89 protein-coding genes, 4 tRNA genes and 4 pseudogenes (2 of these 97 running past the window's edge) are annotated in these 115343 nt (G+C 67.0%); 55 read left to right on the forward strand and 42 right to left on the reverse strand.

The window, feature by feature from the left end; all coding sequences use genetic code 11:
• Positions 1–22, reverse strand: partial view of an exodeoxyribonuclease V subunit gamma gene (gene recC, locus ASF61_RS12480; RefSeq protein WP_056156231.1) — the 5' portion only. Its footprint begins 3521 nt before the window's first position; only the first 22 of its 3543 coding nucleotides appear in the window; it begins with the start codon at positions 20–22; its stop codon lies beyond the left edge, outside the window.
• Between the two features lie 38 nt (positions 23–60).
• Positions 61–3021: an ATP-binding protein gene (locus ASF61_RS12485; RefSeq protein ID WP_082491572.1), complete on the reverse strand. Its 2961-nt coding sequence runs from the start codon at positions 3019–3021 to the stop codon at positions 61–63.
• 345 nt (positions 3022–3366) lie between these two features.
• On the opposite strand from ASF61_RS12485, the pseudogene ASF61_RS24065 reads away from it, so the two are divergent.
• The 3 genes and pseudogenes from ASF61_RS24065 to ASF61_RS12500 form a co-directional block, all read left to right on the forward strand.
• A pseudogene (locus tag ASF61_RS24065) lies at positions 3367–5742 on the forward strand (response regulator); the annotation flags it as partial.
• 46 nt (positions 5743–5788) lie between these two features.
• Positions 5789–8446, forward strand: a complete 2658-nt coding sequence (locus ASF61_RS12495; RefSeq protein WP_056156237.1) for a M1 family metallopeptidase — start codon at positions 5789–5791, stop codon at positions 8444–8446.
• Between the two features lie 260 nt (positions 8447–8706).
• On the forward strand, positions 8707–9420 hold the full coding sequence (locus tag ASF61_RS12500; protein ID WP_056156240.1) for a YceI family protein: 714 nt from the start codon (positions 8707–8709) through the stop codon (positions 9418–9420).
• A 122-nt stretch (positions 9421–9542) separates the two neighbouring features.
• On the opposite strand, the gene ASF61_RS12505 is transcribed toward ASF61_RS12500, so the two are convergent.
• On the reverse strand, positions 9543–10172 hold the full coding sequence (locus tag ASF61_RS12505; RefSeq protein WP_056156243.1) for a LysE family translocator: 630 nt from the start codon (positions 10170–10172) through the stop codon (positions 9543–9545).
• A 168-nt stretch (positions 10173–10340) separates the two neighbouring features.
• Between ASF61_RS12505 and ASF61_RS12510 the strand changes: the two genes are divergently transcribed.
• The 4 genes from ASF61_RS12510 to ASF61_RS12525 all read left to right on the forward strand — a co-directional run bounded on the left by ASF61_RS12510 (position 10341) and on the right by ASF61_RS12525 (position 15548).
• The gene (locus ASF61_RS12510; protein WP_056156246.1) at positions 10341–13262 is read left to right on the forward strand and encodes a hybrid sensor histidine kinase/response regulator; all 2922 of its coding nucleotides are present in this window, start codon (positions 10341–10343) and stop codon (positions 13260–13262) included.
• A 93-nt stretch (positions 13263–13355) separates the two neighbouring features.
• Entirely contained in the window at positions 13356–14732 is a 1377-nt protein-coding gene (locus ASF61_RS12515; protein ID WP_056156248.1) for an MFS transporter, read from the forward strand.
• Positions 14733–14748: 16 nt separating this feature from the next.
• Positions 14749–15081, forward strand: coding sequence for a multidrug efflux SMR transporter (locus tag ASF61_RS12520; protein ID WP_056156252.1), 333 nt, complete (start codon positions 14749–14751; stop codon positions 15079–15081).
• Entirely contained in the window at positions 15078–15548 is a 471-nt protein-coding gene (locus tag ASF61_RS12525) for a hypothetical protein (protein ID WP_056156254.1), read from the forward strand. Before ASF61_RS12520 ends, ASF61_RS12525 begins: the two co-directional genes overlap by 4 nt.
• Before the next feature lie 18 nt (positions 15549–15566).
• Here the strand turns inward: ASF61_RS12525 and sugE are convergent, their stop codons facing one another.
• On the reverse strand, positions 15567–15884 hold the full coding sequence (gene sugE, locus ASF61_RS12530; RefSeq protein WP_056156256.1) for a quaternary ammonium compound efflux SMR transporter SugE: 318 nt from the start codon (positions 15882–15884) through the stop codon (positions 15567–15569).
• Positions 15885–15998: 114 nt separating this feature from the next.
• On the opposite strand from sugE, the gene ASF61_RS12535 reads away from it, so the two are divergent.
• Positions 15999–16361 (forward strand): DUF1304 domain-containing protein, encoded by a 363-nt coding sequence (locus tag ASF61_RS12535; RefSeq protein WP_056156260.1) that lies wholly within the window; start codon positions 15999–16001, stop codon positions 16359–16361.
• 126 nt (positions 16362–16487) lie between these two features.
• Here ASF61_RS12535 and ASF61_RS12540 read toward each other — a convergent pair whose 3' ends face one another.
• A complete protein-coding gene (locus ASF61_RS12540) occupies positions 16488–17543 on the reverse strand; it encodes a hypothetical protein (RefSeq protein ID WP_056156264.1) in 1056 nt (351 codons plus the stop codon).
• A gap of 192 nt (positions 17544–17735) precedes the next feature.
• On the opposite strand from ASF61_RS12540, the gene ASF61_RS12545 reads away from it, so the two are divergent.
• The 9 genes from ASF61_RS12545 to ASF61_RS12585 all read left to right on the forward strand — a co-directional run bounded on the left by ASF61_RS12545 (position 17736) and on the right by ASF61_RS12585 (position 24619).
• A complete protein-coding gene (locus ASF61_RS12545; protein WP_056156267.1) occupies positions 17736–18149 on the forward strand; it encodes a CsgE family curli-type amyloid fiber assembly protein in 414 nt (137 codons plus the stop codon).
• Positions 18150–18170: 21 nt separating this feature from the next.
• A complete protein-coding gene (locus ASF61_RS12550) occupies positions 18171–18605 on the forward strand; it encodes a curli assembly protein CsgF (protein ID WP_056156270.1) in 435 nt (144 codons plus the stop codon).
• Complete coding sequence (locus tag ASF61_RS12555) at positions 18602–19534, forward strand: CsgG/HfaB family protein (protein ID WP_056156273.1); 933 nt, start codon at positions 18602–18604, stop codon at positions 19532–19534. The genes ASF61_RS12550 and ASF61_RS12555 overlap by 4 nt, the downstream gene beginning before the upstream one ends.
• 25 nt (positions 19535–19559) lie before the next feature.
• A complete protein-coding gene (locus ASF61_RS12560) occupies positions 19560–20528 on the forward strand; it encodes a hypothetical protein (RefSeq protein ID WP_162241994.1) in 969 nt (322 codons plus the stop codon).
• 117 nt (positions 20529–20645) lie between these two features.
• Positions 20646–21377 carry a hypothetical protein gene (locus ASF61_RS12565; protein ID WP_056156279.1) on the forward strand — a complete coding sequence of 244 codons (732 nt, stop codon included), beginning with the start codon at positions 20646–20648 and terminating at the stop codon, positions 21375–21377.
• Between the two features lie 28 nt (positions 21378–21405).
• Entirely contained in the window at positions 21406–22386 is a 981-nt protein-coding gene (locus ASF61_RS12570) for a hypothetical protein (protein WP_056156282.1), read from the forward strand.
• A 148-nt stretch (positions 22387–22534) separates the two neighbouring features.
• Entirely contained in the window at positions 22535–22825 is a 291-nt protein-coding gene (locus tag ASF61_RS12575; RefSeq protein ID WP_056156286.1) for a helix-turn-helix transcriptional regulator, read from the forward strand.
• Positions 22826–22834: 9 nt separating this feature from the next.
• The gene (locus ASF61_RS12580) at positions 22835–23899 is read left to right on the forward strand and encodes an alkene reductase (protein ID WP_056156288.1); all 1065 of its coding nucleotides are present in this window, start codon (positions 22835–22837) and stop codon (positions 23897–23899) included.
• Between the two features lie 102 nt (positions 23900–24001).
• Positions 24002–24619, forward strand: a complete 618-nt coding sequence (locus ASF61_RS12585) for a 1-acyl-sn-glycerol-3-phosphate acyltransferase (protein ID WP_056156290.1) — start codon at positions 24002–24004, stop codon at positions 24617–24619.
• A 45-nt stretch (positions 24620–24664) separates the two neighbouring features.
• On the opposite strand, the gene ureG is transcribed toward ASF61_RS12585, so the two are convergent.
• The 7 genes from ureG to ASF61_RS12620 all read right to left on the reverse strand — a co-directional run bounded on the left by ureG (position 24665) and on the right by ASF61_RS12620 (position 29960).
• Positions 24665–25321: an urease accessory protein UreG gene (gene ureG, locus ASF61_RS12590; RefSeq protein ID WP_056156292.1), complete on the reverse strand. Its 657-nt coding sequence runs from the start codon at positions 25319–25321 to the stop codon at positions 24665–24667.
• Between the two features lie 34 nt (positions 25322–25355).
• The gene (locus ASF61_RS12595; RefSeq protein WP_056156294.1) at positions 25356–26036 is read right to left on the reverse strand and encodes an urease accessory protein UreF; all 681 of its coding nucleotides are present in this window, start codon (positions 26034–26036) and stop codon (positions 25356–25358) included.
• 69 nt (positions 26037–26105) lie between these two features.
• A complete protein-coding gene (gene ureE / locus ASF61_RS12600; protein WP_056156296.1) occupies positions 26106–26615 on the reverse strand; it encodes an urease accessory protein UreE in 510 nt (169 codons plus the stop codon).
• 10 nt (positions 26616–26625) lie between these two features.
• Complete coding sequence (gene ureC, locus ASF61_RS12605; protein ID WP_056156298.1) at positions 26626–28332, reverse strand: urease subunit alpha; 1707 nt, start codon at positions 28330–28332, stop codon at positions 26626–26628.
• A gap of 26 nt (positions 28333–28358) precedes the next feature.
• Positions 28359–28685: an urease subunit beta gene (locus ASF61_RS12610; protein WP_056156300.1), complete on the reverse strand. Its 327-nt coding sequence runs from the start codon at positions 28683–28685 to the stop codon at positions 28359–28361.
• A gap of 13 nt (positions 28686–28698) precedes the next feature.
• Positions 28699–29001, reverse strand: coding sequence for an urease subunit gamma (locus ASF61_RS12615; protein WP_056156301.1), 303 nt, complete (start codon positions 28999–29001; stop codon positions 28699–28701).
• A 41-nt stretch (positions 29002–29042) separates the two neighbouring features.
• Positions 29043–29960, reverse strand: coding sequence for an urease accessory protein UreD (locus tag ASF61_RS12620; RefSeq protein ID WP_056156303.1), 918 nt, complete (start codon positions 29958–29960; stop codon positions 29043–29045).
• Positions 29961–30155: 195 nt separating this feature from the next.
• Here ASF61_RS12620 and ASF61_RS12625 point away from each other — a divergent pair, with 195 nt between their 5' ends.
• Both ASF61_RS12625 and ASF61_RS12630 read left to right on the forward strand, forming a co-directional pair.
• Positions 30156–31133: a sugar kinase gene (locus tag ASF61_RS12625; RefSeq protein ID WP_056156305.1), complete on the forward strand. Its 978-nt coding sequence runs from the start codon at positions 30156–30158 to the stop codon at positions 31131–31133.
• A gap of 112 nt (positions 31134–31245) precedes the next feature.
• Complete coding sequence (locus ASF61_RS12630) at positions 31246–32148, forward strand: NAD-dependent epimerase/dehydratase family protein (RefSeq protein ID WP_056156307.1); 903 nt, start codon at positions 31246–31248, stop codon at positions 32146–32148.
• 10 nt (positions 32149–32158) lie between these two features.
• Here the strand turns inward: ASF61_RS12630 and ASF61_RS12635 are convergent, their stop codons facing one another.
• The 6 genes from ASF61_RS12635 to ASF61_RS12660 form a co-directional block, all read right to left on the reverse strand.
• The gene (locus ASF61_RS12635) at positions 32159–32713 is read right to left on the reverse strand and encodes a GNAT family N-acetyltransferase (RefSeq protein ID WP_229205827.1); all 555 of its coding nucleotides are present in this window, start codon (positions 32711–32713) and stop codon (positions 32159–32161) included.
• 12 nt (positions 32714–32725) lie between these two features.
• Positions 32726–34078, reverse strand: a complete 1353-nt coding sequence (locus ASF61_RS12640) for a DUF945 family protein (RefSeq protein ID WP_056156309.1) — start codon at positions 34076–34078, stop codon at positions 32726–32728.
• A gap of 117 nt (positions 34079–34195) precedes the next feature.
• A complete protein-coding gene (locus tag ASF61_RS12645) occupies positions 34196–36013 on the reverse strand; it encodes a DUF885 family protein (RefSeq protein WP_056156312.1) in 1818 nt (605 codons plus the stop codon).
• A gap of 7 nt (positions 36014–36020) precedes the next feature.
• A complete protein-coding gene (locus ASF61_RS12650) occupies positions 36021–38204 on the reverse strand; it encodes an EAL domain-containing protein (RefSeq protein ID WP_056156314.1) in 2184 nt (727 codons plus the stop codon).
• Positions 38205–38247: 43 nt separating this feature from the next.
• Complete coding sequence (locus ASF61_RS12655) at positions 38248–40476, reverse strand: ATP-binding protein (RefSeq protein ID WP_056156317.1); 2229 nt, start codon at positions 40474–40476, stop codon at positions 38248–38250.
• Between the two features lie 140 nt (positions 40477–40616).
• The gene (locus ASF61_RS12660) at positions 40617–42296 is read right to left on the reverse strand and encodes a SulP family inorganic anion transporter (RefSeq protein ID WP_056156319.1); all 1680 of its coding nucleotides are present in this window, start codon (positions 42294–42296) and stop codon (positions 40617–40619) included.
• 201 nt (positions 42297–42497) lie between these two features.
• On the opposite strand from ASF61_RS12660, the gene ASF61_RS12665 reads away from it, so the two are divergent.
• Positions 42498–43526, forward strand: a complete 1029-nt coding sequence (locus ASF61_RS12665) for an SDR family oxidoreductase (protein ID WP_156369581.1) — start codon at positions 42498–42500, stop codon at positions 43524–43526.
• Between the two features lie 2 nt (positions 43527–43528).
• A complete protein-coding gene (locus ASF61_RS12670; protein WP_056156322.1) occupies positions 43529–44533 on the forward strand; it encodes a Ku protein in 1005 nt (334 codons plus the stop codon).
• Between the two features lie 327 nt (positions 44534–44860).
• Here the strand turns inward: ASF61_RS12670 and ligD are convergent, their stop codons facing one another.
• Positions 44861–47404 carry a DNA ligase D gene (ligD, locus tag ASF61_RS12675; protein ID WP_056156324.1) on the reverse strand — a complete coding sequence of 848 codons (2544 nt, stop codon included), beginning with the start codon at positions 47402–47404 and terminating at the stop codon, positions 44861–44863.
• A 157-nt stretch (positions 47405–47561) separates the two neighbouring features.
• Here ligD and ASF61_RS12680 point away from each other — a divergent pair, with 157 nt between their 5' ends.
• Positions 47562–47918 (forward strand): hypothetical protein, encoded by a 357-nt coding sequence (locus tag ASF61_RS12680; RefSeq protein WP_056156326.1) that lies wholly within the window; start codon positions 47562–47564, stop codon positions 47916–47918.
• A gap of 68 nt (positions 47919–47986) precedes the next feature.
• Here the strand turns inward: ASF61_RS12680 and ASF61_RS12685 are convergent, their stop codons facing one another.
• From ASF61_RS12685 to ASF61_RS12710, 6 genes are all read right to left on the reverse strand, one after another.
• Complete coding sequence (locus tag ASF61_RS12685; protein WP_156369582.1) at positions 47987–49498, reverse strand: DUF6765 family protein; 1512 nt, start codon at positions 49496–49498, stop codon at positions 47987–47989.
• Between the two features lie 202 nt (positions 49499–49700).
• Entirely contained in the window at positions 49701–51212 is a 1512-nt protein-coding gene (locus tag ASF61_RS12690) for an efflux transporter outer membrane subunit (RefSeq protein WP_056156331.1), read from the reverse strand.
• 1 nt (position 51213) lies between these two features.
• The gene (locus ASF61_RS12695) at positions 51214–54408 is read right to left on the reverse strand and encodes an efflux RND transporter permease subunit (protein WP_056156333.1); all 3195 of its coding nucleotides are present in this window, start codon (positions 54406–54408) and stop codon (positions 51214–51216) included.
• A 5-nt stretch (positions 54409–54413) separates the two neighbouring features.
• On the reverse strand, positions 54414–55664 hold the full coding sequence (locus ASF61_RS12700; protein WP_056156335.1) for an efflux RND transporter periplasmic adaptor subunit: 1251 nt from the start codon (positions 55662–55664) through the stop codon (positions 54414–54416).
• 136 nt (positions 55665–55800) lie between these two features.
• Positions 55801–56673 (reverse strand): alpha/beta hydrolase, encoded by an 873-nt coding sequence (locus ASF61_RS12705; protein ID WP_056156338.1) that lies wholly within the window; start codon positions 56671–56673, stop codon positions 55801–55803.
• A complete protein-coding gene (locus ASF61_RS12710) occupies positions 56670–56885 on the reverse strand; it encodes a hypothetical protein (RefSeq protein WP_056156339.1) in 216 nt (71 codons plus the stop codon). The genes ASF61_RS12705 and ASF61_RS12710 overlap by 4 nt, the downstream gene beginning before the upstream one ends.
• A gap of 145 nt (positions 56886–57030) precedes the next feature.
• Here ASF61_RS12710 and ASF61_RS12715 point away from each other — a divergent pair, with 145 nt between their 5' ends.
• Genes ASF61_RS12715 through trbK form a run of 3 tightly spaced genes read left to right on the forward strand, consistent with a single transcriptional unit; the run spans position 57031 to position 59207 of the window.
• A complete protein-coding gene (locus tag ASF61_RS12715) occupies positions 57031–57996 on the forward strand; it encodes a LysR family transcriptional regulator (RefSeq protein ID WP_056156342.1) in 966 nt (321 codons plus the stop codon).
• Positions 57993–58958 carry a D-2-hydroxyacid dehydrogenase gene (locus ASF61_RS12720; RefSeq protein WP_056156345.1) on the forward strand — a complete coding sequence of 322 codons (966 nt, stop codon included), beginning with the start codon at positions 57993–57995 and terminating at the stop codon, positions 58956–58958. The genes ASF61_RS12715 and ASF61_RS12720 overlap by 4 nt, the downstream gene beginning before the upstream one ends.
• 36 nt (positions 58959–58994) lie before the next feature.
• Positions 58995–59207, forward strand: a complete 213-nt coding sequence (trbK, locus tag ASF61_RS12725; protein ID WP_156369583.1) for an entry exclusion lipoprotein TrbK — start codon at positions 58995–58997, stop codon at positions 59205–59207.
• 80 nt (positions 59208–59287) lie between these two features.
• Here the strand turns inward: trbK and ASF61_RS12730 are convergent.
• The 5 genes from ASF61_RS12730 to ASF61_RS12750 form a co-directional block, all read right to left on the reverse strand.
• Positions 59288–59364, reverse strand: a tRNA-Arg gene (locus ASF61_RS12730).
• Positions 59365–59403: 39 nt separating this feature from the next.
• Positions 59404–59480 (reverse strand) — tRNA-Arg (locus tag ASF61_RS12735).
• Positions 59481–59519: 39 nt separating this feature from the next.
• Positions 59520–59596, reverse strand: a tRNA-Arg gene (locus tag ASF61_RS12740).
• Positions 59597–59644: 48 nt separating this feature from the next.
• A tRNA-Arg gene (locus tag ASF61_RS12745) sits at positions 59645–59721 on the reverse strand.
• 227 nt (positions 59722–59948) lie between these two features.
• A complete protein-coding gene (locus tag ASF61_RS12750; protein ID WP_056156349.1) occupies positions 59949–60176 on the reverse strand; it encodes a hypothetical protein in 228 nt (75 codons plus the stop codon).
• Between the two features lie 232 nt (positions 60177–60408).
• Between ASF61_RS12750 and ASF61_RS12755 the strand changes: the two genes are divergently transcribed.
• The 3 genes from ASF61_RS12755 (at position 60409) to ASF61_RS12765 (ending at position 64871) form a co-directional block, all read left to right on the forward strand.
• Entirely contained in the window at positions 60409–61242 is an 834-nt protein-coding gene (locus ASF61_RS12755) for a response regulator (protein WP_056156351.1), read from the forward strand.
• A gap of 156 nt (positions 61243–61398) precedes the next feature.
• Entirely contained in the window at positions 61399–63621 is a 2223-nt protein-coding gene (locus ASF61_RS12760; protein WP_229205828.1) for an ATP-binding protein, read from the forward strand.
• 272 nt (positions 63622–63893) lie between these two features.
• On the forward strand, positions 63894–64871 hold the full coding sequence (locus ASF61_RS12765) for a diguanylate cyclase domain-containing protein (RefSeq protein ID WP_056156355.1): 978 nt from the start codon (positions 63894–63896) through the stop codon (positions 64869–64871).
• 65 nt (positions 64872–64936) lie between these two features.
• On the opposite strand, the gene ASF61_RS23760 is transcribed toward ASF61_RS12765, so the two are convergent.
• Positions 64937–65374: a hypothetical protein gene (locus tag ASF61_RS23760; RefSeq protein WP_229205829.1), complete on the reverse strand. Its 438-nt coding sequence runs from the start codon at positions 65372–65374 to the stop codon at positions 64937–64939.
• A 176-nt stretch (positions 65375–65550) separates the two neighbouring features.
• On the opposite strand from ASF61_RS23760, the gene ASF61_RS12775 reads away from it, so the two are divergent.
• On the forward strand, positions 65551–67167 hold the full coding sequence (locus ASF61_RS12775) for a response regulator (protein WP_056156358.1): 1617 nt from the start codon (positions 65551–65553) through the stop codon (positions 67165–67167).
• 117 nt (positions 67168–67284) lie between these two features.
• Positions 67285–68013 (forward strand): sensor histidine kinase, encoded by a 729-nt coding sequence (locus tag ASF61_RS12780; RefSeq protein ID WP_373994544.1) that lies wholly within the window; start codon positions 67285–67287, stop codon positions 68011–68013.
• Between the two features lie 26 nt (positions 68014–68039).
• Here the strand turns inward: ASF61_RS12780 and ASF61_RS12785 are convergent, their stop codons facing one another.
• Positions 68040–69338, reverse strand: coding sequence for an NAD(P)/FAD-dependent oxidoreductase (locus ASF61_RS12785; protein WP_056156362.1), 1299 nt, complete (start codon positions 69336–69338; stop codon positions 68040–68042).
• Between the two features lie 167 nt (positions 69339–69505).
• Here ASF61_RS12785 and ASF61_RS12790 point away from each other — a divergent pair, with 167 nt between their 5' ends.
• The 4 genes from ASF61_RS12790 (at position 69506) to ASF61_RS12805 (ending at position 74193) form a co-directional block, all read left to right on the forward strand.
• Positions 69506–69940, forward strand: a complete 435-nt coding sequence (locus ASF61_RS12790) for a MarR family winged helix-turn-helix transcriptional regulator (protein WP_056156365.1) — start codon at positions 69506–69508, stop codon at positions 69938–69940.
• Positions 69937–71460 (forward strand): DHA2 family efflux MFS transporter permease subunit, encoded by a 1524-nt coding sequence (locus ASF61_RS12795; protein ID WP_056156367.1) that lies wholly within the window; start codon positions 69937–69939, stop codon positions 71458–71460. The genes ASF61_RS12790 and ASF61_RS12795 overlap by 4 nt, the downstream gene beginning before the upstream one ends.
• A 10-nt stretch (positions 71461–71470) precedes the next feature.
• On the forward strand, positions 71471–72931 hold the full coding sequence (locus ASF61_RS12800) for an efflux transporter outer membrane subunit (protein WP_056156605.1): 1461 nt from the start codon (positions 71471–71473) through the stop codon (positions 72929–72931).
• Between the two features lie 71 nt (positions 72932–73002).
• Complete coding sequence (locus tag ASF61_RS12805) at positions 73003–74193, forward strand: efflux RND transporter periplasmic adaptor subunit (RefSeq protein ID WP_056156369.1); 1191 nt, start codon at positions 73003–73005, stop codon at positions 74191–74193.
• 138 nt (positions 74194–74331) lie between these two features.
• Here ASF61_RS12805 and ASF61_RS12810 read toward each other — a convergent pair whose 3' ends face one another.
• Together ASF61_RS12810 and ASF61_RS12815 are read right to left on the reverse strand one after the other, a co-directional pair.
• Positions 74332–75918 (reverse strand): hypothetical protein, encoded by a 1587-nt coding sequence (locus ASF61_RS12810; protein WP_229205830.1) that lies wholly within the window; start codon positions 75916–75918, stop codon positions 74332–74334.
• A gap of 73 nt (positions 75919–75991) precedes the next feature.
• Positions 75992–76480 carry an Lrp/AsnC ligand binding domain-containing protein gene (locus ASF61_RS12815; RefSeq protein WP_019919933.1) on the reverse strand — a complete coding sequence of 163 codons (489 nt, stop codon included), beginning with the start codon at positions 76478–76480 and terminating at the stop codon, positions 75992–75994.
• A 110-nt stretch (positions 76481–76590) separates the two neighbouring features.
• Here ASF61_RS12815 and ASF61_RS12820 point away from each other — a divergent pair, with 110 nt between their 5' ends.
• The 3 genes from ASF61_RS12820 to ASF61_RS12830 all read left to right on the forward strand — a co-directional run bounded on the left by ASF61_RS12820 (position 76591) and on the right by ASF61_RS12830 (position 80019).
• Positions 76591–77874, forward strand: a complete 1284-nt coding sequence (locus ASF61_RS12820) for a D-amino acid dehydrogenase (RefSeq protein WP_056156371.1) — start codon at positions 76591–76593, stop codon at positions 77872–77874.
• A gap of 277 nt (positions 77875–78151) precedes the next feature.
• On the forward strand, positions 78152–78991 hold the full coding sequence (locus ASF61_RS12825) for an HDOD domain-containing protein (RefSeq protein ID WP_056156373.1): 840 nt from the start codon (positions 78152–78154) through the stop codon (positions 78989–78991).
• A gap of 2 nt (positions 78992–78993) precedes the next feature.
• Positions 78994–80019: a transporter gene (locus tag ASF61_RS12830; protein ID WP_056156375.1), complete on the forward strand. Its 1026-nt coding sequence runs from the start codon at positions 78994–78996 to the stop codon at positions 80017–80019.
• On the opposite strand, the gene ASF61_RS12835 is transcribed toward ASF61_RS12830, so the two are convergent.
• Positions 79967–80515 carry a hypothetical protein gene (locus ASF61_RS12835; RefSeq protein WP_056156376.1) on the reverse strand — a complete coding sequence of 183 codons (549 nt, stop codon included), beginning with the start codon at positions 80513–80515 and terminating at the stop codon, positions 79967–79969. The genes ASF61_RS12830 and ASF61_RS12835 overlap by 53 nt on opposite strands.
• Positions 80516–80619: 104 nt before the next feature.
• Between ASF61_RS12835 and ASF61_RS12840 the strand changes: the two genes are divergently transcribed.
• From ASF61_RS12840 to ASF61_RS22810, 15 genes are all read left to right on the forward strand, one after another.
• On the forward strand, positions 80620–81840 hold the full coding sequence (locus ASF61_RS12840) for an MFS transporter (protein WP_056156378.1): 1221 nt from the start codon (positions 80620–80622) through the stop codon (positions 81838–81840).
• The gene (locus ASF61_RS12845) at positions 81837–82457 is read left to right on the forward strand and encodes a metalloregulator ArsR/SmtB family transcription factor (protein ID WP_056156380.1); all 621 of its coding nucleotides are present in this window, start codon (positions 81837–81839) and stop codon (positions 82455–82457) included. The genes ASF61_RS12840 and ASF61_RS12845 overlap by 4 nt, the downstream gene beginning before the upstream one ends.
• Before the next feature lie 185 nt (positions 82458–82642).
• Complete coding sequence (locus ASF61_RS12850) at positions 82643–84319, forward strand: UDP-N-acetylglucosamine 4,6-dehydratase family protein (RefSeq protein ID WP_056156381.1); 1677 nt, start codon at positions 82643–82645, stop codon at positions 84317–84319.
• A 30-nt stretch (positions 84320–84349) separates the two neighbouring features.
• Entirely contained in the window at positions 84350–85411 is a 1062-nt protein-coding gene (locus ASF61_RS12855) for a Gfo/Idh/MocA family protein (protein WP_056156383.1), read from the forward strand.
• A gap of 32 nt (positions 85412–85443) precedes the next feature.
• On the forward strand, positions 85444–86028 hold the full coding sequence (locus tag ASF61_RS12860; RefSeq protein WP_056156610.1) for an acyltransferase: 585 nt from the start codon (positions 85444–85446) through the stop codon (positions 86026–86028).
• Between the two features lie 27 nt (positions 86029–86055).
• Complete coding sequence (locus ASF61_RS12865; protein WP_056156386.1) at positions 86056–87138, forward strand: DegT/DnrJ/EryC1/StrS aminotransferase family protein; 1083 nt, start codon at positions 86056–86058, stop codon at positions 87136–87138.
• Positions 87139–87151: 13 nt separating this feature from the next.
• Positions 87152–88657 (forward strand): oligosaccharide flippase family protein, encoded by a 1506-nt coding sequence (locus tag ASF61_RS12870; protein ID WP_229205831.1) that lies wholly within the window; start codon positions 87152–87154, stop codon positions 88655–88657.
• Complete coding sequence (locus ASF61_RS12875) at positions 88644–89876, forward strand: hypothetical protein (RefSeq protein WP_056156389.1); 1233 nt, start codon at positions 88644–88646, stop codon at positions 89874–89876. The genes ASF61_RS12870 and ASF61_RS12875 overlap by 14 nt, the downstream gene beginning before the upstream one ends.
• A gap of 1 nt (position 89877) precedes the next feature.
• A complete protein-coding gene (locus ASF61_RS12880; protein WP_056156391.1) occupies positions 89878–90993 on the forward strand; it encodes a glycosyltransferase family 4 protein in 1116 nt (371 codons plus the stop codon).
• Positions 90980–91696 carry a hypothetical protein gene (locus ASF61_RS12885; protein WP_056156392.1) on the forward strand — a complete coding sequence of 239 codons (717 nt, stop codon included), beginning with the start codon at positions 90980–90982 and terminating at the stop codon, positions 91694–91696. The genes ASF61_RS12880 and ASF61_RS12885 overlap by 14 nt, the downstream gene beginning before the upstream one ends.
• An 8-nt stretch (positions 91697–91704) precedes the next feature.
• Positions 91705–92424 carry a hypothetical protein gene (locus ASF61_RS12890; RefSeq protein ID WP_056156395.1) on the forward strand — a complete coding sequence of 240 codons (720 nt, stop codon included), beginning with the start codon at positions 91705–91707 and terminating at the stop codon, positions 92422–92424.
• Positions 92425–92431: 7 nt separating this feature from the next.
• Positions 92432–93238, forward strand: coding sequence for a hypothetical protein (locus ASF61_RS12895; protein WP_229205833.1), 807 nt, complete (start codon positions 92432–92434; stop codon positions 93236–93238).
• A 9-nt stretch (positions 93239–93247) separates the two neighbouring features.
• Positions 93248–94855: a glycosyltransferase family 4 protein gene (locus ASF61_RS24070; protein ID WP_229205834.1), complete on the forward strand. Its 1608-nt coding sequence runs from the start codon at positions 93248–93250 to the stop codon at positions 94853–94855.
• Between the two features lie 472 nt (positions 94856–95327).
• A complete protein-coding gene (locus ASF61_RS12910; RefSeq protein WP_056156398.1) occupies positions 95328–96491 on the forward strand; it encodes a DegT/DnrJ/EryC1/StrS aminotransferase family protein in 1164 nt (387 codons plus the stop codon).
• The gene (locus tag ASF61_RS22810; RefSeq protein ID WP_082491578.1) at positions 96485–98959 is read left to right on the forward strand and encodes a sugar transferase; all 2475 of its coding nucleotides are present in this window, start codon (positions 96485–96487) and stop codon (positions 98957–98959) included. The genes ASF61_RS12910 and ASF61_RS22810 overlap by 7 nt, the downstream gene beginning before the upstream one ends.
• A 230-nt stretch (positions 98960–99189) precedes the next feature.
• On the opposite strand, the gene ASF61_RS12920 is transcribed toward ASF61_RS22810, so the two are convergent.
• The 4 genes and pseudogenes from ASF61_RS12920 to ASF61_RS24090 form a co-directional block, all read right to left on the reverse strand.
• Entirely contained in the window at positions 99190–101484 is a 2295-nt protein-coding gene (locus ASF61_RS12920; RefSeq protein WP_056156400.1) for a DUF1565 domain-containing protein, read from the reverse strand.
• Between the two features lie 204 nt (positions 101485–101688).
• Positions 101689–104397, reverse strand: a complete 2709-nt coding sequence (locus tag ASF61_RS24080; RefSeq protein ID WP_082491580.1) for a GNVR domain-containing protein — start codon at positions 104395–104397, stop codon at positions 101689–101691.
• Positions 104398–104406: 9 nt separating this feature from the next.
• Positions 104407–104901, reverse strand: a pseudogene (locus ASF61_RS24085) (SLBB domain-containing protein); the annotation flags it as partial.
• Positions 104902–105177: 276 nt separating this feature from the next.
• Positions 105178–106095 (reverse strand): annotated as a pseudogene (locus tag ASF61_RS24090) (polysaccharide biosynthesis/export family protein); the annotation flags it as partial.
• Between the two features lie 215 nt (positions 106096–106310).
• Here ASF61_RS24090 and ASF61_RS12935 point away from each other — a divergent pair.
• Positions 106311–108476 carry a TonB-dependent siderophore receptor gene (locus ASF61_RS12935; RefSeq protein WP_056156402.1) on the forward strand — a complete coding sequence of 722 codons (2166 nt, stop codon included), beginning with the start codon at positions 106311–106313 and terminating at the stop codon, positions 108474–108476.
• Between the two features lie 123 nt (positions 108477–108599).
• On the forward strand, positions 108600–109115 hold the full coding sequence (locus ASF61_RS12940) for a DUF4142 domain-containing protein (RefSeq protein WP_056156404.1): 516 nt from the start codon (positions 108600–108602) through the stop codon (positions 109113–109115).
• A 103-nt stretch (positions 109116–109218) separates the two neighbouring features.
• On the opposite strand, the gene ASF61_RS12945 is transcribed toward ASF61_RS12940, so the two are convergent.
• Entirely contained in the window at positions 109219–113355 is a 4137-nt protein-coding gene (locus ASF61_RS12945; RefSeq protein ID WP_056156407.1) for a CheR family methyltransferase, read from the reverse strand.
• 151 nt (positions 113356–113506) lie between these two features.
• Here ASF61_RS12945 and ASF61_RS12950 point away from each other — a divergent pair, with 151 nt between their 5' ends.
• Positions 113507–114481, forward strand: coding sequence for a chemotaxis protein CheB (locus ASF61_RS12950; RefSeq protein ID WP_056156409.1), 975 nt, complete (start codon positions 113507–113509; stop codon positions 114479–114481).
• A 21-nt stretch (positions 114482–114502) separates the two neighbouring features.
• Here the strand turns inward: ASF61_RS12950 and ASF61_RS12955 are convergent, their stop codons facing one another.
• On the reverse strand, positions 114503–115156 hold the full coding sequence (locus ASF61_RS12955) for a LysR family substrate-binding domain-containing protein (protein ID WP_255354566.1): 654 nt from the start codon (positions 115154–115156) through the stop codon (positions 114503–114505).
• Positions 115157–115293: 137 nt separating this feature from the next.
• A pseudogene (locus ASF61_RS24600) lies at positions 115294–115343 on the reverse strand (LysR family transcriptional regulator); its annotated part runs 232 nt beyond the window's last position; the annotation flags it as partial.

Here is a 115343-nt window from a genome sequence, read left to right on the forward strand (position 1 = left end):
GGGAGGTGACGCTCGATTGCATGGAACTGTGACGCAATGCCTAAAACGCCTATTATCGCCCTAGCCGGGGTCGTATGCCAGCAGTTCCTGTTCCATGTGCGGCCCCAGCACCGGCAGCAGCGCGTGCATCTGCGCCACGATCGCCGCCGCAGCGGCCGTATCTGGATGCCGGCGGCCCTGCTCCAGCGCCAGGCACAGGTTGCCGAAGCGGGTGGCGCCGACCGCCCGCGCCGACGATTTGAGCCGGTGACCGAGCTCCGATAGCAGCACCACGTCGCCGGCCGCCAGCGCGGCGTCGATCTCCACCATGCCCTCGGACGCCGACTCGAGGAACAGGCGCGTGTACTTGCGCATCTTGTCGCACTTGCCGGCAAAGGTCTGCGCCAGCGCGTCGAGGTCGAACAGTTCGCCGTCGGCCGATGTTGCCGCGGCTGCTGCCGGCGCAGGCGCGGCTGCCGGGACAGTGATGTTCGCCGCATCCGGCGTGGCAGGTACCGACGGTGCCGCAAGTGGCGGCAGCGCCGGTTGCGCCGGCGGCGCCCGCTGGACCAGCCACCTGGCCAACACCGCGAACAGCAGCCGCGGCGCGACCGGCTTGGTCACGAATTCGTCCATGCCTGCGTCCAGGCAGCGCTGCTGGTCTTCGCGGCCGGCATTGGCGGTCATGGCGATCACCAGGGTGCCGGACAGCGCCGGATGGGCGCGGATCAGGCGGGTGGCCTCGAAACCGTCCATCACCGGCATCTGCACGTCCATCAGGACGCAATCGAAGCGTTCCTTGAGCAGCAGGTCGATCGCCTCCTTGCCGTTGTTGGCCACGCAGACGGTGGCGCCGCCGTCTTCCAGCAGTTCCTTGCCCACCTGCTGGCTGAAGATATTGTCCTCCACCAGCAGGATCGAGGCGCCGCGTATGCTCTCGAACAGGCCCGCCTGCAGCGGATCGATCGCACTGGCTTCGGCGTCCTGGTGGCGCCCGTCGGCGCCCTCTGGCCTCAGCGGCAAATTGTGCGCCATCTGCGCCAGCTGTCCTTCGGACTGCGGAAGTGCGAGGCGCGCCGTGAACCAGAACGTGCTGCCTGCGCCGAGCCGGCTCTCGACGCCGACCTGGCCGCCCATCAGCTCCGCCAGCTGCTGGCTGATCACCAGGCCCAGGCCGGTGCCGCCGTAGCGCCGGGTGGTGGACGTATCGGCCTGGTGGAACGACTGGAACAGCTGCGCCACGCCCGCCTCGCTCATGCCGATGCCGTTGTCCTGCACGTCGAAGCGCACCAGCAGCTGGTGGTCGCGTTGCTCGACCAGGCGCGCGCGCACCTGCACGCGGCCCTGCTCGGAAAACTTGATGGCATTGCTGGTGAAGTTGATCAGCACCTGCTCGAGGCGCAGCGGATCGCCGCGCAGCTGGCGCGGCAGGTCGGGCGCGATGTCGATCACCAGCGCCAGTCCGCGCGCGGCAGCAGCGTCTCCCAGCTGGGCGGTCAGGTTGTTCAGCAGGCGGTCGATGGAAAAATCGAGTACCTCGAGGTCCATCTTGCCCGCCTCGATCTTGGAAAAATCGAGGATGTCGTTGATGATGCCCAGCAGGTGCTGGCCCGAGTGATGGATCTTTTGCAGGTAATCGCGCTGCTTGGGATGGGTGACGGTTTTCAGCGCCAGGTGGGCCATGCCGATGATGCTGTTCATCGGCGTGCGGATCTCGTGGCTCATGTTCGATAAAAAATCGCTCTTGGCGCGGTTGGCGCTGTCGGCGCGCTCTTTCAGCTGGTGCAGTTCGGTGACATCGGTGGATACCCCGATCACCGCCGTCACGGCGCGTCCCAGCGTCACCGGTACCAGCACATTCCAATGGTATTGCGGCACGCCTGCCGCGCAGGCAAAGCAGGTCTGGCCGGCGCGCTTGACGCCGTCGTCGAATACCGGCCGCTCCAGCGCCCACGCGGCATCGGCCTTTTGCTCCGACATCAGCTCGCGGTCGGTGCGGCCCACGACCTGCGCTGCCGGCAGGCCCAGGTACTCGGCCATTTTCGGGTTGACGTAGAGGTAGCGGCGCTGCTGGTCCTTCATGTAAACGTGGGCATCGAGGTTGCTGAGCACCGTGTCGAGCAGCACCCGCTGCTTGACTGCCCGCCGGCGCGACGAATACAGCACCGCCAGGTAGCTGTACAGCAGCAGTGTGCCGGCGCCGCCGGCCAGCCCTGCCGCCAGCGGAAAAACCACATCGAAACCGTTGCGCAGCGCATCCTTGCGCACCTGGAACCGCGCTTTCCACAAGGCGCCGTTGAAGTCGACCGGCAGTACCGCCACGAACTGGCCGCCGTCCGGCGCAGACGGAGCGTGTGCGCCGTGATCGCTGTACTGCAGGCGGTCGTGCGGCTCGATCACCAGCCGGCGGCGGTCGGCGGCGGTGCTGGCGTCGGCATACAGGTCGAGCTCCAGGCCGCGCACCATGATCTCGTCGAGCACCACCTGCACCAGCTTTGCCACCGAAAAATTCAGCGCCGCCGTACCGAGCAGGGCCGCCTGGCGCCGGTCCGCGTCGCCGGTCGGCAGGCCGGGCCGGTAGGCCGGCAAACGCATGCCGACTACGCCGGCGCCAACGCTGCCGGAACCGGCGGCATTTGCAGACTGTGCGGCGAGGTCGATGACGACGGGGTCGCCGGCCACCGGTTCCCAGCGGATCGCCACCACGGCCGGCAAGTGCCGCGGCAGATCGAGGCCGTCGACATACTGCCGCAGCCGGCGGTCATCGAGACCGTCGCTGGCACCCGCCAGTGCGGCCAGGCTGCGCGTCAGGTCGGCATGGGCCTTGGCGCGCGCCGCAAGCGCATACTGGGTGCTGCGGGCCATGTGATCGAAGCGCTGGCGGGCGTCGGCATCGACGATGCGCGCGCCCAGCGCATAGGCGCCCACGCCGACTGACGCAGCCAGCGCCCACCCGGCGCCCCACTGCAGCAGACGCGCGCCTGCCGTCGCCCCGCCCAGGAGGCTGCTGAATAAGGTTCTGCCGGCGCCGGATGTGGACATAAAATCGCTTCGCGTATGCAAAATGTGCACCGAAAGCATACTATTAATGCCAAAATGAAACCAGCAGAACAATTGGTGAGAATTGCCCGCAATCTGCCGTTGCTACAATACCGATATCCGCCACCGCGCTTGCCCATTTCGACAACACGACATACTTCAGCGATGCCCACCCCGACCGATACCGGCGACCAGATCGACGCCCGGCTGCTGCTGCAGGTTTTGACGGCGCTGCAGGCCGGCGATGATACCGTGCGCATGCCGCAGGGCCTGGCCGGCGTGGCGGGCCAGGCGGCGGACACGCTCAACGCCATCATCGCCACCCGCGCTGCGGCCGGCCGTGCCGCCGTCGCCGCCAGCCGCCGCACCGAGTCGCTGCTGGCGCAGTCGCAATCGCTGGCGCGGGAACTGCGCCAGACCAACGAGGAACTGGCGCAAAAGGCGCGCCTGCTGTCGCAGCAGAATATCGAAGTGGAGCGCGCCAAGCTGGCGCTGGAAGAGAAAGCCACCCAGCTGGCGCTGTCGTCGCGCTACAAGTCCGAGTTCCTCGCCAATATGTCGCACGAGCTGCGCACGCCGCTCAATTCGCTGCTGATCCTGGCGCAGCAGCTGGCGGACAACCCGGACGGCAACCTGTCGGCCAGGCAGGTAGAATTTGCCCGCACCATGCACGGTTCCGGCTCCGACCTGCTCACCCTCATCAACGACATCCTCGACCTGTCGAAGATCGAATCGGGCACCGTCACGCTCGACGTGGCGCCCTACCGCTTCCAGCAGCTCCATCATTTTGTCGAGCGCACGTTCCGCCACATGGCCGAGGCCAGGCATCTCGACTTTACCATCGCCCTGCGCGACGGGCTTCCCGCCGCCCTGGCGACCGACAGCACGCGCCTGCAGCAGGTGCTGAAAAACCTGCTGTCGAATGCCTTCAAGTTCACGCCCCACGGCCGTGTGTCGCTGGAGATCGGGCTGGCCGACGGCGGCTATGCCAGCGACCACCCCACCCTGTGCCGCGCCGACGCGGTCCTGGCCTTCGCAGTGTCCGACACCGGCGTCGGCATCGCTGCCGACAAGCTGCAACTGATCTTCGAGGCGTTCCAGCAGGCCGACGGCTCCACGGCCCGCAAATACGGCGGCACCGGCCTGGGGTTGTCGATCTCGCGCGAACTGGCGCGCCTGCTGGGCGGCGAAATCCGGGTGCGCTCGACGGTGGGCAGCGGCTCCACCTTCACCCTGTTTTTGCCCTGGTTCCGCGCCGGCTGCGCCGCGCCGGGACAGGCAGCTCAGACGGAGCCGGCGGCACCGGACCTGGCGATGGGCACGATGCCGACGGGCGCACCGCTGCCGGTCCACCCACCGGCGCCGCGCGCGCACGATCCGGGCTGGCGGCAGGAAGGGCACGGTCAGCCGGACCGGGACGGCCACGGCGGCCATGGCCGCCACAATGGTCATCTCGGCCATGACGGCCCGGCCGGTCATCCCGGCCAGGATGCCCAGCCAGACCGGCACCGTCAGGACGGGCGGAACGGCCGCCGACAGCATGATGGCCCGGCAGGCCCGCACGGCGCGGGTGCGCATGACCAGCCGCATCACCAGAGCGGCCAGGATGGTCAGCACGGTCAGGACCAGCACACAGGCCACGGCCACGACCACGACGACCGCGACCGGCTCGCCCCCGGCGACGCCTCCATACTGATCGTCGCCGCCGATGCGGACTTTGCCGCTGCCGCGCGCGACTGCGCGCGCGCCTGCGGATACAAGACCGTGCTGACCACCGCCGGCCTGCCGGCCCTGAGCCTGGCGCGCGACTACCAGCCGGCCGTGATCCTGCTCGCGTGCGACCTGCCCGACGGCGCCGGACTGGCGGTGCTCGACCGCCTGAAACGCGATCCCGCCACCCGGCATCTGCCGGTGCACATGCTGGCGCAACGGCGCCACCGGCATGCGCCCGGCGCCGCGCCCGGGCCTGAGCACGACGCCATTGATGCGGGCGAAGAAGACGACGTGCGCGCGGTCGATCGGAGCGCTGCGCGCGGCGACATGCGTGGGGCTGCACACCAGATAGGGCATGCCCCGGTACACGGGGCCGTACATGCTGCTGCAGCCAGCGGCGGGCAAGACGCCGCCCAGGGAGCCGAGCCTGACGCGGCACCCGACTTGCCTCCTGCCGACGAAGACCCGCGCCGGCAGGCGGCGCTGGCGCCCACTGCCGCCGGCTGGATCGACCTGCCGGTCGATGGCGCCGTGCTGGGGCGGCTGATTGCGCGCCTGCGCGACCAGCAACAGGCCGACGCTGCCGGCAGCGCCAGCGCAGGCGCCCGGTCGCAGTCGCCGGGCGACGTCACCGGCAGCCTGGCGCGTCGCAAGGTGCTGATCGTCGATGACGATGTGCGCAACATCTTTGCCTTGTCGTCGCTGCTCGAACGCCAGCACATGCAAGTGTCATTCGCCGAGAACGGCCGCGACGGCATCGCCGTGCTGCACGACGATCCGTCCATCGAGATCGTGCTGATGGATATCATGATGCCGGAAATGGATGGTTACGACACCATGCGTGCGATCCGCCGCATCGACCGGTTCCGGGCCCTGCCCATCATTGCACTGACGGCCAAGGCGATGAAGGGCGACCGCGACAAGTGCATCGCCGCCGGGGCGTCCGACTACATCACCAAGCCGGTCGATGTCGCGCTGCTGCTGTCGCTGATGCACGTCTGGCTGCACTGACCACATGCCACCCCACCCCATTACATCCACCAAACCAAGGAAACACATGCAACGCAGTCTGATGTCGATCGCCGTGATGGCGGCACTGGCCCTGGGCCCCGTCCCGATTCATGCCGCAGCATCGTCCCCAACCCGGTCCCAACCTGCGGCCCTGCAGACCACCCAGTTGCCGCGCAACGCCGTGCCGACCCACTACGCGGTGTCGCTGACGCCCGATGCCGCCACGCGCACCTTCAGCGCCACCGTCGTCATCTCGCTCGACATCACCGAGGCCACCGACAGGCTGGTGCTGAACGCTGCCGACCTGGCATTTTCCAGCGCCGCCCTGAGCGCCGCCGGCCAGCCGGCGCAGGCAGCCACCGCCATCGACCTCGACGCCGCGCAGCAGACCGCCACCTTCCGCTTCGGTCGCCGGCTGCCCGTGGGCAGCTACCAGCTGAAGCTCGCTTACACGGGCCTGATCGGCACCCAGGCGGCAGGCCTGTTCGCACTCGATTACCAGAACGGCGGCGCCAGCAAGCGTGCGCTGTACACCCAGTTCGAAAACTCCGAAGCGCGGCGTGTGATCCCGTCGTGGGACGAGCCGTTCTACAAGGCCACCTTCGCGCTGGAAGCCACCATCCCGGCCGGCCAGATGGCAGTGTCGAACATGCCGGTCGCAGCGACCACCCGGCTGGCCGATGGCCGCGAACTGGTGCGCTTTGCCACCACGCCCAGGATGTCCACCTACCTGCTGTTCTTCGGCCTCGGCGAGTTCGAGCGCGCCACCGCCACCGAGGGCGGGACCGAGATCGGCGTGATCACGCAAAAAGGCACGCTGGGCCAGGCCCAGTTTGCACTGGACTCGTCGCGCGCCGTGCTACGCGAATACAACGATTATTTCGGCGTCAACTATCCGCTGCCCAAGCTCGATAATATCGGCGCACCTGGCCAGAGCCAGTTCTTCAGCGCCATGGAAAACTGGGGCGCCATCTTCACCTTCGAGTATGCCATCCTGCTCGACCCGCGCACGGCCACCCAGAGCAACCGCGAAGGCGCGTTCGTCACGGCTGCCCACGAAATCGCCCACCAGTGGTTCGGCAACCTGGTGACCATGGCCTGGTGGGACGACCTGTGGCTCAACGAAGGTTTCGCTTCGTGGATGGAATCGCGCACCACCGCGCGCCTGCACCCGGAATGGGACTGGCACCTGCACGCGGTGCACACGCGCGAGGGCGCCATGTCGAGCGACGCGCTTGCATCGACGCACCCGGTGGTGCAGCGCATCGCCACCGTCGAACAGGCCAGCCAGGCGTTCGACAACATCACCTACCAGAAGGGCGAGGCGGTGATCCGCATGCTCGAGGATTACGTGGGCGCCGACGCCTGGCGCGACGGCGTCCGTGCCTACATCACTGCCCATGCCTACGGCAACACGGTGTCGGACGACCTGTGGCGCGCAGTGGAAAAAGCTGCCCACAAGCCGGTGACCGCGATTGCCCACGACTTCACGCTGCAACCGGGCGTGCCCCTGATCCGCGTGGCGGACGCCGTGTGCCGCAACGGCCAGACCACCATTGCCCTCACCCAGGGGGAGTTCTCGCAGGACCAGGACCATAAAAAGCCCTTGAGCTGGCGCGTGCCGGTCATCGCCCGCACCGTGGGCGGCGCCACCGCGCGCACCGTGGTTGCCGGCGGCAAGGCCAGTCTCACCTTGCCCGGCTGCGGCGCGGTGCTGGTCAACGCCGGCCAGAGCGGCTACTACCGCACCCAGTACAGCAGCAAGGGCTTCGCGGCGCTGGCGCAGCGCTTTGCCGAACTGCCGGCCATCGATCAGATGGGTTTGCTGGCCGACACCAATGCGCTGGGCATGTCCGGCCACATGCCGGCGTCGAGCTACCTGGCGCTGGTGGCCACCACGCCGGTGGACGCCGCGCCGCAAGTCTGGGAGGACATCGCCGGTACGCTGGCAGGCCTGCACGCCAGCTACGAGGGCAAGCCCGAACAGCGTGCCGTCTTCGACAGCTTTGCCCGCGCGCGCCTGGCGCCGGTGCTCGCGCGCGTGGGCTGGACGGCAGCGGCAGGCGAAGCGGCGCCGCTGGCCAACCTGCGCAGCGCGCTGATCACGGCGCTGGGCGAGATGGGCGAGCCGGGCGTGCTGGCCGAAGCGCGGCGCCGGTTCGCACTGCGCAACAGCGACCAGGACGCCATGCCTGCGGCCCTGCGCCGGCCGGTGCTGGACGTGGTGGCCATCAATGCCGATGCCGCCACCTGGGACGCGCTGCTGGCGGAAGCGCGCGCCGAACAGGCCTCGATGGTCAAGGCCGAACTGTATGCGCTGCTGGGCGCGGGCCGCGACCCGGCGCTGGCGCAGCGGGCGCTGGACCTGGCGCTGACCGATGAAGCCGGCGCCACCAGCAGCGCCAGCATCATCAGCCAGGTCGCCAGCCGGCATCCCGATCTGGCGTTCGACTTCGCGGTGGCCCATCGCGAACAGGTCGAGAAAAAGATCGACGCCACCTCGCGCAGCCGCTTCTATCCCGGCCTGGCGCGCCGGTCGGCCGATCCCGCCATGGTGGACAAACTCAACGCCTATGCCAACCGCTACCTGGCGGCCGACGCACGCGGCGACGCCAGGATCGCGATCGCGTCGATCCAGTACCGCGTCAAGGTGCGCAAGCAGCGCCTGCCGGAAATCGATGCGTGGCTGGCAAAGCACCGCTAGCAGGGGACGTGCAGCCTGCAGGCTGCACGAGCGTCAAAAAAAACCAGCGCTGTCGCGAGACAGTGCTGGTCGCAAACGCTCGAAAGCGTGGGGATGGCCGGTGGTCCGGCGGCCGGCATGACAACGGCGCCGCCTGGACGGAATTTGTGCCGGAATGAAGGTCCGGCAGCCGGGCGCCAGGCTGAACCAGGCGCTATGGGTATTACTTTGCCAGCGAATCGGAACAACAGGCTTAGAACTTCATTAAAAGGCAAATCAACATGTCAACTCGTCTTCCTGCGCGCCAGCGCCTGACCGTGCCCAGTCTGGCGGTGGCGCTGGCGCTGGGCGCCTGCACGCCGCTGCCGCCGCCCGGTCCCGTCGCACCGCCCCCACCCTCGCCCGCCGCCACCGCGCCAGCGGTGCCGGCCATGCCGGCGGCGCCTGCCGTCGGCGCAGCAGACGCGCTCACCATCGACAGCGCCAGCTCGCTGATCGCCGTCACCGTGCGGCGCGGCGGCGTGCTGGCGCGCCTGGGCCACGACCACGTGGTGGCGGCGCGCACCATTACCGGCACCGTGTCGCCCGCAGAAAACCGCGCGCAGTTCCAGTTCCGCCTGGACCAGATGACGGTGGACGAACCGGCGCTGCGCCAGGCTGCCGGCCTGGAAAAACAGCCGTCGCAAGACGCCATCGACGGCACCCGCACCAATATGCTGACCAAGGTGCTCGACGCTGGCCGCTACCCGCTGGTGACGGTGACGGCCGAGCGCACGACCGACGACCAGCCGCTGCGCGTGGCGATCACGCTGCATGGCGTCACGCGAACATATAGCATCCCGGTGACACTGGTGCGCGACGGCGGTGCGCTGACGGTAAGCGGCACGGTCGAACTGCAGCAGACCGATTTCGGCCTGGTGCCGTTTTCGGTGATGGGCGGCGCGCTGGCAGTCGAAGACCGGATGGCGCTGCGCTTCACGCTGGTAGCGAGGTGACGGTTCGGGCAAAAAAAAAGCCCGCGGCACAGCAGGCGCGGGCAAAAGGTTTCAAATCGGGAGAGACTTGAAAGAGCACGGACAGTATCTCCCGCCTAGATGACCGCGTGATGACATCGCACCTAGCGCGACGCGATCAGTTTCAGTCCCAGCCCGATAAAGACCGCACCGGCCACCCGGTCCATCCACATGCCGGCGCCTGGATGGCGGTTGATCCATGCCCCCACCGCGCCGGAAAAGTAGCCGAGCAGCGAAAACAGCACCACGGCCTGCAGCGTGAACACCAGGCCGAGTTGCGCGGTCTGCCAGCTGGCGTCGCCGCGCTGGGCCACCACGAACTGCGGCAGGAACGAGAAGAAGAACAGCACCACCTTGGGGTTGATGACGTTGGCGAAGCAGCCCTTGGCAAACAGCCGCGCCAGGCTTTCATCGGGCAAGCCCGCCTGCGGCACGCGCGCGCCGCCGCGGCTGCGCAGCGCACCGATGCCGAGCCACACCAGGTACGCGCCGCCGGCCACCTTGAGCGCGCCGAACGCCAGCGGCGAGGCGGCGATCAGCGCGCTCACGCCCAGCGCCGCCAGCAGCGTATGACTGAGGCAGCCGAGCGCGCAACCGATGCCGAATGCCATGCCCTGGCGGCGCCCGCGCGAGACGCCCACGCTGAGCACCATCAGGTTGTCCGGCCCCGGCGAAATGGTAATCAGCATGGCGGCGCCGAGGAAGCCGATCAACTGTTCTGGCGAAATGAGCATGGGAATAGCGGTAAGTGCCGAAACCGTGATGATAACTGTCGCATCGTTATGCAACAACCACATCATATTTTCTTAAAACAATATGTTCTCGTATAAAATGGTCGGGTCCAAACGGCCGACCTGCTGCCAGGGAAAGCCGCCGCCATATCAATAACCAAAGCTTGCACGATGTACCACGCGCTGACCGCCTTCGCGGGCCGAGCCCTCCGCCACCTGTCTTCCCTGCTGTTGCTGCCCCACGCCGTGGCGCTGCTGCTGGCCGCCCTGTGCGCCGGCGCGCCGGCCGCCGCGCAACCGCCTGAGGCACCGCGCGCGGCCGGCCCCTTGCCGACCATCGGCCTGGGCGGCGCCGCCATCGACATCACTGCCGGCGGCAGGTTGTACCTGGACGAAGGCGAGCAGGCGCCGGCCAGCGCCTCGGCCTTGCCGGCCATGGTCGCCGGCATGCGGCCGGCCACCAAGGTGGATCTGCTGGGCGGCAGCTACTGGCTGGTGGCCGAACTGCGCAACGACGGCGCGCTCACCGACTGGGTGATCGATTCCAACGACACCCTGATCGACGTGGTGGAGATGTACATCTACCGCCCCGACGGCGGGGTGCAGCAGCTCAAGACCGGTTACCGCCAGCCGCACGACTACCTGCTCCACTATGGGAAGGACGTGCAGCTAGCAGCGGGACAGCGCTACCCGGTGCTGATCCGCTTCGCCAGTCCCTACTACGCGCGCCCGCCGATCTTCAGCGCGCTGCCGCGCAGCGACTACCAGCAACTGGTAGCGCGCGAAAACGTCATGATCATCGGCGCCATCGGCGCGCTGCTGGCGCTAGCGGTGTTCAACTTCTTCATCTACCTGATCACGCGCGACCGCTCGTCGCTGTACTACTCGCTGTACGTGCTGTGCTACGCGCTGGCGTGGGGGATGACGTTCCACCTCACGGCCGACCTGTTCGGCTGGCATAACCTGCACTGGCACTACGTGCCGTTTTTCCTGCTGCCGCTGATCAGCACCCTGTTCTATACCAACTTCCTGCGCCTGCGCGAGACGGCGCCGCGCCTCTACCAGCTCAGCCGCATCAACATCGTGCTGCCGCTGCTGACCGTCCCTTCGTGCTTTTTCGCGCTCAGCTACGCCCATACCATCGCCACCGTGGTCATCGCGGTCTGGGTGTCGATGGCGCTGGCCACCGGCATCGTGGTCTGGCGCCGCGGCTACCAGCCGGCGCGCTTTTTCGTGCTGGGCTTCCTGGCGCTTCTGCTGCCCAGCCTGGTAATCCTGCCGGCCAACGTGGGACTGATCCCGGCGCTGGTCAGCAATGCGCAGCTGTTCACGCTGCTCGGCGGCACGCTCGACGGCATCCTGCTGGCGTTTGCGCTGGCCGACCAGATCCGCCTGTTGCGCAACTCGCTCGAGCAGCGCGTGCTGGAGCGCACGGCGGAGCTGACCGAGGCCAAGGAACACGCCGAAGTGGTGAGCCGCCACCGCATCGATTTTCTGTCGGCCATGAGCCACGACATCCGCACCCCGTTGGCCGGCGTGATCGGCATGATCAAGTTCGCCATGCGCGACCAGTCGGTGCGCGGCCGGACCGGCGAATACCTGCGCATCGGCCTGCAGAACAGCGAATCGCTGCTGGCCATCCTGAACGACATCCTCGATTTTTCCAAGATCGACGCCGGCCGGCTGTCGATCGAAACCGTCGACTTCGACCTGATCGCGCTGATCGACGATGCCATCGGCATCCTGCAAGGCCAGGCCGATGCCAAGAGCCTGCTGCTGCGCTGCGAACTGGCGCCGGAGCTGCCGCGCTTCGTGCGCGGCGATCCGACGCGCCTGCGCCAGATCCTGCTCAATTTGCTCGGCAACGCCATCAAGTTCACCGACCGCGGCGAAGTGCGGCTGCACGCAGCGGTGCTGGAACCGGTTCCGGGACACACCAGCGTCAGCTTCGACGTCATCGACACCGGTCCCGGCATCCCGCCCGAAACGCTGCCGCGCCTGTTCCAGAAGTTCGAACAGGCCGACCATTCGACCACGCGCCGCTACGGCGGCACCGGCCTGGGCCTGGCCATCTGCAAGGAACTGGTGCAGCTGATGGGCGGCGCCATCCGGGCCGAGAGCCGGGTCGGCGTCGGTTCGACCTTCAGTTTCACGCTGCCGCTGGCCATCGGTGCGGCGCCGCTGGCCGGTCCCGACACCGGGCCGCAGAAGGAATACCACGCCTACCGCCTGCGCGTCCTGTGCGCGGAAGACGTGCGCACCAACCAGATCATCGTCTCCACGCTGCTCGAGAACATGGGCCACGACATCCACATCGTCGAAAACGGCCTGCAGGCGCTGCACGCGCTGGCCGAATCGGACTACGACCTGGTGCTGATGGACGGCCGCATGCCGATGATGGACGGCGAACAGGCCACCCGCGTGATCCGCGCCGGCGGCAACGAGGACTACCGCATGCGCGATGCCACGATTCCGATCATCGCGCTGACCGCCAACGCCAGCGACCATGACCGCGCGCGCTACCTGGCCGTGGGCATGGACGGCTTCCTCAGCAAGCCGGTCGACGAGCGCCTGCTGTACGACCAGATCGAAAAAATCATCGCCCTGCACCTGGCGCGCGGGCGCACGCTGCGCGCGGTCGATCCGGCGCTGCTGCCGTCGACCCGCACCGACGACCTCGACGCCCAGTTCGGCGTGGCGCCGGCCGCACCCGAGGCGGGCGCCAACGGCAGCAGCGGCGCGCGCGTCAAGCCGGTGCAGATCATGCCGCTGGCGGGCCTGTCGCACGCGCACCTGCAGCGCATTACCCGCGCCTTCCTCGACGAAGCGCCGCGCCGGCTGCGGACCGCGCAGGCCGCCGTGCGCGACGGCAACGCCCAGGCGGCAGCCGCCGCCATCCACGCCCTGAAGGGCAGCGCCAGCTACCTCAGTTGCAGCCGCCTGCACGCACTGTGCACGGAGCTCGAAGCCCACGCCAACGCGGGCCGCATCGACCACGTGGCCGGCATGCTGGCGGAGGTGGAGGCCGTGCTGGCGCAGGCCTGCGCCGACTTGCAGGGCGCGCAGGACGCCGGCGCGGTCGCCGCCAAATGACCGGTCCCCAGCAAGGCCGGCAGTTTTGCGCGACAATAGCGCCCTTCTGCCTGGCACTCTGGCACTTTATCTCTTGACTCGCATCGGAACCGTATGACCACCACCTCCCTGGCCGACCGCGACGGCCTGCCGCCCGATGCGCGGCGCTGGGCCATGCTGTCGGTCGCCATCGGCGTGGGTATGGCCTCGCTCGACACCGCGATCGCCAACACCGCGCTGCCGGCCATCGCCGAACAATTGCACGCCACCCCGGCCGCCTCGGTCTGGATCATCAATGTCTACCAGCTGGCGATGGTCGCGACCCTGCTGCCGTTTGCCGCGCTCGGCGAAGTGATCGGCTACCGCAAGGTGGCGATGTTCGGCCTGGCGATGTTTACGCTGGCGTCGCTGGCCTGTGCGCTGGCGTGGTCGCTGCCGTCGCTGGTGGTGGCGCGGCTGTTCCAGGGCGTCGGCGGCGCAGCGCTCATGGGCGTCAACACCGCGCTACTGCGGGCCATCTACCCGTCCAAGCTGGCCGGGCGCGGCTTCGGCTTCAATTCGCTGGTGGTGGCAACCTCGTTTGCCATCGGCCCCACTGCTGCGTCGCTGATCCTGGCGGTCGCGTCGTGGCCCTGGCTGTTTGCCATCAATGTGCCGCTCGGCGTGGTGGCGCTGCTGCTGGCGCGTCGCGCGCTGCCTGCCACCGCGCTGTCGCATCACAAGATCGACGTGCTGACCACCATCTACAACATGCTGGCCTTCGGCCTGCTGATCCTGACCTTCGGCGAAGGGGCGCACTTGCAGGACTGGCGCACGCTGGCGCCGGAAATCGCGCTGACGGTCGTGTTCTTCGTGCTGCTGCTGCGGCGCCAGGCTGGCCACGCGGCGCCGATGCTGCCGGTGGACCTGTTCCGCCGGCCGCTGTTCGCGCTGTCGTCGCTGACCTCGATGTGCACGTTTGCCGCCCAGGGCCTGGCGTTTGTCTCGCTGCCGTTCTTCTTCGAACACACGCTGGGCCGCTCGCCGATCGAAACGGGATTCCTGATGACGCCGTGGGCAGTGCTGGTGGCCGTGATGGCGCCGATCGCCGGGCGGCTGAGCGACAGGTACTCGCCGGGCGTACTCGGCGGCATCGGCCTCGGCCTGCTGTCGTCGGGCCTGGTGGCGATGCTGATGCTGCCGGCGCAGCCGACCGCGTTCGACATCGGCTGGCGCATGGCGTGGTGCGGCATCGGCTTCGGCTTTTTCCAGGCGCCCAACCTGAAAGCGATCATGGGCAGCGCACCGACGTCGCGCGCCGGCAGCGCCAGCGGCATCGTCGCCACGTCACGCCTGATCGGCCAGGCCACCGGCGCCGCGCTGGTGGCCCTGTGCTTCACGCTGTCGGCCGCCAGCGGCACGCGCTACGCGCTGATGCTCGGTGCAGCGTTTGCCGCCGTGGCCTGCGTCGCCAGTTTTTCGCGGCTGGCGTTCAGCGCCGCGGCCGATTGACCCCCGGGAGCACTGCATGAAACACTGGATGTACCTTGCCATCGCCATCGTCTCGGAAACCATCGCCACGTCCGCACTCAAGTCCAGCGAAGGTTTTACCAGGCTGCTGCCATCACTGCTGGTATTGGCCGGTTACGGCGTGGCGTTCTACTTCCTGTCGCTGACCTTGCGCACCCTCCCGGTCGGCATCGCGTACGCGGTCTGGTCGGGCGTCGGCATCGTGCTGATCACGCTGGTGGGCTGGCTGGTCTACGGTCAGAAGATGGACCTGCCGGCGCTGCTGGGCATGGGCCTGATCGTGGCCGGGGTCGTGGTAATGAATGTGTTCTCCGCTAAAATACACGGATGAATCCCCTGATCCTGAAATGGCTGCGCAAACTGAGCTACCTGCTCGGCTTCGAGACCGTCTCGTCGTTCCCGCCCGGCCACCCCTACGAGCGCACGCGCTGGAATGGCGCCTACTTCGATATCGCTTCCTACGTCAAACCGGACGCCATCGAGCAGCGGCTGTGCGAGGCCATCGCCAACACGCCGCTGGTGTTCGGCCAGATCGACAATCCCACGCCGCGCATGCAGCGCGCGCTGCTGGCCGTGCTCGAAGAACGGATGCGCCACAACCGGGGCCGCGCCACCGAGCTGGCCGCGCAGCTGGTGCACGCCTACGACAGTCCCCACATCAGCGAAGTGATCCCGGGCCTGCGCGCCCACGTGGCGGGCACCCGCGGTCAGGAGATCGGCGAACGGGCGCGCAGCATGATGGCCTTCCTGGCGGCGACGCAGTCGCCGTTCGACGTGATCGACATGCACCCCTCGTGACGCGCACGCCGGCCGGGTTCAGACGTTGGTCAGTTTCAGGCCGATGATGCCGCCGATGATCATGGCGATACACGCCAGCCGCATGGCGCTGGCCGGCTCGTCGAGCATGACGATGCCGTAGATCGCGGTGCCGACCGTCCCGATGCCGGTCCAGATCGCATAAGCCGTGCCGAGCGGCAGCGTGCGCAAGGCCAGGCCCAGCATGCCGACACTGCCGAGCATGGCGGTCAGCGTCCACAGCGTGGGCATCAGCCTGGTGAAGCCGGCCGTGTATTTGAGACCGACGGCCCAGGTCACTTCGAGCAGGCCGGCGATGATGAGGATAATCCAGGTCATAAAGCGTCTCCAAGGCGCGGCAAGGTGGTCCCTGCCCTTCGTCGCACAGCGGAAAAGTATACCATTCGCAACAATCTCGGAGATAATCCTGATTCAACAAGAACAGGAGCAAGCATGCAGTTACTGGCCCAGATCGTCACCGGTTTTGTCGCACTGATCCACATTTACATCGTCCTGCTGGAAACCGTGCTGTTCGATGCGCGCGGGCGCAAGGTGTTCGGGCTGTCGCAGGAAAAGGCCGACATCATGCGCGCCGCCATGTCCAACCAGGGCTGTTACAACGGCTTCCTGGTGGCGGCGCTGGTGGTCGGTTTCGCCCACCCGAACACGGTGGTCGGTTCGGCGTTTACCGTGTTCGGCCTGTGCTGCGTGGCAGTGGCCGGCGTGTGGGGCGGCCTAACGGTCAAGCGCAGCATCCTGCTGATCCAGACCGTGCCGGCGCTGCTGGCGCTGGCCCTGCATGTCGCCGCCGCCTGACCACTGCCATTAGCAGTGCGCCATAAAGCCGACCCACGGCGCGCTGCCGCGCAGGCGCCGATGCGCGCTCCCGATTCTGCGCTGAGCCACGATCCCGATCCGGCGCGACGGCGCGCGCGCTCCGCACTACGATGCAGCGCCATCGTTTCTCGCTGGAGCCAGACTCGGCAACTGCGTCGCCGCCGGCGCCGGCACCGCGTCCGCCGGGGGCTTGACGCCGGTGCCGCGCAGCGCCAGCAGCCAGCCGACGCCGTCGAACCAGAACGGCGCACCGAGCGACGACGCGAACGCAGTCGCCCCCCACCCCAGCAGGGCAAAGCCCAGCGCCAGCAGCCATGCCCCGGCGCTGCCTGAACCGCCTGCGACCTTGTCGAAGCGCGCCGACGGCCAGCCGATCGGCAGGCCGGCCACCTTGTCGATCGCCTGCTGCGCCGCCATCGCCTGCCCCAGCACCTGGACCGGCGTGGCAGCGGCATCGGCCTTCACGCGGCCGCCGGCGATGGTGTCGGCGCTGCGCTTGGCCAGTTCGGCGGCCAAGCTGTCGTCCTGCCACAGCCGCTGCGCCAGCACCAGCGCATCGATATTCATCGCCCCCGCGTAAAACAGGCCGACGCAGAACAGCACCAGCTGCGAGCGGCGCTTGTACCAGCCGGTAATGCGCTCCATCACCGTCTCGTACCAGATGCGCACGGCGTTTTCCAGCGCCGCGACATCGTCCGGCCCCTCGCCCATGATGGCGGCCAGCGTGCGCGCCAGGCCGTCGTTGCCGACACTGGCCAGCAGCGCCCGCGCCGTCCGGTCCTTGCCGTAGCGCGCCACCAGCGTGGCAACGAAGGCGCGCGCAAAAATGGCGGCCGGGATATACGAAGGCATGCGGCCGCGCTGCGCCATGCCGGTGATCAGCGGATGGCGCATGACGTCGGCCGCCAGCGAGGCATTGCCGAGCCGGTCGAGACCGAAGCAATCGTCACGCCGCAGCAGGCGCGCCAGCGACGGGCCGATGCCGCGCAGGCGCGGCTTGGCGGCCGATTCGTGCAGCATGGTCAGCACGCCGTCGAGCAGCACCTTGGCGCGCGTCTGGAACAGCGAGGCGATCGCTTCGCGCGTGGCGCTGCACAGCAGGCTGACGGCCAGGAAGGTGAACGACAAGCCGATGGCAACGTCGAGATAATGGTTGGTCATGCTGCGCTCCCGGGCCGATTTCGATACCCGTACACTAATTGATTTCACGGGCTCAAGCACGTTTTTCGTGTTCCTTTCCCGGACAAAATCATATCGTCCCCGCGCGTGATCGTCGTCAAATTTGAGGCGAACGCGACTTCTATACTCGACTGACACCCCGGCCATTTTCGGCCTTACGCCAGCGAGGTTCACATGTTTTTACGCGTCATGTTTATTGCAGTCACAGTGGCGTTTGCGACGCGCGCGGCGGCGGCAGCAGGTACCGCCGCATCTGCGCCGGCTGCCGCGAACGGCGTGGTCACGGTGCAGACCATCACCACGGCCGGCCACGAATTTTCGCAGTACTTCCTCGCTGCCTGGCGCGACCAGGATGGCAGTGACGACGTCACGCTGGCGATCCGCGAGCGGCCCTCGGCGCGCTTCGGCAGCGAGGTGTGGATCGACTACGCGCAGCGCACCGTGCTGCAGCTGCGGCTGCCGCCGGCGCGCGCAGCCTTGCCGGAGATTGCCGCCAGTGCCGTGCAACACGTGTGGTCCACCGTGCAGCGCACCGACGCCGAACGCAAGCTGTTCCACGACGCCGACCTGGCGCCCGACGAATTCTGATCACTACACGAGGAGACCATCATGCGCATACCCCCCATTTGCCGCGGCCTGCTGCTGTTGCTGCTTGCCGGCGCCGGCCATCCCGGCGCCCGCGCCACCGAGCTGGTGTACCAGGCCGTGAACCCGGCGTTCGGCGGCTATCCGGCCAACGGCCAGCACCTGCTGGCCGTGGCCAGCGCCACCAACAAGCACGGCGACAAGGGACTCGGTTACTCGTCGCTGCTCGACCAGTCGCCGCTGGCGCAGTTCAACCAGACGCTCGAGCGCACGGTGCTGAGCCAGCTGGCCTCGGCCGCCACGTCCAAGTTGACCGGCCCGGACGGCAAGCTGTTGCCGGGCACCTTCCAGACCGCCAATTTCACCATCACCGTCACCGACCTCGGTGGCGGCATACTGCGCATCTCCACCGTCGACAAGACGACCGGCGCCACCACATCGTTCGAGGTGTCGCAATGAAGCCCGCACCCCTGCGCCTGCGCCGGCGGGTGCAGCTGCTGTCCACGATGCTGGCCGTGGCGCTGGCCGGCAGCGGTTGCGCGATTTCGCATCCGCCGTCGGCGCCGCGCGACGACGCCGGCTCGGTGGCGCAGCTCACCGCGCTCACTGCCGCCAGCCGCGACCTGCAGCAGCTGCCGCCGCCCAAGGGCAGGATCGCGGTGGCCGTGTACGGCATCCGCGACCAGACCGGCCAGTACAAGCCCTCGCCGGACAGCTCGTTTTCCACCGTGGTCACGCAGGGCGCGTCGTCGCTGCTGGTCAAGGCGCTCAAGGACTCGGGCTGGTTCGTGCCGGTGGAGCGCGAGAACCTGCAAAACCTGCTCACCGAGCGCAAGATCGTACGCGCGCTGGAAATGCCGCAGCCGGCCGACGCGCCGCCGGTGCTGATCCCGCCGCTGCTGGCCGCGTCGGTGCTGATCGAAGGCGGCATCGTCGCGTACGAAAGCAATGTGCGCACCGGCGGCGCCGGCGCCCGGTTTCTCGGCATCGGCATGTCGGCGCAGTACCGCGTCGACCAGGTCACGGTCAACCTGCGCACGGTCGATATCCGCAGCGGCCAGATCCTGCAGAGCGTCTCCACCACCAAGACCATTTATGCGTACGAGCTGCACCCGAGCGTGTTCAAGTTCGTCAACGTCAAGGATCTGGTGGAGCTGGAAGCGGGCCTGACCCGCAACGAACCGGCCCAGCTCTGCGTGAGCGAGGCGATCGCCAGCGCGCTGGGCCACCTGATCGTGCAGGGCATCCGCGACCAGCAGTGGGTGCTGGCCGATCCGGCCCAGTGGTCGGCCCCGGTGGTGCAGCGCTATGCCGCAGCGCTGCCGGCGCCGGCGCCGACATCACCAGCAGCGGCGCCGCCCACTTCACCACAGCGTTTCACCCCGTAGTACCTACCAACCCAAGGAGACTGTCATGAGAACCACCCTTATGTCCGGCGCCATCGCCGCTGCCCTGAGCCTGATGTGCGCACTGCAACCGGCCAGCGCCCAGAGCAACCGCGCCACGCTGGCCCAGAGCGGGACCAACAACCTGGCCAACATCGAGCAGATGGCCAGCGCCCAGAATGCGGTTGCCACCATCACCCAGACCGGCAACAACAATATCGCCGGCACGCCCGGCGGCGCGGCAGGCATCATGCAGATGAACGCGCAAAACGTCACCGCCACCATCACCCAGAACGGCAACGCCAACCAGGCCGCCATGATGCAGGACGACGTGGACAACAGCACCGCAGCGTTCACCCAGCTCGGCAACAACAACCAGATGACCGCCCGCCAGCAGGCGGTCAGCGCCGCCAACATCACGGCGCGCCAGGACGGCACCAGCAACTTTGCCGAATTCGCCCAGCTCGATGTGGCGAACGGCACGGTGACCACGCGCCAGGTGGGCACCAGCAACGAGCTGTCGGTGCGGCAGGAACGCGCTGCCAACACGTCGCCGGTGGTCGAGCAGGACGGCACGGCCAACGTGGCCAATGTCACCCAGTATCTCGACTACTATTCGACCCCGTCGATCTACCAGAATGGCATGCGCAACGAAGCCAACATGGTGCAGAACAACGCCCGTGATACGCAGGCCATGACGGTGCGCCAGACCGGCATGGACAACCGCGCCACCGTCAACAACAGCGGCATGCGCAATGCCTCGATCGTCACCCAGACCGGCAACAACAACCTGGCGACGGTCAGCAAAACCATGAACTTCAACGAATCGGAGATCCGCCAGCTCGGCAACCTGAACACCGCCACCATCACCCAGAACGGCACCACGGCGACCGCTGCCCAGCCCAACGTGGCCATGATTATGCAGTTGGGTAACAACGGCAACGCCACCCTCGCCCAAACCGGCAGCAACAACCGCGCGACCATCGTCCAACGTTGAGCGTGCAGCGGGTAGCAGGGGGCCGCCAGCGGCGGCGCCCTGCCTCGCCTTCATCACCGGGAAGGTCGGCGCCCCTGCTGCGCGCGGGTTGCCGGCCTTCCCTTCCGGGAGACTGTCATGAAAACGCATTACAACGCTGCCATCGTGGCAGCCCTGTTGCATCTGCCGCCAGCCGTGATGCTGGCCGCGCACGCCGAGGACGCGGTATCGACCGTGGTGCAGAACGGCGTCGGCAACCTGGCCACGGTGGAACAGGCGCCGCCCTTGTCCAGCACGGCGGCCGCCATCACCCAGACCGGCACCGGCAACGCCGCCACCGTGTACCAGCAGGATACTCTGGTCACCAATGCCGCCATCGTCCAGACCGGGAATGGCAACCAGGTCCAGGCCGCGCAGCGCGCTACCGGCCTGTCCGACATCGTGGCCAGCCAGATCGGCAGCCATAACGCGGCCACGCTGACGCAGCAGTCGATCTTTCCGTTCCTGATGCAAACCAGCCAGCGCGGCACGGACAACACCATCGTGATCACCGAAATCATCGGCGGCTTTGCCGGTCCGGTGGTCACGCAGGACGGCACCGGCAACCGCGCCAGCGTCTTCCAGTACGACGACTACTACTCCGGCATCGAGATCACGCAGCGCGGCTGGCGCAACCGGGCCGACCTGAGCCAGACCGCCGCCTACATGACCGACGGCATGTCGATCCTGCAGCAGGGCGCCGACAACCGCGCCACGGTCTTCAACACCGGTCAGCACAACAGCATGAGCGTGACGCAGACCGGCAATGGTGCGGTGGCCAGCGCCAGCCTGTCCGGCAACGGCAACCAGGGCGTGATCGTCCAGCAGTGATTCCACCTCCACCATCGAAGGAACTGCCATGAAACAGACTCTCCCGGCCGGCGCCACTGCGCTGCTGGTCACCGCGCTGCTGTTCACCGCGCTGCACTGCCTGCCGTGCGCAGCGCAGGACGTCAACAGCGCCACCGTCAGCCAGAGCGGCAACGGCAACCGCGCCCAGGTCGCGCAGACAGACAATGGCGAAGGCGTGGTTGCCGAAGTGGTGCAGCGCGGCACCGGCAACCGCGTAGGCGATCCCGACAGCCGCAGTGGCGGCGTGTCGCAATCGCTGGCAACCGACGTGCGCATGGCGATACGCCAGAACGGCGACGCCAACCGCGCCGACGGCGCCCAGCGCGGCGGCCAGCGCACCTGGTTCCTGCTCGACCAGAACGGCAACGCCAATGTGGCCGCCGTGCGCCAGCTCGACGCGTTCGAGACGGTGTCGCGGGTGGCGCAGACCGGCAACGGCAACCGGGTCGAGAGCGAGGCGGTCGAGGTGCTGACCAACGGCTACACGGCCAGCCAGGCCGGCGATGGCAATACGATTGCTGTCGCCGGCCGCAACAACGCCTTCACCAATCCCGGCCTGGAACAGGCGGGGACGGCCAACCGCATTGCCGTGCAGGAGACCGGAGCGTCCTATACCTTCCACCGCATCAGCCAGTCCGGGGACCGCAACCAGGCCACGGCCGTGGCGGTCGATTCCGCGGTGACCGATTACCGCATCGTCCAGAACGGCATGGACAACCTGGCCGCCCACCGCGCCTCGGCCGCCAACGCGACCGGCGACCTCCTGCAGGACGGTGACCGCAACACGGCCACCGCCGACCAGCGCGGCCAGGATCTGGCGTACACGATCACCCAGCGCGGCAACCTGAACGTCGCCACCCTCACCCAGGACGGCGCACCCGGTTCGGCGCTCGGCAATGTGGCCAGCATCGCCCAGAGCGGCGACCGTCACACCGCCACCCTGTCGCAGGCGGGCGCCGGCAACCGCGGCGACATCGTCCAGCGCTGACCGCCTCCCAATCCTGTCTCCAGGCGCCCGCACGATTGCTGCGGGCGCCTGCACGTTCGCGATTTATATCGTAAGATCACGATATTGGTATCGGAAAAAGACGATATAAACGACGTCCCGCGCCGATTCCATGCTAGAAGGAAATACGATGAATATCGATGCGATTCACAAGGCCCTGGCCAATCCCACGCGGCGCCAGATCCTGGCGTGGCTGAAGGAGCCCGAGCACTACTTTCCGAACCAGTCGCACCCGTTTACCAACGGCGTGTGCGCGGGGCAGATCGACCAGCGCGCGGGCCTGTCGCAATCGACGGTGTCGGCCCACCTGGCGATTTTGCTCAAGGCGGGCCTGATCACGTCGCACCGCGTCGGCCAGTGGAACTACTTTCAACGCGATGAAGCCACGATCCGTGCTTTCATCGATCAAATGACCTTATAAAGGAAGCTTATGCCTACCCTCTTCGACCCGATCCAGGTTGGTGATCTGACCCTGAAAAACCGCATCGTCATGGCGCCGCTCACGCGCGCGCGCGCCGTCGGCGGCCACCGTGTGCCGAACGCGCTGATGGCCAAGTACTATGAGCAGCGTTCCAGCGCCGGCCTGATACTGTCCGAGGCCACGTCGGTCACCCCGCAGGGCGTCGGCTATGCCGATACCCCGGGCCTGTGGTCGGACGAGCAGGTGGAAGGCTGGAAGCTGGTCACGGCTGCCGTGCACGCAGCCGGCGGCGTGATCTTCGCCCAGCTGTGGCACGTGGGCCGCATCTCCGATCCGAGCCTGCTGAACGGTGATGCGCCGGTGGCGCCGAGCGCGATCGCGGCGGACGGCCACGTCAGCCTGCTGCGCCCGATGCGCCCTTACCCGGTGCCGCGCGCACTCGCTACCGAGGAACTGGCCGGCGTGGTGGCCGCCTACAGGCTGGGCGCGGAAAACGCCAAAAAGGCCGGCTTCGACGGCGTGGAAATCCACGGCGCCAACGGCTATCTGCTCGACCAGTTCCTGCAAGATAAAACCAACCGGCGCACCGACAACTACGGCGGCAGCATCGAAAACCGTGCGCGCCTGATGCTCGAAGTGACCGACGCCTGCATCGCCGTGTGGGGCGCCGACCGCGTGGGCATGCACCTGGCGCCGCGTCGCGATGCGCACGACATGGGCGACTCCGACCCGGCAGCCACCTTCGGCTACGTGGCGCGCGAACTGGCCAAGCGCAAGATCGCCTTCATCTGCGCCCGCGAAGCGGTGGGCGAAGACAGCCTGGGACCGATGCTCAAGAAGGAGTTCGGCGGCGTCTACATCGCCAACGAAGGCCTGGACAAGCAGAGCGCCCAGCAGCTGCTGGACCAGGGCACGGCCGACGCGGCGGCTTTCGGCAAGGATTTCATCGCCAATCCCGACCTGCCACGCCGCCTGGAGATCGACGCGCCACTGAACAAGTGGAATGCCGACACCTTCTACGGCCCGTCGGCCGAAGGTTACACCGACTATCCTGCCTTGCCGGCATCGGTGTGAACGCTTGCCCCCCGTGCGGGGGCAATATAGAATGCGCCCAGTTTTTTGACACGGAAGATGCCACCATGTCAAGTGTATAAAAATGCAAACAGGGTGCATGACATGAGCGAATTCGAACAGCGACCGGGCGCCTTGCCCCGGCTGCGCCAGCGCGCCGCGCTACGGGTGCTGAACTTTTTTGGCTGGAAGCTGCTGTTCCGTCCCCTGCCCGGCCCGCGCGGCATCTGCGTGATCTACCCGCATACCTCGAACTGGGACTTTCCCATCGGCCTGCTCGGCAAGTGGGCACTGGACCTGCCGTTCCGCTTCCTGGCCAAGGACTCGCTGTTCAAATCGCCGCTGGGCCCCTGGTTCCGCTGGCTCGGCGGSGAGCCGGTCCAGCGCAGCGCGCCGCAGGGCACCATCAGGGCCCAGGCCGAACGCATGCACGCCGCCGACTTCTACTGGGTCGGCATCACGCCCGAGGGCACGCGCGCCTACCGCCCTAACTGGAAAAGCGGCTTTTATCACCTGGCGATGGAAGCCCGGGTGCCGCTGGTGCTGGTCTTCATGGACTATCCGAGCAAGACCCTGAGCCTGGTCGATCACATCCACCTGTCCGGCGACCAGGAAGCCGATATGGCCGCAATCCGCGCCGTGCTCGCAGGCCACCAGGGCCTGCACCCGGAAAATGCGGCGCCGATCATCCTGGCAGAGCGGCGCGCGGCACCGCGCGAGTAGGCACGCCGCATCACGTCCACGGCCAGCGCGGCCGGCCGCTTTGCGTCAGTGCGCCGGCTGTCTCGGCTGTAGCGGCTGTGCTGCAGCTTCCAGCAGTCCCTGCTCGCGGATGAAATCGATCACGGCAGCCACGCCGTCGCCGCTGCGCAGGTTGGTGAAGATGAACGGGCGGCTGCCGCGCTGCTGTCTGGCGTCGCGCGCCATCACGTCGAGGTCGGCACCCACGTGCGGCGCCAGGTCGGTCTTGTTAATGATGAGCAGGTCCGAGCGCGTGATGCCGGGACCGCCCTTGCGCGGAATCTTCTCGCCGCCCGCCACGTCGATCACGTAGATCGTCAGGTCCGACAACTCGGGGCTGAAGGTGGCGGCCAGGTTGTCGCCGCCCGACTCCACCAAGATCAGGTCCAGATCGGGAAAATCGGCCTGCATGCGGGCGATCGCTTCCAGGTTGATCGAAGCATCTTCGCGGATCGCCGTGTGCGGACAGCCGCCGGTCTCCACGCCCATCAGGCGCTCGGCCGGCAGCGCATCGGCGCGCAGCAGGATTTCCATGTCTTCCTTGGTATAGATGTCATTGGTGATGACCGCCATGTCGTAGCGGTCGCGCATGCCCTTGCACAGCATTTCGCACAGCGCCGTCTTGCCGGAGCCGACCGGGCCGCCGATGCCGACCCGCAGCGGATTGGATGTAATCTGGTTCATATCGTTTATCCCGTATATCTGGTTTTTTGTTGAATCACGACCGGTACAGCCGGCTGTACTGCACCTCGTGCCGCATCGACAGCAGCGACAATCCCGGCGCCCAGTTGCTCATCTCGCCATCGGCCACGGTCTGCGCATGGCGCGCAGCTGCCGCGATCTCGTCGCGCAGCGAGAGCAGCATGCGCTGCCCTGCCACCTGCCCCAGCGGCACCGACTTCACGCACACCAGCACCTGGTTTTCGGCCCACGCGAACAGCATGGCCAGCAGCGCCGCCTCGTGCGGGATATGCAGTGCCGCCACGGCGCAGGCATAGGCGGTGGGCAGCGCCACCTCGGGCGCGCGCTGCAGCTGCGCCTGGGCGTCGGCGTCGAGCAGGTCGAGTTCCACCAGCAGCCGGCTCAGCGAATAACCCATCTGGATGGTCTCGGCGCGAAATTCGGCGCTGTCGCGCGACGCGATAAACCGCTCGCTCCAGTCGTCCACTGCCTGCCAGTCGCGGCCGGCCCAGGCGTGCATCAGCCGCCACGTCACCGGCGCTTCCCACTGCGCCACGACCTCGTGCAGCTGGCGCAGGATCCAGGTGCGCGCGCTGGCGGCGTCGTGCACGATGCCGGCCGCCAGCGCCGCTTCCAGTCCCTGCGAATAACTGTAGGCGCCGATCGGTAACGCCGGGCTGGCAAATTGCAGCAGGTTGAGTAACGCCGACGCCTCCATCAGCCTGCCGCTCCGGCTGCCGTCCCTGCCGCGCGGACGCACATTGTCGCGCGCGCCGACCAGCGCCGCTCAACCCGCATCGCCGGGCCGGTGTATCTTCTGTCGGACCGGGATCGGCGCCAGCGGGTGATTGTCGTGGTGGTGCGCATGACCGCCGCCGTAGGCGCCGGACTCCGGCTCGAACGGCGCCATCTCTGCTGCCACCACCGCCCCCAGCCCCGCCAGCATGTCCTTCAGGACGGCATCGGCGCGGATGCGCAGAAAGCCGTCGCCGACCTGGGCCTGGGTATGGCGGTTACCGAGGTGAAACGCGCAGCGCAGCAGCGTGTGCGCATCGGCGCAGGTGACCTTGTAGGTCGGTTCGTCGGCAGCGACCACCGCGATCACGCGGCCATCCTCGCCCGTGAGCAGGTCGCCGCCGCGCAGCACGGTGCCGCGCGTGGTGAACACGGCCACGTCCTCGCCGGTGTCGAGCGTGGCGCGCAGCCGGCATTTTTCGCGCAATTCGTAGGGCAGCACCAAGCGCGCGCTGACCGGCGCTGCATCGGCGGCGGAAATTTTGGTATGGAGTGTCAACATGAGGTCGTCATCAGAACAGGAAATAGCGCTGCGCCATCGGCAGCACGCTGGCCGCTTCGCACACCAGCAATTCGCCATTGGCGCGCACTTCGTAGGTTTCGGCATCGACGTCCATCTTCGGCGCCAGGTCGTTGTGGATCATGTCGCACTTGCGCAGGCTGCGCATGTTTTTCGCCACGATCAGGGTCTTGTTCAGTTTGAGCCGCTCGCCGATGCCATCGTCGTAGGCCGACTGCGAAACGAAGGTGAACGATTTTTTCAGGCCGCCCCCAAACGCGCCAAACATCATCCGGTAATGCACGGGCTGCGGCGTGGGGATCGAGGCGTTCGGGTCGCCCATCGGCGCGGCGGCAATCATGCCGCCCTTGATGATGGTGGCGGGCTTGACGCCGAAAAAGGCCGGCTTCCACAGCACCAGGTCGGCGATCTTGCCCACCTCGACCGAACCCACCGCGTGGGCGATGCCGTGCGTGATGGCCGGGTTGATCGTGTACTTGGCGATGTAGCGCCTGACGCGGAAGTTGTCGTTGTCCGGCGAATCCTGCGGCAGCGGCCCGCGCTGCACCTTCATCTTGTGCGCGGTCTGCCACGTGCGCAGCACCACTTCGCCCACGCGGCCCATGGCCTGCGAGTCGGACGACATCATCGAGATGGCGCCGATATCGTGCAGGATGTCCTCGGCGGCGATGGTCTCGCGGCGGATGCGCGATTCGGCAAACGCCACGTCTTCCACGATGGCGGGATCGAGGTGGTGGCACACCATCAGCATGTCGAGGTGCTCGTCGAGCGTGTTGACGGTGAACGGCCGGGTGGGATTGGTCGATGACGGCAGCACATTCGATTCGCCCACGGCGGCGATGATGTCCGGTGCATGGCCGCCGCCCGCCCCTTCCGTGTGAAAAGTGTGGATGGTGCGGTCCTTGAAGGCGGCAAGGGTGTCGGCCAGGTAGCCGCCCTCGTTGAGCGTGTCGCTGTGGATGGCCACCTGCACATCCATGTCGTCGGCCACCGTCAGGCAGTTGTCGATGGCGGCCGGGGTGCTGCCCCAGTCTTCATGCAGCTTGAGGCCGATGGCGCCGGCGCGGACCTGTTCCGCCAGCGGCGCCGGCAGGCTGACATTGCCCTTGCCGAGAAAACCGAGGTTCATCGGAAACGCGTCGGCCGCCTGCAGCATCGCGTGCAGATGCCACGGGCCGGGCGTGCAGGTGGTGGCCGAGGTGCCGGCCGAGGGACCGGTGCCGCCGCCGATCATGGTGGTCACGCCGCTCATCAACGCTTCCTCGATCTGCTGCGGGCAGATGAAGTGGATGTGGGTATCGACGCCGCCGGCGGTGACGATCTTGCCTTCGCCGGCGATGATCTCGGTGGCGGCGGCAATGATCATGTCCACGCCGGGCTGGATATCGGGATTGCCGGCCTTGCCGATGGCGGCGATCATGCCGTCGCGCAGGCCGATGTCGGCCTTGACGATGCCCCAGTGATCGACGATGACGGCGTTGGTGATCACCGTATCCATCACCAGCGGGTCGGTGCGGCAGCGCTGCGACTGGCCCATGCCGTCGCGGATCACCTTGCCGCCGCCAAATTTCACTTCTTCGCCGTAGATGGCGTAATCGTGCTCGATTTCGATGAACAGTTCGGTGTCGGCCAGGCGGATGCGGTCGCCCGTGGTGGGGCCGAACATTTCCGAATAGGCGCGGCGCGAGATGGTTGCCATGTCTGCCTTGGTTGGTGAGGTCGCGGTTATTTTTTCGGTGGTTGCGGAGCGAGCTTGCCCATGACTTTGCCGCTGAAGCCATAGACCTCCATGTCGCCCGACAAGGTCACCAGCTCCACCGTGCGCTGCTGGCCCGGCTCGAAGCGCACGGCGGTGCCGGCAGCGATATTGAGGCGCTTGCCGTACGCTTTCCAGCGCTCGAACTTGAGCTCCGTGTTCACCTCGAAAAAGTGGAAATGGGAGCCGATCTGCACGGGGCGGTCGCCCTGGTTGGTTACCACCACGGTGGCGGTTTCGCGGCCCTCATTGAGACCGATCTCGCCTTCCTTGACGCGATATTCACCGGGAATCATCGTGTTCTCCTGTTCAGGGTATAGGATTGTGGACGGTGACAAGCTTGCTGCCATCGGGGAAGGTCGCTTCGACCTGGATGTCGGCGATCATCTCGGGGATGCCTTCCATGACATCGCTGCGCGAAAGGATGGTCTGCCCTTCCGACATCAGCTGCGCCACGGTCTTGCCATCGCGGGCGCCCTCCATGATGGCGCAGGTGATCAGCGCCACCGCCTCCGGATAATTGAGTTTGAGGCCGCGCGCCAGCCGCCGCTCGGCCACGATGCCGGCCGTGAAAATGAGCAGCTTGTCTTTTTCTCTTGGTGTCAGTTCCATGTGGTTCCAGTACGATCCATATGCCCTGCCGGGTTCTTGGTTCAGGTCTGCCAGATGCGCGGCGTTACCGCCGCGCGCCCCAGCAATGCCGGGCGCAGGCGGCGCCACGCGGCCAGCATCAGGCGGCGCGCCGTTTCGCTGTCGTCGCCCAGATACCGCGCCACCAGCACGCCCCTGGTATGGGTAACGCCATACAGGTGCCCGCCGTTGACCGCTGCCGGGTGGCCGGCGCCGGCACCGGCAGCGCTGTCGGACGCCATATCGGCGCGGATGTCGGCCAGCAACCGGTTCAGCTGCGACGATGGCGGCACCGCACCGGCGGCGATCAGCGTGGCGCACACGGTATGGCCGCCCAGCGCCAGCGGGCTGTCGAGACGTCCGCCCAGCAGCGCGCCCTGCTCCCACCACAGCAGCCTGCCCTCGCGGCGGATGCTGCTGCGCTGCGCGATGGTGCCGCTATCGAATACCTCGCCCGAACCGCGCCGGCCCATGCACAGGATCTCGCAGCCGAGATAGGTCGCGTCGGCGGCCAGCTCGACGTGATGGTCGAGCGTGACATCGGCCGTGTCGAAAAAAATCGTCTCCTGCGGCAGCCATTCGAGCGCGCCGCCCGGGTTCACATGCAGATGCACCTGCTGGTGCGAGCGCCTGCCATTGGCGCGGTACCACTTGGCTGCACCGGGCGTGGTGACGCAGGCGTGCGCATGGTCGCCGACACCGATGTCGATGGCCAGCTGGTCGCCGCCCACCACCCCGCCCGGCGGATGGACCACGATCGCATGGCACACCTTGCGGTCTTCCGGGTACAGCGCCTTTTGCACGCGCAGCGGCCCCTGGTGACGGTTGTTGAGCAGGCGCGTGGTGCCGCCGTCGTCGGCAAAGCCGAGCGTGAGACTGGCCTGCCAGGCGGCGCCGGCATGGCCGGGGGCGTGCTTGCGCGGTGCGGTGCAGTCTGGCATGGCGACAAAAAATGAAAATAATGTGATGTCGTATGCAAGCTCTGTGCCAAGCAGCACACGCGGCGCGGGGTGGTTTCGGCGGCGGCGCGCACCGCCGCGGTGCGCATGCACCAGTATGGCCCGCGCACTCAAGCCTCGCGCGCGGGCAAGACATGCTATCGTTGACCTTTTCGATCCTCGCCACGACTGCACATCATGACCGACACCACTCTGCCCACCCGCGCGCCCGACGTGATCACCGTCGGCGAAGCGATGGGCCTGTTCATCGCACGCGACGCCGGACCGCTGGCGCAGGTGCGCGACTTCGAGCGCGCCACCGCCGGCGCCGAGCTCAATGTCGCGGTTGGCCTGGCGCGCCTGGGCGTGCGGGTCGCCTACCTGTCCGCGCTCGGCAACGACAGCCTGGGCGCCAACCTGCTGGCCTTCATGGACGCCGAAGGGATCGACCGCAGCCGGGTGCGCATCGACGATGACCACCGCACCGGCTTCATGCTCAAGGAAATGGCCGCCGACGGCAGCGACCCGCAGGTCGAGTACCACCGGCGCGGCTCCGCCGCCAGCCACCTGTCGCCGGCCGACCTGCCGGCTGCCGCATCATGGGACCAGGCGCGCCTGCTGCACATCACCGGCATTTCGCCGCCCCTGTCCGACAGCTGCCGCGCGCTGGTGTTCGCCATGGCGCGCCAGGCCCGGGATGCCGGACGCACGGTCACCTTCGACCCCAACCTGCGTCCGCGCCTGTGGCCGTCGCAGGCCGTGATGATCGACACCCTCAACGACCTGGCGCTGCTGGCCGACGTGGTGATGCCGGGACTGTCCGAAGGGCGGCTGCTCACCGGCCGCGACGACGCTGCCGGCATCGCCGACTTCTACCTGCAGCGCGGGGCGCGCCAGGTGGTGGTCAAGCTCGGTCCTGCCGGCGCCTATTACGCCGATGCGCACACGCGCGGCACGGTGGCCGGCAACCCGGTCGCCACGGTGGTGGACACGGTGGGCGCCGGCGACGGCTTTGCCGTGGGCGTGATCAGCGCCCTGCTGGAAGACCTGCCGCTGGCGCAGGCGGCGGCGCGCGGCAACGCCATCGGCGCGCGCGTGGTGCAGTTCCGCGGCGACTGCGAAGGCTTGCCGACCCGCGAACAGCTGGCCGACATCACCACGCCCACCGCGGGCTGAGGTCTGCGGCATTGTTGCGCTGACGTCAAAACAGCTTTGTCCGCACGCGTCTTGGTGACGGCGCTGCCGGCATCCATACTTGCTGCCTGACTCAATCACACGGGAGCAAGCAATGAAGGTATTCGTTACAGGCGCAGCAGGTTTTATCGGCGGTTCGATCGCAGCGGGGCTGGTCAAGGCAGGCCACACGGTGACGGGACTGGTGCGCGATCCGGCCCAGGTGGCCGAGGTGGCCGCCATCGGCGTGACCGGCATCGTCGGCACGCTCGACGACCACGACCTGCTGGTGGCGCACAGCCGGGGCGCCGACGCCGTCATCAACGCCGCCAGCAGCGACCACCGCGCAGCGGTCGAGGCGATCATCGCAGGGCTGGCCGGTTCGGGCAAGCCGTTCCTCCACACCAGCGGGTCGAGCATCGTCGGCGATGCCGCGGGCGGCCTGGGCACCGACCAGGTGTACGACGAAGACCGATTGCCGCCACCGACGGCCGACAAGGCGGCGCGCGTGGCCATCGACCAGCTGGTGCTGGGCACCGCCAACCGCGGCATCCGCTCGGCAGTGCTGTGCAACACGCTGATCTACGGTCACGGCGCGCTGCCGCGCGACAGCGTTCAGCTGCCACGCCTGCTCAAGCAGGCGCGCAAGAGCGGCGTCGTGCGCCACGTCGGCCCCGGCCTGAACATCTGGTCCACCGTCCATATCGACGACGTCGTGGACCTGTACCTGCTGGCACTGGACAAGACGCCGGCCGGCGCCTTTTATTTCGTCGAAAGCGGCGAAGCGTCGTTCCGCGACATGACCGCCGCCATGGCGCAGGCACTGGGCCTAGGCGCAGCAGAGGACTGGCCGCTGGAACAGGCGATACAGGAATGGGGCTACGAGATGGCGTCGTACGGCCTGGGTTCGAACAGCCGCGTGCGCGGCCACAAGGCGCGCACGGTGCTGGGCTGGCAGCCGCACCGGCCACCGGTGCTGGCGTGGATCGCCAGCGACATGTTGCGCGGCGCGCGCTAAGCCGCCGCTGTTACGCGTCCGCAGGGATCAGCGCAAACACGTGGGCGTCGACCGCCGTGTCGCCGATGCACAGGCGGTTGCGCGCGATCCGTTCGTCGCGCGCGCCGCACTTGGTCGCCACCGCCATGCTGGCCGTATTGCCGACTGCGACCACGATCTCGACCCGCTGCAAGCCCAGCGCGCCGAAAGCATGGGCCGACAGCGCCTGCACGCAGCACGTGGCCACGCCCTGCCGCTGGCGCGACTGCCGCACCCAGTAACCGAGGTTGCAAAACCGGTGCTGCGCCCGGATGTCGTTGAGGCCTGCGCCACCGAGAAAGTCGCCGGACCGCTCGCAGAAAATACCGTATTCGCACGCCGTGCCCGCCGCCTGCCCGGCGCGGCACGCAGCAAACCATTCCAGCGCATCGGCAGCGCTGTAGTCGCTCACGCACCACGGCATCCACGGCGACACCGACACCACCGATTCCACCACGGCGGCGGTAAAGGCATCGGCGTCGGCATCGGCGAACGGGCGCAGCAGAAGTCCGGCGTACGGCAAGGCTGGCGCGGGCATGGCGGGCATGGCAGGCACGCCCTATTCCGCCTTGGCCGGCGCTGCCGGCGGCATCGGCAGTTTGCCATCCTGCAGGCCGAACATCGACACCCGCTTGCCGTTCATGGTCAGCGTACTGTCCTTGAACTCGATCACCGTGGTGATCTCGTCCTTGCCCACCACGGCCATGCCGGACTGGCGGATGTCGCCCATGACTTTCTCATACACCTGGCGCTGTACGGCGACGAGCTTCTGCGCCCGGTCCGGCGTTTCGGGAGCGACCGCCTTGCTGGCGGCGAAGGCCGACAGCGCATCGACGATCGGCGTCGGCACCCGCACTTCCAGCCGCACCAGCAGCTTTTTCAGGATGGCGGGCAGCGAGCGCAGTTCGGCCTCGGAAGCACCGGCAAAGCCGATCCGGCCCCTGAGCGAGGCGACCTGGCCATGCCAGGCAGCGCTGATATCGTCGATGACGACCTCGATGCCGCGTTTGAGCACGGCGACGCCCATGTCCTTGAGCTTCCTGAGCATGACCTCCGAGCGCGCGTCGGGGGCCAGCTGCTGCAGCTGCGGCGCGCCGGCCAGGCGCGTGAAGTCCCTGATCACCTGGGCATCCAGACCCAGGACACGGACCGCGAAGTTGGCGCGCTCGACCCTGTTCTCACCGACGCCGGCCGCGCGCACCGACACGCCATACGCAAGGTCCACGAACTTGCCACGCCGTTGCAGGTCGGTCTTGATGCGCAGGTCTTCCAGCAGCATCGGCGCGGTGCTGTCCTTGAAGGCGATGCGGTCGACATCGACGTTCATCGCGCCATACCACAGGCCATCGCTGGCGCGCGCCTGCCGGCCGGCGAACCGCACGCCGGCGACATCGGCGTTGACAGGACCGGCCATGTTCAGCGCAGCGATAGTGCCGGTGTAGCGGGCCTGGTTGCCGGCCCGGGTGGTGTCGACATTGAACACCACGTCGCTCCAGCCCAGCTGCACCTGCTGGTCCTGGTAGCTGCCGGCCTTGAGCATGCTCTGGTAGTGCTGGAGGCCGCGGCTGTCGGGCAGGCGCCTGGGCGCCAGCGGCTTGTCGGTACCGAAGATCGCTTTCAGGCGCGGCCGGAGTTCGGGCGAGAACGAGAACTTGTTGTAGGCGGCGATGCGCTTGTTGATATCGGGTTCTTCGGGGTTGAGCACGGACAGTTCGCCTGCCGCTGCCGTGTACACCTTGAAGATTTCGGACGACAGCATGGCCGGAACCGGCTGTTGCTGGGTCTGTTGTGCCTGCTGTGCCTGTTGAACCTGCTGTGCTTGGTGAACCTGCTGAACCTGCTGTGCCTGGACGCCGGGACTGCCGACCAGGCCGGACACGGCCAGGGACAGGGCGAGGGAATGTTTGACCACGAAATGCCTTTGAAAAAGCGGATGAAGGACGCCGGTGAAGGCGCATGCAAGATTGTTCAAAAGAACAATGTTACTGCATCCCGCTCTCTCAAAATGCACACATTATCACTATGCCCATCAATCGAGCGACGGATACGGGCTCTTGCCGCCATCCTTGATGAACTGGTCGATACGGCTTTCCAGCACCGGCAGCGGCACCGAGCCCAGTTGCAGCACGGTGTCGTGGAAGTTGCGGATGTCGAACTTCTGGCCCAGCGCCGCTTCCGCCTTGCGGCGCGCCTTGATGATGCTCATCTGGCCCAGGTAGTACGACAGCGCCTGGCCCGGCCACGAGATGTAGCGATCGACCTCGGTCTCGATTTCATGGTCCGACAGCGCCGTGTTGGCGCGCAGGTAGTCCTGCGCCTGCTTGCGGGTCCAGCCCTTGCTGTGGATGCCGGTATCGACCACCAGGCGGGCGGCGCGCCAGGCCTGGTAACTGAGCATGCCGAAGGTTTCGTACGGCGTCTCGTAGATGCCCATCTCGGCGCCCAGGCGTTCGCAGTACAGCGCCCACCCCTCGCCGTAGGCGGAGATATAAGCGTTGCGGAATGCCGGCCGGCCCTTTTGTTCGGTTGCGATCGGCATCTGGAACGCGTGGCCCGGCGCCGATTCGTGCAGGGTCAGCGCCGGCATGCTGTAGAGCGCGCGCGATGGCAGGTCATACGTGTTCACCAGGTAGACGCCCGGACCGCCGCGCCCCGAGGTGTAGAACGGCGCCTGGTCGGCCGGCACCGGGATGATGGCGAAGCGGCGGCGCGGCAGGTAGCCGAAGTACTGGGCCACCTTGCCGTCGAACTTCTTGGCCACCCAGGCGGAGCGCATCAGCAGCTCTTCCGGCGTCTTGGCATAGAACTGCGGGTCGGTGCGCAAGAAGGTCAGAAATGCGGGCAGGTCGCCCTTGAAACCGGTCTGCACGATCACGGCCTGCATTTCGGCGCGGATCTTGGCCATTTCCGCCAGCCCGATCTGGTGGATCGCATCCGCGCTCAGGCTGGTGGTCGTGAATTCGACGATCTTCGACTGGTAATACGCCTTGCCGTCCGGCAGACTTTCCGCAGCCAGGTCTTCGCGCGCCTTCGGCGCATACTCGTTGCGCATGAAGCCGAGCAGCTTGACGAACGACGGCTGCACGGCCGTGGCGATCACCGTCACACCCTGCGCGCGCAATTCGTCCTGCAAGGCGGCCGGCATGGTGGCCGGCATGGTCTTGAACGGTTCGTAATAAATACTGTCCTGCGGCGTCTTCGCCTCGGCTACCGACGCGATCGAGGCGTCGCGGCCCACCAGCGTTACCTTGGGCGGCGTGAAGCCGCGCGCCAGGCCGGCGCGCATGTTGACGATCTCGTCGTCAAAGTAGCGCGGCACATCGCCGAGCTGCTGGATGTAGGCCCGGTATTCCTTCTCGGTCGTCATCGGGCGGCGCGCACTGTAGGCCAGGTTGGACCAGAACGCGGTATCGGCGTTGAGCGGCTTTTCGTATTCGCGGAAAGCGATCTCGGCCACCAGCGCCGCGATCTGCGCCTGGTACACCTGGTAGTTGATCTGCTCTTCCGCCGACAGGCTGGCCGGCGCGATGCCGTCGAGTTTTTTCAGCACGCCCTGCCAGTACGCCAGCCGTTTGGCCTGGGTGGCCGCATCGATGCGCGGCAGCGTGGCGGTCACGCCGTTGTCGTCGTCCTCGTCGCTTTCCTGCTGCTGCATGTGGCGCCACTTCAGTTCTTCGGTGTAGATGGCCTTGAAGCGGGCGTCGGCCGGTCCGGGCCTGGCGGCCGCCGTTGCTGCCGTTGCTGCAGTCGTCGGGAAAACCGTCGCTGCCGCAGCAGGCGTTGGCAGCGCCATGGCGAGGCAGGCGCCGGCCACCAGGCCGGCGATGGTGCTGGATGTCTTGTGCATAAAGCTCCTAGAGGTCGAACAGGTTGCGCCGCTCGCGCAGCAATGCGGTAAATTCGTCGGCGCTGACCGGACGGCTGAAAAAATATCCCTGCATCTCGTCGCATCCGCGCTCGGTCAGAAATTGCACCTGCTCGCGCGTTTCCACGCCCTCGGCGATCACCTGCATGTTCAGGTTGTGCGCCAGCGAGATCACCGACAACGCGATTGCCGCATCGCTGGCGCTGGTGGTGACGTCGTCGACGAACGACTTGTCGATCTTCAGGGTGTCGATCGGGAAGCGCTTGAGGTAGCCGAGGCTCGAATAACCGGTGCCGAAATCGTCGAGCGAAATCGAGACGCCGATGTCCTTGAGCCGGTGCAGCGCCGCCACCGCCTTGTCCGGGTCGCCCATCACGGTTCCCTCGGTGATCTCGAGGCCGAGGCAGGACGGCGCGATGCCGAAGCGGCGCAGCGTGCTTTCCACGTAAGGCACGGTGGCGTCGTTGGCGAACTGGCTGGCGGCCAGGTTGACCGCCACCTTGATTTCGCCGAGGCCCTGGTCCTGCCACACGCGGATTTGCGCGCACACACTCTCGAGCACCCAGTCGCCGATGGAATTGACCAGGCCATATTCCTCGGCCAGCGGAATGAAGCGGTTCGGCGGCACCCGCCCCAGCACCGCGTTATTCCAGCGCAGCAGCGCTTCGGCGCCGGCCAGCTTGCCGTCGTGGAGCGACATCTGCGGCTGGTAGTGGACTTCGAACTCGTTGCGGGCGATGGCGCCGCGCAGCTGGCTCTGGATCGCCAGCTTGTCGCGGATCGCGGCATCCATCCGTTCCGTGAAAAAGGCGTAGTTGTCGCGCCCGGTTTCCTTGGCGCGGTAGAGCGCCGTGTCGGCGTTGCGGACCAGTTCGTCGAAGCTGTCGCCGTCGGTGAGGCTGACGGCGATGCCGATGCTGGCGGTGACCATGATCTGCTGGCCGTCGATCACCAGCTCGCGGCGCAGGCCGGCCAGGATTTTCTGCGCCAGCGCCACGGTGGCGCCCAGCTCGGCGTCATCCTGCACCACGATCTGGAACTCGTCGCCGCCCTGGCGGGTGACGATATCGCCTTCGCGCACAGCCTCGGTGAGAAAGTGCGACACAACCTGCAAGGCCTTGTCGCCCACTTCGTGACCGTACGAGTCGTTGATGCTGCGGAAGCGGTCCAGGTCCAGGCACAGCACCGACACGCAGCGGCCGTCGCGGCGCGCACCGGCCAGCGCCTGTTCGAAGCGCTGGCGCGCCAGCAGCCGGTTGGGCAGCCCGGTCAGGGCGTCGTGGTGGGACAGGAAATCGATCAGGTGCTGCTCGGCCTTGCGCTCGGTGATATCGAGGAACAGCGCCACGTGGTTGGTCACTTCGCCCGCCTCGTTGCGCAGCGTGGAGGCGCTGAGCAGCCCCGGGTAGGTTTCGCCGTTCTTGCGCCGCGCCAGCAGTTCGCCGGACCAGTGGCCGCTGTGCACCACGGCCTGCACGATGGCGGCCAGATTGGCGGCATCCTGTTCGCCCGCGTGCAGCATGGTGATGCTGTGCCCCAGCACTTCCTCGCGCGTGTAGCCGGAAATCTGCGTAAAGGCGGGGTTGGTGGCGACGATGTTCGCCTGCGGATCGGTGACGACGATGGCGTCGCGCGTGGCCTCGAACACGCGCGCCGAGAGCCGCATGAATTCCTCGTTGGCGCGGCGCTGTTCCACTTCGCGCGCCAGCTCCGCGGTGCGCTCGGCCACGCGCTGCTCGAGCGTGGCGCGCTCGAGCGCCAGCGCATTCTGGGCGCGGCCCAGGCGCACGTGGGCATCGGTCCGGGCCAGGATTTCCTCGGCCTGGAACGGCTTGGCGATGAAGTCCACCGCGCCCAGTGCAAAGCCACGCACCTTGTCGTCCGTGTCGTGCTGGGCCGAGAGGAAGATCACCGGCACCTGGCGCAGCTGGGGCGATTCCTTCAGGCGCCGGCACACCTCGAAGCCGTCGATGCCGGGCATGCGCACATCGAGCAGGATCAGTTCCGGCGGGCGCGATTGCGCGGTCCACAGCGCCAGCTCGCCGTTGGGCGCCTGGCGCACGGCGTAGCCGGCCTCGGTCAGCAGGTCGCTGAGCAGCTTGAGCGAGGCCGGCGTGTCTTCCACGATCAGCACTTCGCCCTTGGTAGGTGATTCCGATAAATCCCGGTGCATATTCTCTATCGCGCCTGTGATGGGTTGAACGCTATCATATACTTCAACGGTCGGGTGCTCCAGCCTGGTCCAGCAGGGTGCACAGCTGCGGGTACTGGTGCAGCCGCACCATGTGTTCGATGCCCGCCACCACGCCGCGCAGCGCGGCAGGCAGCGGTTCGAGCAGCAGCGCCACGCGCGCCAGGTTCAGTTCCTGCAAGGCTGCCTTGAGCTGGGCGCGCAGCGCCGGCGCCAGCTGCGCCAGGTCGGCCGCGGCCAGCGGCGCGGCCTGGTTGGCGTAATTGGCGTCGGAGGCGCCAGCCGCGCCCGCGGCCAGCAGCCGCCGCGCATGGTCGTCCGGCGTGCCGAAGCGGCCGTCGGCGCCCGCGCGCGCCGGTGGCGCCGCATCGGTCAGCGGCGCGCGAATGGCAAAGCGGAACGTGGCGCCGGCGCCGGCCGCCGACTGCACCGTCAGCACGCCGCCCATCAGCTGCACGAATTCCCGCGAAATGGTCAGCCCCAGCCCCGTGCCCTCCTTGGCGTCCGGGCCGCGGGCCTGGATAAAGGGCTCGAAAATGCGCGCCTGGTCCACCGGCGAGATGCCGGGACCATCGTCGATCACGGCAAACGCCAGTTCGCACTGGTCGTGCTCGAGCAGCGCGCCGGCCGCGCGCAAGGTGACATTGCCCTGGCCGGTGAACTTGACCGCGTTCGACATCAGGTTGAGCAGCACCTGGCGCAGCTTGGTGCCGTCGAGCTGCACGCCCGGCGGCAGGCCGGCCGCCTCCAGCGTGAGCCGCACGCCGTTCTGGACCGCGCGCATGCTGACCATGTCCATCACTTCCTGCAGCACGTCGGCGATGCTGACCGCCTCGGTCTGCAGGGTGGCGCGTCCGGCCTCGATGCGCGACAGTTCGAGGATCGCGTTGATCAGCGTGAGCAGGTGTTCGCCCGAGTGGTGGATGATGGCGAGGTTGCGTTTTTCCTCCGGCAGCATGTGCTTGGAGTCGGCCATCAGGCGCGAAAAGCCGATCACCGAATTGAGCGGCGTGCGCAGCTCGTGGCTCATGTTGGCCAGGAAGATGCTCTTGGCCTGGTTGGCCGCCTGCGCCTGGCGCACCGCGACCGACAGCGCGTTGGTGCGCTCGGTCACCAGGTCCTCGAGGTGGATGCGGTGGCGGCGCAGCTCCTGCTCCGCCCGCTTCTGCTCGGTGACGTCGTAGCACACGCCCACCATGCGCACGGGGCTGCCATCGCGGTCGCGGAAGATCACCGCTTCTCCGCTCAGGTAGTGCACCGAGCCGTCCGGCCACAGCACGCGGTGGTTGCTGTCGAAATCGGCCGCACCGTTGAGCGCCCGCGTGAGCAGCTCGCGCACCGGCAGCATGTCGTCGGGGTGCAGCCTGGACAGCCAGCTTTCCATGGCCGTGCCGTCGCCTGCCGGCAGGCCGTCCGGGTAGCCGTACAAAAGGCACATCTGCTCGTCCCACACCATCTTGTCGCTGTGGATATTCCAGTCCCAGATGCCGATCGACGCCGCGCTGCTGGCGATCTGCAGCCGCTCCTCGCTGTCGTGCATGGCCTTGTAGCGGCTGTCCATCAGTTGCACCATTTCGCGGATCGAGGCGTTCAGGGTGCGCAACTCGCCGAAAAACCACGCACGCGGCGGCAAGGCGCCCGGGTTCTGGCCGGCCTTGACATTGGCGGCGTAGCGCTCGATGGTGGTGATCGGCCGGAAGATCAGCTGCGAGAGCAGCAGGTACAGGCAGAACACCAGCGTCACGTCGAGCACGAAAATCATGCCGACGATCGTGTACAGGCGCTGGCGCAGCTGCTCGATCAGCGCTTCCGGCGACGCATACACGGTGATCACGCCGATCAGCTGGCCGGCGGCGATGATGTTGCGCCGTTCGGACAGCAGGTCGGGATGGTCGGGCAAGCGGCTCGCTTCCCGCAGCTGCCCCTGGGCGTCGCGGGCGAGGATGAAGACCTTGCCGCCGGTGGCCGGCACCACCGCGCCCGCATACAGGTCGCGGTTGCTCAAGCCGCTCTTGAGGATGGTGGTGATCTGGTTGTCGTCGAAATTCCAGGCCGGCAGCGCCACGGCGGCGGCCAGTTCTTCGGCGCTGTTGGCCAGCGTCTTGCGCAGCTGCTCCCAGCGCTGCTCGCGTTCGAGCGAGTAGAAATACAGCGCGAAGGTGGCCAGTACCAGCGTGACGACGGCGGTCAGGGTGACGCTGACGAAGGTGGCGATCGAAATGCGTCCCGCGTAGCGGGCAAGTCTTTGCAACATCGGCGGCTATCGGCGAAATCTGGGTAGCGGTTAACGGGAGTGGGCGTCGGGTGTCGGGTGTCGGGCATGAATAAAAATTCAACCAGCGCACTCGATGATAGGGTCAAACCGGGCCGAAGTCCATGCGTATTGCTGCTGGCTCAGTCGGTTTTCGCCACACCTGATCGCGGCGCCCGGTGCTCGAGGTCGTCGCAGGCCATCGCCGTGCTCAGATACAGCTTGCCGTGCAGGTCGCGCAGCAGGTCGCTGTGGCGCAGCCGGTCCATGACCGGCCCCTTCACCTCGGCCAGGTGCAGGCCGATATGGCGGCGCCTGAGGCTCTGGTTCAGTTCCGCCAGCGCATACAGGGCCGTCGTATCGATCGAGCTGACCGCCGACATCACCAGCAGCAGGTCGCGCGCACTCTGGTGGGTACGCAGCTCGCATTCGATGCGCTCGCTGACCGCTTCCACGTTGCCGAAGAACAGATTGGCGTCGATGCGCAGGATCAGCAGCCCGGGCCGGGTGGCGGCCGGGTAGCGCTCGATATTGCGGAAATGCTCGCTGCCGGCGATGCGGCCCAGTACCGCGATATGCGGGCGGCTGGCGCGCCAGATCAGGGTGCCCATCGACAGCGCCACGCCCACGATCACGCCGGCTTCCACCCCCAGCACCAGCACGCCCAGGCAGGTGGCGCACCACGCCAGCACGTCGCTGCGGTCGTACGACCAGGCGGTGCGCAGGATGTCCAGTTCCAGCATGCCCAGCACGGCGACGATGATGGTGGCCGCCAGCACCGGCAGCGGCAGCAGCGCCAGCCAGCCGGTGGGCGCCATCAGCGCGGCGGCCAGCAGGGCGGCCGTGATCAGGCTGGCCAGCGGGGTGTTGGCGCCGGCCGCGAAATTGACGGCGGAGCGCGACAGGCTGCCGGTCACGGGAAAACCGCCCGACAGCGCGCTGGCCACGTTGGCGGCGCCCAGGCCGATCAGTTCGTGGTTGCTGACCAGCTTTTCATTGCGCTTGAGCGCCAGCGACTGCGCCGCCGACATCGACATCAGGAATACCATGAAGCCGATCAGGAGACCCGGTTGCAGCAGCGCGGGCCAGTGGGTGCTCGAGGTGGCGAGGTTCAGTCGCGGCAGCCCGGCCGGAACCGCGCCGGTGGTGCGCACGCCCAGGTCGTGCAGGCCGGTGCCCGCCATCAGGGCGATCCCGCCCAGCACCACCAGCATCGGCGCCAGCCTGGCGCCGATATCGGCCGCCACTGCCGGCACCCCGCAGGCGCGCAGCAGCCGCGCCAGGTAGCGGCGCGCCAGTACCAGCAGCACCAGCGCGCCCACGCCCAGTACGGCGCTGGGCAGGTGCACACGCAGCTGCAGCGCCTCGGCGACGGGAGCACCCAGCAGCGTGTGCAGCTGGTCGAACGCGATCACCAGCCCCGAGCCGACCGTAAAGCCGCTCATCACGGGGCGCGAGAAGAAATTGGCGAGAAAACCCATGCGCAGCAGCCCGCACAGCAGCAAGGTGGCGCCGGCCACCAGCGCCAGCTGCGCGGCCAGTACCGTGGCCAGGGTCGAGCCGACGGGCGCCAGCGGGCCGATGGCGGCCGCCGTCATCAGCGAAATGATGGCCATCGGGCCGACCGACTGCGTCATGCTGCTGCCGAACAGCGCGTATATCACGGGCGGCATGATGCTGGCGTAGAGCCCCACCACCGGCGGCAGGCCGGCCACCATGGCGTAGGCCATGCCCTGCGGGATCATCATCATGGCCACCACCAGACCGGCGCTCAGATCGCCGGGCAGCAGCGCGCGCCGGTAGTGCTTCAACCAATGCAGCATGCGTCGTCATGGAAACGGGGAAAGCGACAGCGTACGCGATGCAGGGTTGGCGGTCCAGCGCCAAATGCATTTTCTGCATTTGCTCATGTGAAAACCGCATAAGGCGGCCGTATTGCCCGTTTCTCGGGCATGTGTGAAAGAACGCACCGTCAGTCGATGGCGCGGCGCGAATACTGGTTATTCACCGGACCCGGAGGCATCATGGACCAGCAATACAACCAGAATGTGAATCAACAGCAGCAACAACATCACCAGGGCAACAGCAGCGGCGCCGGCACCGCCAGCGAGCAGCGCGACATCCAGCAGCGGCAGGACCAGGCCGACCAGGCCAGACAGCGGTCGGGCGAGCGCCAGGGACCGGTGCAGACCACCGGCCACGACTACCCCGGCACGCCGCTGCCGGCCCAGCACCTGGCCAAGCCCGGGCTCGAAGCGCAGATGGCGCTGCAGCCGGAATTCATGGCGCCCGACTACCGCGGCAGCGGCAAGCTCGACGGCATGGCCGCCATCATCACCGGCGGCGACTCGGGCATCGGCCGCGCGGTGGCAGTGCTGTATGCACGCGAAGGCGCCGATGTGGCCATCGTCTATCTGGACGAAGACCAGGATGCGATCGACACCAAGCGCTATGTGGAAGCGGAAGGCCGCAGCTGCCTGCTGATACGCGGCGACGTGCGCGATGCGCAGTTCTGCCGCGATGTGGCGCAGCAGGTGCATGACCGTTACGGCCGGCTCGACATCCTGGTCAACAACGCCGCCTTCCAGGAGCACGCGGACAGCATCGCCGACCTGACCGAGGAACGCTTCGACATGACCATGAAGACCAATGTCTATGGCTACTTCCACATGGCGCGGGCGGTGGTGCCGTTCCTGAAAAAAGGCGGCTCCATCATCAATACCGGTTCGGTCGTCGGCCTCAAGGGGTCGTCGCAGCTGATCGACTACTCGACCACCAAGGGCGCCATCCACGCCTTCACCATGTCGCTCGCCTCGAGCCTGCTCGACCAGGGCATCCGCGTCAACGCCGTGGCGCCCGGTCCGGTCTGGACCCCGCTCAATCCGGCCGACCAGTCGCCGGACAAGATCACCGAATTCGGTTCGCAGTCCGACATGCGCCGTCCCGCCCAGCCGCAGGAACTGTCGCCCGCTTACGTGTTCCTGGCCGCGCCCTGCTGCGCCAGCTACATCAGCGGCATCGTGCTGCCGGTCACCGGCTCGGTGGGGAGCTGACGGTGGCCGCCCGCGCGTTGTGGAAAGGCGCCATCAGCTTCGGCCTGGTGCACATCCCGGTGGACCTGTACACGGCAGTGCAGGAGCACGGGCTGGACCTGTCGATGCTGGACCGGCGCGACTTTTCGCCCGTGGGCTACAAGCGCTACAACAAGAAGACCGGCAAGGATGTCGAGTGGGACGACATCGTCAAGGGTTACGAGTACGAAGATGGCGAGTACGTGGTGCTGACCGACGAGGACCTCAAGCGCGCCAACGTCGAAGCGACCCAGACCATCGATATCCAGGCGTTCGTCGATGCGGCCGACGTGCCGCTCACCTACTACGAACATCCTTATTATCTGGCGCCATCGAAGGGCGGCGCCAAGGTGTATGCGCTGCTGCGCGAAACCTTGCGCAAGGCAGGCAAGATCGGCATCGCCACCGTGGTGATCCGCACCCGCCAGCACCTGTGCGCGCTGGTCTGCATGGACGACAAGATCGTCCTCAACACGCTGCGCTTCGACACCGAGATCCGCGACAGCGAAGACCTCAAGCTGCCGCCTGCCACGCTCAAGGGCGCCGGCATCAGCGACAAGGAACTGACCATGGCGCTGTCGCTGGTCGAAGGCATGAGCGAAGAATGGAAGCCGTCCCAGTACCACGACACGTACCAGGAAGATGTGATGGCGCTGGTGAAGAAAAAGATCAAGGCGGGCCAGACCAAGACCCTGACCGCACCGGAGCCGGAACGCAAGGCGCCCCGCTCGTCGAACGTGGTGGACCTGGTGGCGCTGCTGCAGGACAGCCTGGGCAAGCGGCCGGCCAAGGGCGCGGCTAAAGACAAGGCGGCCGACGAGGCGCCGGCGCCGCGCAAGCGGGCGTCGCCGGCAAAAGCGGCGGGCAAGAGCACGGCGGACAAGAGCACAGCGGGCAAATCCGGCAAGACCGCGACCGCCAAAGCCGCCAGGACGGCCGGCGCCGGCAAGGCCGGAGCCAAACACGGCGCGACGCGCAAGGCGGCCTGAACGCGGCATCCAGGCCGTCATTCAAGGCGACATCGAGGGCGACATCGCGGGCGACATCGCGGGCCACCAGTGAGCGGCGCCCTGCACCGTGGATAGGCAACGTGGCGCGCTGGGGCGTGGTTGCACCCGGTTGCACCCGGTTGCGCACGATTGCGACGATTCGCACCAGTTGGCGCGATCCGGTATGGAACGGTGCGCGAGCATCAGGCCGGTCGCGCTGTCGGCATGACAGGCAAGCTGGTGCCGGCGCCAGCGAAGCGCAGATGACTGCACCGGTGTCTGCGGTGCCAGCTGCACGGCGGCAGCCGGCTGCTGCGGAACCCGCCCCTAGCGTGCGCCGGGCTTAAAATCCATCATCTTCATCGCCGCGGCCAGGCCGATGGCTGCCTTGGCATAGCCCTCCCACGGCGTGTTGCCGACGTCGAGCCGGGTGTGCACGGTGGCCACGGTCCAGTGGTCGCCGCCGTGCAAGTCTCCCAGCTCTTCCCAGCCGACCGGCACCGAAATCCCCAGTCCGGGCCGCGCGCGCACCGACCAGGCGCAGGCCGTGGTCGCACCGCGACCGTTACGCAGGTAGTCGATGAAGATTTTCCCGACCCGGTTGGCCGGTCCGCTTTTGAGCACGAAGCGCTCGCCGATGTTGTGTGCCATGTGGGCCACGATGGCTTGCGAAAATGCCTTCACTTCATCCCAGCCATAGTGGGGGCGGATCGGCACCACCACGTGCAGGCCCTTGCCGCCGCTGGTTTTCAGAAAGGCTGGCAAGCCGAGGTGGTCGAGAAACGCCTTCATCAGCGTGGCCGCCTCCTGCACCTGCTGCCAGGCCACGCCCTTGCCCGGATCGAGGTCGAACACCATGCGGTTGGGCTTGTCGTACGAGCTGGCACTGGCGTTCTGCGTGTGCAGTTCCACCACGTTCCACTGGGCTGCCGACAGCAGGCCCTTTTGCGACGCCACTTCCAGCATCGGCGCGTGGCCGGGATCGAGCGACTGCGCCAGGCTTTTGATGCCGTCCATCTTGTCGGTCTCCGCATGCTTCTGGAAAAACAGCTCGCCACCGACGCCGGCCGGCGCGCGCACCAGCGACACGGGACGACCTTTCAGGTGCGGCAGCATCAGCGCGCCGACCAGCGCGTAATAGCGCACCAGGTCCATCTTGGTGGCGCCGCTGTGCTTGTCGATCACGCGGTCCGCGTGGGTCACTTTCAGTGCTGCGGGCAGCTTGCCCTGCACCATCGGTTGCTTCTCCGTCACCGCCGGTTCCTCCTTCAGATGCGCAGGCCGCTCGCGCACGATGGACGACGCCTTTTTATCCTTGCGCAGCCCCTTGAACACCGCGTGCCGGATCGAGCCGGCACTGGTCCATTCGCCGAACGCCACCTCCGCCACCAGCGCGGGCTTGAGCCAGTGCGCCTTGCGCGCGATCTCGCGGCTGGGCGCAAACGGACTGGTCGCGCTGGTCAGCTTGTCCATCTTCGCCTTCAGCGCGCGCAGCGCCTGGCCATCGAAACCGCTGCCGACATTGCCCGCGTAGCGCAGGGTGCCGTCGGCGTCGTAGGTGCCCAGCAGCAGCGAACCGAAACCGCTGCGCGCGCCTTGCGGATCGGTGTAGCCGCCGATGACGAATTCCTGGCGCTGGCCGCATTTGAGCTTGATCCAGCTGCCGCTGCGCCGGGACGTGTAGCCGGCATCGCGGCGCTTGCCGATGATGCCTTCCAGGCCCATGCTGCAGGCGGCGGCCACCATGTCTTCGGGCGCGGCCGCCAGTGCGGCACTGTAGCGCACCATGTCGCTCGGCCGCTGGGCCAGGACCGCTTCGAGCGCCGCCCGGCGCGCCTCGAGCGCCGTGTCGCGCAAATCGCGGCCGTCGAGGAACGGGGCGTCGAAGACGAAATAGACGATGTCGCCGGGCGCCTCGGCATCGAACGCATTCTGCAGCAGGCCGAAGTCGGGGCGCCCGGCCTCGTCGTGCACCACGATTTCGCCGTCGTACCAGCCCGTTGGCAGCTTCATGGCCGCCAGCGCCTTGTGCAGCGGTTGCAGCTTGTGGGTCCAGTCGTTGCCGTTGCGGGTGATCAGGCGGATGTCTTTGCCCTCGACCCGCGCCAGGATGCGGTAGCCGTCGAATTTGATCTCGAACAGCCAGGCGTCGGGATCCGAAGGCGGTGCGTCCACCAGTGTGGCCAGCTGCGGCGACAGCTTTTCCGGCAAGTCAGCCTTGGGCGGCGCTTTCGTGCTGAATGACGCTTTTGTCCCGGACCCCGGTTTTGCCTTCTTGGCCTCCGCCTTCCGGGCAGCTGGCGTCGGCTGGCCTGCGCCGGCCGGCATCGGCAGCGCCTTCACGCTGTCGGGCATTTCATCGATCACGCTGAATTCGGCGGCCGGGCGCGCGTAATCGTCCTTCTCCTTGATCAGCAGCCACGGCTCCTGCTTTTCACCCTTGCCGCGCATGCGCACCAGCACCCAGCGGCCGTGCATCTTGTGGCCGTGCATGGTGAACTTGAGGTTGCCGGCGGCCAGACCCTGGCGCGGATCGCCTTCCGGCTGCCAGCTGCCCTTGTCCCAGATGATCACCTTCCCTGCCCCGTACTGCTTGGCCGGGATCGTCCCCTCGAAGTCGTTGTACGAGATCGGATGGTCTTCCACGTGCACGGCCATGCGCTTGTCATGGGTGTCGTAACTGGGCCCCTTGGGCACAGCCCAGCTCATCATGACGCCGTCGAGTTCCAGGCGGAAGTCGTAATGGAGGCGGCTGGCCCAGTGCTTCTGGATCACGAACGAGAGCTGCTCGCCGACGACGCCGCCATCGGCCGGTTCCGGCGTGACGCTGAAGTCGCGCTTGGACTGGTAGGTTTTGAGGGAAGAAGTCATGGTGCCAGCGTAGGCGCGACGCGGCCGGCATTCCGTGCGATGGCGAACATGTAAGCGATTGTAAAGGCCGTCAACGACACCGGATCGGGCCGCGTTTTACGCTCAGAGACACGGGAATGGTCCCGGGCCCTATCAAACGAAACGAGGAAACTTCATCATGAAAAAAATTATCGCTACCGTGATCGCAGGCCTGTTCGCTACCGCAGCTTTCGCCCAGACCCCTGCCACCGCACCTGCAACGCCAGCGGCAGCTGCAACGGTCAAGGCCGAAGCCAAGGAAGCCAAGGCTGATGCCAAAGCCAACGCCAAGGAAACCAAGGCCCACATCAAGGCCGATGCCAAGGCAGCCAAGGCAGAAGCCGAAGCCAACAAGGACGTCGCCGTAGCCCAGGCCGATGCCAAAGCCGACAAGGCTGAAGCGAAAGCCAAAGCGCACAAAACCAAGGCCAAGGCCCATGAAAAAGCGGCCAAGACCGAAGCTGCCGACACCACTGCTGCAACGCCGGCCAAGTAATCGCCCACCGCTTCACGAAAAACGCCACCTGTCGGGTGGCGTTTTTTTTCAGCCTGCGACCGGCGCCGTCATACTGCCTTGGCTGCAAACAGCGCGGACAGGTCTCCCTTGAGCGCGCTGGTCTGCTGCGACCACGACCCGTTGAAGCGGTAGATGCCTTGCTGCGACAGGTAGTGACTGACGAAATGGAAATGGTAGTCGGCAGCGATCTGGAAAAGGTAGAGGTCGCTGTACACGTTGATGTAGCTGATGCCGAAGCGGTCCGAGTGATCGGTTTTCCTGACGACGCCAGCGAGCACGGTGCGTGGATCGGGTTCGACATTGGCATCGGGCAGATCGGCAGGCAGATCGCCGAACGCCGTCTGCCAGGCCCGGGCCGAATGGCCGCGTGCGGGATCGCGACGCTCGAGATCGAACGGCTCTTCGATCGCCTTGACCGCCTTTTGCAGGCCGGCGTCGAACTGCGCGTCGAGCGCCAGCTGCCCCTTGCCGGCAGCCTGGGAAAACATGCTGACCAGCTCAATCCAGGCGGCGCGGAATTCGCGTGGATTGTCGCGCTCGAGCGGCGGCTGGGCCGGGTTCGCCCAGCATGGCTTGTAGCGGAACTTGACGAAGCTGAAATCGGGCAAATGCCCCATCCAGCCGTGGCCCAGGTACGACGTGCCGTTCGGCGCCGCCTCGAGATTGGCGCTGATACCCTGCACCGGGCCGGTGCCGACGATGCCGCCGATGAAGCTCAGCACTTCCCTGTGCTCGCCCACGAAAGCGCTCACGCCACTGAGCACGCGGTTGCGCCAGCCTGCCGTGCCGTCGTTGTAGTCGATCCCCTGGCGGCCGTAACCCTGCTTGAGCGGGCTCCACGACGACGGATCGTAGTCGACATCCCAATAGGTATTGAGGACGCTGTTGAGCCCGTTAAAATCCTGGTGCGCCCAGGTATCGGCAATCACGTGGGCGCGCAGCCCCAGCAGGATCAGGCGCAGGCGGCGCAGATTGTCCTCGCGCTGATGGTCGAGGATGTCGCGGCCGCCCGCCGCATGGTCGAGGATGGCGACCAGCCGGGATTCGTCGGTAGCGCAGCGGATGGTATCGACGATCAGCTCGCGCGACAGCGCACTCTGGGGCCGGTTCAACATTTTGCCGTAATTAAAATCGGGAACGCGGGACGCCTGGTACGCCGCCACGGCCGCCAGCCCGGCGTTGGTATCGCGCTGGCAAAATCCCGGCAGCGCGGCAGCAACCGCCTTGCCGTGCACGGCCTCATGGCTGGGCGTTTCGGCCGGCGCTTCGTAATTACCGGGCGGGAAGTGAAACGAACACCACAAGCCGTCCTCGGGCGCCACGGCCATGCCGGCTTTGCTGTACTGCACCGTGTAGCGGGGATTTTCAACGATGGCGGCCACCCGGAAGTTGTCGGTGGGGGCCGTGTCATGCACGAGGGCCCAGTAGGCCGCATATTCGTTCTCGTTGAAGAAGTCGACGAAATTGGCCGCCTTGGCGATCAGGGTGGCGTCATTGGTCGCGAATCCGCCCTGGCGGGCGGCGTAATACGTGCCGTAGTAATGAAAATCCTGGTCCATCGTGCGTCCTTTGAAAAAATGGTGGATGTCGCTCGCGTGACTATTGGTCACGCAGGCCATTTTATCTGTCGCCGCACGGAAATGTTTCTACATGGATATAGTTTTGACCGATATTTTTAACAGTTGGTCGTATTCATGCAACAGGGCGCAGGCCGGCGCTCCGCCGTCCAAACGATGGCGGGGCGCCGGAAAGGTGACGCCATTACTGCAAGTTTGCCACCGTGTCGCCGGCAACATCGCTGCCCCAGCCACCGCCGAGCGCCCGGATCAGCGCCACCGTGGTCACGGCCCGGGTGCCGCGCAGCTGGACTGCGCTGCGTTCGACCGCGGCCAGGTTGCGCTGCGCGTCAAGCAGGTCGATATAGCTGGACCGGCCTGCCGCGTACAGTTTCTGCGCCAGGTCGGCCGAGCGCCGCGCCGATACCAGCGCGGCATCGATCTGCGCGGTCTGCCCGGCCAGGATGCGCAAACCGGCCAGGTTGTCTTCGACTTCGGCAAACGCCACCAGCACGCTCTGGCGGTAGGCGCCCACCGACTCTTCCAGCGCCGCTTCGCTGCGCGCGATATTGGCCTGGTTGCGACCGCCGTCGATCAGCGGCATCGACATCAACGCGCCGAGCAGCCAGGAACGGCTGCTCCACTGGAACACGTTGGAGAACGTCTCGGCAGCCGAACCGCCGCCGCTGGCGTTGAGCGTCAGCGCCGGGAACATGGCCGAACGGGCCACGCCGATGCGGGCGTTGGCCGCTTCCATGGTGCGCTGGGCAGCGGCGATGTCGGGACGGCGCTCGAGCAGCGACGACGGCAGGCCGGCCGGGATTACCGGCAGCAGCGCGCTGTCGAGCAAGGGGCTGGCGCCGGCACTGTAGCTGGCAGCCGGTTTGCCCAGCAGGACGGCCAGCGCATGTTCGGCTGCCACGCGCTGCTGCTGCAGGCCGATCGCTTCGGCGCGCGCGGTCGCCAGTTCGGTCTTGGCGCGTGACAGGTCGAATTCGCCGATGTCGCCGAGGTCGAAGCGGCGCTGGTTGACCTTGACATCCTCTTCGCGCGTCTGCACGGTGCGCGCCAGCGTTTCCAGCTCGGCGTCGGTGGCGCGCAGCCGGAAATAGGTCTGCGCCACGTCGGCCTGCACCGACAGCAGCACCGAGCGGTAAGTCGCTTCGACCGAGGCGGCGTCGTTGCGGGCCGCCGCCACGTTGGACGCCACGCGGCCGAACAGATCGACCTCGTAACTGGCCGACAGGCCGGCATTGTAGGCGTTAGCGGGACGGACCGGCGTGCCGTCGGGCAGGCCCAGCGACGGTGTCGATGCGCGCTGGCGCTGGGCGCCCAGGTTGGCGCCCACCTGCGGCACGCGGTCCGCCTCGGCCACGCCGGCCAGGGCGCGCGCCTGCTTGACGCGGGCGGCGGCCACGGCCAGGTTGGCATTGGCGCGGGTGGCTTCGGCGATCAGTTCATTCAAGGCCGGGTCGTTGAATGCCAGCCACCACTGGCCGCGCGGCTGCGCTTCGGCCGCCTGCGCCGGTTTCCAGGTGCTGCCGTCGGCAGCGGTTTGCACGCGGACGGTCAGGTCCGGCAGCGGCGCCTGCGCCTCCTTGAAGGCGGCCGGCACCTCGATGGCCGGTTGCCGGAACTCGGGCGCGGCGCAGGCGGTCATCAGCAGTGCTGCCAGTACCGGTGCGACGCCTTGGGCGATCATGTGCAGCTTGTTCATATCAGTGGGTTCCTTCCAGAGTTGGTGCGGTGGCGGCGGACTGGCCGGCCGCCACGGTTTTCCTGCCTTCCAGCCTGACCGACAGATTGCGCAGCAGGACGTAGAACACGGGCGTCAGGAACAGGCCGAAGAAGGTCACGCCCAGCATGCCGGCAAATACCGCCACGCCCATCGCATGACGCATCTCCGAACCGGCGCCGCTCGAGAACACCAGCGGCAGCACGCCCATGATGAAAGCGATCGACGTCATCAGGATCGGACGCAGACGCAGACGGCAGGCTTCCAGTGCTGCCTGGACGATGGTGCGGCCGTGCAATTCCAGCTCGCGGGCAAATTCCACGATCAGGATCGCGTTCTTCGACGCCAGTCCCACCAGCACGAACAGCGCGATCTGGGTGAAGACGTTGTTGTCGCCGGCGGTGAGCTTGACGCCGATCAGCGCGCACAGGATCGACATCGGCACGATCAGGATCACCGCCAGCGGCAGGGTCCAGCTTTCGTACTGGGCGGCCAGCACCAGGAACACCAGCAGCACGCACAGTGGGAACACGTACATCATGGTGTTACCGGACAGGATGTCCTGGTAGACCAGTTCCGTCCATTCGTAGCCGATCCCCTTTGGCAGCACTTCCTCGACGATTTTCGTCATCTCGGCCTGGGCCTCGCCCGACGAGACGCCGGGGGCCGGCGCACCATTGACTTCGGCGGCGACAAAGGCGTTATAGCGCTGCACGCGGTCCGGGCCATAGCTGTCCTTCACCCGCATCAGCGACGACAGCGGAATCATTTCGCCACGGTCGTTGCGCACCTTGAGCTGTCCCATGTCCTCGGCGTGCGAGCGGAACTGCTGGTCGGCCTGGACCCGCACCTGGTAGGTGCGGCCGAACTGGTTGAAGTCGTTCACGTACAGCGAGCCGAGGTTGATCTGCAAGGTCTGGTAGATCGTGTTGAGCGGCACGCCGAGCTGCTTGGCCTTGACGCGGTCGATATCGGCAAACAGCTGCGGCACGTTGATCTGGTAGCTCGAGAACACGCCGGCCAGCTTGGGATTGGTCGCCGCCTTGGCCTGCACCGCCTGCACTGCCTTGTACAGCGCGTCGTAACCGAGGTTGTCGCGGTCTTCGATCATCAGCTTGAAGCCGCCGGTGGTACCGAGGCCGTTGACCGGCGGTGGCGGCAGCACCATCACGAAGGCGCCTTCGATGGCGCCCATGCGCTTGTTGATCTCGCCGGCGATGGCTTCGGCCGACTGGTCCTTGCCGGTCCGCTGGTGGAAGTCGGACAGGCCGACGAACACGATGCCGGCGTTCGGCGCATTGGTGAAGCCGTTGATCGACAGGCCGGGGAAGGCGATCGAGTTGGCCACGCCCGGAATGTCCTTGGCGATGTCCGACATCTTGCGGATCACGGCGTCGGTGCGGTCGAGCGAGGCGGCGTCGGGCAGCTGCGCAAAGCCGATCAGGTACTGCTTGTCCTGCGCCGGCACGAAGCCCGGCGGCACCACCTTGAACATGAAGCCGGCCGCCACGGCGAGCACCGCGTACACCACCAGCGAAGCGCCCTTGCGTTTCAGCACGCCGGTCACGCCGCTTTCGTAGCTGTGCGAGGCGCGGTTGAAGAAGCGGTTGAACCAGCCGAAGAAACCGCCGAAGACCTTGTCCATGCCACGCGTGACGATGTCTTTCGGTGCGTCGTGCGGTTTGAGCAGCGCGGCAGCGAGGGCCGGCGCCAGGGTCAGCGAGCTGAATGCCGAAATCACGGTGGAGATGGCAATCGTCAGCGCGAACTGCTTGTAGAACTGGCCGGACAGGCCGGAGACAAAGGCGATCGGCACGAACACGGCGCACAGCACCAGCGCGATCGCGATGATCGGACCACTGACCTCTTTCATGGCCTGGATGGTGGCGTCGCGCGGCGACAGGCCGTCGTGGATGTTGCGTTCGACGTTTTCCACCACCACGATGGCGTCATCGACCACGATGCCGATCGCCAGCACCAGGCCGAACAGCGACAGCGTGTTGATCGAAAAGCCGAAGGCCAGCATCACGGCAAAGGTACCGACCACCGACACCGGTACGGCCAGTAGCGGAATGATGGACGCGCGCCAGGTTTGCAGGAAGATGATCACCACCAGCGCCACCAGCACGATCGCTTCGACCAGAGTATGGATCACCGAGCGGATCGACTCGCGCACGAACTGGGTCGGGTCATAGACGATGTCGTAGGCGACACCTTCCGGGAAGTCCTTCGACAGGCGCTCCATGGTGGCGCGCACGTCGGCCGACAGCTGCAGCGCGTTGGCGTTCGGTGCTTCGAAGATCGGGATCGCGGCAGCGGACTTGTTGTTCAGCAGCGAGCGCAGCGCGTACGAGTTCGAGCCCATTTCCAGGCGCGCCACGTCCTTGAGCAGCGTGACGCCGCCATCGGCATTGGTCTTGACCACGATGTTGCCGAACTCTTCTTCGCTCTGCAGCCGGCCCTGGGTATTGACGGTGAGCTGGAAGTCGGCGCCCTTGCTCGGGCCCTGGCCGATCACGCCGGCGGCGACCTGCACGTTCTGCTCGCGGATCGCATCGACGATGTCGCCCGCGGTCAGGCCGCGCGCCGCCACTTTCTGCGGATCGAGCCAGACGCGCATCGCATAGTCGCCGGAACCGAACAGCTGCACCTCGCCCATGCCGGGCAGGCGCGCCAGCTGGTCCTTGACGTTCAGTACTGCGTAGTTACGCAGGTACAGGTCGTCGTAGCGGCCATTGGGCGAGGACAGGTGGACCACCATGGTCAGATTGGGCGACGACTTGACGGTCGTCACACCGATCTGGCGCACCTCTTCGGGCAGGCGCGGCAACGCGCGCTGGACGCGGTTCTGCACCTGCGTTTCGGCCTGCTCGACGTTGGTGCCGATCTTGAAGGTGACGGTCAGCGCCAGCGCGCCGTCGGACGTGTTTTGCGAGGACATGTACAGCATGTTCTCGACGCCGTTGATCTGCTCTTCCAGTGGCGCGGCCACGGTTTCGGCGATGATCTTCGGGTTCGCGCCCGGGTACTGGGCGCGCACCACCACCGACGGCGGCACCACGTCCGGGTACTCGGAAATCGGCAGCTTGAAGATGGCGATCAGGCCGGCCACAAAAATGATGATCGACAGCACGGCCGAGAAAATCGGCTTGTCGACAAAAAATCGTGAGATGTTCATTGTAATTATTCCTTGGTGGTACCGGCTTTCGCGTTGGCGACAGCGGCGACTTTTTCATCTTTCCTGGTTTCCGGCTGCGCGACATTGGCAGCGAGCGGATCGGCATCCATCGCCACCATGGTCGGCGTGATCGGTGCACCAGGACGTACGCGCTGCAGGCCGTTGACAACGATCTTCTCGCCCGCTTTCAGGCCCGAGCGCACCACGCGCAAGCCATCGACTTGCGGACCGAGCGTGACCGGGCGGTATTCGGCCTTGTTGCCGGCGCCGACCACGAACACGAACTTGCGGTTCTGGTCGGTGCTCACGGCGCGGTCGTTGATCAGCATGACCGGCCGGGCGCCAGTGGAGCCGGCCAGCTGCACGCGGGCGAACAGGCCGGGCACCAGCGCACCGTCGTCGTTGGCCAGGCGGGCGCGCATGCGCACCGAACCGCTGCGGGCGTCGAGCTGGTTGTCGACGAATTCGAGCTTGCCTTCGTGCGGAAAACCTTCTTCGTTGGCCAGGCCGATGCGCACCACGGCCGGCTGGCCCTTGTGGGCGGCTGCTCCCACGCGCAGATAGGTTTCTTCGTCGCCGTCGAACGAGGCATAGATGTTTTCCAGCGAGACCACCGAGGTCAGCACGGCCGAGGCATCGACCAGGTTGCCAAGCGTGATTTCCGCCTTCGACACGCGGCCGCTGATCGGCGCCGTCACGCGGGTGTAGTCGAGATTGAGCTTGGCCGCTTCATACTGGGCCTGGGCGGCGCGGGCGTCGGCGTCGAGCTGCTTGAAGTTCGAGGCGCGTTCGTCGAACTCGCGCTGGGCGATGGCCTTGTCGGCCAGCAGCTTGTCGGCGCGGTTCATTTCCAGCTTGGCCAATTCGGCCTTGGCGCGCGCCGAGGTGGCGGCCGCTTCGGCGCGGTTGGCCTCGGCCTGGAACGGCCGCGCATCGATCACGAACAGCACGTCGCCCTTCTTGACCTGGCTGCCCGGCTTGAAATTGATGGCGGTGATGAAGCCGCCCACGCGCGGCCGGATCTGCACCTGCTCGATCGCCTCGAGCCGGCCCGAGAATTCCTGGGTTTCGGTCAGGGTCTTCTCGACCACTGCAGCAGCCGACACCGGTGGTCCTGCCTGGGCCTGGCTTTGCGCCTGGGCATTCTTGCTGTTCGCATCGTCGCACCCGGTCAGGCCCAGCGTGACCAGGCTTGCCAGCGCCATGGCAGCGGCCAGCGGACCGGCCAGTGCAGTCATGTGTTTAATGGTTTTCATTTTTTATCCTTTTTGAATGAAAATAACTAATAGTTACAGCAATGCCTGCCGAAAAGCCGGGCGATGCACGAAAAACAGGACAGCGAGAGACAGCGAATAGGGGCGCCCCGCCGGCAAGCCGGTGGGGACGTGGGTGTTACAACTCCGAACCGGGCCGGTCGAGGCCGGCGATGAATGTGGCGATCTCGGCAAGTGCACTGCGCTTGCAGGCGCACTCGTTGCGCTCTCCCGCCTCGGACTGCAGCGCGGGGGCCATGCGGATCACGGACGTCTTGACGCCGTTGGCAATGAGCTTGGCGCCATATTGTTCGGCCTCGTCGCGCAGCGGATCGTCGTCGGCGGACAGGATCAGTGCGGGGGCCAGGTTCTTCAGGCGGCTCGATTGCAGCGGCGATGCGTACGGATGGGTGCGGTCGGCGCAATTGGGCAGGTAACCGGCGTAGGCGGCAGCGCAGGCGTCGGCCACTTCCAGCAGTTCCGGGGCCTGCTGCATTTCGCGCATCGAACAGGTGGTCAGGCCGGGGTCGAGCATGGGCATGACCAGGATCTGGCCCGCCAGCGCCGGACCGCCGCGGTCGCGCGACATCAGCGCGCACACGGCCGCCAGGTTGGCGCCCGCTTCGATGCCGGCCACCAGCAGGCGCCTGCCGGTCCACGCGGTTTTGGCCTTGTTCTTCTTGACCCAGTTGAGCACGGCGTGGGCGTCTTCGACTGCCGCCGGGAACGAGCGCTCCGTGGCCAGCGTGTAGCGCGAGGCCAGTACCGCGACCTGCGGGTTGTCATCGGCCAGGTGGCGCAGGAAGATATCGGCGCCATCGAGGTCGCCGCCGACGAAGCCGCCGGCATGGAAGAACACCAGCAGGACATCGCGCTTGCCTGCGGCGCCGCTGGTGTACAGGCGCGCGTCGAGCGGGCCTTCGGCGCCACCGACTGCCAGCGCCCGCACCTTGATGCGGTCGGACAGCGCGGGCAGCGCCGGCTCGGCTGGCTGCGCGGTGATGCCGCTCATCGGGTCACCGTCATGGTATCGGCTGCCATCAGCGCATTGCCGGCTGCTGCAGCGACCTGTCCCTGCCCGCTGGCCACATCGGTCAGGGCACGCACGCCTTGCACTTCGGCCTTGGCCGTCTGCAGGTAGGCATCGGTGGAGATGACGCCCGCCAGCGCGACCGTGGTCAGCGCAACGGCCAGCGTGGCAACAATTCCGTCCCGATTTTTCATGATGGCTCCTTCTCTCGACTGTAGCCTGCCGCCCGAATCAAGCTTTTTCTTTGTGCAGTACAGCAATCTTAAACATGATCTACAATCCGATAAAGACGGCAAAACTGAATTGATTGTTCAGAATCCCGAACAATGAGGCGAACACATGAATAAACTGCAAGCGATGGAAGTGTTTGTGGAGGTGGTGGACACGGGCGGCTTCACGCGCGCGGCAGAAAACCTGCAACTGCCCAAGGCGACAGTGTCCACGCTGATCGCCGCGCTGGAAACCACCTTGTCGGTCAAGCTGCTGCACCGGACCACGCGCCACGTGAGCGTGACGGCCGACGGCGCCGCCTATTACGAGCGCTGCCTGCGCATCCTGTCCGATGTGCGCGACGCCGAGGAGTCGCTGTCGCGCACGCGCCTGAGCCCGAGCGGCCGGCTGCGCGTGGACGTGCCGACCGGCCTGGCGCACGATGTGCTGATCCCCGCCATGCCCGATTTTTTCGCGCGTTATCCCGACATCCAGCTCGAGATGGGATGCAGCGACCGCAGCGTGGACCTGATCGAGGAAGGCGTCGATTGCGCCGTGCGCGGCGGCCAGCTGGTCGATTCCAACCTGATCGCGCGCCGTGTGGGCATGCTCAACTTTATCAGCTGCGCGGCCCCGTCGTACCTGGAACGCCAGGGCACGCCGACCCACCCGCAGGACCTGCTGCAGCACCGCTGCGTCAATTATTTTTCGGCGCGCAGCGGCAAGATCCTCGACTGGGATTTCAACCGCGACGGCGAACGGCTGCAGGTCGCCCTGCCCGGCCTGATCGCGGTCAACGACACCAATGCCTATATCGCCGCCGGCGTGGCCGGGCTGGGCATCATCCAGACGCCGCGGTTCGTCATCGAGCCGATGCTGGCCGATGGCCGCCTGGTCACCATCCTCGACGACTGGATCAGCGACCCGCTGCCGGTGCACGTGGTGTACCCGCAGAACCGCCACCTGTCGGCCAAGGTGCGGGTGTTCGTCGAATGGATCGCCGAGCTGTTTGCCAACCACCCGGGCATGCGATTGCCGAAAGCGCCGCCGCCGGCGCCACGCGCCGCCCCCGCCAACATGGAGTTTGCCGTATGACCATCCCCCAGCACCGCATCGTGTTTCTCGACCGCGACAGCATCGTCGCCAACCTGCGCCCGCCCGCCTTTGCCCATGACTGGACCGAGTACCGCGCCACCCGCGCCGACCAGGCACTGGCGCGCCTGCGCGACGCCCGCGCCACCATCGCCATCACCAACAAGGTGCCGCTGCGCGCTGCCACGCTGGACCGGTTGCCCGACCTGCAGATGATCGCGGTGTCGGCCACCGGCACCGACATCATCGACCTGGCCGCGTGCCGCGCGCGCGGCATCACGGTATCCAATATCCGCAACTACGCGGTCCACACGCTGCCCGAGCACACGTTTGCGCTGATACTGGCGCTGCGCCGCCAGCTGCTGGCCTACCGCGCCGACATCGAGGCCGGCCTGTGGCAGCGCGCCGAGCAGTTCTGCCTGTTTGGCCATCCGGTCCGCGACCTGGCCGGCAGCCGCCTGGGGCTGGCCGGCTACGGCGCGCTGGGCAAATCGGTCGCCGCCATCGGGCGCGCATTCGGCATGGAGGTGGTGGTCTACAACCGCTCGCCGGTCGTCGATGCCGGGGTGACGCAAGTGTCCTGGGACGAGCTGCTGGAGACGTCGGACATCGTCAGCCTGCACCTGCCGCTCAACGACCAGACCCGCAACCTGATCGGCCCGGCCGAACTGGCGCGCATGCAGCGCAGCGCCCTGCTGATCAACACCGCACGGGGCGGCCTGGTGGACGAACAGGCGCTGGCCGACGCCCTGCGCGCCGGCACCATCGGCGGCGCCGGCTTCGACGTGCTGACGCAGGAGCCGCCACCGGCCGACCACCCGCTGCTGGCGCTGCGCCTGCCGAACTTTCTGCTCACGCCGCACACGGCCTGGGCCAGTACGCAGGCAATGCAGGTGCTGGCGGACCAGCTGATCGATAACATCGAGGCCTGGGTGGCGGGCGCGCCGCGGAATGTGGTAGCGTGAGGCAATGAGATCTGAACTGCACTGCAAGGAGACCGCTTGAAGATACAGCCTGGTACGGTGATGGCCGTGGTGGCAGCACTGCTGCTGTCGGCATGGGCCTGGCGCCAGCTGGGCCGGACGCCGCAAGTGCCGGCGGCATCCGCCGCCAACTGCTCGCAGGAGGCGATCAGGGCGGTGTCCGACCCGGTGGCACGGTCCATCCTGGCGAGCCGCTGCGCGAAGCGCGCGGACCACTCGGAACAAAAATAAATCAAGATCGGCAAAAAGAAAAAGGGCCTGACGATCTCTCATCAGGCCCTTTTTCTCACGATATTTATCATCACGAATTCTGGTGCGGCTGGCAGGAATCGAACCCACGACCCCTTGGTTCGTAGCCAAGTACTCTATCCAGCTGAGCTACAGCCGCTAACACTACACATACAATACTACAGGTACAACACAACGTTGGTGCGGCTGGCAGGAATCGAACCCACGACCCCTTGGTTCGTAGCCAAGTACTCTATCCAGCTGAGCTACAGCCGCTAACACTACACATACAACACTACGGGTACAACACAACTTTGGTGCGGCTGGCAGGAATCGAACCCACGACCCCTTGGTTCGTAGCCAAGTACTCTATCCAGCTGAGCTACAGCCGCGCAAAAACAAGAGTTTAACAGCTTCTTGTTTGGTAAAACACGAATTTTTGGTGCGGCTGGCAGGAATCGAACCCACGACCCCTTGGTTCGTAGCCAAGTACTCTATCCAGCTGAGCTACAGCCGCCAAAATTTCGCATGCAACAGTGTATCGTATAAACTTTATTTTGCAAAGTCCGACTTATTCATCGATTTATTTATCCGGCACACGGAATACCGAACAAACCCGTTGCAAACCATCTACTTCTACCCTGCCACATCGCTTTCTCCCGGCACGCCGTTCGAAAGAAGCAGCATTATAGGGATGCTTGTCCTGCTTGTCCACCATTCATTTATGGGCGACAAGCAACGACGTCACACGCCGTATTCCGCAGCGGCCTTGGCAGTCCACAATGCTTCGTTGTAGGAAGGATACGGTTGACCATAGCAATCGACACTGCCGTTTTCACCGACGAACTTGATCCACCAGCCCTGCTCGTCCTTGATGATGCCGATGTCGCCGGCCCGGCATACTTTCAGTAATTGCTCGCCGTCCTCGAGCTGCCTGATATTCACGCCCCTGTGCCTGACGTTGGTAGCCATCTATTCTCCTCGACGACGATGGTGGATTTGCGCTGCAACATGGACAAATAAGCATACCATTCACGCCACTTATCGCACTCATCATCAATAAAAATTTGCATTCGTTTGCGCGTTGCAGCATTATTGAGCTGTCTCCTCTATTCTCCTCCAAGGAAATAGATTTAGCCCGCTCCCGTAGCGGGCTTTTTTTTTACCGTGTACGATGCGTCATCTTATGAAGAGGTCAACTCGTATGTCATCACCCGTTTCGATCGCTGCACCCGCCCCGGACTGGACACGCACGGCACTCGGCGATTGCGCCGCCTGGCCGAACTGCCTGCGGCTGACGATCGATATCCTGCTCAATTCCCCGCTGCCGATGGTCTTGCAATGGGGCGAGCAGCAGATCATGGTGTATAACGACGCGTATGTCGAGCTGATGGGTTCGCCGAGCCTGCGCGCGCCCGGCGCCACCGTGCCGTCCCTGCCGCCGGCGGTGTGGACCTGGCATCCGGACGTGCTGGCCCACGCGCGCGCCGGTCACAGCGCCAGTTACCGCGGCCAAGACCTGCCGGTCTGGCAGGGCGACGCCTGCGTGCAAAAGCCGCTCGACCTGTATTACACGCCGGTACGCGACGACGACCAGGTCGTGCGCGGCGTGCTGTGCACGGCCTGTCCGGCCCAGGCCCAGGCGCGGTCGGCCGGGCACGCGACGCGCGCGCTCAACCTGCTGGTGGTGGAGGACAACGCCGACGCCCGCTATCTGGTGTGCGAAACCCTGCGCGCCCTGGGCCACGAGGTCGAAGCGGCCGCCAGCGCCGAGGAAGCGCTGCCGCAATTGACGAACCACCAGTTCGACGTGCTGTTTACCGATGTCAGTCTGCCCGGCATGTCGGGCGTGGACCTGGCCCGCCAGGCGCGCCGCGAGCAGCCGGCGCTGGAAGTGCTGTTTGCGTCCGGCTACGGCGACGAACTGACCCGCCACCTCGAGTTCTCCGCGCGCGCGCTGCAAAAGCCTTACGATCTCGATGTGCTGCAGGACGCGCTGGTGCAGATTTCGCGCAAGGTGCAAGCCAAGGCCGTCTGATTCCTGCTCCAGTTTCAACAGTGCGGCGGCAGCGTGGCAGGCCGCGCTAGAATGGTCAAACCGCTAACTGTTCGATGCCAGCTTCGCGCCCCTGCTCCGCCACCGGTACGCAGGGCGACGAGCCGGCTGCCGCCGATGATTTCTCCTCACGAGCCAGTGAGCGCCCACCCCGCCAGTCCGGCGGAAGACGCCGCGCTCAACGACCCCCAACGCGCACTTGACGAACTGCGCCTGGTGCGCGCGTCCTTGCGCCAGAGCCAGCACGAGCTGCGCGCGCTCGCCGATTCCATGCCGCAACTTGCCTGGATCGCCGAGCAGGATGGCGCCGTGATCTGGTACAACCAGCGCTGGTACGATTACACAGGCGCCACGCCGCAAGACATGCTCGGGGACGGCTGGCGCAGCGCCTATGCGCCCGATTGCGTGGCCGCGCTCGAGAAAATGTGGGAGGAGTGCCGCACCAGCGGCCGCGCCTTCGAGCTTGAAATACCGATCCGCAGCGCCAGCGGCGAGTTCCGCTGGTTCCTGGTGCGCGCCAACGCCGTCCGCGACGCCAGCGGCAAGCTGGTGCGCTGGTTCGGCACAAGCACCGATGTCGACCAGGTCAAGCGCGCCCAGGAAGCATTGCGCGACGAAACTGCTGCGCTGGAACTGGTCAATCGTACCGGTACCGCGCTGGCCTCGCGCCGCGACCTGCACCCGCTGCTGCAGGAACTGACCGATGCCGCCACCAGCATCAGCGGCGCCCGCTACGGCGCCTTCTTTTACCAGGCGGCCGACGACAGCGGCAGCACCGTCCTGCGCCACACGCTGTCGGACGGCGCGCGCGACAGCTTCGCCAGCTTTTGTGCGCCGCGCGCGGCCGCCCTGCTCGGCCACGACGGCCACGCTGGCAGCGCGCGCAGCCAGGTCGCCCTCCGCAGCATCGACCTGCCGCTGGACGCCGACGGCGTACAGGCCAGCCCGAACACGGGCCTGCCGCCCGGCACGCCGCTGGTGCGCAGCTACCTGGCGGTGCCGGTGGCGCTCAGTTCGGGGGCCGTCATCGGCTGCCTGTTCTTCGGCCATCCCGAGCGCGCCATGTTCAGCGAACGCACCGAGCGCATCATCAGCGGCATTGCCGCCCAGGCCGCCATTGCGATCGACAACGCGCGCCTGTACGAAGCCACCCAGCAGGCAGCGGAAGAACGCAAGCAATTGCTCGACAGCGAACGCGAAGCCCGTGCCGAAGCCGAGCGCAACAGCCAGATGAAGGACGAATTCCTGGCCACGCTGTCGCACGAGCTGCGCACGCCGCTCACCGCCATCCTCGGCTGGTCGCAAGTCTTGCGGCGCGGCACCCGCGACGAGGCCGATCTGCACCGCGGCCTGCAAACCATCGAGCGCAATGCACGCGCCCAGGCGCAGCTGATCGAAGACCTGCTCGACATGAGCAGCATTGCTTCCGGCAAGGTGCGCCTGGAAATGCTGCCACTGTCGGCGTCGGCCATTGCCGCTGCGGCCATCGACACCGTGCAGCCGGCAGCCGAGGCGCGGCAGGTCACCATTGCTACCGAATTCGACGGGGCAGCCGGCATGGTGTCGGGCGACGCCAGCCGCCTGCAGCAGATCATCTGGAACCTGCTCAGCAATGCAATCAAGTTTACGCCGGCCGGCGGCACGGTGACGGTCGGCGTGCGCCGCGAGGGCGACCAGGTCGCCATCGAAGTGCGCGACACGGGCGCCGGCATCACGGCCGACTTCATCGGCCACGTGTTCGAGCGTTTCCGCCAGGCCGACGCCACCACCACCCGCAAACATGGCGGCCTGGGCCTGGGCCTGGCGATCGCCAAGCACCTGGTGGAGCAGCATGGGGGCACCATCGCCGCCCACAGCGACGGCCCCGGCCATGGCGCCTGTTTCACGGTGCGGCTGCCGCGCCGTGTCGGCAAACAGTCGGCCACGCCAGCGTCCGGCTGTGCTGCGCCGCATGATCTGTCCGGTTTCAGGGTGATGGTGGTCGATGACGACAACGATTCCCGCGAGCTCATCCGCAGGATCTTGCACGACTGCCGTGCCGAAGTACTGACGGCAGCGAATGCGACCGAAGCATTGACCATGCTGGCCCACGTGCGACCCACGGTGCTGATGACCGACCTCGGCATGCCCGACATCGATGGCTACGGCTTGCTCGAACGGGTGCGGGCGCTGGGGCCGGCGGGCGGCGGCAGCGTGCCGGCCATCGCCCTGACCGCATTTGCCCGCGACGAAGACCGCCAGAAAGCGCTGGACAGTGGTTTTGCGGCACATATCGCCAAGCCGGTCGAGCCCGGTGAGCTGATCAGCAAGGTCATGCAAGCGAGCTTGCTGCACCGAAATGATTCGCACTTCCTCCCCTGATCCGCGCTATCATGCAATAAACATACGTAAGTATTATTACCAGAAAGAACATTTGCGACTCCTACTTTTAGACGCGGCAATGTCCTACAAGCAATCAAGAGTGTGCTTGCTACACTTGGCATTTTGCTGGAAACGCGTAGAATTATTTCTCAGTAGAAATTATTTAAAGATGTGTGCGTCGCAGCACAGCGGTTTGCGATATTATCTAATTAGTATGCATTACATATGCGGCCGGGACCCCGCCGCTTAGATGAGAAGATTGAGAAAAAAATATGCCGAGCCGTGACGATATTCTGCACGCCAGGATACTGGTGGTGGATGACAGTGCCGACAATGTCGAGCTGATGTTGGAGATCCTGCGCGAAGCCGGTTACACCAATGTTTCCTCGACCATGCTGCCAGAGCAGGTATGCCCGATGCATCGCCAGCACTGCTACGACCTGATCCTGCTCGACTTGCAGATGCCCGGCCTGAACGGCTTCCAGGTCATGAAAGGACTCAAAGAAATCGAACAGGGCGGTTACCTGCCCGTGCTGGCGCTCACGGCCCAGCCCAGCTTCAAGATTGCCGCCCTCGAAGCCGGCGCGCGCGATTTCATCAGCAAGCCGTTCGACCTGCTCGAAGTCCACAAGCGCATCCACAACATGCTCGAAGTGCGCCTGCTCTACAAGGAACTGGCGCAGTACAGCAAGCAGCAGCAGGAACTGGCGCTGCACGATCCGCTCACCGGGCTGCCCAACCGCCGCCTGCTCGAGGACCGCATTGCTACCGTCCTCCAGCACGCCACGCGCCAGCAGAACAAGGCGGCCGTCATGTACCTCGACCTCGACGGCTTCAAGCCGATCAACGACACCTATGGCCACGCGGCTGGCGACGAGATCCTGAAACTGGTGGCCCAGCGCCTGGTCAGCTGCGCGCGCAAGGAAGACACGGTGGCGCGCGTCGGCGGCGACGAGTTCGTCATCGTGATGGGCAATATTTCGCACGTGAGCGATACGCAGGAGCCCGCCAACAAGCTGATCGACTCCGTCTCGCAGCCGTATATCGTCAATGGTCAGACGCTGCAATTGTCCACCAGTATCGGCATCGGCATCTTCCCCGACGACGCCGACGCGGTCGCGGCAGTCATTGCCGTGGCCGATGCAGCGCTCTACGAAGCGAAGCGCTCGGGCAAGAACCGCAGCTGCACCGCGCAAGCGTTGCGCTCGCAGGCCCCGGCCCGGCCAATGCTGTCCACCTCGACTGCCTGACCAAAAAAAATCCGCCCCGTCCGGGGCGGATCCTGTTCCGCAGTTAGAGCACTCAGGGTCGGCGCTTACGCTGCAGCTTTTTCCTTGGATTTGCCGCCGTTGCCATTGTTGCCGCCAGTGCCACCGTGGCTGTCCTTGCCGCTGTGCTGGTGGTCATGCTTGGCTTCGACCATGTCCGGCGGCACCTCGATGCGCGTGATGCCGGCATCGACCGAGACCGGGTCGCTGGCCGGGAACGTCATTTCCAGGCCGTCGTCGAGCAGGGTTTCCTTGGCCTGTTCCGCCGGGCTGGCCTGCTCCAGATCGGCCAGGGTGGTGATGGCCTGGGCCCATTTGACGAATTCCATGTTGGCAAGGTCGCGCACCGAGTGCACATTGAACGCTTGCGCCAGTGCCTTGGCGTCCTTGGCGCTGATGCCGCGCAGGGCGCTGACCGGCGCCGCGGCCAGGGCGCGGAAGCTCATGCCTATATATTCTTTGTCCACGACAGTATCGATATTCATGATGTGTTCCTTGGATGGGTGGATACACGGTCACTGTGACAGGACTGCCCGCGCGGGTCTGTGCGCGAGCAAACATAGGGTAGCCATGGTAGCTCGCGGTGTGTAACTGCCGGTGTTTTGACATCGCATAAGGCAATTGCTATGATCGGCCGGTCTCCCGCAGCCGCCCGCGCACCGTGCCCACACTCGACAAACCCAAGATCCTGGTCGTCAACGACGATGCGAACAGCCTGTTCGCGTTGACTAGCGTGCTGGGCCTGTGGGCCGAGCAGGATGCCTACGAAGTGCTGTCCGCCCGCTCCGGGCCGGAGGCGCTGCGCCAGGTGCTGCTGCACGATTTCGCGGTGATCCTGCTCGACGTCAACATGCCCGGCATGGACGGCTTCGAAACCGCGGAAGCAATCCACGCCCGGGCCCGCTCGGCAGACATCCCCATCATCTTCATCACGGCTTTCCTGGCGGACGAACTCGACCGGTTGAAAGCGTACCAGCACGGCGCGGTGGATTTCCTGTTCACGCCGGTGATTCCCCAAGTGCTGTACGCCAAGATTTCAGTCTTCGTGGCGCTGGCGCTGAAGACCGAGGAACTGAAGAAACAGGCGCGCGAGCTGAGCGCGCGCAGCACCGAACTGAGCGCGTTCAACAAGCGCCTGCGGCGCGAGATCGAGGAGCGCCAGGTCGCCGAGCGCGAGAACCATGCCAAGGACGAGTTCCTGGCCATGCTCGGCCACGAGCTGCGCAATCCGCTGTCTGCCATCAGCAGTGCGGCGGCACTGATCGGCCTGCCCGGCGTGGACAGCGCGGGCGTGCAGCGCGCCCGGCAGATCATCGAGCGCCAGAGCCAGCACCTGGGGCGCATCGTCGACGACCTGCTCGACCTGTCGCGCGCGATGTCGGGCAAGATCCTGCTCGCGCGCGCACCGGTGGACCTCGCTGCGCTGGTGGCAGGCACGCTGGAAACCTTCCGCACCACGGGCCGCAGCCGCGACTACGACGTGGTGCAGGAGCTGGCCAGCGGCTGGGTCGAGGGCGACGCCACCCGGCTCGAACAAATCACCAGCAACCTGATCGATAACGCCCTCAAGTACACGCCGGCCGGCGGACGGATCGAGGTGTGCACCCGGATCGAGCGCGACGACGTGGTGCTGACCGTGCGCGATAACGGGGTCGGCATCAGCGCCAGCCTGCTGCCGCAGGTATTCGAGGTCTTCGTCCAGGGCGCGAGCACGCTCGACCGCTCGCAGGGCGGCCTGGGGATCGGCCTGTCGCTGGTGCGGCGCCTGGCCGAGCTGCACGGCGGCAGTATCGAGGCCGACAGCAAGGGCCCCGGCGCCGGCAGCCTGTTCACCCTGCGCCTGCCGCGCATCGCCGAGCAGGCTGCGACCGCGGCGCTGGCGCCTGCGGCCGGCGAAAACAAGCCCAGCCTGCTGCTGATCGAGGACAACCAGGATGGCCGCGAAATGATGTCGATGATGCTCAGCTGCTATGGCTACCAGGTGACGGCAGCCGAGGACGGCTTGCGCGGCCTGGATGCCGTGCGCGCGCGCCGGCCCGACCTGGCGCTGGTCGATATCGGCCTGCCCGGCATCGATGGTTACGAAGTGGCGCGGCGCCTGCGCGCCGATCCGGATACCCGCCACATCAAGCTGATCGCCCTCACCGGCTATGGCCTGGCAGAGGACCTGGCGCGCGTGATGGCAGCCGGCTTCGACCGCCACCTGGTGAAACCGGTGGGCATCGAGCAGTTGATGGAGTCCATCGCCAGTTGCATGAGAGAACCGGCAAAGTCGTGAAGGCGGGCAAGTGATTTCCCTGCGGAGCGCCGCCTCCGGGCAACCTCGGGTATCATCGGCAGCGAGACTCCTTCTTTACAACTTACACCAGGTCTTTCCATACAAACAGAGATGCTTATGTCCGTACCGGCCTCACCAACACCGCAGCAGGATGCCCACGACGCCCGGCGCAGCGCCGACCTCAGCGAACTGCTCGGCCATGTCCACACCTGCTGGGATAACGAGCGGCGCTCGCTGTCGCGCCAGCTGCACGACAGCCTGGGCTCGTCGCTGACCGCGCTTACCATGCACCTGGGCCTGCTGATGCAGAAGCTGCCTGAAGACCAGGCGCTGCAGGACCGCGCCAACCACATGAAAAAGCTGCTGGGCCAGATCGTGGAAACCAACCGCCAGATGCAGATCAAGCTGTGGAACGACAAGCTCGAATTCCTCGGCGTGCGCGTGGCGCTGGGCGAGCTGGTCGAGCAGTTCGGCGCCCAGCACCAGATCCAGGCGCGCAGCAGCCTGCCCGACGACGAACTCGATTGCCCGCGCAGCCACGGCATCGTGCTATTGCACACGCTCGAAGAAGCGCTGCGCAACATCGTCGCCCACGCCAACGCCACCGAGGTGGACGTGATCGTGGACGACAACGAAGATGAAGTGATGATGACGGTGAAGGACAACGGCGTCGGGCCGCAGGCGCAGGCAGCCGACGCAGCCGGCAGCGCCGATGGCGTCAAGTTCGGCCTGCGCATGGCGCGCGAGCGCGCCGCCTACCTCGGCGGCACCCTGACGCTGGCGCCCGGCCACGAGGGCGGCGCCACGCTGACCATGATTCTGCCCAAGCCGCCCAAGGCGGCCTGAGCACTTAATGAAGCTTCAATGAAGTTTCAATGAAGCTTCACTAAGGGGGTGCTGCGCTTGATCAGGAAGCGGGCCAGCGCCAGCACCCCGGTGCGCACAGTGCCGAGCACGGCCTTGTGGTGCAGCAGGTGCAGGCTCACGTACATCAGCCGCGCCACGAAACCATCGACGAACCAGCTCAGGCCCTTTAGCGAACCCATCAGGCTACCGACCGACGTGGTGCGGCCGAACGACACCAGCGAACCGTAATCGCGGTATTCATAGGGCTTGGTCTGCGCCGGCTTGTTGTCGCGCTGGCGCAGGAAGGTTTCGAGCAGGTAGTCGGCCTGCTGGTGCGCAGCCTGGGCGCGCGGCGGCACGGCCTTGCCGTCCGGTCCGATGCAGGCGGCGCAGTCGCCGAGCGCGTAAATCCCGGCAAACCCTTTGACCTGCAGATGCTGGTCCACGTCCAGCGCGCCCGAGCGCACGGTGGGCAGCCCCAGCTGCTGGAGGAAATCGGGCGCCTTGATGCCGGCCGCCCACACCACCAGCTGGGCCGGATAGACGACGTCGCCGGCGGTCACGCTGTCGGCGGCGATCGCGGTCACGCGGGTATTGGTCACCACCGTCACCGAGCGCTGGTGCAGCAGGTCGAGCGCCGCGAGCGACACCTTGTCCGGCAGCGGCGCCAGGATGCGCGGCGCGCCCTCAAGCAGGGTAATGCGGATATCGCGCTCGGCCTGCAGCTGGCCGGCGCCGTAGGTGGCGTACACGCCGCTCGCTTCGCGCAGCTCGGCCGCCAGCTCGACGCCGGTGGCGCCGCCGCCGATGATCACCACGTCCACCCCGGCCTGCACGTTGTGCTCCTTCTTCAGCGACGCCAGCGTCAGCAGTTTCAGCAGGGTCAGGCGGAAGCGTTCGGCATCCTCGGTGGCGTTCAGGGAAATCGTGTGCTCGGCCGCGCCGGGCACACCGAAATAATTGGACGTGCTGCCGACCGCGATCACCAGCGAATCGAAACCGACCTGGCGCTCCGGCAGCACGACCTCGTCGTGCTCGTCGCCGGCCGTGATGGCGCCGATGGTGATGGTGCGCTGCGCATGGTCGAGCGCCAGCATCGGGCCGTAGGCAAACGTGAAGCCGTTGTCGTGGGCCAGCATCTGGTACGACAGGCCTTCCTGGTGCACGTCGAGCGTGCCGGCAGCCACTTCGTGCAGCGACGGTTTCCAGATATGGTACAGGCGGCTATCGACCAGCATCACCGCACCCGGCATCTTGCGCCCGAGTTTGCATGCCAGCTCCAGCCCGCCCGCGCCGCCGCCCACGATAATAATTTTGCTATGCAAATCTCTTCTCCCTCTTGGCTTGCGCCGTCATGAACTGCCGCGCATCGGCTGCGCGCATCCGCCATGATACCAAGACTAGACGAATCTTTCTCTCGACCATCTTGATGAGCGTGCTAGAATAATCGTTCGCACCCTAACCTTTTACCTTCTAACCAATTTCCCCGACCATGCCCACGATCGAAGAGCGCTTTTCGGCCGCCCTCCACGGCAGCGCCCGCGCCTGGCGGCTGGCCCTCGACCGCCGCCTGCGCCACCTCGGCATCAGCCAGTCGAGCTGGATGGCGATTGCCATCACCGCCAAGGAGCCGGCGCCACCGTCGCAAACCCGGCTGGCCACCCGCGTCGGCGTGGAAGACCCCACCATGGTGGCCACCATCGACCGCCTGGTCAAAGCCGGTTACATGGTGCGCACGCCGTCGGCCACCGACCGCCGCGTCAAGCTGCTCAGCCTGACCGAATCCGGCATGCAGGTGTACCGCAGCGTGAAGCAGGAAGCCGACGCGGTGCGCGGCGAGCTGCTGTCCCGGGCCGACCCGGCGGTGCTGGCCGTCGTCACCGCCTTCCTCGAACAGCTGCAAAGCGATATCGAGCCTGGCCCATGAGCGCCGATACTGCCACCGACCGCGGCATCAACCGCACCATGATCACGGTGTCGATCATGCTGGCCACGATCATCCAGGCGCTCGACGGCACCATCGCCAACGTCGCCCTGCCCCATATGCAGGGCAGCCTGTCGGCGTCGCAGGACCAGATCACCTGGGTACTGACCTCGTTCATCGTGGCCACCGCGATCGCCACCCCGCTTACCGGCTGGCTGTGCGACCGCTTCGGCCAGAAGACTATTTTTCTGACCGCCGTTGCCGGCTTCACGCTGGCCTCGGTGCTGTGCGGGCTGTCGATGAACCTCACCGAGATCGTCGCCGCGCGCATGCTGCAGGGCGTGTTCGGCGCGGCGCTGGTGCCGCTGTCGCAGGCCACGCTGCTCGACATCAACCCGCGCGAGAAGCACGGTTCGGCCATGGCCGTGTGGGGCATGGGTGTGATGATCGGCCCGATCCTGGGCCCCACCCTGGGCGGCTGGCTGACCGACGCCTACGACTGGCGCTGGGTGTTCTTCATCAACGTGCCGATCGGCGCGCTGGCGTTCTACGGTATCTGGCGCTATATCGGCCGCACCACCGCGCCGCGCAAGATGACGTTCGACGCCTTCGGCTTCATCACGCTGAGCCTGGCGATCGGCGCCTTGCAGATGCTGCTCGATCGCGGCGAACAGAACGACTGGTTCGCGGCCACCGAAACCTGGATCGAAGCGGTCGTGCTGGCGCTGGCGTTCATCTATTTTGCCGTGCACACGGCGCTGCAGCCGCCCGGCAAATCGTTCTTCGACTACCGGCTGCTGAAAAACGCCAACTACGTCAGCGGCCTGCTGTTCATCTTCATCGTCGGCCTGGTGCTGTTCGCCACGCGCGCGCTCACTCCGACCATGCTGCAAAGCCTGATGGGCTACCCGGCCGCCATCGCCGGCCTGGTGACGGCGCCGAGCGGCATCGGCACCATGCTGGCCATGCTGGTGGTGGGCAAACTGGTGGGACGGATCGACCTGCGCCTGCTGCTGGGCGCCGGCTTTGCCATCACCGCCTTGTCGCTGTGGCAGATGACGCGCTACACGCTGGTGCTGTCGCAGGGCGACATCGTCTGGCCCGGCGTGATCCAGGGACTGGGCCTGGGCCTGGTGTTCGTGCCGCTGTCGGCCGCCACCTTTGCCACGCTGTCACCGGAGATGCGCGCCGAAGGCACGGCGATCTACAGCCTGATGCGCAATATCGGCAGCTCGATCGGCATCGCACTGGTGCAGACACTGCTGGTGCGCAATACGCAAACCATGCATGCGGCGCTGACGGCGCAGATCACCATCGCCAACCCGGCCGCAGTCGAGGCGCTGGCCGCGCCGCAGGGCGCCGCGCTGCTCAACAGCGAGATCACGCGCCAGGCCTCGATGATCGCGTACGTCGACGATTTCTGGCTGATGCTGATCCTGACCCTGTGCGTGCTGCCCCTGCTGCTCCTGATACGCCCCGCTGCCAGCCATGCCGCACCGGCAGTCCACGCGGCCCACGATTGACACCGACACCATGAACCACACCATCAAACCATTGTTGCCCAGGCTGGCCATCGCGGCCGCCACGACCGCGCTGGCAGCGCTGCTGGCCGGCTGCGCCGCCATTCCGCCCGAATCGCAGGTGCCGGCCAGGCGCGACATGGCCAGCGCCGGGCTGGCGGCCGACATCCACCTGGCGCGCGAAGGCTGGCCCCAGGCGCGCTGGTGGACCGCCTACGGCGACGCCCAGTTGAACGCGCTGATCGAGCAGGCGCTGCGCGCCGGTCCGACGCTGGAAGTGGCTGCCGCGCGCATCGGCAGCGCGCGGTCCGAACTGGCGCGCAGCATGGCCGACATGGGCATCGACCTCGGCGCCTATGCCAACGCCAACCGCCAGCGCTACTCGGGCACCGGGCTGTTTCCGGCGCCGATAGGCGGCGCATATTTCACCACCGAGACGCTGCGCCTGGAAGCGCGCTACAACTTCGACTGGTGGGGCAGGAACCGCGCCCAGGTCGCCGCTGCGGTCGGTGCGGTCAACGTCGACCGTGCCGCCTATGCCCAGGCGGAACAGGCGCTGGCGGCCGCCGTGGCGCAAAGCTACTTCCGCCTGCAGGGCGACTTTGCCCGGCGCGACAATCTGGTGCAGCTGACCGAGGTGCAGACCGCGCTGGCGCAGGACCGCGCGCGCCGCGTCGCCGGCGGGCTGGCCGATGCCGACACCGGCCAGGCGTCGCAGGCCGAACTGGCCCGGCTGCGCAAGCAAGCCGCGCAGCTGTCCACCGACATCGGCGTCGAGCGCGAAGCGCTGCGGGCGCTGCTCGGCGCCGACAGCGCGGCGCTGGCCGACCTGCAGCCGGTGCAGGCCGCGCCGGTCGCCCACGCCCTGCCCGCCCGCCTCGGCATCGCGCTGCTGGCCCGCCGTCCCGACCTGCAGGCGGCGCGCTGGAAAATCGAATCGTCGCTGAGCCGCATCGATGCCGCCAGGGCCGCGTTCTACCCGGACATCAACCTGACCGGCTCGATCGGTCTCGACACCATCAGGGTTGAGAACCTGCTGCAGGCGGCCAGCCGTACCCTGTACCTGGGGCCGACGATGACGCTGCCGATCTTCGACAGCCGCCGCCTGGATGCCCAGCTCGACGCCGCCCGCATGGTGCGCAACGAACGCATCGCCGACTACAACCAGACCGTGGTGGCGGCCGTGCGCGAGGTGGCGCAGGATGCGGTGCAGGTGCAGGGCATCGAACGGCAGATCGTCGAACAGGCGGCTGCCAGCGCCGCCACCGGCGCGCAGCTGGCGTCGGTGCAGAAACGCTACGAACGCGGTCTGGCCGACCACGCCGGCGTGCTGATCGCGAAGCAGGCCGTGCTGCGCGAGCGCGACGCCGACCTCTATCTGCAACAAGTGCAGCGGCTGGCCGAAGTTGCGCTCACCCATGCCCTCGGTGGCGGCTACCACGAGCAGGCGCCGCTGGCCAGCGCCCTGAAATAAGGGGACCTCGAAAAACCTGCTGCGCAACGCGCTACGGTTTTTCGGCTTCCCCATTAACGATCGAGACTACCATGAGCAACGACACCACAACGGACACCAAACCAGCCCCCAAGCCCGACAATAAGCCGGGCAATAACAGGAAGCGCAACACCGTACTGGCCGGCATCACGCTGCTGTTGCTCGCTGCCGGCGGCGCTTACGCCGTGTACTACCAGACCGTGCTGTCCAAGATACAGGAAACCGACAATGCCTACGTCGGCGGCAACCTGGTCAACCTGACGTCGCAGGTGACCGGCAATGTCACCGAGATCCGCGCCGACGAAACCCAGATGGTGCAGGCCGGCGCGCCGCTGGTGCAGCTGGACGCAGCCGACGCCGACGTCGCGCTGGCCCAGGCCGACGCCAGGCTGGGCGCCGCCGTGCGCCAGCAGCGCCAGCGCTACGCGGACGTCGGCCAGTACGACGCTACCGTCGCCCTGCGCCGGCTGGAACTCCAGCGCGCCGAAGACGACCTGGCGCGGCGGCTGCCGCTGGCGGCCGACCACACGATTTCGGGCGAGGAAGTGGACCATGCGCGCCAGGCCGTCGCCAGCGCCCGCGCCGCAGTCGCGGTGGCGCAGCAGCAGCAACAGGCGGCGCAGGCGGCGGTGGCGGGCATCGATGTGCCGCACCATCCGGCCGTGCTGGCCGCCAGGGCCGACTACCAGGCCGCCTGGCTGGCCGCGCGCCGCAACACCATCGTCGCGCCGGTGTCGGGCTACGTTGCCAAGCGCGCGGTGCAGGTGGGCGCGCGCGCCACGCCGGGCATGGCGCTGCTGTCCATCGTGCCGCTGGACCAGCTGTGGGTGGACGCCAATTTCAAGGAATCGCAGCTGCGCAATCTCCGCGTCGGCCAGCCGGCCACGGTGGAAGCGGACATGTATGGCGACAAGGTGGCATTCCACGGCACGGTGACGGGACTGTCGGCCGGCACCGGCAGCGCGTTCTCGCTGCTGCCGGCGCAAAACGCCAGCGGCAACTGGATCAAGGTCGTGCAGCGGCTGCCGGTGCGCATTGCGCTGGACGCCGCCGAACTGCGCGCCCACCCGCTGCGCATCGGCCTCTCGACCACGGTCAAGGTGGACATCAGCCACACCGACGGCCCGGTGCTGGGCACGGCCATGCCGCGCCAGCCCGTGTACCGGACCGCCGCCCTGTCGCAACCGCTGCAACAGGCCGCCACCGCAGCCGACACCATCATCGGCCGCAACCTGCGCCAGTAAGGGCACACCGAAAGGGAACCCCGAAAAACCTGCTGCGCGACTCGCTATCGCCGCACGCTTGCGGCACGCAAGACGATATCGGGCCGCTCGCCCCGTTTTTTCGAGGCCCCCGCCCTCAGTTCGTCAAATTCGGTGGCGCTATTTGCGCAGTTCGGCGTCGAGTTCGGTGATGGCGGCCTGGGCCTGGGTGATCACGCGGTCGGCAATGCGCTGGCGCATGCCGGGGATGCGGCCGGCCGCTTCGGCTTCCAGCAGCAGCGGCATCAGCATCTGTTCGGCCGAGACGCGGAAGCCGTGCGCCACGGCGTCGAGCTGGGCGTTGAAATTCTGTTCGGCCCCTTGCAGCTGCTTGCGCAGCTCCGCTTCGAAAGCGCTGCGCTTGTCGCGGATTTCGGTGCGCTTGCGCTTGCCGATGTCGGCAAACCACTTGAAGGCGCCGGCCAGCAGTACGGCGCCGCCGACGAACGGCGCTGCCGGCGCTACCACGGGCAGCACCACGGCCGCACCGACCAGGTAGGCGGCCGTGCCGGTGCCGGCAGCCGCCACCACGCCGCTCATCAACGTGACGTTGGCGGCGGTATCGACCCTGTTGGCCAGCCGCGTGCCCAGCCGCAGGCGCGGCATCAGGCGGGCGAGGGCCGAATGGTGCTGGCGTTCGAACATCGAGACCTGTCCCAGCCGCATGCCGGACTGGAACAGCCGCAGGTCTTCCTGCAGCAGGTGCAGCGCCTGTTCCTTGCGGCGCACGATGCGGTCGAGCCGGCGCTCCATCTCCTGGCCGAACTGGTTGCGGCCGATGCTGTCCCACACCTCGTCTTCTTTCCACTTGTCGGTGGCCAGGCGGTCGGCGATGGCCAGTTCGATGGCGTTGCCGGCGTCGTGCACGGCGTCCTCGATCTCCTCGGCCAGCAGGCGCCGTTCCTGCGCGATGCGCTGCTCGACCAGCACCAGGCGTTGCATCACCTGGCTCTTCATTTCGTCGGCGGTGGCCAGCAGGGTGGCGGCCATCGATGCGTCGCGCCCCATCTGCTGCGCCTGCTCTACGTAGGCGGCGATGTCCTGCAGGATGGCCGCCGTGGTGGTGCCGACCAGCGCGCGCAGCTGCGCGGTGTCGATCTCGCCGGACTGGAAGCTGCGCGCGTGCTCGACCAGCACCGGCTGGCCGGCGGTGCGGCCGAAATCGGCGACCGCGTCCGACAGCGAGCGGCCGCGCACCAGGCGCCGCGCCTGCTCGCCGAGATTGGACAGCAGGCCCCGTTCGCCGGCTGGCGGCAGGCGGTCGCTGTCTTCGGGCGTCAGCCGCGCCGACAGGGCCTTGGCCAGGCGCTGGGCCAGCGCGCGGGCGTCGGCGCCGTGCAGCGCCAGCAGCGGCATGGCCATCGACAGCGCGTCGTCGCGCGCGGCCTGCTCGACGGCAGCGGCGCTGCGCGCCAGCGCCGCGAACGCCCAGTCCACGTCAACCCCGGATTCGATGGCGTTGAGCACCAGCGCGGTAAAGACGGCCGAGGACTTGCCGTCGCCGGCCAGTTCGGTGACGGCGGCAAATTGCGCCAGCGTCAGCTTGCCGTCGCGCCCGGCAATGGCGCCGACCGCGCGTGCATACGCCGAGCTGAAACTGTGGTCGGCGGAAAGATGTTCGTCGAGGGTCCGGACGTGGATGGCGTCGGCGCCGATGCCGGTCCCGGTGCCGCTGCCGTGATTGGCTGGAGTACCGTGGGTGGTCACACTTGCTCCGTCTGTTTGCATGTCATCCGGACTATTTTAACGGAAGCCCGCCCGCCGCGCAGGGGCAAGCGGGTCAGGCGCCCGTTGCCAGCGCCAGCGTTTCCTTGATCTCTTCCATCACCACATAGCTTTTCGATTGCGCCGCGCCGGGCAGACTCAAAAGCATGTCGCCGAGCAGCTTGCGGTACTCGGCCATTTCGTGGATGCGCGCCTTGATCAGGTAGTCGAAGTCGCCCGACACCAGGTGGCACTCCTGCACCTCGGGGATGCGCAGCACCTCGCGCCGGAACTGCTCGAACACGGGACCCGACTTCTGGTTCAGCGTGATCTCGACAAACACCAGCAGCTTGGCGCCGAGCGCCGGCGGGTCGATGCGCGCGTGGTAGCCGGTGATCACGCCGTCGCGCTCCATGCGCTTGACGCGCTCGATGGCCGGGGTGATCGACAGCCCCACCTGCTCGCTCAGGTCTTTCATCGAAATGCGGCCGTCCGCCTGCAGGATGTGCAGGATCTTGCGGTCGAGCTTATCCAGGGTGCGTACCGACTCTTTCTGTATGCGCATGACATTCCACTAAATAAATCGGGTTTAACAGTAACAAAAGCTGGCAATACGAGGATACCATAGCGGATTATAGGGGCGAAGTGCGCCCATTATCCAACTTGGGGGCTCATATGCGCGTACTCGTACTCGGAAGCGGTGTCATCGGTGTTACCAGTGCCTACTACCTGGCCCGGGCCGGTCACGACGTGACCGTGATCGACCGCCAGCCCGGCCCTGCGCTTGAAACCAGTTTCGCCAACGCCGGCCAGATCTCGCCCGGCTATGCGTCGCCCTGGGCCGCGCCCGGCATTCCGCTCAAGGCGGTCAAGTGGATGATGCAGCGCCATGCGCCGCTGTCGATCACGCCCGACGGCACGCTGTTCCAGCTGCGCTGGATGTGGCAGATGCTGCAGAACTGCACGCCCGAGCGTTACGCCGTCAACAAGGAGCGCATGGTACGCTTGGCCGAATACAGCCGCGATTGCTTCAAGGTGCTGCGCGCGGCCACCGGCATCGCCTACGAAGGCCGGCAGCAAGGCACGACCCAGCTGTTCCGCACCCAGAAACAGCTCGATGATGCGGCCAAGGATATCGCCGTTCTGCAGGACACCGGCGTTCCGTACGAATTGCTGAACCGCGAGCAATTGCTGGGCGCCGAGCCCGGTCTCGACCAGACCCGCCTGGTCGGCGGCCTGCGCCTGCCCAACGACGAAACCGGCGACTGCCAGCTGTTTACCACCCGCCTGACCGCCATGGCCGAGGAGCTCGGCGTCAAGTTCCGCTACAACACCTTGATCGACGGCCTGGTCACGGCCGGCGACCAGATCGCGGGCGTGCAGTCGGGCAGCGAACTAGTGCGCGCGGATTCCTACGTGGTGGCGCTGGGCGCCTATTCGACGCCGCTGCTCAAGGGATTGGTGGACGTTCCCGTCTACCCGCTCAAGGGCTATTCGATCACGGTGCCAATCGTCAACGCTGCTGCCGCGCCCGTGTCCACCATCCTCGACGAGACCTACAAGATCGCGGTCACCCGCTTCGACGACCGCATCCGCGTGGGGGGCATGGCCGAAATCGCCGGTTTCGACAAGCGCCTCAATCCGCGCCGCCGCGAAACGCTGGAGATGGTCGTCAACGACCTGTTCCCCGGCGCCGGCGCCACCGCCGAGGCCAGCTTCTGGACCGGCCTGCGCCCGATGACGCCGGACGGCACGCCGATCGTCGGCCGCACCGGTCTGCGCAACCTGTTCATCAACACCGGGCACGGTACGCTCGGCTGGACCATGTCGTGCGGCTCGGCGCAACTGCTGGCCGACATCATCTCGGCGCGCAAGCCGGCAATTCTTGCCGACGATCTGTCGGTGGCGCGGTACAGCGCCGCGCCGACGACGCGCCAGCCGCAACTGGCCAGCGCCTGAGCATCACGCCCGGCGATCGGCTGCATGCCGCTGCAGGCAGCCGACCGCCGCAGACTGTCAGCCGACTTTCAGCCGGCTCCCTGGCGACGCGCGGCCGACTGGCGGTCGAGGTGCAGCCGAGGTGCAGCCGCTCCGCAGCCGACGGCCGCCGACAGCCGCGCGCTGTGCCCGGCGTTCGCCCCGCCGTTGTCGTTTCCCCGCCTCGATTCGCGCTACCTCGCCGTCGCAGCCCAACATGGCGTTGAGCTTGGACGCCGGGGTGCGTATAATTTTGACCATGAATAAACTTGAAGCATACGGCCATATTGCGGCCATGGCCATCCGCGGCGAATTGGTCTTCCCCACCAGCGTCAACGCCGCCCTGCGCGTCCAGCTCGCGCTCGACGATCCCGACTGCCCGATCGACAAGGCGATCAAGCTGGTGCTGGCCGAGCCCACGCTGGCCGCGCGCACGGTCGCCATTTCCAATTCCGCCATGTTCGCGCGCGCCGGCGCGCCGGTGGTGACCAATGTGCGCGGCGCCATCATGCGCATCGGTTACCAGAACCTGTTCGCGCTGGCCGCCGCCATGGTGGTGCGCCAGTTCGGCAGCAAGCTGGTCGATCCGGCGCTGCGGCTGAAGGCCGAGCAGCTGTGGGACCACACGATTGCCGTCGCCGCACTGGCGCGCCTGATCGCGCGCGAGGTCACCCGCGTCAACGAGGACACGGCGCTGTTTGCCGGCATCGTGCACGAAGTGGGCGGCTTCTACCTGCTCTCGCGCGCCGACGAATTCCCCGGCCTGCTCGAGGAAGACCCGGACAACTGGCACTCGGCCAGCGAGGAAATCATCACCCGCGAAGTGATGCGCAAGCTGTGCATTCCCGAGCCGGTGGCCGACGCCATCGAAGGCCTGCGTGACGCCTTCATGTCGATCCCGCCCGACACGCTGCAGGATACGCTGCTGCTGGCCAACCAGCTCACGCCCGTGCGCTCGCCGCTGCAGGAAGCGCAGCGCGACCTGCCGCCCCATTCCGACGCCGCGATCGACCTGTTCATCGAGCCGGAGCGCATGCAGAAGCTGCTCAGGGAGGCGCACGACAACGCGGCCGAGATGAGCGCCGCGCTGCTGGTGTAAGCATGCAGCAGGCGCCGCTGTCCTACGGTTCCGACGCGTCCGGCCTGGTGTGTGGCTACGTGTTCGGCCGCGCGGCCGATGGCAAGGGCTTGCCGCTCGACGCCGACCAGGCCTGCGCCTGGCTGGAGAACCGCGAGCGGCACCCGCAGGAATTCATCTGGCTGCACTACAACCTGGCCAATACCGCCAGCGAGAAGTGGCTGCACGAGCACCTGGCCCTGCCCGAGGAATTTTACGAAAGCCTGCACGAGGGCCCGCGCTCGACCCGCATCGAAGTGGCCGACAATACGCTGATCGCCGTGGTCAACGACGTGCTGCACGATTTTTCGTTCGACCCGTCCGACATCTCCACGCTGTGGCTGAGCGTGGACCGGCAGGTCGTCATCAGCGCCCGCCGCAAGCCGCTGCGCGCCGTGGACAGCCTGCGCAACGCGGTGCGCAACGGCGAGCCGATCCGCTCCTCGGTCGAGCTGCTGATCCACCTGCTGCGCGACCAGGCCGACGCGCTGATCAAGATCGTGCGCCACGCCATCGCCACGGTCGACGGCATCGAGGACAATCTGCTGGCCGGCAAGCTCAACACCAAGCGCGCCAGTCTGGGCGAGCTGCGGCGCGTGCTGGTGCGGCTGCGCCGCCTGCTGGCGCCGGAACCGGCTGCGCTGTTCCGGCTGCTGCAACGGCCGCCGTCGTGGGTGGCCGAACTCGACGCCCAGGAACTGCGCCAGTCCACCGAGGAATTCTCGCTGGTGCTGGCCGACATGGCCTCGCTGCAGGAGCGCATCAAGCTGATTCAGGAAGAAATCGCGGCGCTGGTCAACGAGGGCAACAACCACAGCCTGTTCGTGCTGACCATCGTCACCGTGCTGGCGCTGCCGATCAACATCATCGCCGGCCTGCTCGGCATGAACGTGGGCGGCATCCCGCTGGCCAACGCGCCGCACGGCTTCCTGGTCGTGGTGGTGATCGTCGCCAGTTTTACCGCGATCGCCGGCTGGCTCGCGTTCCGCCGCCAGCGCGACCTGCGTTAGGCTTCTCGTTACGGTAGATGACCAGGCGCTGCACGCCGAGCAGCATGAACGCTGCGCCCAGCACCAGCGCCACCAGGTTGTCGCGCCGGTAGCTGGCGCGCACGTCGTCCAGGCTGGTGACTTCCTTGCCGCCGACCGACACGCCATACACCACGTGGAAATCGCCGGGCAAAAAGCCGGGGTGGTTGACCTGGTCCGGCGCGAACCGCACGGTGACCGGGTACAGCCTGGTCGCCGCGCGCAGCGCTGCCCGCAGGCGGCCGTCGGCATCGCTCTTGACGTGGACCGCGAACTGCTGCGGCGTGGTGCGGGCGGCAAAATACATGGCGTCGCGGCTGTCGTAGGTCCAGTCCACGCGCCCGGTCACGGCCTGCAGCTGCGCCGCAGCCGGGAAGCGCAGTTCGAGCGCGATGAAGACGCCGACGATGCCGAGACCGAGCAGCAGGAAAAAGAACCCGCCGCGACGGCCGCCAAACCAGTTACGCCATGTATTCATAGAGCGAGGTGTACGAAAAGATCGCCATCATACCGCGCCTTGGTCACCGCACATTAATAAACATTTTCGTTTACTTATTAGTGCCACGCCGTTACAGTAGGGACATGAAAAACTCCCTGCTCATCAGCAGCGCCTGCCTGCTGGCCCTGCTCTCCACGGTCGGCGCCGCGCTGCCGTATCCGATCCTCGCGCCGCTGTTTGCCGACGGTAGCGCCAATGGCCTGAACACCTTTCTCGGCCTGCCGCCGAAGCTGCTGCTGGGCCTGGCGCTGACGATCAATCCGCTGGGCCTATTGATCGGCTCGGCCCTGCTCGGTCCCATGTCCGACCGCTACGGCCGCCGGCCGGTCCTGCTGGTCACCGCCGTCGGCGCAGCGGCCGGCCATGCGATCACCGCGCTGGCGCTGGTGTTTGAATCGTTCCCGCTGTTTATCGCAGCGCGGTTCGTCACCGGCCTGCTGGAGGGGAACGGCTCGGTGGCGCGCGCCATGCTGGCCGACCGGCTCGACGGCGATCTGCGGCGCAAGGCGCTGTCGTGGCTGAACGGCGCCTTTTACATGGGTTGGCTGGTGGGCCCGCTGATGGCCGGCTTCACGCTCGACTACGGCGTCACCACGCCGTTCTGGATCGCGGTGGCGCTGCTGCTCGGCACTGCCGTGCTGGTCGCGCGCGCGCTGCCGCGCGAGGCGCCGTCGGCCGCCACCACCTCGTGGTGGCAGGTGGCGCGCCATCGCCACGCCCTGAACCTGCTGCGCGAACCCGAGCTGCGCACGCTGTTCGTGATCACCCTAGCCTACAGCTGCTGCGTGACCGGGTTCTACGAGTTCTATCCTTTGTGGCTGGTGGAAGTGCCCGGCTACGGTCCGCGCGGCATCGCCTGGGCCACAGCAGCCATGTGCGGCGTGATGACCGCCACCACCATCGTTGCCGGCCGCAAGTACGCCGGCGCACCGCTGCTGCGGGCGCGCGGCTTTGCCTACGCCACGGCCTCGCTAATCGGGCTGCTGGCGGTCAGCAACGCGCAGGTCGGCCTGGCCGCCATCGTGCTGTTCGGCGTGCCGCACGCCTTCCACAGCAGCATCGTGCCGCACTGGTGCGCCGAGCGTTTCGGCGCCCATGGCCAGGGCGCGGTGATGGGCCTGATCTCGACCACGTTCTGCCTGGCCAATATCGTGATGGCGCTGATCGGCGCCGTGCTCACCTTGATCGACACGCGCCTGATCCTGCTGCTGTCGGCAGCGCTGGGCGCGTGGTCCGCGTGGCGCCTGCAGCGCTGGCATGACCGCCTCCAGCATACGGCGCCCGCAGCAGGAGTGCTGTCGTGAATACCGCCGACCAGACCCTCTTCCTGATCAAGACCCGTGGTCCGCAAACGGCGCAGCAACTGGCCGCGCTGCTCGGCCTGACCTCGATGGGCGCCCGGCGCCAGCTCGAAGCGTGGCAGGAAAAAGGCATGCTCACCTACGAGGACGTGGCCGACAAGCCGGGCCGGCCGGCGCGCCGCTGGCTGCTGACCGAAGCGGGCCACGCGCGCTTCCCCGACCGCCATGCCGACCTGACGCTGCAGCTGATCGACCAGGTGCGCCAGCTGTTCGGCGAGGCGGGACTCGAACGGCTGATCGCGTCGCGCGAACAGCTGAGCGAACAGCAGTACCGCCAGCACCTGGCGCCGGCCCGCACCCTGCCCGAACGCGTGGCGGCGCTGGTGCAGGCGCGCAGTGTGGAAGGCTATATGGCCGAAGTGGCGCACGCGGACGACGGCGCCCTGCTGCTGATCGAAAACCACTGCCCGATCTGCGCGGCGGCGCGCCAGTGCCAGCAGTTCTGCCGCTCGGAGCTGGACCTGTTCCAGCGTGTGCTGGGCAACGACTGCACGGTCGGCCGGGTCGAGCACATGCTCAATGGCGCCAGGCGCTGCGTGTACGTGATCAAGCGCGTCTGACCGGCCGCGCTTAGGCTTAGTTTAATTTCGGAAAATAAATATGAATAGGAAATAGTTGTCAAGCGTTACGAACAAGCGCCGCCGGGGCGTTTGATCGCAGTCAAGCCACAAAGTGCTGGTCAGCCGACAATCACTGCATCCCGCGCCATCCCCTTGGCCCTGCAGCTTTTTGAAGGCACCGCACCATGTTCGCCACGCTCCGCCATCCCGCCAGTTTCGCCCGCCGCTGCTGCGTGCGGCTAGCCGCCATCCACCGCAGCGGCAAGCGGCTGCTGATGTACGTGGCCGACAGCGCGGCCCTGCCCCTGTGCCTGGCGCTGGCGATGGCCGTGATCACCGGCGCCGCGCCGCCCTGGCCGGCCGCCGTCCTGCTCACCGCGCTCAGCATCGCTGCGCTGTCGATCGCCACGCTGTACGGCGCGGCCCTGCGCCAGCTCGAACAGCGCACGCTGATCCTGGCCGGCCTGGCGCTGGGCGCGGCCATTGTCGCGCTGTATCTGCTCACGCGCGACGGCGCCGTGGCGCGCATCCCGGGGCCGGTGCTGGCCATGTACTGGCCGCTGGCGATGTTGTACCTGATCGCCTCGCGGTCCGGCATGCGCGCCCTGCTGCGCCGCCTGCTCCAGCAGCGGACGCCGGCCGGCGGCAGCGCCGGATCCGGCGCCGCCCGCCCGTCCCTGCCCGACTTCGCCCCCGAACTGCTGCTGGGCCGCCCGCCGGTGCAGCCCGACAGCGCGTTGTTCGCCCGCTGCGTGCGCGGCAAGAACGTGCTGGTCACCGGCGCCGGCGGCTCGATCGGCAGCGAATTGTGCCGGCAGATCGCCAGCCTGGCGCCGCGCTGCCTGCACCTGGTGGACCACAGCGAATTCGCGCTGTACACGATCGCCCAGGAACTGCGGGCGCGTTGGCCGCAGCTGGTGCTGCACGCCCACCTCGGTTCCGTGTGCAGCGAACGCATGCTCGAACGCGCGATGCAGGGTGCCACCATCCACACCATCTATCACGCGGCGGCCTACAAGCATGTGTCGATCGTCGAAACCAACCTGGTGGAGGGACTGCGCAACAACGTGGTCGGCGCGCGCAACGTCGCTGCCGCCGCCGCCCGCCACGGGGTGCAGACCTGCGTGCTGGTATCGTCCGACAAGGCCGTGCGGCCCAGCACCATCATGGGCGCCAGCAAACGCCTGTCGGAACTGGTGTTCCAGGCCGCGCAGCAGGACGGCGCCGGCGCCACCACGTTCAGCATGGTCCGCTTCGGCAATGTGCTCGGCTCGTCCGGCTCGGTGGTGCCGCTGTTCCGCCAGCAGTTGCAGCAGGGCGGCCCGATCACCATCACCGATGCCGCCATGGAGCGCTATTTCATGCTGATTCCCGAGGCGGCGCAGCTGGTGATCCAGGCCGGGGCCATGGCCGAAGGCGGCGAGGTGTTCGTGCTCGACATGGGCGCACCGCTGCGCATCGTCGACTTGGCGCGGCGCATGATCGCGCTGGCCGGGCTGACCGAGCGCACGCCGGATCAGCCGCACGGCGAGATCGAAATCCGCTACGTCGGCCTGTACCCGGGCGAAAAGCTGCAGGAGGAATTGCTCACCGCCGACGGCGCCACGCCCAGCCGCCATCCGCGCATCCTGTGCATGAAGGAGCAGGCGCTGCCCGCTGCCCTGCTCGACCAGTACCTGGAACTGCTGCTGGTCGCTTGCGCCAGCAACGACCGCTGGCTGATCGAGGCCATGCTCAAGACCATCATCACCGAATTCACGCCGCAAACCGGCGTGCGTGCGGCCGACGGCGAGGCCGTGCTGCGCCGCCTGCGCGTGCCGCCGGTGGCGGCCAGGCCGCCAGTCGCCGTCCCCGCTTCCTGATCTTCATCCCGCCACTGCCAGGAGTATGTCATGCGCCAATTCTGTCCTGCCGTCACCGACCGCAAACTGCGCTTCGCGCTGGTCGGCTGCGGCCGCATCGCCAGCAACCATTTCGGCGCGCTGGCCAGGCATGCCGACCGCTGCGAGCTGGTAGCCGTGTGCGACATCGACCGCGCAGCGCTCGACCGCGCCGTCACCGAGACCGGCGCCACGCCGTTCGACAACCTCGACGACATGCTCGCGCACAGCGACATCGACGCCTGCATCATCACCACGCCCTCGGGGCTGCATCCGGACCAGGCGGTGCGGGTGGCGCGCGCCGGCCGCCACGTGATCACCGAAAAGCCGATGGCCACGCGCTGGGAAGACGCCAAGCGCATGGTGGGCGCCTGCGATGCGGCCGGCGTGCGCATGTTCGTGGTCAAGCAGAACCGCCGCAACGCCACGCTGCAGCTGCTCAAGCGCGCGGTCGAGCACAAGCGCTTCGGCCGCATCTACATGGTCAACCTGAATGTGTTCTGGACCCGGCCGCAGAGCTATTACAACAGCGCGTCCTGGCGTGGCACCTGGGAGTTCGATGGCGGCGCCTTCATGAACCAGGCCAGCCATTATGTCGATCTGCTCGACTGGATCGTCGGCCCGATCGAAAGCCTGCAGGCCTACACCGCCACCCTGGCGCGCGACATCGAGGTGGAAGATACGGGCGTGATCAGCCTGCGCTGGCGCAACGGCGCACTGGGCTCGATGAATGTCACCATGCTGGCCTATCCGCACAACCTGGAAGGCAGCATCACCATCCTCGGCGAGACCGGTACCGCGCGCATCGGCGGCGTGGCCGTCAACGAAGTACAGCAGTGGGACTTCGCCCAGCCCCACGCCGACGACGCCACCGTGCAGCAGGCCAGCTACGCCACCGCGTCCGTGTACGGTTTCGGTCACCCGCTCTATTACGACAACGTGATCGCCGTGCTGCGCGGCGAGGCCGAGCCCGAAACCGATGGCCGCGAAGGCCTGAAATCGCTGGAGGTGCTGATTGCCGCCTACCGTTCCGCGCGCGACGGCCGCCGCGTGGCGCTGCCGCTCGACTACTAACAGCCGCCCTGAACCCGCTCATGGAAGATCACATGGAAAACCTCATCCATCCCAGCGCCATCGTCGATGCCGGCGCCGTGCTCGGCGCCGGCACCCGCGTCTGGCATTTCAGCCACGTCTGCAGCGGTGCGCGCATCGGCAGCCACTGTTCTCTGGGCCAGAACGTTTTCATCGGCAACGATGTGGTGATCGGCCACAACGTCAAGATCCAGAACAATGTCTCCGTGTACGACGCGGTGGTGCTGGAAGACGATGTGTTCTGCGGCCCCAGCATGGTGTTTACCAACGTCCACAATCCGCGCGCAGCGGTGGTGCGCAAGCACGAATACCGGCGCACGCTGGTGCGGCGCGGCGCTTCGATCGGCGCCAACGCCACGGTGGTGTGCGGCGTGACCGTCGGCGCCCACGCCATGGTCGGCGCCGGTGCCGTGGTCACCCGCGATGTGCCCGATTTTGCGCTGGTGGCCGGCGTCCCGGCGCGTCACATCGGCTGGATCAGCCGCCACGGCGAGCGGCTCGACCTGCCGCGCTCGGCCAGCGGCCAAGCGCGCTGTCCGCACACGGGCGACCTGTATAGCGTTGCCGACGGCGTCTGCACGCTGCACGCCGCCGGCTGATCACCGATTACTACCGAGGAGACACTGATGGAATTCACCGGGCTCAAACAGCAGTACCAGCTGCTGCGCAACGACATCGATGCCGGCATCCGGCGCGTGCTCGATCATGGCCAGTACATCATGGGGCCCGAGGTCGCCGAGCTGGAGGCGCAGCTGGCGGCGTATTGCGGCGCGCGCCACTGCGTGACCGTATCGTCGGGCACGGAGGCGCTGCTGATCTCCCTGATGGCGCTCGGCGTCCAGGCCGGCGACGAAGTGATCACCACGCCATTCTCGTTCATCGCCACCGCCGAAGCCATCGTGCTGGCCGGCGCGCGGCCCGTGTTTGCCGATGTCGAACGCGCCACCGGCAACCTCGATCCGGCCCGTATCGCCCGCCGCATCGGGGCACGCACTCGCGCCATCATGCCCGTCTCGCTGTACGGCCAACCGGCCGACATGGATGCCATCAACGGCATCGCGCGCCGCCACGGCCTGGCCGTGATCGAGGACGGCGCGCAAAGTTTCGGCGCCAGCTACCACGGCCAGCGCAGCGGCAATCTCTCCACCATCGGCTGCACCAGCTTCTTCCCCAGCAAGCCGCTGGGCTGCTATGGTGACGGCGGCGCCATCTTCACCAGCGACGACGACCTGGCGCGCGCCATGCGCGAAATCCGCGTCCACGGCCAGTCCGAGCGCTATTGCCACACGCGGCTGGGCGTCGGTGGGCGCATGGATACCCTGCAATGCGCGGTGGTGCTGGCCAAGCTGCCCGGCTTCGACGACGAAATCGCCGCGCGCCGCCGCGTCGCTGCCGCCTACGACCGCTGCTTCGCCAGCCGGGTGGAGACGCTGGGCGGCGCCGAGGCCAGCGCGTGGGCCCAGTACACCATCGTGCCGCCGCGGCGCGAACCGGTGCAGGCCGCACTCACTGCCGCCGGTATCCCGAGCGTGGTCCACTACCCGCAACCGATCCACCGCCAGCCGGCCTACCTGCGCTACGACGATGTCGCGTGCCCGGTGGCCGAGCTGCTGGCACAGCGGGTGCTGAGCCTGCCCATGGGACCGCACCTGAGCCAGGCCGACGTGGCGCGGGTGGCGTCCACCGTGCTGGCCGCGCTCGACGCCTGAGACGCCCGCTGCCATGCGCACCCCCAACGCCATCAGCGCCATGAGCGCCCTGCCCACCTTCTGGAAGCACCTGCTGACGGTGCTGGGCGGATCGCTGGCAGCGCAAGCCCTGCCGATCGCGGCTGCGCCGCTGATCACGCGCCTGTGCAGCCCGGCCGAACTGGGCGCGTTCAGCGTGTGGCTCGGGGTGGTGGCGATCGCTGCGGTGGCGGCCACGCTGCGCATGGAATTTGCCATGGTGGTCGATCCGGCCCCCATCCGCCAGCGGCTGTGCTTTGGCGTGGTCGCCTGGTCGTCGGGCTGGCTCGCGCTGCTGCTGACGCTGGCCCTGATCGCGGCACGGCTGCTGGACCTGGTCGCGCTGTCCTGGCCCGGCGTGCTGACGCTGGGCATGGCCGCCTGGCTGACCGCCGGCATGCAGACCACGCTGGCCTACGCCACCTCGCACAACGGCTTTGCCGCCGCCGCCAAGGCACGGATCGCTGCCGCCGGCGGCGTGGCGGCCGTGCAGCTGGCGCTGCTGGGCCTGCTGGCCATGCCGCTGTTCGCGACAACGGCAGGCAGCAGGCCATGGTGGGGCGCGCAACTGGCAGGCGTGGGCGCGGATGCACTGATGGCCGGCCAGCTGGCCGGCCTGGCCATCGGCCTGCTGGTCGCACGCAAGCTGCTGCGCTTGCCGCTGCGGTCATTACCGAAGTCTCCGCTGCCGTTATCGCAGAAAAACCCGCTGCGGTCGGCGCAAGAGTCCTCGGTGCAAGTGTCGCAGGATGCGTCGCTGCAGGCCTTGGCGCACCGCTGGGCGCTGCCGTGGCTGCTTTGGCTGCGCCGGCTGCGCCACCGGGGTCTGGCAGCGCTACTGCCCACCGCCGCGCAACGCCGCTACCTGCGCCGCCACCGGGCGTTCTGGCGCTTTACCCTGCCTTCGAGCCTGCTCAACGCTGCCGTCGGCCAATTGCCGTTGCTGATCATCGGCGCGCGTCACGGCGCGCTGGCGGCCGGCTTGTTCGCGCTGACCCAGCGCGTGCTGGCCGCACCGATCTCGCTGCTGGCAGCGTCGGTGCTGGAAGTGTTCAAGCGCGAATCGGTGCGCCAGTACCACGAGCACGGCGACTGCCGCCCCGCCTACCGCCACGCGCTGCGCGTGCTGCTGGCGCTCGGTGCGGCGCCGGCGCTGGTGCTGTGGGTGGCCTCGCCGGCCCTGTTCTCGCTCGTGTTCGGCACCGACTGGCGCGGCGCCGGCGAGCTGGCCCAGCTGATGGCGCCGCTGTTCTTCCTCAATTTCGTCGCCGGTCCGCTCAGCTACGTGTTCTCGGTGGCGGGCCGGCAAAAGATCGAGCTGCTCTGGCAGGTGGCGCTGTTCGCCACCACGGTGGCGGCCTTCGTGGCGCCGCTGTCGCTGGCGCACAATGTGCTCGCTTACAGCATCGGCTATTCGCTGCTGTATCTCGTGTATCTGCACCTGTCGTACCGCTACGCGCTCGACCGTCCGCAGGCAGGGAGGCATCATGCTGCCGGCTGATCCGATCGACCTGTATCGGGCGCCAGCCACGTCCCTGCGCGCCAGCGGTCGCCGCGGGCCGCTGTCCCTGTTCGGACCGGCCTGGGCCGAGCTGGCGTTCTGGCTGCTGTTTCCCGGCTTCTTCGCTTACCAGACGCTGCTTGGCCTGGGCCTGATCCGCGCCTACCTCGGCGGCTACTTCGCCTGGATTTCACTGCTAATGCTGCCGCCGCTGCTGCTATCGTACCTGCTGCGCATGCGTGCCTGCGGCTGGCGTGTACAGGCGGTCGATGCCGCCTGGCTGACCTTCCTGGCATATTACGCCGCCGTCGTGGTGGTGCACACGGGACTGGCAGGCGGCGGCGCCACCAGCCACCATACGCTGGGCTTGCTCTACATGTTCCTGCTGTTCGTGATCTTCAAGACGCTGGACTTCGAGTCGAAACGCTTCCGGCTGACCCTGCTGGCCAGCCTGCTGGCCATGTCGGCGATCGTGTTCTCGTACGCGGTCGATGGCGCGTTTTACCTTGCCGCCCTGGGCGCGGCCCGCGATCCGGAAAGCGTGGCCACGTACCAGGGCTTTTCGCGTTCCTACCTGTTGCCGATGGTGGTGCTGCTGGCCTGCACGCGGCGCGCGGCGCTGCGCTGGGCGCTGTACGCGCTGGGCTTGCCCACGCTGTACATCAACACGGCACGCAGCGAGTTCGGCGCGCTGCTGTTCCTGATTCCGCTGTTCGAGCTGCACGCGGCGCGCTCGCGGCTGGTGGTGCTGGGCCTGATGGCAGCCGCTGTCATGCTGCTGCACGCCAACCTCGACACGCTGGTTGCCGCCGTGCCCGGCAACCGCACGCTGGAACTGCTGGACCTGTCGCATTCGACGTCGGCCAGCGCCCGCCACCTGCTGACCGAACAGGCGCTGCACACCATCGCCGAGCACCCCATCCTGGGCGACTACGGCAGCTACCCGAGCGGGCGCTACGCGCACAACATCCTGTCGGCCTGGGTGGACCTCGGCCTGGCCGGCTTCGTTGCCCTGCTGGCGCTGCTGCTGGTGCCGCTCGCGCAGCTGATTATCCACGGCTACCTGCTGGGCGGGCGCACCAGCCGCGACCACCGCTACCTGCTGGCCTGGAGCTTGCTCACCAGCACACTGCTGTTGCTATGCCTGTCGCATTTCTTCAGCGACATGCTGATCGGCGCCGCGCTCGGCGCGTATGCGCGGTACCGCGCCGGAGACTGACATGCTCAACATCGCCCACCTGACGTCGGCCCATCCGCGCCACGACGCCCGCATCTTCGGCAAGCAGTGCCGCACGCTGGCCGACTATGGCCACCGTGTCTCGCTGGTGGTGGCCGACGGCCGCGGCGACGAAGAGCGCCATGGTGTCCAGATAGTCGATGCGGGCGTTGCTCGCGGGCGCCTGCACCGGATGCTGTCGTCGACCGCCCGTGTCTACCGCTGCGCCGTGGCGCTCGCGCCCGACGTGGTGCAGCTGCACGATCCCGAGCTGCTGCCGGCCGGCCTGCTGTTGCAGCGCCACGGCTGCAAGGTGATCTTCGACGCCCACGAGGACGTGCCGCGCCAGCTGCTGGGCAAGCCATATCTGCCGCCGTGGACCAGGCGCACGCTGGCCGCGGCCTATGCGCGTTTCGAGCGGCAGGCCTGCCGCCGGCTCGACGGCGTCATCACGGCCACGCCGTTTATCCGCGAACGCTTCGAGCGCATCAACCGCACCACGGTGGACATCAACAACTACCCGATGCCCGAGGAATTCGGCGCCGACCTGGCCTGGGCCGACAAGCCGCTGCAGGTGTGCTACGTGGGCGGGCTGTCGGCCATCCGCGGCATTGAAGAACTGGTGCGAGCCTGCGAACTGCTGCAAACTCCGGTGCGGCTGCAGCTGGCCGGTGCCTTCAGCGAACCGGCGCTGGCTACAGCAATGCGCGCGCGGTCCGGCTGGCGCCACGTCGACGCCCTGGGCCAGTTGGCGCGCGCCGACGTGGCAAAGTTGCTGGGCGCGTCGCGCGCAGGCCTGGTCACGCTGCATCCCACCCTCAACCACCTCGACGCGCTGCCGGTCAAGATGTTCGAGTACATGGCTGCCGGCATCCCGGTGATCGCCTCCGATTTCCCGCGCTGGCGCGCGATCGTGGAGGGTGATGGCGACGGCAGCAGCGCCTGCGGGGTCTGCGTCGATCCCTGCGATCCGCCGGCGATCGCCGCCGCCATCGATTACCTGGCCGGCCACCCCGATATCGCCCGCCGCATGGGCGAGAACGGCCGCCGCGCGGTGCGCACCCGCTATAACTGGCGCAGCCAGTCCACCCGACTGATCGACTTCTATGAACACCTCTGAACCCACCGGCATCTGGCCGAGCGTGCTGGCGCAGTTGCGGCTGCTCGTTGCCATTGCACGCCTGCCCCGTGCGCGGCTGTGCTTCGACGCCGCGCTCAATCCGGAACTGATCAGGCGTACCCACGCCAGCTTCACCATGCCGCACCCGCGCTTGCGCATCGTGCGCAACAAGTCGCTGGGCGTGGCGCTGATCGACCTGCGGGCATTTGCCGACAGCGCGGCGTACCTGCGCTCGGTGGCGCAGAAAGACCATGCCGGCTACCAGGCGCGCCGGGCCCGGGCGCGCGGCTACACGGTCGCCGAAATCGACCGCAACGACTACATCGACGACATCCACCGCATCAACACGTCGCAGCCCGAACGCCAGGGCCGGCCCATGGACGCCGCCTACGCCCGCCGTACCGACCACTACACGGCCGTCGACAGCTTCCGCTACTACGGGGTGCTCGATGCGGGAGGCAGACTGGTGGCCTACTGCGACCTCGGCATCTACGGCGACTTTGCCGCCACCGACCGCCTGCTGGGCTACCACAGCGACGGCGTGATGTACCTGCTGCTGGCCGACATCGCCTGTCGCCTGATCGACGAGCGGCGCTGCAATTACCTGATGTACGACACCTACCTGGGCGCCCTGCCCGGCCTGCGCGAATTCAAGCGCAAGCTCGGCTTCGCGCCATATCGCATCCGCTACGCCATTGCATGAGGTGCCCCATGATCGCCAAGCTGCCCCGATTCCTCGACTTCACGCCGGTTACGCGCGGGTGCCGTCTGGCGCTCGACGTGGTGCGCCTGCCCGTGGCCACGCTGCGGTTCGATACGCGCTACCACCCCGAGGATGTGCGCAACACCCACCGTCTGTTTACCCGCCCCCACCCGCGCTACAAGATCATCGGCCACAAGCAGTTCGGGGTGGCGCTGATCGATCTGCGGCAGCTGGCGGCGCCGGCCAGCTATCCGGCGCCCGGGGCGGCCAGCTACGTCGCCAGGGCGCGCAAGCGCGGCTACCGGCTGGTGCAAATCGACCGCAACGACCACATCGACGCCATCCACGCCATCAACACCAGCATGCCCAGCCGCCAGGGACGGACGATGGACGCGCGCTACCAGGAGAAGGCGCAATGTTACGAAGCGCTGTGCCACTACCGCTATTTCGGCGTCGTCGACAAGCGCGAGCAGTTGGTTGCCTATTGCAATATGGGCCGCTTCGGCAATTTCTCCGCCTTCGCACAATTGCTCGGCTACCGCAACAACGACGGCGTGATGCACTTGCTGATCGCCGACATCGTCAACCTCCTGCTGGCCGAGGGGCGCGTCGGCAACGGCGCCGATTACCTGATGTACGACACTTTTTTCGGCGCCCAGCCGGGCCTGCGCCAGTTCAAGACCCTGCTCGGCTTCGCCCCCTATCGCGTGCGTTACACGCTGCAATGAGAATGCCATGAGAGCTCCCCTGCAAGCCGCCATGAAAACCGTGGCCCGGCGCCTGTACGCCGACTACCTGATGCCGAGCCGGCTGCCCTTGTACGATGCGCTGCTGGCGCAGGCGCGCGACCACGGCTACCGCCAGACCTCCGTGCGCGGCTGGCTGCACACGCTGCGCAGCGCGCGTGGCCGCCCGCCCGGGCCGGTGCTGGTCCACCGGCACGATATCGACAGCGACCTGGCCACCGCGCGCCGCATGTTCGAGATCGAACAGCGCCACGGCGTGCGCGCCAGCTACTACTTCCGCCTGTCCACGCTCGATTTTGGCCTGATGCGCGAGATCGAGGACTACGGCAGCGAAGCGAGCTACCACTACGAGGAACTGGCCACGTATGCCAAACGCGAGCACCTGAAGCGCCCTGCCGATGTGCAGGCAGGTCTGGACCGCATCCGCGCCGAGTTCGAGGCCAACTTCCGCCGCATCGAGGCCACGCTGGGGCGCAAACTCGATACGCTCGCCAGCCACGGCGACTTCGCCAACCGCCGGTTGGGCATGACCAACTGCTTGCTGCTCGACGACGACGCGCTACGTACGCGCTGCGGCATCGCTGCCGAATGCTACGACAGCGCGCTGCAGTCCAGCTTTGACCTGTATATCAGCGACAAGCCGGCGCCGCGCTACTTCCAACCGATCCCGCCCCAGGCGGCGCTGGGCAGGCACCGGCGCATCTGCCTGCTCACGCACCCGTCGCAATGGCATGCCGGCTGGGCGGCCAACAGCCGCAAGAACCTGGTGCGTGCGGCCGAAGCGCTGCGCTGGTAAGGAGCATCGATGAACATCCTGCTGATCAACCACTATGCCGGCTCGCCGCTGCACGGCATGGAATACCGCCCCTACTACCTGGCGCGCGAGTGGGTGAAAGCCGGCCACCGCGTGCGCATCGTGGCGGCGAGCCAGTCGCACCTGCGCACCCACGCGCCGCAACTGGCCACACGCGCGGTGCTCGACGAGGACATCGACGGCATCGCCTACCGCTGGCTGGCCACCCCGTCCTACGACGGTAACGGAATCCGGCGCGCTGCCAATATCGCCGCCTTTCTCGCACGCCTGACCGCGCAATCGGCGCAGCTGGCAGCCGAGCGGCCGGACCTGGTGATCGCCTCGAGCACCTATCCGGCCGATATCTGGCCGGCACGCCGCATCGCCCGGCTGGCCGGGGCGCGGCTGGTATTCGAGGTGCACGATTTGTGGCCGCTCTCGCCGATCGAACTGGGCGGCATGTCGCCGCGCCACCCGTTCATCCGGCTGATGCAGGCAGCCGAAAACGCAGCCTGCCGCCACGCGGACACCGTCATTTCCATCCTGCCGCATGCAGCCAGCCACCTGATCGCGCACGGCATGGCGCCGCACAAGCTGCACGTGGTGCCCAACGGCGTGGCGCTGGCCGAATGGGAGCGCGCGCCGGCGCCGCTGCCTGCGCCCGTGACCACGCTGCTCGACAGTCTGCGCGCCGAGGGACGCATGGTGGTCGGCTATGCCGGCAGCCAAGGCCGCGCCAACGCACTCGATACGTTGCTCGACGCCGCCACCTTGCTGCAGCACCGGCAGCGCGATCTGCACGAAGAAGCGTTGCCAGGCACCCCAGCGATCGCGCTGGCAGCAACGCTGTCCGCCGCTGCGCAGCAAGGTCGGGCCCGACTGCCGGACAGACCAGGCGCAGACCTGGCTGAACCTACACCGGACAGGCCTGGTGCACGACTGCCTGACCACGTAACGTACAGACTTGGTGCCGCCCTGCCTGAACACGTAACGGACAGACTTGGTGCAACCCTGCCTCACCACCTAACGGACAAGCCTGGTGCAGGCCTGCCTGGACACGTACCGAACTCGCCTGGTGCAGGCCTGCCTCGCCCCCTACCGAAGAGGCCCGGCGAGCGCCTGCCGGCGCAGTCGGGCCATGGCCCGCGGTTCGCCTTCGTGCTGGCCGGGGATGGTCCCGAAAAGCAGGCGTTGCAACGGCGCGTGGATGTCGAAGGTTTGCGCGATGTCCACTTCATCGCGCCGTTGCCCAAGGCATGCATACCAGCGCTGCTGGGCGGCTTCGATATCGCCTACCTCGGCTGGCGGCGCCAGCCCTTGTACCGCTACGGCATCTCACCTAACAAGCTGGGCGACTACCTGATGGCGGCCAGACCCGTGATCCACGCGGTGGATGCCGCCAACGACCCGGTGGCCGACGCCGGTTGCGGCCTCAGCATCGCGCCCGAAGACCCGGCCGCGCTGGCCGACGCCATCGACCGTCTGGCCCGGCTCACGCCGTGGCAGCGCCACGAACTGGGCCAGCGCGGCGCCAGCTATGCGCGCCGGCATCTCGACTACCGGCTGCTGGCCCGGCGCTTTCTCGAAGCCTGCGGGGGCACCGGACCGCCCGACCGCTAGCTCGTCACGCCGAATGCATGCGTCATCGCGCGCAGTCGGCCGTTTGCCGTTTACGGTTCGCCGGTCGCCGTTACCAGTTAGAAGTTACCAGTTAGAAGTTACCAGTTAGCAGTTACCAGTTAGCAGTTACCAGTTAGCAGTTTGGGTTTGCAGTTCGCAGTTCGCCACCTGCCGTTCGCCGTTCGCCGTTCGCTGTTCGCCGTTCGCCGTTTGCTGTTTGCCGTTCGCTGTTCGCTCTCAGCAGTTCGCAGCTCGACGTTCTCAGTTGCCGTTGCCGTCTGCCGTCTGCCGTTTGGCGTTTCGCGTTTGCCGTTCGCAGTTCACACCTCGGCGTTTGCATTTCGCCATCTGCCGTTTGCCGTTTGCCGTTACGCGCATGCCAGCAGTCGTCAGTGCGCTGGTCCGCTCTACCGCCATTCCCGCGCAGCCGGGAATATGTTTGTACTACTGCCGTTGCCTCGAGGAGAACGCTATGCCCCTGCCGACCGACACCTTTCTCCCCTTTGCCCTGCCCGACCTCGGCGACGAGGAAGCTGCCGCCGTCCTCGACTGCCTGCGCTCCGGCTGGATCACCAGCGGCCCGGTCAGCCGCCAGTTCGAACAGGATTTTGCCGCCTATCTCGACAGCGACGTGCACGCGATTGCGGTCAATTCCGCCACTGCCGGCCTGCACCTGGCGCTCGAAGCGCTCGGCATCGGCCCCGGCGACGAAGTGATCGTGCCCACCATGACCTTTACCGCCACCGCCGAAGTGGTGCGCTACCTGGGCGCCGATGCGGTGATCGTCGACGTCGATCCGCAGACGCTGTGCCTGCAGGCGGAGGCCATCGCCGCCGCCATCACGCCGAACACCCGCGCCGTGATCCCGGTCCACTACGGCGGCCTTGCCTGCGACATCGACGCCATCGTGACGCTGGCGCGCCGCCACGGCCTGCGCGTGATCGAAGACGCCGCCCACGCCTTTCCGGCCACGCTGCGCGGACGCCTGGTCGGCACGCTTGCCAGCGACGCCACGGTGTTCAGCTTTTACGCCAACAAGACCATCACTACCGGCGAAGGCGGCATGGTGGTCTGCCGCGATGCCGACGTGGCGCGCCGGGTGCGGGTGATGCGGCTGCACGGCATCAGCGAAGATGCGTTCGACCGCTTCGTCTCGCGCCGTCCCGCGTGGTTTTACCAGGTCGTCGCGCCGGGCTTCAAATACAACCTGACCGATATCGCCGCTGCCATCGGCCGCGCCCAGTTGCGCAAGATAGACCGCTTCCTGGCCCGCCGCCAGCAACTGGCGCGCGGTTATGCGCAAGGCCTGGCAGGGCTGCCCCTGGTGCTGGCGCCCGACGCGCCGGCCGGCAGCCAGCACGCCTGGCACCTGTACCCGGTGCGGCTGACACCGGAGGCTCCATTGTCGCGCGAACGGCTGATCGAGCGGCTGTCGGAACATGGCATCGGCACCAGCGTCCACTACATCCCGCTGCACCGCCAGCCGTACTGGCGCGACCGCTATCAGCTGGACCCGGCGCAGTTCCCCCATGCCGAGGCCAGCTACCACGCGCAGTTGACGCTGCCGCTCTACACGCGCATGACCGATGCGGACCAGGCGCGCGTGATCGCCACGCTCAAGGAGCTGCTATGCTAGCCAAACGCCTGTTCGACATCGCTGCCGCGCTGGCCGGCCTGCTGGTGCTGGCGCCGCTGTTGCTGCTGCTGGCGGCCTGGATCCGCTGCGACTCGCCGGGACCGGTGCTGTTTCGCCAGCGCCGCGTGGGTCGGCACGGCGTGCCGTTCGAGATCTTCAAGTTCCGCACCATGACCGCCGGCGCCGAACGCGAAGGCCAGTTGTCGGTCGCCGACGACCAGCGCACCACGCGTGCCGGGCGCTGGCTGCGACGCCACAAGCTCGACGAGCTGCCGCAACTGCTGAACGTGCTGCGCGGCGACATGAGCTTGGTCGGCCCCCGTCCCGAGGTGCCGCGCTATGTGGCGCACTATCCTCCGGCCGTGCGGGCGCTGGTGCTGTCGGTCGCACCGGGCATCACCGACTGGGCCGCGCTGCGCTATCGCCACGAGGGCGACCTGCTGCGCGAAGCCGCCGATCCCGAACAGCTGTATCTGCAGCGGGTGCTGCCGGCCAAGCTCCGCTACTATCGGCGCTATGTCCAGCGCCGCAGCTTCGCCATCGATATCGGGATCCTGCTGCGCACGGTCGCCGCCTTGCTGTGCGGTTCGCGCCGCCCGCGTACGCGGACCAGATGGGTGCGGATGCACGACAGCAGCCGCTTGCTGCCGCACGACCGCCAGTCGGTACTGATCGACTGGTTGCGCGGACTGGCCGCCCTGCAGGTGGCCGCCGCTCACCTGCGCGCCCAGGTGTTCCCCGGGCTCAGCACCGTCAGCGATCCGCCGCTGTGGTATCAGGGCCTGGCGTTCGTCACCGGCTTTGCTCACCAGGCCGTACTGGTGTTCTTCGTGCTCAGCGGCTGGCTGGTGGGCGGCGTCTTCCTCGACCGCAGCCGCAACATGCCGCCCGCACAGGCGCTGCGCGACTACGCACTCGACCGCGCTACCCGATTATGGACCGTGCTGCTGCCAGCATTCCTGCTGATGCTGGCCCTGGCCGGAACAGGCGCGCTGCCCGTCAGCAGTGGAACCACCACCGGTGCCGCCATCGTGAAGACTGCCGGCAAAGCCCCTGACACGTCTGCCGCAATCGAAGGCGCTGGCGATGCTGACCGTGAGGGAACTGCTGGTGCTGTCCGCGCCGCGTCCATTGTCATCGAGCAGACCGGCGATGCGGGCCATAACGCGCCTGCTGCCAGCATGAACGTTTTCGATGCCCCCGATCCTGGGTCTGGACCCATTAAGAAGACTGCCGGTGCCGTCCGCGTCGTCTCTGCTGCAATCGAGCAGACTGGCGATGCAGCCCATAACGCGTCTGCTGCCAGCATGAACATTTTCGGTGCCTTCAATCCTGAGGCTGCTGCCAGCAAGAAGACTGCCGACTCCGCCCGTCACAGGCCAGCTGCCATCAAGAACAGTTCTGGCGCCGCCCGCGCCGCGTCTGCTGCAGTCGAGGAGACCGGCCATGCAGGCCATACAGCGCCTGATGCCAGCATGAATACTTCGGGTGCCGTCGATCCCGAGGCTGCTGCCATCGGGACGGCTACCGGTATCGTTCATCCCGCGTCCACCACCCGATCCGAGTTGCGCAGCGCGGACAACGCAACCCCCACCGTCGCGAATACCTCCTCAGATCCGGCCGTCGCTGGCACCGAGCCGGCCAACGCTGCAGCGCTAGACCCCGGCGCAGCATGGTCATTGACTACCCTGCTGGGCAACCTGGTCGGCTTGCAGACGCTGGCAGTGCCGCCGTTCGGCGAGAATTTTCCGCTCTGGAGCCTGGCCAATGAAACCTGGTACTACGTGCTGTTTCCGCTGCTGGTGATCGGCGCGCGCAGCGGCGCGGCCTGGCTGCGGATAGCCGGTGCGGCGCTGGCGACCACAGTGGCCATTCTGCTGGGGCCGGCAATCACCGGCTACTTCCTGGTCTGGCTGCTGGGCGTGGCGGCGTCGCGCCTGCGCCTCCATTTTTCGTCCAGCCAGCGCTGGCTGTGCCGGGCGGCGCTCCTGGTGACGGCAGCCTGGCTGCGGCTGCAGGGGCAGGATGGCGATTTCACGGTCGCCACGCTGGGGCCCGACCTGCTGCTGGCGGTATTGCTGGTCGGATGCCTGTGCAGCGTGGGCAATGGTCGGCCGGCGCCGCTGGTGGCCAGGATCGGCGCCTTTCTTGCAGGTTTTTCGTTCACCTTGTACGTGGTGCACATCCCGCTGCAGCGCACCTTGTGGGCGTACCGCGACGGCGCGCTGCTGGCGCCGGGCGACCCCGGCAGCCTGGCCGTGTACGCCGCCATGCTGGCCGTCATCCTGTCGCTGGCATATCTGTTTCATCTGCCGTTCGAGGCCCAGACCGGCCGGTTGCGGCAGTTGCTGCGGCGGCAGCGATCAAGCGATCAGTACCAGGCCTCCGTTACCCCGCCAGCGACACAGCAGACGGTCGCAACAGGCGTCGAGAACGCACCGGCGCGCCGTCCGGCCGATGCGGGGTGAGCTGCAACTTCGTTCCTCACCTACGTCAGCGCCGGAGTAGGGACTGACTACGTCGCTCACCGACGCCGTGACGCCGGCGTCGCGCCTCGGCGCCAGCGCCAGCGGCACCGCGCGAAGCAGCCGGAGCGCCTTCGGAAACCGCCGCAGCCAGGCGCAGCGCCGGGGACTGCAGGAGCCGGCGGTGACACTCCTTAACGCTGCTGCGGGGTTTCGTCAGGCGCGCTTGCCGTCTACTGGTACGCGCCGATGGTCACGGGGGCAACCACCGGTTTGCCCTCGATATCGGTCGACGGTGCATGGTCGGTCGTGCCCTTGCCCTTTGCCGGCGACGACGACCGCAGGTGCAGGTCCGGCGTGCCGCTGCGCGTGTAGGAAACGAACTGCGGATCGGCCGACACCGTGCCCGTGGCCTGCAGACCGTTCTTCAGGCTGATGTTGTAGATGCTGTTCTGGTACACCAGGTTGTTGCGGTAGGTGTTATGGGTACCGGTCGAGCCCTGTTCGCTGATGCCGTAGCGGTTGTCATACACGATGTTGTTGACCACGTGCGTGTAATCGTTGGGGGCACTGCGGTGATAGAAGTCCCCCGCGCCCACCACGATGCCGGTGCCCGACGCCACTGCCGTGTTGTTGGCGATGATGACATTGGTCGCATCGTGCCACAGGTGGATCGCCGCCTCGGACACCCGGTACACCACATTGCCCACCACGCTGCCCGAGGTACTGACGTAGATGCCCTGGATGTATTTGCAGTTGGCCGGGCCGATATCGTGGACGACATTGTTGATCACATCGCCCTTCACACCGTTGTAATACGAGTCGACACCAATGGCGGAGGCGCCGCTGCCGTTGCATGCCAGGGTGTTGGCGATGTGATGCACGCGGTTGCCACGGATTACGTCGTACGAGCCGCCCGTGTACAGGCCGCTGCGCCACACGGTGCCGCCCTGCGGCTTGCTGCCGTCCACCTCGAAGCCGATGATATCGACATAGCTGCCCCGGTTGTCCCATGCGATGTTGTTGCTGGAACTGGCCGGCGGCACGATCTTGGCGCCCCACTTGGTGGTCGAGTAGTAATAGATGCGGCCGCTGGCCGTGCCGCTGGCCGTGGTCTTGAAGCCGCCGGCATAGGTGCCGGGTGCCACGTGCACCGTGGTGTTGGGCTTGGCCAGCGCTGATGCGCGGGCAATCGTGCGCAGCGGCGACCCCTGGGCCCCGGAATTGCTGTCGGACCCCGTGGTCGATACGTACAGATTGTTCGGCGTCGATGGCGCCGTGTCCGGCACAGGGTTGGGCGTCGGCGTGGGCCCGGGCGTGGCGCCGTTGAACTCGTACGCCCCCAGGTCGGGGCCGGCGCCGGCCGGTCGCGCTTTGCCGTTGAGATCGGTAGGTGGCGCTTCGCTTGCCAGGCCCTTGTCGATCGCCGGCGAGCTTGCCTGCAGCTGGTAGTCGCCGCCGCCGCTGCGCACATAATTGACGAACTGCGGCGCTGCTGCGATGGTGGCCACCGCAACACCCTTGATCAGCAAGTACGGGTAGGCCGTCTGTTGGTACATCAGGTTGTTGGTATATTTGTTGTTGCTGCCGACGTTGCCCTGCTCGACCACGCCATACTCGGTATCGACCACGATGTTGTTGGCCACCCGCGAATAATCGTTGACGCCGCTGGACGTATAGGGGTCGCCGCCGCCTACGACAATACCAGTTTGCGCGGCAAAAATGGTGTTGTGACTCACCGCCACCCGCGTCGCATCGTGCCATAGCTGCACACCGGCCTGCGAGACACCATAGATCAGGTTGTTCTTGACGTCGCTGTCGGCGCTGTTGACGAACACGCCGGACATGGTCTTGCAGCCTGACACGCCAATATCGTGCACCACATTGGCCAGCACATCGTTGCTGACGCCCTTGTAATAACTGTCGGCGCCGATGCCGCCGCCGGACACGCATCCGCCCTGGCCGATATGGTGGACATGGCTGTTACTTACCGTACCGAACGAGCCTGCCGTGTACAAGCCGACTGCCCAGCGCGTGCCGGCCTTGTGGTTGCTGCCATCGACCTCGAAGCCATCGATATCGACATAGCTGCCCCGGTTATCCCAGGCCACGGCATTGGCCGAGTTGGCTGGCGGCACGATGCGTGCGTTCCATTTGCTATCCGAGACGTAGCGGATGCGGGCCGTCGGCGTACCGCTGGCATTGGTGCGAAAGCCCCCTTCGTACACGCCCGGCGCCACGTGCACCACGGCACCGGGCGTTGCCGCCTGGGCCGCACGGGCGATGGTCCTGAACGGTTGGCCGCTGGTGCCGGGATTGCTGTCGGAACCCGTGGTCGCCACGTACAGCGCGCTTGCTGCCGCATCGTAGCCGGCCGCTTCATCCGACTGCTGGGTCGTGGCGGCCAGGGTGACGGCAGCAGGCTGGCCGGGGGCATCGCCCTGGCCGCCGCACGCGGACAGCAGCACCACGCAGGCAGCCGCGCCGGCGACACTGGTTTGAGACAGGTAGTTGACGGATAGTTTCATCAGCCGTTCCTCGCTTTTATCAAATGAATGAGCGAGGTTTGATCGGCGTCAAATTCTATAGTTCAATAATTTTCTCGAAAAATTCTAACGGGCTTTTTTTCAATCAGCACAGCGTGCCGAACGGAAATACCAAAGCAAGCAACCATGCGGCTTCCGGCACGGTAGCGATGCAGCGGCGCTGGTAAACATTTTTGTCGGGCGGGGTCAGACATCGTTGAACACCACGCCGCGCGGCGCGATGCCGGCGTGATTGAGGCGCTTGACCGCCGCGCCCAGCTGGGCTTCGGTCGTCACGCCGGCGCGCGCCACCACGAATACGGACCCGGCGCTGGCGCCCACGACGAGCGCATCGGCAACCGACAGCACCGGCGGCGCCGTCACCAGCACCACGTCGTACCGGTCGTTGAGCTGTGCCAGCAAGTCGTCAAACGATCTCGGCTGCAGCAGTTCGGTCTGGTACGGACCAGCGCCACCGGCGGCCATCAGGTCGAGGCGAGGCGCCACGCTGCTACGCAACGCCTGCTGCGGCTGCAGCACACCGGCCAGGCAGTCGGACAGCCCGGCAGCACGGTCGAGGCCGAAGTGTGCATGCAGCGTACCGTGCTGCAGGTCGGCATCGACAAGCAGCGTGCGCTGACCGCCGGCAGCGAGCAGCAGCGCCAGGTTGACCGAAACAAACGTCACGCCGACCCCGCGCGTGGGACCCATGCAACAGACGATGTTGTTACGACTGTGCGGCAACACGAATTGCAAGGTGGCGCGAAACGCCCGCAGGTTGTCGATCGCCACGTCGCCAGGAACCTGCCGGGCCAGCAGCAGCGCGGCCGACGACTGTTGATGGTACGGCCACCGCTGAAACTGCTGCTCCTGCTCCTGCTCCTGTGGTTGCTGTGGTTGCTGTGGTTGCTGTGGTTGCTGTGGTTGCTGTGGTTGCTGTGGTTGCTGTGGTTGCTGTGGTTGCTGTGGTTGCTGCGGTTGCTCAGAGCACCGAGCCTGCGCCGATTGCTGTGGCGCCTGTGGCGGCGCCACTGGCCGCGGAGACTGCAAGCCTTCCGATTGCTCACGACGCTGCGGCGGCGAGAGCTGCAGTTGATACGCGTGCTGCCCGGCCTGGCGACTGCGACTGTCGGTGCGTGCGCGGCGCGCCTGTCGGTGCAGCCGGTCCTGGCTGCGGCTGTGCGCGATCGTGGCATGCACGGTGTTCGGTCCCAGCAGTGCCTCGATGCGTTCGGCAGCGTCGATTCCGCCGCGCACGGCACGCCAGAACAGCGCCAGCAGCACGCCGAGAAATACCCCGCTGAGCAGCCCCAGCATCACGATCAGCGGTCGGTTGGGCTTGAGCGCGCTTTCGGGCAGGACCGGCATATCGACCATGCGCACGGTCCCGATACTGCCGACCGCCATCAGCCGCAACTGCTGTGCCGTGTTCAGCAGTTCCGTGTACAGGTTGCCGGACACCTTGACGTCGCGTTCGAGCCGCACCTGTTCCTGCTCGATGCGCGGCAGGCGTTTGATGCGTGCTTCCAGCGCCGCGATGTCGCGGTCATTTTCCCGCATTTGCTGCGCGACCGCCTGCACGACCGGGTGTTCGTCGGTAAAGCGGCCCAGCAATTCGGCGCGCCGCTGCACCAGCGTGCTGCGCCGTGCCTGCGCAGCTGCCAGCGTGTCGAGTGCGATGCGCACTTCCTGACCGAGGTCGATGGTGTCGTGGCCGCTGCGAAAGCCGTTATAGCTGGCCTCGGCCGCTTCCAGCTGCTGCTTGGCCACCGGCAGCTGGCGGTCGAGAAAGGCCAGCGTCTTGAGCGCTTCCTCGGTGCGGCGTGCCAGGTTTTGCCGCATATACTCGCGGCCGATTTCGGTCAGGGTGGCGTACACCTGCTGCGGATCGCCGCCCTGCAAGGTGACCGCAATAATGCCCGACAGCTTGCCCTGTTCCGTGATCTGCAGCGCGCGCTGCACGCTTTCGAGCGCGGCCAGCCGCGACACCCGGCGCAGCGTGTAGCGCGTGCCGGCAGCACCGCGCAGCTGCGTCACCAGCAGCACCACGGTTTCAGGCGCTGCAGCGTGCGCCTGTCCTGACCCAGGCTCTGCCGCTGCAAGCATGGTATCCGGCGCAGAAGGAGCGGCAACCGTGCCGTCGCCGCCTGGCGCCACGCGCTGACCGCGTGTCGCCGCGGCAGATGGCGCGCCTGGCTGTACAGCCGCTGGCAGCGCAGGCAGCTCCAGCCGCGCCGGTTCCCCTACCCGGCCTTCGAGCAGCGGGCGGCCGCTCGCGTCTGACAGGCGCCAGCGGTCGTCACCGAGCGCCGTCAACCGGAATTGGCGCCCATACCAGCGCTCCGGCACCTCGAACACGGCGACCTCGATCTTTTCTGCGCCCCATGCATAGCCGCCGCGTCCGCGCAGCCACGGCGCCGCAACCTGGTCGCCGCGACGCTGCGCGATCCATTCGCCCCCGAGCGGAAAATAGCGCGGCCGGGCATCGATGTACAGACGCAGCGTATCGACTGCCGGCGCGACCACCAGGCGCGAGCGCAGCAGCTCCATTTCGGCGATTGCCGCCTTCTTGGTTTCGAACAGCGACGATACATCGTTGAGAATGTTCTTCGACGCGTTGGGCTGTTCCTCTTCCACGTGCAGCAACATATTGGCCTGGTAGACGGGTGCGGCCACCAGCGCATAACCGAGCGCGACGAAGGTACACAAGCCAGCGACTGCGACGATCAGCCAGCGCCGCGCAGCCAGCGCGCGCCACCAGGCGCGCCAGGCCAGCATGGTCGGATCGACCGGGGCGGCCGGCGCCGGGTATGCGATCAGCGGAGGCAGCCTGGCCGTGCCCTCTCGCGGGTGCGGCATGCTTGAGCGACGGAGTTCGTCCGCTGCCTCGCTCGCGCTGTTGCGTGGTGCGTCCATTTGCGCCTCCTATGGCCGGGTCGTCACGCCGACGGCGGACGACAGCTCGCCCGGGAACAGCTGGCTGATGGCGCGGTGCCAGTTGGTCAGCGTGGAGGCGGCGACATACACCACGTCGCGCGGCTGCAGCTCGAACTGCTCGGCCAGGGCCAGGGCACTGGCCGAGCGGGCATCGAGCCAATAGACCAGCGGGCTGCGTGACGACGCTGCCGACGCAGGCGATGCGGGTGCCGATACGGGGGCCGATGCGCCAGGCGTGACAGATGCTGACGCCGACGACGACATGTCTTCGCGCGCACCGCCGTCCGGGCGCGAGCGGCGCACCACGTACACCTGGCTGGCATCTGCGGTTTGCGGATTGAGCCCGCCAACCTCGCCCAGCGCTTCACCGAGCGTCAGGCGGCCGTCGTGCATGGGAAGCGCGCGCGGCGATAACACTTCGCCGCCCACGAACACCTTGCTCTCGTCCCTGGGCGGCGCCCGCACCACGTCGCCGTCCGCCAGCAGCATGGTCGCCGACACCGCATGGTCGGCACCGCTGCCCGAGTGCCCGGGCGCTGCAGGCGCGGTCTTCGGCCACGCCGAAGGCGCCGGTGCCGATGAACGAGCCGGTGCCGATGTCGCTGGATGCGTGGCTGCGGTGGCCTCTCTACCTGTGCGGGCAGTCATCGCTGCAGAATTTACCAAAGGTGTCGTTGCGGACATCGCCGCAGGCACGTCCACAAGCGCCGCGGCCGATGGCGCGTCCGGGGTCGCTGCAGCTGCGCCTGCCAGCAGATCGATGCGGTACCGGCGCCCGGCGCGCTCGACCGTGATGCGGCTCTGGTCTGCGGTGGGCAGCAGGCCGCCGGCGCGGTTCAGCGCCTCGCGCAGCGTCATCGGGATATCGTTGATTGCCTGTGGCCCCGGCATGCGCACCTGGCCATCGACATAGACGCGCTGGCTACGGTAAGCCATCACGGCGAGCGTGACGCGCGGCGTGCGGAAATAGCGCGCCAGCCGCTGCGCCAGGCGGTCGCGCGCCGCTTCGCGCGTGAGTCCGGCCAGCGGCACGGCGCCGGCAAACGGGAAATGCAGATTGCCCTGCTGGTCGATCACGAAGGTGGCCGGCGGCGGACCGACCTGGCCATCAACATTGTCTGAGCGGGACGGCAAGCCGGGGCCGGTCAGTTCCGGGTGGTCCCACACGGTAATGGCCAGCACATCGCCGACGCCGAGCCGGTAAGCAAGGGCGCTGTCACCATCGGCGTCACCCGTCGGCGCCGGCACTGCCTGCGTCGCCAGCGTTTGCGTCCCGATGGCGGCAGCACGCAGCGTAGCGTCGTGGGCGCTGTTCGCCGGTGCGACTGCCGGTACGGTTCCGGGTGCCAGTATGGTTCGGGGTGCCGATGCGACTGCCGGTACCGTTCCAGGTGCCGATGCGACTGCCGGTACGGTTCCGGGTGTCAATGCCGTTGGTGCGAGTGCCGGTCCGGGCACGGGGCCGTCCGCGGCTGCAGCGCCACTGCCGGCGCCGGCCACGATCACGCTCTGCGCTCCCCCGCTAGCGCCTGCCCCATCCAGCAGGCGGCGCTGCGCGTCCAGCCACTGCGCCGTGATCGGTATCACCTGCGCGTCGCCGGGCGCCGGGGCGCGGTGCGAGGTGGCGCTGCAAGCGGCCACGCAACAGGACAACACTGCATACAGGAATCTTCTCATCGCCGCCTCCGGAACCAACAACCAGCGTAGTGGCCGCGTGGCGGCGTGACCTTGTGCGGCATCAATCGTCACCCGGCGGCGGCATCCGGCCCTGGCTTGCGCGGCAACGACACAATGCCGGGCAAGCGCAGTCAGTCCCCCTGCCAATATTGCAATTGCCAGCTGATCACCCTATAATGCGAATGATTCTTATTTAAATATCTTCTGGAGCATGCATGACCCGTCATTTCCCCAAGCGCCCGCTGCTGCTGGCCCTGTCGCTGACCTATGCGGCCCACGCCGCCGCAACGCCTGCCGCAACCCCGGCTGGTATGGCCGAGGCAGCTGAAAACGCCAGCGCGGTGGACACCGCCGAAGTCCGTCACAGCGACAGCGTCATGCCCGTGGTGACGGTCACCGGGGCCGCTGTGGCGACCGATGACTACACTGCCCGCTCCAGCAAGTCGGCCAGCCGGCTCGACCTCTCGCTGCGCGAGACGCCGCAATCGGTTTCGGTGGTCACGCGCGCGCTGATGGACGACTTCCAGCTCACCACCATCAACGACGTGCTGGGCGCCACCACCGGCGTCACCGTCGAAAAAGTGGAAACCAGCCGCACCTATTTCACCTCGCGCGGGTTCGACATCGTCAACTTCCAGTACGACGGCGTGGGCTTGCCGCAGGTGTTCGGCAATCTGCAGGGCGATATCGATACGGCGCTGTACGACCGCATCGACATCGTGCGCGGCGCCAATGGCCTGATGACGTCCACCGGCAACCCTTCCGCCACCGTCAACTTCGTCCGCAAGCGTCCCACCGCGCAGACGGCAGCCAGCGCCAGCGTCACGCTCGGTTCCTGGAATACGCGCCGCGTGGAAGGCGATGTCACCAGCAAGCTCAACGAGAGCGGCAGTGTCACCGGCCGCGCCGTGCTGGTGCACCAGGATGGCGATTCCTATCTCGACCGCTACCAGCCGAAACGCGACATCGCTTACGCCGTGGTCGACGCTCGTCTCGGCGACGCCACCGAGCTCACCGTCGGCCACACCTACGAGGCCGGCCGCAACAAGGGCGTGATGTGGGGTGCGCTGCCGCTGTACTACACGGACGGCACGGCCACCAGCTATCCGCGCAGCACCAACACCGCTGCCGACTGGTCGCGCTGGGACACCACCAACAACAGCACCTTCGCCGAACTGCGCCATCAGCTGGGCCAGGGCTGGCAGGTACTGGCGACCGCCAATTATCTGACCGAAAAATCGGATTCCACGCTGCAGTACGTCTACGGCACGCCGGACCGCACCACCGGCCTGGGCTTGCTGGCCTATCCATCCAAATATGCGTCCAGCCATACCCAGAGCCTGGTCGATGTGGCAGTGGACGGCAAATTCGCCCTCGGCGGTCGCGCGCATGACCTGAGTTTCGGCTACAACTGGTCCAAGTCGCGCCTGACCGACCAGTCGCTGTATGGTCGCGGCATCGGCGACTCCCTGCCCGGCAATACGGCCTTCGACGGCAGTTTCCCGCTGCCACTGTTCGACGCCTCCACCGACGGCAGCCGCTATCAGGACCGCCGCAGCAGCGTGTTTGCCGCCACCCGCCTCAACCTGGCCGACGACTGGAAGCTGTTGGCCGGCCTGAACCACACACGGGCGCGCGGCGACGGCTTCTCCTATGGCGCCAGCCGGGCCCGGTCAGCCACCAGGACCACGCCGTATGTGGGCGTGGTCTATGACATCAACCCGTCGCTGTCGGCTTACGCCAGCCACACGCAGATCTTCAATCCGCAAACCGAGACCGACGCCAGCGGCGCAACGCTGGCGCCGATCGAAGGCCGGACCACCGAGGCCGGCCTGAAGAGCGCGCTGTTCGATGGCCGACTCAACCTGTCGGGCGCGGTGTTCAACACCCGGCAGGACAATACTGCCGAGACCGCAGGCTTCGTCGGCGGCAAGACCATCTATCGCGCTATCAATGCCGAGTCGCAAGGCGTCGAACTGGAAGCGTCGGGCCAGCTCGCGCGCGGCTGGCAAGCGAGCGCCGGCGTGACCAGCCTGGCCATCCATGGCGATCGCGGCGAACAGGCCAAGCCCTATATTCCGCGCACGTCGGTGCGGGCAAACACCACGTATACCGTGGCCGGCCTGCCTGCACTCAAGGTTGGCGGCTCGCTGCGCTGGCAGAGCAAATCGTCGGTGGACCAGGGCGCGGGCATTACCACCACCCAGAGCAGCTACGCGGTACTGGGGCTGATGGCGCGCTACGCGTTCGATCGTCACCTGAGCCTGGCCATCAACCTCAACAACGTCACCGACAAGAAATACCTGACCAGCTTATACTGGACCCAGAGCTACTACGCTGCGCCTCGCAACGGCAGCGCGACCCTGACCTGGACCTATTGAAGCGCCGGGCGCCGGGCGCCCGGTAGGCCTTATCGGTGACATGGCGCACAGAGCCAGCGGGACTTGGGCAGCAGACTGGCGGTTGGCAGTGCGCCGCGCTGCTCCCCTACCAGGAGACACCCGATGAAAACCACCCGCTTGCTTGCCGCCCTGTCGATCGCCTTTGCCGCCGCCGGCATGGCGTCCGCCCAGACTGCCACCGTTGCCAAGGCCGATGCCGACCGCCTGGTGGCCATTGCCCAAGCCAACATGGCCGAGGTCGCTGCAGGAAAAATCGCGGTCGAGAAATCGACCAATCCCGAGGTCAAGGCCTTCGCCCAGAAGATGATCGACGATCACACGACCGGTCTCGATGAAACCAAGAAGGTCGCGCAAGCCAAAAACGTCACGCTGCCCGACGCGCCCGACGCCGCCCACCAGAAAATGGCTGCCGACCTGCAAAAGCTGTCCGGCGCCGCCTTCGACAAGGCCTACATCCGCCAGGGCGGCGTGGCCGACCACGCCAAGGTCCACGCTGCGCTCAAAAAAGACATGACCAGCGCCAAGGATGCCGATATCAAGGCGCTCGCCGCCAAGCTCGAGCCGATCGTTGCCGAACACGGCGCGATGGCCAAAAAGGTCCAGGGCGCGCTGAAATAAGCCGCAGCATTTAAGCCGCAGCCGCTCCTGCCATGCCGGTGTGCCAGGCACCGGCTGGCCCTGGCAGCCGACCGCAACGCCGGCATCTGCATACGCCCCCTTTTCAGCCCGGTTCGGAGCGTCCCAGCAGGCGCCGCGCCACGGCCTCGACCTGGTCGATTTCCACCGGCTTGTTGACGTGGCTGTCGAAACCGGCTGCCAGCGCGCGCTCGATGTCCGCCTTGCGCCCGTAGCCGGTAACCGCAATGGCAGGCACGGCAGCGTTACGGGCGCCGGTGCGCACGGCGTCGATGAATGCCAGCCCATCCATCTCCGGCATGCCGATGTCGGAAATCAGCAAGTCGAAATCGTCGCTTGCCAGCAGCTCCAGCGCACGCTGCGGCGACGTGGTGCCGGAGACGGCTGCGCCGGTAAATCCCAATAGCTGGCTGAACGCTTCCATCACATCCTCGCTGTCGTCCACCAGCAGCACCCGCACGCCATCGAGCGCAGAAGCGCCCGCCTGTGACGCCGGCAGTTCGCGTACCTGCTGGCGGCCGTCCAGCGGCAGCCGCACCGTGAAGCTGGCGCCGTGACCGCTGCCGTGCGACGCCGCCTGCACGCTGCCGTTATGCAGCTCGACGATCTGGCGCACCATCGCCAGGCCGATCCCCAGGCCCTTGGTGCCGCGCACGATGCTGGGCGAACCCTGGCCGAACATGTCGAAAATGGTTGGCAGGAACTCGGCCGCAATGCCCTGGCTGTTGTCACGGACGTCGAGCCTGGCCCACTGGCCGTCGCGCTCGAGCACCACTTCGATGGTGCCGCCCGCCGGCGTGAACTTGATGGCGTTGTTGAGCAGGTTCCAGATCACCTGCTCGATCCGGGTCTGGTCCGCGTACAGCCGCAGCGGTTCGTCCGGTTCGCTGTAATCGATACGCACGTTGGTGGCGGCAGGATCGGCGCGCACCATGTCCACGATGCTGCGCGTCATCACGTTGAGGTCGATCGGGCGCCGGTTGATCGCCATCTTGCCGGTCTTCAGACGCGACAGGTCCAGCAGGTCGTTGATGATTTTGGCCTGGCTGACGGTGGAGGCGCGGATCGTTTCGGCCGCCTTGCCCAGCACCAGGTTGTCCTGCGAGGCAGCCATCCGGCAGATCAGGTCGGCATTCAGGTGGATCAGGTTGAGCGGATGCTTGAGCTCGTGCGACATCACGGCCAGGAACTCGTCCTTGAGCGCGTTGGCGGTCTGCGCCTCGGCCCGGCGGTCGCGCTCGAGCGCCAGCTGTTCGGCGCGCCGCTGCTCGTGCTGGACGCGCCCGGTGAGGTCGCGCCCGATCTTGGCATAGCCGACGAACGCGCCATCGGCCAGCGGCGTCATCACGCCGCTGCAAAAGAAGCGCGTGCCGTCCTGGCGCAGGTGCCAGCGCTCGTCTTCGGCGCGCCCTTCCTCGCGGGCGCGGCGCTTTTCATCGTCGGGCACGCCGGCGGCGCGGTCCTCGGGCGTAAAGATGATGCTGTCGTCGCGGCCCAGGATGTCCTGTTCGGCATAGCCGAACATGCGTTCGGCGCCGCTGTTGAAGCTGGTGATGCGGCCGTCGCGGTCGAGCGTCATGATGGCGTAGTCGCGGGTACTGGCCGCCACCAGCCGCATGCGTTCCTCGTTGCGCCGCATCTGCTCCTCGGCGCGGCGGCGGCTGCTGATGTCGATAAAGGTCAGCACGGCGCCGTCGATGCGGTCCTGGCCGGTGCGGTAAGGCAGGATGCGGGAAATGAACCAGCGCCCGTCTTCGCTGCTCACCTCGCGCTCGACCACGCGCAGGCTCTCGAACGAATCGGTGGCGTCCGCCGCCAGGTCCGGATAGTCGAGCTGGTGGGTGATGTCGCGCAGCGGCCGGCCGACGTCGCCCGGGATCAGGTTGAACAGCGTGGCCGCGTGCGGTGTGTAGCGCTTGATGCGGCGGCTGCGGTCGACAAAGATGGTGGCGATATCGGTCGATGCGATCAGGTTCTGCAGGTCGTCGTTGATCTTGCCTGCTTCCTCGACCTTGTTTTTCAGTTCGTAGTTGACGGTGGCCAGTTCTTCATTCACCGATTGCAGTTCCTCCTTGCTGGTTTCCAGTTCCTCGGTGGCCGAGCGCAGTTCTTCGTTCATGGCCTGCAGCTCTTCGTTCGAGGCGCGCAGTTCCTCGTTCGACGTTTCGCTGTGCTCGATGGTGTCCTGCAGCTGGGCCCGCGTGCGGTGCAGCTCCTGCTCCAGGCCCGACAGCACCGCTTCCTGCACCTGGCCGTCCGTTGTCGGCACCTGGCCGTCGGTGGTCTGCTCGGCCTTGTGAAACAGCACCAGCATGAAATCGGCGCTGGCGTTGACGTCGAATACGGGCCGCACGACGATATTCACGTAGAACAGCCGGTCGCCGCGCTGCAGGGCGACGCGGCGCGTCTCCACGCTCTTGCCGGTCTGAACCGCCTGCAGCAGGGCGGCACGCAGTTCGAGCCGCAACTCCGGCTCCGCCAGCGTTACCAGGTTGCGCGACGGCTCGCCCGCCGCGTAATGCAGAAACTGCTGCGTGCCTTCCGACAGGTGGACAATATTGGCGTCCAGGTCGATCAGTGCACTGGGCGGCGCGTAATCGGCCAGCAGGCGCTGGTGCACCGCTGCGTAGGAGAAACCCACCTTGCCCAAGGTGGCCGCATTGGCTGCCGGCGGCCGCGGCACTGCCGCCACCGCCATCGGAATGGTGCCGCGCGCGCGACCGAAGCGCGGCGCCGGCCGGGCCCGGTACACGCGGTATTTCTTATCGACGGGGACGAAATAATCGGCCAGTGTCTCGGCCGACTCGGAACCACCGAGGAACAGGTAGCCGCCCGGCTTGAGCGCGAAATGAAACATTTCAAGCAGCTGGGCGTGCGCCTCGCGGTTCAGGTAGATCAGCAGGTTGCGACAGCAGATCAGGTCGAGCCGCGAGAATGGCGGGTCGCGCAGCACGTTGTGGTTGGCGAACAGGATGGTCTCGCGCAGCGTCTTGCGGATGCGGTAGCGGCCATCCTCGCGGGTAAAGTGGCGCGCCAGGCGTGCCGCGCCCACGTCGTCGGCGATGCTGGGCGGATACACGCCGGCGCGCGCGGCAGCGATGGCGCGCGCATCGATGTCGGAGCCGAACAGCTGGAACTGGTATCCGACGTTGGCGCTCTCCGCGTGCTCGGCCAGCAGCATCGCCAGCGTATAGGTTTCCTGGCCGGTGGAACAGCCGAGGCTCCATACGCGCACCAGGTCCTCGGCATCGCGGTCGCGGAACAGCTGCGGCACCACCTCGCGCGCCAGCACATCGAACGCCTCGGGGTCGCGGAAGAACTGGGTGACGCCGATCAGCATATCGGCCAGCAAGGCGTGGCTTTCGGCAGCGTCGTCGCGCAGCAGGTCGCGGTACGCGTGCAGCGTGTGCACCTCGCGCACCTGCAGGCGGCGCTCGATGCGCCGCAGCACGGTGGCCTGCTTGTACTGCCGGAAATCGTGGCCGGTACGGCCGTGCAGCAGCACCAGGATGTCGCGCAGCAGATAATCGGGGTCCAGGTCGGCAGAGGCAACCTTGGCGCCGTCGGTGGCACCGGGCGGCAGTTCGATGTCGCGGGCGTTGCGCCACAGGTCGCCCAGCTTGGCCGGCATCTGCGCTACCGGCAGCACGAAGTCGGCCACGCCGGAATCGATGGCCGCGCGCGGCATGCCGGCGTGCAGCGCTTCCTCGGGGTCCTGCACCAGCACCACCCCGCCCTGGTCCTTGACCAGCGACAGGCTGCCGGCGCCGTCCACGCCGGTGCCGCTGAGAATGACGGCAGCCGCCAGCGGTCCGTGCGCCAGCGCCAGCGTGCGCATGAACTGGTCGATCGCCACCGGCGGCCCGCCGGCCTCGCGCTCGAGCAAGCGCAAATAGCCGTCGTTCATTTCCAGGATGCGGCTCGGCGAAATGATATACACGGTATTCTGTTCCACGTGCAGGGGCCGGTCGACCACCATCACCGGCATGTCCGTTGCCCGCTGCAGCTCGGCATCGGCATCGCTTTCGTGGACCGGGGACAGGTGCATGACCACCACGTAGGCGGCGCCGCTGTCGGCAGCGGTGTGGCGGAAGAATTCGCGCAGCGCCTCGAGCCCGCCAGCGGAAGCGCCGATGCCGACCACCGGGAACTGCCGGGCGCTGCGCATCACCTGGACCTGCGCAGCGAGGGCGTGCTGCTGGGATTGATCGGGCTGGGCCATGGCTTAGGCTCCGATAAGGGAAAAAAGAGATCAATTTTATACTCTTGAATTTTTTTTCAGCAGTGTGCACCGCGAACCGTGCGACCATGGCTGCACACGTATTGGGACGTTGCGCGACGCGCACCGGCAGTACGGCAAAGGAAACCCACGCATGCAAAAGCTGATCCTGATAGGCGCCTCCGCCGGCGGCGTGGCAGCGCTGGCGGCCGTCACCGCCGCCCTGCCCGCCGACCTGCCTGCCACGGTGCTGATCGTGATGCACATCGGCGCGCGCCGCAGCGTGCTGCCCGAAATCTTGCAGCGGACTTGCCAGTTACCGGTCAGCCACGCCAAGGATTGCGCGCTGCTGCTGCCGGGCAGTATTCTGGTGGCGCCGCCGGACTACCACCTCACGGTCGAGCTGCACGAGGGCCAGCCGCGCGCGCGCCTGTGGCACGGGCCCAAGGAAAACTACACGCGGCCCGCCATCGACCCGCTGTTCCGGTCCGCGGCCACCGCGTTCGACGGCCACGTGATCGGCGCCATCCTCACCGGCTATCTCGACGACGGCACCTCCGGCCTGCAGGCGATCAAGGCTTGCGGCGGCCAGGTCATCGTCCAGGATCCCAACGAAGCGCAAGTGCCCGACATGCCTGCCAGCGCCATCAGCAACGTGGCGGTCGATCATGTGCTGCGCATCGCCGACATCGGTCCCCTGCTTGCCATCCTGGCCGCGCGCATCGATGCGCCAGCGCCCGGCCCGGTGCAGGCGCCGCCGTGGGTGGACGTGGAAAACCGCTGGCTGCAGGGCCGCGCCGGCATCGCCGAACTCGCACGCATCGGCCAGCCCAGCGGCTATACCTGTCCCGAATGCGGGGGCGCACTGTGGCAGATCGCCGGCACCGTACCGCCGCGCTTCCGCTGCCACACGGGGCACGCCTTTACCGCCCGTGCGCTGGCTGCCCAGCAACGGCAGGCGGTGGAGGAAGCGCTGTGGTCGGCATTGCGCGCGCTGCAGGAACAGTTGCGGCTGGAGCAGGAACTGCTGCACCCGGACCTGCAGCATACCGGCAAGCTTGAACGCGATATCGCGACCTTGCAGACCATGCTGGCACATGGGAATGACGGCGCTGGCGCGATCGATTGATGCTTGGCGCCGCGCGCAGCATCAGCCACGCGCCTGCGCGCCCTCCAGCGCCGCCCGCATCTGCTGCACCAGCGGCCGCTGGTCGTCGCTGCGCCAGGCAAGGTGCACGTTCACGTAGAGGTCCAGCCACGGGATTTTTTTGAACACCACGTCGGCCACGGCCTTGCTGCCCAGGCTGGCCTGCACCACTGCACAGCCGAGGCCGGCGCTGACCAGGTGCAGCGACGACAGCGGATCGGACGCTTCGTACAGGATGTCCGGTGTGAAGCCGGCGCGCTGGCAGGCTGCCAGCAGGGCCGGCCGCAAGGTATCGACCGGCTGGCGCACCACGCTGATCCAGGGTCGGCCGTGCAACTGCGCCGGCGTGACGGTGCGGCAGCGTGCCAGCGGATCGGCGCGGGGAATGGCCAGCACCAGCGGCTCGCGCAAGACCGGCACCGAACTCAGGCCCCCGTCCGCCGACGGCGGGCGGTACACCAGGCCGGCATCGATGGTGCCCAGGTGCAGCTGCTCGAACTGCAGCGCCGTCCCCATCGCCTGCACCGACAGGCTGACCGACGGGCGTTGCGCGCGCAGGCGCCGCAGCGCCGTGCTGAGCACGTTGGCGTACAGGGCCGCTTCCACGTAGGCGATGGCAAGCCGGCCGGCGCTGCCCGCACCGAGCCTGCGGGCCAGGCTCTCGACGCGCTGCGGGCCAGGCTCTCGACGCGCTGCGCGCCAGCCATCAGGGCGCGCGCCTCGCCGAGCAGGTCGCGCCCTTCCTGCGTGAGCCGGATGCGCTGGCGATGGCGCTCGAACAGCAGCACGCCCAGCTGGTCCTCCAGTTGCCGGATCTGGCGACTCAGCGGCGACTGCGAAATGT

Origin of the sequence: Duganella sp. Leaf126 (assembly GCF_001423125.1) — a bacterium.
Classification (GTDB): Bacteria; Pseudomonadota; Gammaproteobacteria; order Burkholderiales; family Burkholderiaceae_D; genus Rugamonas.

Excerpts from the sequence above, each read along its gene's own strand:
- ASF61_RS12485 (WP_082491572.1), bottom strand. The coding sequence starts at position 3,021 with ATGTCCACATCCGGCGCCGGCAGAACCTTATTCAGCAGCCTCCTGGGC.
- ASF61_RS12495 (WP_056156237.1), top strand. The coding sequence starts at position 5,789 with ATGCAACGCAGTCTGATGTCGATCGCCGTGATGGCGGCACTGGCCCTG.
- ASF61_RS12500 (WP_056156240.1), top strand. The coding sequence starts at position 8,707 with ATGTCAACTCGTCTTCCTGCGCGCCAGCGCCTGACCGTGCCCAGTCTG.
- ASF61_RS12505 (WP_056156243.1), bottom strand. The coding sequence starts at position 10,172 with ATGCTCATTTCGCCAGAACAGTTGATCGGCTTCCTCGGCGCCGCCATG.
- ASF61_RS12510 (WP_056156246.1), top strand. The coding sequence starts at position 10,341 with ATGTACCACGCGCTGACCGCCTTCGCGGGCCGAGCCCTCCGCCACCTG.
- ASF61_RS12515 (WP_056156248.1), top strand. The coding sequence starts at position 13,356 with ATGACCACCACCTCCCTGGCCGACCGCGACGGCCTGCCGCCCGATGCG.
- ASF61_RS12520 (WP_056156252.1), top strand. The coding sequence starts at position 14,749 with ATGAAACACTGGATGTACCTTGCCATCGCCATCGTCTCGGAAACCATC.
- ASF61_RS12525 (WP_056156254.1), top strand. The coding sequence starts at position 15,078 with ATGAATCCCCTGATCCTGAAATGGCTGCGCAAACTGAGCTACCTGCTC.
- sugE (WP_056156256.1), bottom strand. The coding sequence starts at position 15,884 with ATGACCTGGATTATCCTCATCATCGCCGGCCTGCTCGAAGTGACCTGG.
- ASF61_RS12535 (WP_056156260.1), top strand. The coding sequence starts at position 15,999 with ATGCAGTTACTGGCCCAGATCGTCACCGGTTTTGTCGCACTGATCCAC.
- ASF61_RS12540 (WP_056156264.1), bottom strand. The coding sequence starts at position 17,543 with ATGACCAACCATTATCTCGACGTTGCCATCGGCTTGTCGTTCACCTTC.
- ASF61_RS12545 (WP_056156267.1), top strand. The coding sequence starts at position 17,736 with ATGTTTTTACGCGTCATGTTTATTGCAGTCACAGTGGCGTTTGCGACG.
- ASF61_RS12550 (WP_056156270.1), top strand. The coding sequence starts at position 18,171 with ATGCGCATACCCCCCATTTGCCGCGGCCTGCTGCTGTTGCTGCTTGCC.
- ASF61_RS12555 (WP_056156273.1), top strand. The coding sequence starts at position 18,602 with ATGAAGCCCGCACCCCTGCGCCTGCGCCGGCGGGTGCAGCTGCTGTCC.
- ASF61_RS12560 (WP_162241994.1), top strand. The coding sequence starts at position 19,560 with ATGAGAACCACCCTTATGTCCGGCGCCATCGCCGCTGCCCTGAGCCTG.
- ASF61_RS12565 (WP_056156279.1), top strand. The coding sequence starts at position 20,646 with ATGAAAACGCATTACAACGCTGCCATCGTGGCAGCCCTGTTGCATCTG.
- ASF61_RS12570 (WP_056156282.1), top strand. The coding sequence starts at position 21,406 with ATGAAACAGACTCTCCCGGCCGGCGCCACTGCGCTGCTGGTCACCGCG.
- ASF61_RS12575 (WP_056156286.1), top strand. The coding sequence starts at position 22,535 with ATGAATATCGATGCGATTCACAAGGCCCTGGCCAATCCCACGCGGCGC.
- ASF61_RS12580 (WP_056156288.1), top strand. The coding sequence starts at position 22,835 with ATGCCTACCCTCTTCGACCCGATCCAGGTTGGTGATCTGACCCTGAAA.
- ureG (WP_056156292.1), bottom strand. The coding sequence starts at position 25,321 with ATGAACCAGATTACATCCAATCCGCTGCGGGTCGGCATCGGCGGCCCG.
- ASF61_RS12595 (WP_056156294.1), bottom strand. The coding sequence starts at position 26,036 with ATGGAGGCGTCGGCGTTACTCAACCTGCTGCAATTTGCCAGCCCGGCG.
- ureE (WP_056156296.1), bottom strand. The coding sequence starts at position 26,615 with ATGTTGACACTCCATACCAAAATTTCCGCCGCCGATGCAGCGCCGGTC.
- ureC (WP_056156298.1), bottom strand. The coding sequence starts at position 28,332 with ATGGCAACCATCTCGCGCCGCGCCTATTCGGAAATGTTCGGCCCCACC.
- ASF61_RS12610 (WP_056156300.1), bottom strand. The coding sequence starts at position 28,685 with ATGATTCCCGGTGAATATCGCGTCAAGGAAGGCGAGATCGGTCTCAAT.
- ASF61_RS12615 (WP_056156301.1), bottom strand. The coding sequence starts at position 29,001 with ATGGAACTGACACCAAGAGAAAAAGACAAGCTGCTCATTTTCACGGCC.
- ASF61_RS12620 (WP_056156303.1), bottom strand. The coding sequence starts at position 29,960 with ATGCCAGACTGCACCGCACCGCGCAAGCACGCCCCCGGCCATGCCGGC.
- ASF61_RS12625 (WP_056156305.1), top strand. The coding sequence starts at position 30,156 with ATGACCGACACCACTCTGCCCACCCGCGCGCCCGACGTGATCACCGTC.
- ASF61_RS12630 (WP_056156307.1), top strand. The coding sequence starts at position 31,246 with ATGAAGGTATTCGTTACAGGCGCAGCAGGTTTTATCGGCGGTTCGATC.
- ASF61_RS12635 (WP_229205827.1), bottom strand. The coding sequence starts at position 32,713 with ATGCCCGCCATGCCCGCGCCAGCCTTGCCGTACGCCGGACTTCTGCTG.
- ASF61_RS12645 (WP_056156312.1), bottom strand. The coding sequence starts at position 36,013 with ATGCACAAGACATCCAGCACCATCGCCGGCCTGGTGGCCGGCGCCTGC.
- ASF61_RS12650 (WP_056156314.1), bottom strand. The coding sequence starts at position 38,204 with ATGCACCGGGATTTATCGGAATCACCTACCAAGGGCGAAGTGCTGATC.
- ASF61_RS12655 (WP_056156317.1), bottom strand. The coding sequence starts at position 40,476 with ATGTTGCAAAGACTTGCCCGCTACGCGGGACGCATTTCGATCGCCACC.
- ASF61_RS12660 (WP_056156319.1), bottom strand. The coding sequence starts at position 42,296 with ATGCTGCATTGGTTGAAGCACTACCGGCGCGCGCTGCTGCCCGGCGAT.
- ASF61_RS12665 (WP_156369581.1), top strand. The coding sequence starts at position 42,498 with ATGGACCAGCAATACAACCAGAATGTGAATCAACAGCAGCAACAACAT.
- ligD (WP_056156324.1), bottom strand. The coding sequence starts at position 47,404 with ATGACTTCTTCCCTCAAAACCTACCAGTCCAAGCGCGACTTCAGCGTC.
- ASF61_RS12680 (WP_056156326.1), top strand. The coding sequence starts at position 47,562 with ATGAAAAAAATTATCGCTACCGTGATCGCAGGCCTGTTCGCTACCGCA.
- ASF61_RS12685 (WP_156369582.1), bottom strand. The coding sequence starts at position 49,498 with ATGGACCAGGATTTTCATTACTACGGCACGTATTACGCCGCCCGCCAG.
- ASF61_RS12690 (WP_056156331.1), bottom strand. The coding sequence starts at position 51,212 with ATGAACAAGCTGCACATGATCGCCCAAGGCGTCGCACCGGTACTGGCA.
- ASF61_RS12695 (WP_056156333.1), bottom strand. The coding sequence starts at position 54,408 with ATGAACATCTCACGATTTTTTGTCGACAAGCCGATTTTCTCGGCCGTG.
- ASF61_RS12700 (WP_056156335.1), bottom strand. The coding sequence starts at position 55,664 with ATGAAAACCATTAAACACATGACTGCACTGGCCGGTCCGCTGGCCGCT.
- ASF61_RS12705 (WP_056156338.1), bottom strand. The coding sequence starts at position 56,673 with ATGAGCGGCATCACCGCGCAGCCAGCCGAGCCGGCGCTGCCCGCGCTG.
- ASF61_RS12710 (WP_056156339.1), bottom strand. The coding sequence starts at position 56,885 with ATGAAAAATCGGGACGGAATTGTTGCCACGCTGGCCGTTGCGCTGACC.
- ASF61_RS12715 (WP_056156342.1), top strand. The coding sequence starts at position 57,031 with ATGAATAAACTGCAAGCGATGGAAGTGTTTGTGGAGGTGGTGGACACG.
- ASF61_RS12720 (WP_056156345.1), top strand. The coding sequence starts at position 57,993 with ATGACCATCCCCCAGCACCGCATCGTGTTTCTCGACCGCGACAGCATC.
- ASF61_RS12750 (WP_056156349.1), bottom strand. The coding sequence starts at position 60,176 with ATGGCTACCAACGTCAGGCACAGGGGCGTGAATATCAGGCAGCTCGAG.
- ASF61_RS12755 (WP_056156351.1), top strand. The coding sequence starts at position 60,409 with ATGTCATCACCCGTTTCGATCGCTGCACCCGCCCCGGACTGGACACGC.
- ASF61_RS12765 (WP_056156355.1), top strand. The coding sequence starts at position 63,894 with ATGCCGAGCCGTGACGATATTCTGCACGCCAGGATACTGGTGGTGGAT.
- ASF61_RS23760 (WP_229205829.1), bottom strand. The coding sequence starts at position 65,374 with ATGAATATCGATACTGTCGTGGACAAAGAATATATAGGCATGAGCTTC.
- ASF61_RS12780 (WP_373994544.1), top strand. The coding sequence starts at position 67,285 with ATGTCCGTACCGGCCTCACCAACACCGCAGCAGGATGCCCACGACGCC.
- ASF61_RS12790 (WP_056156365.1), top strand. The coding sequence starts at position 69,506 with ATGCCCACGATCGAAGAGCGCTTTTCGGCCGCCCTCCACGGCAGCGCC.
- ASF61_RS12795 (WP_056156367.1), top strand. The coding sequence starts at position 69,937 with ATGAGCGCCGATACTGCCACCGACCGCGGCATCAACCGCACCATGATC.
- ASF61_RS12800 (WP_056156605.1), top strand. The coding sequence starts at position 71,471 with ATGAACCACACCATCAAACCATTGTTGCCCAGGCTGGCCATCGCGGCC.
- ASF61_RS12805 (WP_056156369.1), top strand. The coding sequence starts at position 73,003 with ATGAGCAACGACACCACAACGGACACCAAACCAGCCCCCAAGCCCGAC.
- ASF61_RS12815 (WP_019919933.1), bottom strand. The coding sequence starts at position 76,480 with ATGCGCATACAGAAAGAGTCGGTACGCACCCTGGATAAGCTCGACCGC.
- ASF61_RS12820 (WP_056156371.1), top strand. The coding sequence starts at position 76,591 with ATGCGCGTACTCGTACTCGGAAGCGGTGTCATCGGTGTTACCAGTGCC.
- ASF61_RS12825 (WP_056156373.1), top strand. The coding sequence starts at position 78,152 with ATGAATAAACTTGAAGCATACGGCCATATTGCGGCCATGGCCATCCGC.
- ASF61_RS12830 (WP_056156375.1), top strand. The coding sequence starts at position 78,994 with ATGCAGCAGGCGCCGCTGTCCTACGGTTCCGACGCGTCCGGCCTGGTG.
- ASF61_RS12835 (WP_056156376.1), bottom strand. The coding sequence starts at position 80,515 with ATGAATACATGGCGTAACTGGTTTGGCGGCCGTCGCGGCGGGTTCTTT.
- ASF61_RS12840 (WP_056156378.1), top strand. The coding sequence starts at position 80,620 with ATGAAAAACTCCCTGCTCATCAGCAGCGCCTGCCTGCTGGCCCTGCTC.
- ASF61_RS12850 (WP_056156381.1), top strand. The coding sequence starts at position 82,643 with ATGTTCGCCACGCTCCGCCATCCCGCCAGTTTCGCCCGCCGCTGCTGC.
- ASF61_RS12855 (WP_056156383.1), top strand. The coding sequence starts at position 84,350 with ATGCGCCAATTCTGTCCTGCCGTCACCGACCGCAAACTGCGCTTCGCG.
- ASF61_RS12860 (WP_056156610.1), top strand. The coding sequence starts at position 85,444 with ATGGAAAACCTCATCCATCCCAGCGCCATCGTCGATGCCGGCGCCGTG.
- ASF61_RS12865 (WP_056156386.1), top strand. The coding sequence starts at position 86,056 with ATGGAATTCACCGGGCTCAAACAGCAGTACCAGCTGCTGCGCAACGAC.
- ASF61_RS12870 (WP_229205831.1), top strand. The coding sequence starts at position 87,152 with ATGCGCACCCCCAACGCCATCAGCGCCATGAGCGCCCTGCCCACCTTC.
- ASF61_RS12875 (WP_056156389.1), top strand. The coding sequence starts at position 88,644 with ATGCTGCCGGCTGATCCGATCGACCTGTATCGGGCGCCAGCCACGTCC.
- ASF61_RS12880 (WP_056156391.1), top strand. The coding sequence starts at position 89,878 with ATGCTCAACATCGCCCACCTGACGTCGGCCCATCCGCGCCACGACGCC.
- ASF61_RS12885 (WP_056156392.1), top strand. The coding sequence starts at position 90,980 with ATGAACACCTCTGAACCCACCGGCATCTGGCCGAGCGTGCTGGCGCAG.
- ASF61_RS12890 (WP_056156395.1), top strand. The coding sequence starts at position 91,705 with ATGATCGCCAAGCTGCCCCGATTCCTCGACTTCACGCCGGTTACGCGC.
- ASF61_RS12895 (WP_229205833.1), top strand. The coding sequence starts at position 92,432 with ATGAGAGCTCCCCTGCAAGCCGCCATGAAAACCGTGGCCCGGCGCCTG.
- ASF61_RS24070 (WP_229205834.1), top strand. The coding sequence starts at position 93,248 with ATGAACATCCTGCTGATCAACCACTATGCCGGCTCGCCGCTGCACGGC.
- ASF61_RS12910 (WP_056156398.1), top strand. The coding sequence starts at position 95,328 with ATGCCCCTGCCGACCGACACCTTTCTCCCCTTTGCCCTGCCCGACCTC.
- ASF61_RS22810 (WP_082491578.1), top strand. The coding sequence starts at position 96,485 with ATGCTAGCCAAACGCCTGTTCGACATCGCTGCCGCGCTGGCCGGCCTG.
- ASF61_RS12920 (WP_056156400.1), bottom strand. The coding sequence starts at position 101,484 with ATGAAACTATCCGTCAACTACCTGTCTCAAACCAGTGTCGCCGGCGCG.
- ASF61_RS24080 (WP_082491580.1), bottom strand. The coding sequence starts at position 104,397 with ATGGACGCACCACGCAACAGCGCGAGCGAGGCAGCGGACGAACTCCGT.
- ASF61_RS12935 (WP_056156402.1), top strand. The coding sequence starts at position 106,311 with ATGACCCGTCATTTCCCCAAGCGCCCGCTGCTGCTGGCCCTGTCGCTG.
- ASF61_RS12940 (WP_056156404.1), top strand. The coding sequence starts at position 108,600 with ATGAAAACCACCCGCTTGCTTGCCGCCCTGTCGATCGCCTTTGCCGCC.
- ASF61_RS12945 (WP_056156407.1), bottom strand. The coding sequence starts at position 113,355 with ATGGCCCAGCCCGATCAATCCCAGCAGCACGCCCTCGCTGCGCAGGTC.
- ASF61_RS12950 (WP_056156409.1), top strand. The coding sequence starts at position 113,507 with ATGCAAAAGCTGATCCTGATAGGCGCCTCCGCCGGCGGCGTGGCAGCG.